Consider the following 115,343-nt stretch of genomic DNA (forward strand, 5'->3'; position numbering starts at 1 on the left):
GCCGCATTCCCGTACCAAGGTGCTGAGCCATTCGCTCAAGGTCGAGCCGGCGAACCACTTCGTCAATCTGCAGCAGGATCCTTACGGCAATTTCCTCGCCCGCTTCGTCTTTCCGGAGCCGGTGACGGAGTTGAAGATCGAGGTTGACCTCGTCGCCGACATGACGGTCTACAATCCGTTCGATTTCTTCGTCGAGCCGTCGGCCGAGGCGTTTCCGTTCGAGTATCCGGAAGAGATACGCGACGATCTCGCCATCTATCGCACTCCGGAGCCGGCGGGACCGCTGCTGTCGGCGCTGCTGAAGACCATCGATCGCAGCGCTGCCAACACCGTCAATTTCCTGGTCGATCTCAACGCGCGGCTGCAGCGCGAGATCGCCTATATCGTGCGCATGGAAACCGGTGTGTTCTCGCCGGAAGAGACCTTGGCCGCGAAAAAGGGATCGTGCCGGGATTCGAGCTGGCTGCTGGTGCAGATCCTGCGCAATCTCGGCATCGCGGCGCGCTTCGTTTCCGGCTATCTGGTCCAGTTGAAGCCCGATCTGGTGGCGCTGGACGGTCCAGCCGGAACCGCCGTCGACTTCACCGATCTGCATGCGTGGTGCGAGGTCTATCTTCCCGGCGCCGGCTGGATCGGCTTCGATCCGACCTCGGGCCTGCTCACCGGCGAGAGCCATGTGCCGCTGGCCGCCACGCCGCATTTCCGCAACGCGGCCCCGATTTCCGGCATGGCGAGCTTCGCCAATGTCGAATTCGGCTTCGAGATGCGGGTCGACCGCATCGCCGAACATCCGCGCATCACCAAGCCATTTTCGGACGAAAGCTGGCAGGCGCTCGACGCTCTGGGCAACAAGGTCGATAAAGCACTTGCCGCCGGCGACGTGCGGCTCACCATGGGCGGCGAGCCGACTTTCGTGTCGATCGACGATTTCGAGTCGGCCGAATGGAACACCGCCGCCGTCGGTCCCACCAAGCGCGAAAAGGCCGACGAACTGATCCGTAAACTGCGCGAGCGCTTTGCGCTGGGCGGCTTTCTCCATTACGGCCAGGGCAAATGGTATCCGGGCGAAAGCCTGCCGCGCTGGACCTTTTCGCTCTACTGGCGTGCCGACGGCCAGCCGGTGTGGAGCGATCCGTCGCTGATCGCACGCGAAAAGAGCGAGGCCGACATCGGCCCGAAGCAGGCCGAAAGCCTGCTCACCGCGATTGCCGGCGAACTCGGCATCGACAAAGCCATGGTCAGCGAAGCCTATGAGGATCCGGCCGAATGGCTGCTCAAGGAAGGCAAGCTGCCCGACAATGTCGATCCGTCCAACTCTAGGCTGGAGGATCCGGAAGAACGCAGCCGCATGGCGAAAGTGTTCGAACGCGGGCTGACCAAACCGTCCGGCTATGTGCTCCCCGTCCAGCGCTGGAACAGCCAGGCATCGGATCCGCGCTGGCGTTCGGAAAAATGGAAGACGCGGCGTGGCCGGCTGTTCCTGGTGCCAGGCGATTCACCGGTCGGCTACCGGCTGCCGCTCGGCACGTTGCCCTATGTGCCGCCGGAGCAATTCCCTTATATCGTGCCGGTCGATCCGTCACTGCCACGCGGCCCGCTGCCCGCGCGTGAAGCCATACTGGCCGGACCGGCTCCAGCCGAACTGGAAGGCGCCGACGAGATGGCGCGCCGCCAGCAGGCGGCATCGTTCACCGCTGCGACCGGCCAGCAGGAGCGGGTCGAGCAGGAGATCACCGAGATCGGCGGCGCGGTGCGCACCGCACTTTCGGTCGAACCGCGTGATGGGCGGCTTTGCGTGTTCATGCCGCCGGTCGAGGCGCTGGAAGACTATCTCGAACTGGTCGCGGCGGCCGAGAACGCGGCGAAGGCGATAGGCCTTCCCGTGCACATCGAAGGCTATGGCCCGCCGCACGATCCGCGCCTCAACGTCATCCGCGTCGCGCCTGACCCAGGCGTCATCGAGGTCAACATCCATCCTGCATCCAACTGGCAGGATTGCGTGGCGACGACGACGGCGATCTACGAGGAGGCGCGGCAGACACGGCTTGGCGCAGACAAGTTCATGATCGATGGCCGCCACACCGGCACCGGCGGCGGCAACCATGTCGTGGTCGGCGGTGCGACACCCAATGACAGCCCGTTCCTGCGAAGGCCGGACCTGCTGAAGAGCCTGGTGCTGCAATGGCAGCGCCATCCGTCGCTGTCCTACCTGTTCTCCGGCCTGTTCATCGGGCCGACCAGCCAGGCGCCACGCTTCGACGAAGCGCGTCACGACTCGCTCTACGAGCTTGAGATCGCTATGGCGCAGGTGCCGCATCCAGACCAGGGCAACGCACCCTTGCCATGGCTGGTCGACCGGCTGTTCCGCAATTTGTTGACCGACGTCACCGGGAATACGCATCGTTCGGAAATCTGCATCGACAAGCTGTTCTCGCCCGACGGACCGACCGGCCGGCTGGGGCTGGTCGAATTCCGCGGCTTCGAGATGCCGCCCAATGCGCGCATGAGCCTCGCGCAGCAACTTTTGGTCCGCGCCATCATTGCCCGTGCCTGGAAGAGCCCGCTCGACGGCCGTTTCGTGCGTTGGGGCACATCGCTGCATGACCGCTTCATGCTGCCGCATCATGTCTGGGCCGATTTCCTCGACGTGCTCGACGACCTCAAGCTCAACGGTTTTGAGTTCCGTCCCGAATGGTTCGACGCCCAGCTCGAATTCCGCTTCCCGTTCTGCGGCGAGGTTCAGCATGCCGGCATCAAGCTGGAACTGCGCCAGGCGCTGGAGCCGTGGCATGTGATGGGCGAGCAAGGCGCGATCGGCGGCACCGTGCGCTTCGTCGATTCCTCGGTCGAACGGCTGCAGGTCAAGACCGAAGGGCTGAACCCGGAGCGCCACGCAGTCGTCTGCAACGGCCGCATCGTGCCGATGAAGGTCACTGAGAATCGCGAAGTGGCGGTGGCAGGCGTGCGCTTCAAGGCCTGGCAGCCGGCATCGGGCCTGCATCCGGCGCTGCCCGTCAACACGCCGCTGGTCTTCGACATCTATGACCGATGGTCGGGCCGTGCGGTCGGCGGCTGCGTCTACCACGTCGCCCATCCCGGCGGGCGCAATTACGACACCTTTCCGGTCAATGGCAACGAGGCGGAAGCTCGGCGGCTCGCCCGCTTCGAACCGCGTGGCCATACGCCATCCGCCTATGTGATCCGTGAAGAACAACCGGCGGAAGATTTCCCGATGACCCTTGACCTTCGGCGGCCGGCAAGACTCTGATCAGCAATGGCAAAGGGGAATCACAAGAGGGGACGCGGCAAGCCGCAGACCCACAGCCTGCTGGAGCACTACCAGCCCATAGACGGCGTCGTCGACGAGATGGTCGATGCATCGGGCAATCCTCGCCCGGCCTGGAAGCATTTTGTCGAGGCGCTCGAGGAACTCGGTGCTGAAAAGCTCGGCCAGCGCTTTGCCCGCGCCGACCAGTATCTGCGCGATGCCGGCGTTTATTACCGCGTCTATGACAAGGCCGGCGCCAATGAACGCGAATGGCCGCTGGCGCATGTCCCGGTTCTCATCGAAGAGAGCGAGTGGGCGGCGATCAGCGCCGGCCTCGTGCAGCGCGCCGAACTGTTCGAGGAAACCATCGCCGATATATACGGGCCGAACCGGCTGGTCGAAAAAGGCATCCTGCCGGCGGGATTGATCGCCGCCAGCCCCGAATATTTGCGGCCTGTCCTCGGCACCAAGCCGGCCGGCGGCCACTTCCTGCATTTCTGCGCCTTCGAGCTCGGCCGTGGACCTGACGGCCAGTGGTGGGTGCTTGGCGATCGCACGCAGGCGCCGTCCGGCGCCGGCTTCGCACTGGAAAACCGCGTCGCCACCACACGCGCGCTGTCCGACATCTATGGCGAGATGCATGTGCACCGCCTTGCCGGCTTTTTCCGCCGTTTTCGCGACGCGCTGATCGGCATGGCCAAGGAGACCGACGGCCGCGTCGCCATCCTCACGCCGGGGCCGCTCAACGAAACCTATTACGAACACGCCTACATCGCCCGCTATCTTGGCATCATGCTGCTCGAAGGCGAGGATTTGACCGTTTCAGGCGGCCGGCTCATGGTACGCACGGTTTCCGGCCTGATGCCGATCAGCGTGTTGTGGCGGCGGCTCGATGCCGCCTTCGCCGATCCGCTCGAACTGCGCCCGGATTCGCAGATCGGCACGCCGGGCCTGGTCGAGGCGATCCGCCAGGGCGCGGTTGCTACCGTCAATGCGCTTGGCTCCGGCCTGATGGAGACGCGTGCGCTGCTCGCCTTCCTGCCCAAGATTTCACGGGCCTTGCGGGGCGAGGAATTGCTGCTGCCAAGCGTCGCGACATGGTGGTGCGGGCAAGCAACCGAACGCGCGCATGTGCTGGCCAACATCGATCGCATGGTGATCGGCCCGGCGCTATCGACGAGACTTGCCTTCGAGGATGACGATTCAACGAAGCTCGGTTCGGCGCTGTCGGCCGGAGAGCGGGCGGAGCTGGTGGCGCGCATCGAACGCGATGGCGGCGATTTTGTCGGCCAGGAAGCGGTGACGCTTTCGACGACGCCCGTCTATGTCGGCGGGTGGCTGGAGCCGCGGCCAGCGAGCCTGCGCGTCTACCTGGCGCGAACGCCGGAGGGCTGGACGGTGATGCCGGGCGGTTTTGCCCGCATCGGCCTGTCGCTCGACCCGACGGCGATCGCCATGCAGCGTGGCGGCCAGGCGGCGGATGTCTGGGTTGTCAGCGACAAACCGGTGGAGCGCGAGACGCTGCTGCCGCAGGAAGGCGACAGTTTCAGCCGCACCAGGCCCGGCAGCCTGCCCAGTCGCGCGGCGGAGAACCTGACCTGGCTCGGCCGCTACATCGAGCGCTCGGAAGACACGGTGCGCATCCTGCGCGCCTACCATGTGCGGCTCGCCGAAACGTCCGACCCGGACATGCCGCTGCTCGCCGACATCAGGGATTATCTCGAACCTTTCGGCATCGACGTCGAGACGGCGATCCCGTCAGGGCTGATCGGCACGCTGGATAGCGCGGTCTACAGCGCCGGGCAGATTCGCGACCGCTTCTCGCCCGACGGCTGGCTGGCGCTGAAGGACCTGTCGAAAACCATCCATCAGTTCGCAACGACGGTCGCGCCCGGCGACGACGCGACCCGGGCGATGACAGTCATCCTGCGTAAGCTCGCCGGCTTTTCCGGCCTGCTGCACGAGAACATGTACCGCTTCGCCGGTTGGCGCTTCCTCGAGATCGGCCGCCGGCTGGAGCGCGGCATCCAGATCTCCCGCACGCTGTCGCGGCTGACCAGCGCCAAGGCGCCGGACGGCGCGCTCGACATGATGCTGGAGATCGGCGACAGCGTGATGACCCATCGCCGCCAATATCCGGTGCAGGCCGGCCGGCGCACGGTGATCGACCTGCTGGCGCTCGATCCGCTTAACCCGCGCTCCATCCTGTTCCAGCTCGAAAGGCTGAAGGCCGAAATCGGCCTGTTGCCGTCGCTCGGCGGGGAGGGGCAAATGTCGCCGGCGGCGAAGGAAATCCTGCAGCTCAACACCCAGATCGCCATCAAGGAGCCTTCGGATATGACGGCAAAGGCGCTGGACGAGCTCGCCCACGAAATCGGCGGCCTCTACAACAGCCTCGCCAAAGCCTATTTCGGATAAATCATGCTCTACGATATCAGGCTTCATCTCCACTATGATTACGCTTCCGCTGCCGGCGGCGGTCGTCATCAGGTGCGCGTGCTGCCGTCGACGATATCAGGCGTGCAGCGCGTCATCGCCGCATCACTGTCCTTTGCGCCGGCGCCCAACGAGCGTTCCGACTTTTCCGATTTCTTCGGCAACAACGTCACCTCGATCGCCTTTCGCGACGCGCATGATGCGCTCGACATCAGGATGAGCGCCCGCGTGTCGGTGTCTCGGCCCGAGCCCGGGCTCGACGTGTCGCCCGATATCGCCCGGCTCAGGCAGGAGCTCGCCGCGGTGCGGTCTCTGGCACCTGATGCACCGCACCATTTCCTGACGGCCAGCACCCATGCCGGCATCGACGATGCGATCACTGCCTACGCACGCAGCAGCATCGCCGGTTCCGCCGCCAGCACGGCCATGAACCTGTGCCATCGCATTCATCGTGATTTCACCTATGACGGCGAGGCGACGACGGTGCGGACCCGGGCCAGCGATGCCTTCAGGCTGAAGCGCGGTGTCTGCCAGGACTTTTCGCATATCATGATCGCCGGCCTGCGCGGGCTCGGCATTCCCGCTGGCTATGTCAGCGGCTTCCTGCGCACCATCCCGCCGAAGGGCAAGCCCCGGCTGGAAGGCGCCGATGCCATGCATGCCTGGGTCAAGGTCTGGTGCGGGCGCGACGCAGGCTGGCAGGAATTCGATCCGACCAACGGCATGCGGGCCAGCAACGACCATATCACCGTCGGCTACGGCCGCGACTATTCGGACGTGGCGCCGATCGTCGGCGTGCTCAAGACCACGGGGGGACAGGTCGGCGAGCAGGCTGTCGACGTCATTCCGGTTGTGCTCGAGAAAGCCTGAAGGCAGGCTCGACACCGTTTTCGGACGGCGCGTGGAACCAGCGGTCGGCCAGTGGCTTATCTACGGAATTCGCGTGGAGCCGACATGTTGCAGAAATCCGGAATGTCGCCCGGCCGACCGGCTGGCGAGGACGCTGTATCGCCAGATGGCGTGTTCAAAAACGGGGCACAAAGCTCGGCCGATCATGCGTCGCTTAGTTATGTCAGCGATGCCGAGCCTGGTATCCGGCGGCTGAAGACAGGCAAGGGGTTTTCCTACAAGGGACCGGACGGACGGACGGTTTCGGACGCCACCAAAGCCCGCATCGAGGCGATCGTCATTCCGCCGGCCTGGACGGATGTGTGGATTTCGCCCGACGCGGACGGCCATATCCAGGCAACCGGCAGGGACCAGCGGGGACGCAAGCAATATCGTTATCATCCGCAATGGGCCGAAGAGCGCGATGGTGCCAAATATTCGAGCCTTGTCGCTTTCGCCGAGAGCCTGCCGGACCTGCGGCACAGGGTCGATAGCGATCTGCGCCGTCGTGGCTTGCCGTTCGAGCGTGTCGTCGCCGCGGTCGTCTGGCTGCTCGACAACACGATGATCCGCGTCGGCAATGCCGCCTACGCCCGCGACAACAAGAGTTTCGGGCTGACCACGTTGCGCGACCGGCATGTCGATATTGTCGGTTCAAGCCTGCGCTTTGCCTTCAAGGGCAAGTCGGGCAAGGAGTGGAAGCTGAAGCTGGCCGACCGCCGTATCGCCAGGATTGTGCGTGGCGCGCAGGACCTGCCAGGCCAGAAGCTGTTCCAGTATCTCGATGAGGACGGCGACAGGCGGCCGGTCCGCTCCGAGGACGTCAACCGCTATATCCGTGAGGCGGTCGGTGACGCCTTCAGTTCGAAGCATTTCCGCACCTGGGGCGGCACCATTCACGCCGCGTCGCTGTTTGCGCAAACGGAACTGCCGCAAAGCCAGGCGCAGCGAAACAGGGCGATGAACAGCGTCATCGACAAGGTTGCCGAACGGCTGGGCAATACGCGTGCCGTCTGCCGCAAATGCTATATCCATCCGCGGGTCTTCGAAGCGTGGTCCGAGGGACGGTTGCTGGATGAAATGGCGCAGGCCAACAAGCGCAAACGGGCGATTGCCGGTCTCGATGACGAGGAAGCTCTCGTGCTGCGATGGCTGAAACTGGGAGAAAGCTGACCGACGCGGCCGACGGTGGCCAAATCCGTCACATCTGGATTTTTTTATCGACGTCATGTCGGGATCGGTCTTACTGTTTCGTCCTTTGACAGAGAAAAGGACCAGCCATGCTCTACGCAATCCTCTGCTATGCCTCCGAAGATGTCGTCTGCTCCTGGAGCAAGGCACAGGACGACGAGGTCATGGCCAATCTCCTCGACGTTCAGGACAAGTACGCCAAGGCTGGTCGGCTCGGCCCGGTGGCACGGCTTCTGCCGACCACGGCCGCGACGACGTTGAGGAAGGTCAAAGGCGAATCGGTCGTCATCGACGGGCCGTTCGCCGAGACCAAGGAACAGTTTCTCGGCTTCTACACGCTCGAATGCGCCGATCTCGACGAGGCGGTGGAGTTCGCCCGCGAACTTTCCGAGGTCAACCCGAGCGGCGGCTCCTATGAAATCCGGCCGGTTTCGGTCTTCAACCCAACAACGGTTTCCGCATGACCGAAATGGCCTGGATCAGCTCCGCGATCAGCGCCGCCCGCCCGCAGGCGATGGGCGCGCTGCTGCGTTATTTCCGCGATCTCGATACGGCGGAGGAAGCTTTCCAGGACGCGTGCCTCAGGGCGTTGAAGAACTGGCCGCAGAACGGGCCGCCGCGCGACCCGGCGGCCTGGCTGATCTTCGTCGGCCGCAACAGCGGCATCGATGCGGTGCGCAAGCGCGCCAAGCAGGCGCCGATGCCGGATGAAGACCAGGTTTCCGATCTGGAAGACGCCGAGAGCGATATCGCCGAGCGGCTGGACGGGGCGCACTACCGCGACGACATATTGCGGCTGCTGTTCATCTGCTGCCATCCCGATCTGCCGGCAACGCAGCAGATCGCGGTGGCGCTGCGCATCGTCTCCGGTCTCACCGTCAAGCAGATCGCGCGCGCCTTCCTGGTTGGCGAAAGCGCCATGGAGCAGCGCATCACTCGCGCCAAGGCGCGCATTGCGGACGCCGGCGTGCCGTTCGAGACGCCTGGCGCGGTCGAGCGCTCGGAACGGCTCGCCGCCGTCGCCGCCATGGTCTACCTGGTCTTCAACGAGGGCTATTCGACCAACAGCGGCGAGGCGCCGGCCCGCGCGCCGCTGTGCGAGGAGGCGATCCGGCTGGCACGGCTGTTGCTGCGGCTGTTCCAGACGGAGCCGGAGATCATGGGGCTGACGGCGCTGTTGCTTCTGCAGCATGCGCGCGCACCGGCCCGTTTCGACGAGAGCGGCGAGATCGTGCTGCTCGAAGACCAGGATCGCAGCCTGTGGAGCCGCAAGATGATCGATGAGGGGCTGGCACTGGTCGACAAGGCGCTGCGCCATCGCAAGCCCGGCCCTTACCAGGTGCAGGCGGCGATTGCCGCGCTGCATGCGCGGGCCGAAAAGGCCGAGGATACGGACTGGAACGAGATCGACCTGCTCTACCGCTTGCTGGAGCAGATGCAGCCGTCGCCGGTGGTCACGCTCAACCGGGCCGTCGCGGTCTCGAAGGTGCGTGGACCGGGGGAGGCGCTGGCCATGATCGAGCCGCTGGAAGAACGGCTTTCCGGCTATTTCCACTTTTTCGGGCTCAAGGGGGGCCTCTTGATGCAGCTCGACCGGGGCGACGAGGCGCGCGTCGCCTTCGACCGCGCCATAGCGCTTGCGAACACGGCGGCAGAGGCTGCCCATATCCGCATGCATATCGACCGGTTGATCAAGGACGGTGCGGTGCGCCCGCCGGCGAAAAAGGCAAACTGAGCGTCACCTCCCCATCTGGCTCAATCGTGTAGTTTGGGCTTGGACCATGCCGGGGTGGCGATTTTCCCCTGAAACGAGTAATGCCACGCCATGACTGCGCCTGAAGTGCCTTTCGGCACACGGGCGACACGGCGAAGGCTTAACCCAGCGCCATATGATGGCGACGGGATCTGAAAGGGACAAGAATGACGATAGGCAAGGAAACGACCGAACTGCTGGCGAAACTGGGCGTGGCCAAGGAAGCGCTCGTCGGCGGCGACCTGATCGTGCGCAGCCCGGTGACGGGCGAGCAGATCGCGGCGCTGAAGACGATCTCGCCGGCTGACGCGGCCAAGGTGATCGATGCCGCGCACAAGGCCTTCCAGGCCTGGCGCATGGTGCCGGGCCCGCGGCGTGGCGAACTGGTGCGGCTGCTCGGCGAGGAACTGCGCGCGCACAAGGCCGAGCTTGGCCGGCTGGTGTCGATCGAGGTCGGCAAGATCCCGTCCGAGGGGCTCGGCGAAGTGCAGGAGATGATCGACATCTGCGATTTCGCCGTAGGCCTCTCCCGGCAATTGTACGGCCTGACCATCGCCACCGAGCGCCCGGGCCATCGGATGATGGAAACCTGGCATCCGCTCGGCGTCGTCGGCGTCATTTCCGCCTTCAATTTCCCGGTCGCGGTGTGGTCCTGGAATGCCGCCCTGGCGCTGGTCTGCGGCGACGCGGTGGTGTGGAAGCCGTCGGAAAAGACGCCGCTGACCGCACTTGCCTGCGAGGCCATCTTCAAGCGTGCGGTCAAGCGCTTCGGCGCGGACGCACCTGATGGCCTGGCGCCGGTGCTGATCGGCGACCGCGCCGTCGGCGAGATCCTGGTCGATCACCCCAAAGTGCCGTTGGTTTCGGCGACCGGCTCGACCCGCATGGGCCGCGACGTCGGCCCGCGGCTGGCCAAGCGCTTTGCCCGCGCAGTGCTCGAACTCGGTGGCAACAATGCCGGCATCGTCTGCCCGAGCGCCGATCTCGACATGGCGCTGCGCGCGATTGCCTTTGGAGCGATGGGCACGGCCGGCCAGCGCTGCACGACGCTGCGGCGCCTGTTCGTGCATGACAGCGTCTACGACGCCCTGGTTCCGCGCCTCAAGAAGGCTTACGAGAGTGTGTCTGTCGGCAATCCGCTGGAGACCTCCTCGCTGGTCGGGCCACTGATCGACAAGGCGGCATACGAGGCCATGCAGAAGGCGCTGAAGGAAGCCGCCGCCCATGGCGGCAAGGTGACCGGCGGCACGCGGGTCGAGAACGGGCACCCGGATGCCTATTACGTGCACCCGGCGCTGGTCGAGATGCCCAAGCAGGTGGCCCCTGTCACGGAAGAGACCTTCGCGCCGATCCTCTATGTGATGAAATATTCGGATTTCGACGCCGTGCTCGACGAGCACAATGCCGTGGGCGCAGGCCTGTCGTCGTCGATCTTCACCCGCGACCTGCAGGAATCCGAGCGTTTCCTGGGTGTCGACGGATCGGATTGCGGCATTGCCAATGTCAACATCGGTACGTCGGGCGCCGAGATCGGCGGTGCCTTTGGCGGCGAAAAGGAAACCGGCGGCGGCCGCGAGAGCGGCTCCGACGCATGGAAGGCCTATATGCGGCGCGCCACCAACACGGTGAACTATTCCAAGGCGCTGCCGCTCGCCCAGGGCGTGTCGTTCGACATCGACTGAGAACTTCGGGATTTTGATCGCCCGCATTGAAAGGCATCCCCGTTACGGGGATGCCGCACCGATCAGCTTCCAGCCGGCGGAAAACAGGCATTGAAAGCGGTGTCGACGATGGCCAGTTTGGCCGCCTGGACTGTCATGTATTCCTGGTAGAATGTATTCGACACCCACATCACCGAATGGCCGCGCTGGCCGAGCCAGCCGATGCTGCCGAGATTCTCGGCAGCGCGCAGCTTGCGGGCCAGATGGGTCCGCGAGAGCTTGAGCCATTTGGCGAAATCTCCGATCGAAACCACGCTGGTCGGAATCTGGTCCAGGCCGGCGTGATCGGGGTCGATGCCCGACATCAGCCAGTCCATGACGATGCCGCCATTGTTGAGCCAGATGAACAGCGAAAAGGTCTGGTTGGGTTCGCGCACCGGCTTGGAGGCAAGCAGGCCGTCCGCCACCAGAGGCTGCAGCCCGGCAACCATCTCGGGGTGTTCGAGGAACCTGGCCAAGCGGTCAGCGCCGTCGAGGCGATCCAGCGTCCGCAGATGGGCAAGGACCCAGCCGGTAAAGGTCTGCACGGTTGCCGCCGTCGGCTGCAAAGGGTGCGTACGGCCGTCGCCACCCGACACATACTCGGCGATGTGGTAGTGCAGCATCTCCTTGATGAAAGCGTCCGCCGTGTTGCGGCTGGCGACCGCATGCTGGTGCACGAACTCGATGAACCGCGATACCGTCAGTTCCTTGCGGCGGTCGTGCGGATCGCGCCTGAAATGCATGGCGAGGCCGACATGACCCATTAGCCAACGCTGCTGCGTGGCGAAAATGGAAGCCAGGCGAGGGCTCTCCTCATAGATTCGGATCAGCGCCAGGGACTGTTCCTGAACGTAGCGATGCAACGCCGGATGGCCGGCAATATCTTCCAATTTCAGCGCCATCCTCCTGGTGTTCCGGTTCAACTCCAAAAGCCGAGTTGCGCTCCACATTTTTCAGCCTTCCACGGCTGTGTCCAGAGGCACCAAATGCGAAGAGCAAGCCCAACCCGAACACGGGTCGGGCAACGACCGGTCCATGGTGGGATCGGCTAGCCGATTGCCATGCCCTGGGAAGCGCGCCGGTGATCTGCGGCTTGACGAGGATGGTGGAGAGTGAGTTACCGGGCCAAGCGCAATCGCGACAAGATCAGCCAGGTAATCCAGCTGCGCGAACCGCGCCGCGCGTCAGTCGTCTGCAAGGCGTTTCCAACTGGTCCATGGCGGCATCTCTCGCCCCCCAATACGCGACCAACCGGCCGGCTTTCGCCGGCTGGTTGGTACGGATCGGGATCAGCCGCAGACGCGAACCTCTTCGATCACCCTGTGGTGGTGGCGCCAGTGCTTGACCAGTTCGATATGGCAGCGATGATGCCTGTGGTGGCGGCGATATTCGCCGTACCGGTATTCGCCATCGTCATACTGAACGTTCCGGTCGCCATCATACTGATTGTCGTAATAGCGATCCCGGTGGTGACGGCGAATAACGATCCCACTGTCGGAATCGTCGTCCGGCAAATATCGATCGTCGTCGGACTGGATGGTCACGCTTGCCGCTCGCGTCGGCGCAGTGATCGCCGCTGTCGCGGCCAATGCCAACAGGGAAGCCAGAATCAACTTCTTCATCTCGTCCTCCTACACGTTCAAGACATGGTAACTCGCGGAAGAACTGGGCGTTCCGACTAATTTTACACTCTTTGCGACGCGGGAGACATCAAGGCGTTATCGTCCACCCGCTCCAGGCGCACGAAAGCTGTCAGCGGCAGGTGGTCGGAGGCAACGCGTGAAAGCGGCGTGTCATGCGCGTCGATGGCGGCAATCATGCCATGCCGGTTGGCCATGATCCGGTCGAGCGCCAGCAGCGGCAGGTTCGACGGGAAGGTGGGGACCGCCGGCGGCTGCGGGCCGAACGTCGCATGCAGCGTGTTGAGAGCGGAGCGGTTGCCAAGCCGCCATTCGTTGAGGTCGCCGAGCAGCAGGGTCGGTCTTTCGTCCGGGCTGTTCATCAGGTCGAGCACGACGCGCGCCTGCTGGGAGCGGGAGCGGCGCAGCAGGCCAAGATGGGCGGCGATGATGCGCAGCGTCCGGCTTCCATCGAGGTCGATCTCCGCCACCACCGCGCCGCGCGGCTCCAGCCCCGGAAGCTTGATCTGGTGCACGTCGCGAACGACGCCCTTCTTGAACAGCAAGACGTTGCCATGCCAGCCATGGCCCTTGCCGGTGGCGGAAATCGGCACCGGAACCAGTCCGGTTTCCCGTTCGAGCCGGGGCAGGTCGAGAAGACCATCACGGTCGCCGAAGCGGTTGTCGGCTTCCTGCAGGGCAATGACATCCGGATCGATTTCGCGGATGACGCGGATGGTCCGGTCCGGATCGAACTTCCTGTCGACGCCGATGCATTTATGGACATTGTAGGAGGCAACCAGCGTGCCGGTGGTGGCTGTCGTCTTGAGTGCGGCGGCGTTAGCTTTCTGCATCCGGCGGTCACGAAGGGACAGAAGCATGCTTGCCGGGAGGCTGCGTCCAATTCTGTGCATCTGTGCTGCTCGTTCTCGCTGGCTTCAATTCAGAAGCCGGATACAGTCAAAATAGGCAATTTCGGCGTATGTTCCATGACAGACGAGTTCCTCAAGCGCACCTCCGCCTTAGAGATAGGGTGAACCGAGCCACAATGCCCGGTCGAACAGCCTGATTAGGAACGGCCGGGCTCGCAAGGCTTCCAGCGTTACCGGCACGGCGGAGGCAATCGCCGACCCGATCCGCGCCTCGATCTCGCTGGCAAAGCCGGCATCGAGCACCTCCAAGTCGATCTCGAAATTGAGCCGCAGCGATCGGGCGTCAAGATTGGAAGATCCGACATAGGCCCACACGCCGTCGATCGAAAGCAGCTTCGAATGGTCGAATGGTCCCTCGGTTCGCCAGACACGGCAATAGTGTTTGAGCACCTGATCGAACTGCGCCATCATCGCGCGGTCGACGAGGAAAAGATTGTTCACCGCCGGCACCACGATGTCTATCTCGACCCCGCGCCTGCCGGCGGTGATCAGGGCGCTGATCAGTTCCCGATCCGGCAGGAAATAGGGCGACATCACGCGTATGGACTTGCGGGCGACCGAGAACGCACCGATCAGCAGCTTGTGGTTGGTCTCGTTGCTGGCATCCGGGCCGGAAGCGACCGCCCGCACCATCATCGGTGCGCCTGGCGACGGCGACAGCGGGGCAATGCGCCAGGCGTCGCCCTTCAGCGCCTCGTTGGTGGCGAAGCGCCAGTCTTCGGCGGCGACCGAAAAGAGGTCGGCGACGATCGGGCCGGTCACCCGGAAATGTGTGTCCCTGGCGCTGTTGGAGCCGGCGAATTCGGCGGAGAAGCCTTTGCGGATGTTCATGCCGCCGGTGAAGGCGGCGATGCCGTCCACCACCAGGATCTTCCGGTGGGTCCTCAGATTGGCGTAGGGCAGGCGCAGGCCCATGACGATGTTGCCGTTGAAGACGTCGGCGGGGATGTTGGCCTCGCGCAAATGCCCCAGGATGCTCGGCACCGAGTAGCGGGCGCCGACGGCATCGATCAGCACGCGGACGGTGACGCCGCGCCGGACGGCGCCGGCCAGCGCCTCGACGAAGAGCAGGCCGACGGCGTCATTGTCGAAAATATAGGTCTCGAGCAGGACGCTGCGCTCGGCGCCGTCGATCGCCGCGCACATGGCGGCATAGGCCTCGTCGCCGGTCTCCAGCACATCGATTGCGTTTCCAGGGTTGAGCGCGCGCCGCGCCACCCTGTCGCCGAGTGTCCGCAAGCCCGTGAACCGTTGCCCGTATCGCTCGACGATCAGGGCCTCTTCGACAGCGACGTCGCGCTCATGCTTGGCGGACACCACGCCGTCGGCAAACGGGCGCTGGGCGGTGATCGTGGCACGGCGGATGCGATTGATGCCGGCGACGGCGTAGATCAGCACGCCGAGGATCGGGGACAGCACCATCACGCCGACCCAGCCGGTGGCGGCGCGCACATCTTCCTTGGTCATGACGGCATGGACGATGCCGACCGTCGCCATCACCACGGAGATGATCGCCAGAATTTGCGGCCAGTGAGTCGCCAGGGTCGCCAACATGCCGAGACTATCCAGCGAGCGGTTGCAGAAGGCAATGCGGCCGGTCCTGCCGCGCATTCGCCGGATGGTGGCATGCGGCCCTGGCCGAAGGTTTCGACCAGCCGCAGAGATTGATGGGTAGAAGCTTCCCAACGGACCCTGTTCAGAAGGACAAACCTGACCTAGCGGAAGCATAGAGCCTGGCATCATCCTGTTCTGCTCAGAGCCTCCGAAGCCTCTTATGCTTTGGTGCGACCTCTATTGTATATCAGGATGAATGAACTTAATGATATGAACACTTTGATTGATGGCGAGGGGGGCGCCTAACGATGAAATTCAACTTCGATGAACCTCCCGGCGATGACATAGTTGCCGACACGTCGGCAGAATGCCAACGCCAATTGCTGCCTCTCGTCCGCGAGATCGTCCAGGCGGCCGTCGCTGCCGGATGGAGCGAGGAGGACGTTCTTCTGGGGTTTGTCGAACTTGCATGGGATTTGTATGAGAATCGTCGCGACGATCTGCAATGACCGGTAGCCAATCTGGTAGCTCTGCATTGCTGGCGGTGTCGCGGCTTTGCGTCGGCAGCTTTTCGCGGTAGGAATTTTTTCTTGACACGGTGATCTCAGCTAAGGTATATATTCGTGCATGGTGCTGATTTGCGCCAGTGACCCGCCGAGCAGGCGGGTTTTTCGTTTGATGCTCCGTCAGCCAATGCGCCGAAGGGTCCAGAGGAACCTGTTGACCCGTAGTCGCGACCTAAAGGCCTGGGTTCCTCGCCCCGAGGGGCTTTTATCCCGAACAAAATTTTTTGTTTGCGTACGGATGTTATTCACTATCCACAGCATGTGCGTTACGTTGGATCCGGGTCGGGCTAAGGGGGATTTCAGGCGACAGACAAGCGGCTGAGGCCAGGCAATGGAAAATACGGACGATGCTCGGGAAGGCGGCAATTCCCAGGGCGTCAATCGAGAACGGACAGCTCGATATGTCCTGGACATAATCCCTGAAAGCGCAGGCCCCTGGAGGGCCACCGCGGCGCGGAGTGTCATAGACTCAGCCCGCGATCCCGTCTCGCAGACATTCCCGGCCAAAGAGCATTCCACTGGAATTGCGCTGCGGCCCGCACGCCGATCGAGAGCCTTGCTCGGCAGCGACCGGATCACGCGGTACGATACGCCGACCGGATGTCGCGTCGTCAATCCGGCGGGTGTGGACAGCAAGCCGGCCTGGTCCCTGACCCGGGAGAACGCCGTCGTTTCCATCGCTCCCGAAGCGCTGGCGCAATTGGCCGTGCATGAATTCGATCTCGCCGAACTCGATCCGCCTGCTTTCGGCACGGTCGACCCGGCCGATCTGCTGCGCACCCACCCAGGCCGCAACAGGCGCCTTGCGGCGTTTTCCAGAATACATCTTGCTGCAAATCCGCCCCAAGCTCCGCAGGAATCGTCTGGAATGTCATGCAGTCCGCGCGTTGTACGCCGTCCGGCCGGAACGCTCTCATGAATGGGGTTGGCTACGCCGGTCAGCTTCGATCAATCACGATTTGTTTTTCAGGGGAACGCGGAAGGAAGCCTAGGGTTGAACCTCATCTGGGACGAATCAGGAGGCCGAAAAATGCCGGGTGAGGATGGTGTCCCCGGACCGGTTTCCGGACCCAATTCGCGACAACCGACGCTCAACGCGAAAGGCGGGCTTTCGGTTCGCAGCACGCGCCGCGTGCAGGAATTCCTGAACGAGAACTTCACGCGCAAGCTGGCGCTTGCCGAGATGGCCGCGGTTTGCGGTCTTTCACCCTATCACTTCATGCGGGCTTTCTCGAGGACGTTCGGGGTGCCGCCGCATCAATATGTTCTCGATTTGCGGCTGGACCTCGCTGAAAGGCTGCTTGCCGACAGCCGCATGACCATCACGGACATCGCTCATTCCTGCGGATTTTCGAGCCAGAGCCATTTTACCACCGCCATGAAGAAATACCGGCAGGTGACGCCGCTGCAGCTACGGGTGGGCAAGCTTAACGCCAAGGTTAGATGAGACGGCGCTCATGGAATTGCTTGTTTGCCTAGTTTTAAAGCAGTCTCTAAGGTAACGAGCTGTTAACCTCTGCCGGTTTGCTCCGATCTTTTCTCACAAGACAGCAATTTCGTGAAATACCGCGGGCAGGAATCATGTCTTCCTGCGATAGAGCGGAATTGTCAGACATTTCGTGCCGGCCAGCGGAGAGGGACCATGACCGACAATCAGATTTCGAACGGCTCGCTTCTAGTTCAGCATCGCGCGGCGCATTTCGCCGGGCACTGGATCGCGAATGGCGATCCTCGCTCCCGCTCGGTTCGCCGCCGCTTGATGGCGGTGCTGCGCATGGCTCATAGCGTGCTTGGCATGGGGCGCAAGCGCCTGGGGCTGGGGACGCTGGGCGTCGGCGGGATGTCGGCGGCGGCCGCGATGCTGGGCGCCTTCGCGATCGGCATGGCTGCGACGCCAGCTCAGGCGCAATATCAGGCCGGCGGCGGGTCCGCGACAGGCGGCAACGCCGTCGCCATCGGTAATGGTGCCACCTCAAATGGCAATAACAGCGTGGCGTTGGGCATCTCCAACAGTGCAACGGGCGACGGCACGATCGCCATCGGCTATGCGATGGGTGTCAATGGCCTCAATGCCATAGGCATAGGTGTCATCTCCGGCGCGAACGGCGTCAACGCCCTCGCGATAGGCGGGAACGCCCAGGCTGTCGGAGACGGAGCAAGCTCCATTGGCGTCAACTCGGTCGCAGCCGCAGGCTCGGCCGCCTTTGGCCTGAACGCGCGCGCCGACGGAACGAACTCGACGGCGATCGGCTATGTTACCCGGGCGACCGGGCTGCGCGCCACCGCGCTCGGGTTTGGGGCGACAGCGTCCGGGCTGGATGCGCTTGCCCAAGGGAATAGCGCCGTCGCAAGCCAGCAGAACTCTATCGCCATCGGCTTCCAGGCGACCTCGACCGCGATCAACGCCATCAATCTTGGCAACCGAACCGCAGCGGGAAAGGGCGCCCTTCAAGAGAGCGCCGTCGCCATCGGCACGGACGTGCTGGCGTCTCAGGTTGACAGCATTGCGATCGGGCGCCAAAGCCAGTCGACGGGCACGAGCGCCACGGCGATGGGTAGGAACGCCGGCGCCTGGGGCAACCAGTCTATCGCGCTCGGCCTAGGCGCGCAGGCGGGCGTTCAGGCCAACACGGCCTTGCCCAACAGCATCGCGATCGGCACCAATGCGGTCTCTTCCGGCGGTTTCGCTACCGCAATGGGCGCTTCCTCGGTTGCGAGTGGTACCAGTTCGACAGCCGTGGGCTTCCAGGCCCAAGCCGCCGGCCTCAATGCCGCCGCCGTCGGTCCCCAGGCAAATGCATCGGCGTCAAACTCGGCGGCGTTCGGCAACGTCGCCACGGCTTCGGGCAATTTCGCATTGGCCCTGGGCAATTCGGCCGTGTCGAGTGGAGTAGGCTCGGTCGCGGCGGGCTCGGGAGCCCAGGCCACGGACGTCTCGGCGACCGCGCTCGGCAACAACGCCACCGCGACCGCAGCGAGCGCGAGCGCGCTAGGCTTGGGCGCCACGGCGAGCGGCATAAACAGCACCGCGGTTGGTAAGTCGGCCAATGCGAGCGCGCAGGACGCCATCGCCATGGGCACGAGCGCCAAGGCCGATTCCGCCGAGGCGGTGGCCATGGGCACCAATGCGGTGGCGACCGGCGGCAAGGCGGTCTCGATCGGGTCCGGCAACACCGCCTTTGGCAACGGCGCGGTCTCCATCGGCGATCCCAGCTATGCCAGCGGCACCGGCGCCTTCACCGGCGGCGCCAACAACATCGCCAACAGCGACGGCACCGCGACCGCCACCGCCGCCAACCAGGCCAACGGTGCTGTCGCCATCGGCAACAACAACAAGGCGATCGGACAAGGCTCCGTGGCGCTGGGCAACGGCTCGACCGCCGGTGCGGCCGGCCTCGCGGGCAATGTCGCGCTCGGCAATGGCGCCTCGGCAGCAGCGAGTTCCGGCGATGTCGCGCTCGGCTCTGGCTCGGTGACCGCGACGGCGGTCGGCACGGCCAGTGGGGTGGTCAACGGCACGACCTACGCCTTCCAGGGCACCAACCCGACCTCGACGGTCAGCATCGGCGCGCCCGGTGCGGAGCGCACCATCACCAATCTGGCGGCGGGGCGGATCAGCGCGCTCTCGACCGACGCGATCAACGGCTCGCAGCTCTTCGCCACCAATCAGGCCGTCGACGCCATTGGCGCCGTCGTCAACAACATCAATGTCGGCGGCATCAAGTATTTCCACGCCAATTCGACGGCGGCGGATTCGTCGGCGACGGGTGCGGAATCGGTTGCGATCGGACCTCTCTCGACTGCGGCAGGGGCGAACGCCATCGCGGCCGGCAACAATGCGAGTGCCTCCGGCCTCGACGCAACGGCGTTTGGATACATATCCAAGGCCTCGGGCGACTTCAGCACCGCCGTCGGACCGAATGCCAACGCGACAGGCTTGTCCAGCACCGCGGTCGGCCAGAACGCGTTTGCTACCGCCGGGCAAGCGACCGCTCTCGGCAAGCAAGCGAATGCCAGCGCCGCGGATGCGGTCGCGTTGGGACCCAACGCCACAGCCGGCAACGCAGGCGCCGTGGCGCTCGGCTCCGGCAGTGTCACCGACGTCGCCGTCGGCACGCCCAGCGCGGTGATCAACGGCACGACCTACGCCTTCCAGGGCACTACTCCGACCTCGACGGTCAGCATCGGCGCGGCCGGTGCGGAACGCACCATCACCAATGTCGCCGCGGGGCGGATCAGCTCGACGTCGACCGATGCGATCAACGGTTCGCAGCTCGCCGCCACCAACCAGGCCGTCGACGCCATCGGCGCCGTCGTCAACAACATCAATGTCGGCGGCGGCATCAAGTATTTCCATGCCAACTCGACGGCGGCGGACTCTTCGGCGACGGGCACGGACTCGGTCGCGATCGGACCCGTCGCGACCGCAACGGGGACGAACGCCATCGCGGCCGGTGTCAATTCGAGCGCCTCCGACGCCAACGCCTCGGCCATCGGCAGCGGCGCCGTCGCATCGGCGCTCGACGCAACGGCGATGGGCTACATATCCAAGGCCTCGGGCCAATTCGCCACCGCCGTCGGCGCCAACGCCAATGCCACAGGCCTGTCCAGCACGGCGATCGGCCAGAACGCGTTCGCAACCAACGCTCAAGCGACCGCTCTCGGCAAGCAAGCGAATGCCAGCGCCGTCGATGCGCTGGCGCTGGGCGCCAACGCCACCGCCGCCAACGCAGGCGCCGTGGCGCTCGGCTCGGGCAGTGTCACCGACGTCGCTGTCGCCACGCCGAGCACCGTGATCAACGGCACGACCTATGCCTTCCAGGGCACCAATCCGACCTCGACGGTCAGCGTCGGCGCGGTCGGTGCGGAACGCACCATCACCAATGTCGCCGCGGGGCGGATCAGCTCGACGTCGACCGACGCCCTCAACGGCTCGCAGCTCGCCGCCACCAACCAGGCCGTCGATGCCATCGGCACCACCGTCAACAATCTTGGCGCTGGCGTGACCAATCTCGGCAACATTGTCAACAACATCGCCGGCGACACCTCGACCGCCTACACCGACGCCAACGGCATCGGCATCCGCTACGCTCGCACTAACGAGGCCGGACTGGCGCAGACCGATTCCTTCGCACAAGGTGTCGGCTCCACCGCTGTCGGCTACCAGGCGACCGCGACCGGGGTCAGCGCGCTGGCGCTCGGCCGCGCCAGCAACGCCAGCATCGACGGCAGCGTGGCGCTGGGCTCGGGTTCGATCTCCAATCGCGCGATCGCTCCGGCTACCGGCCAGATCGCAGCCGGTCCGTCGAACTTCATCCAGTTCAACACGACCGACAAGGCGCTGCTCGGCGCGGTTTCGGTCGGCGACGTCAACTCCTACCGGCAGATCACCAATGTGGCCGACGGCACGCAGGACCAGGACGCGGTGACGGTGCGCCAGCTCGCCGGCGCCATCGCTGCCGTGTCGGTCACCTCGACGAAATACTTCCATGCCAATTCGGCGGCGGGCGACTCGCTGGCGGTCGGCGCGGAGTCGGTCGCGGTCGGTCCGACGACCGTCGTCAACGGCGACAACGGCATCGGCATCGGCAACGGCGCCATCGTCGACCAGACAGCACCCGGCGGAACGGCCATCGGCCAGAACGCGCATGTGCTGCTGGCCGACGGCCTGGCGCTCGGCACCAATTCGACCGCCTCCGGCATCCAGTCGGTGGCGCTCGGCGCCGGCGCCCAAAGCACCTTCATCAACAGCGTCGCGCTTGGTGCGCAGTCCATCACCACGGTCGGCGCACAAACGAACTACGCGGCCTATGGGCTTGCTGGCGCGCAGACCTCGGTCGGCGAGGTGTCGATCGGCGCCGCCGGGGCCGAACGCAAGCTGACCAATGTCGCGGCGGGCTCGGCCGACACCGACGGCGTCAACGTCTCGCAGTTGCGCGGCGTGACGAAAAACGTCACCGACCTGTTCGGCGGCGTTACCACGATCAATCCCGACGGCTCGATCACCGGCCCGACCTACACTATCCAGGGCAACAACTACTCGACCGTCTATGACGGCCTGACGGCCGTCGACAATGCCCTGACCACCATCAGCAATGGCGGCGGCATCAAATACTTCCACGCCAATTCGACGCTGGCCGACAGCATCGCCGGCGGCACCAACGCGGTGGCGATCGGGCCGGAAAGCGTGGCGAGCGGCGCCGAGAGCGTGGCTGCGGGCCATGGCTCGACGGCTACCGGGGCGGGCGCCGTCGCGCTCGGCCAGGGTGCGCAGGCCAACAACGCCAACGATGTGGCGCTCGGCTCCGGCTCGGTGACGCAGACAGCCGTCGGCACCTCCAGCACCGTCATCGGCGGCAAGACCTACACCTTCGCCGGAACGACTCCGACCGGAACCGTCAGCGTCGGCGATGCCGGCGCCGAGCGGACGATCACCAACGTCGCCGCCGGGCGCGTCGATGCCGGCAGCACGGATGCGATCAACGGCTCGCAGCTCTACGCCACCAACACGGCGATCGAGGATTTGAAAGCCGGCGTCGGAAACCTCACCCAGAACGCGGTGACCTATGACGCCCCGGGCGGCGTCAAGTCGAACACCATCACGCTGCAGGGTGGCGACGTCAACGCGCCGGTCGTCATCTCCAATGTCGGCCCCGGCGTCAAAGGGACCGATGCGGTCAATGTCGAACAGATGAACCAGGGCCTGACCGCCGGCAAGAGCTATACGGACAACCGCGTGGCTTACGCTATCGATACGTCCAACGACTACACCGACAAGGTAGCCGCCACGACCCTGCAGCAGGCCAACGACTATACCGACCAGAAGCTCGGCCAGCTCAATTCGGACATCAACGGCATCCGCGACGAGGCCCGGCAGGCGGCCGCGATAGGCCTCGCCGCCGCCTCGCTGCGCTACGACGACCGGCCCGGAAAGCTGAGCGTCGCGGCGGGTGGCGGCCTCTGGCGCGACGCCGGCGCGTTCGCCTTCGGTGCGGGCTACACCAGCGAGGACGGCCGCATCCGCGGCAATCTGTCGGGCACGGCAGCGGGTGGGCATGTCGGCGTCGGCGCCGGCATCAGCTTCACCTTGAACTGAGGCAGGGATGAAAGGACTTGTTGCCCTGACCTGCCTGGCGCTTTGCGGCGGCCTCGTGCCGGCCGCCGGGCAGGTCGCGTCGACCTACAGGATCAAGCCTTCGGACGTGGTGCTCCCGCCCGAGGTGAAGCTCGGAGACTACCAGCGCACCATACGCCCATTCGACAACTGGACGCTGATCTGCGACGAGAACCTCAAAGCCCGCAAGAAGGTCTGCAACGTCTCGCAGATCATCGAGGACGCGTCCGGCAAGATGGCCTTCAGCTGGTCGCTTGCCGCCACCCAGGACGGCAAGCCGTACATGATCCTGCGCACCGCCCCGAACGCCAGGAGCGATGGCCTGGTGTCCGTGAAATTCGATGGACAGAAGCAGCCGATCGACGTGCAGCTGAACGGCTGCAACGAAATGGTCTGTGTCGGCATGTTGCCGGTCGGCCCCGTCATGCGCCGGCAGATATCGCAGAACGCGACGCCGGCGATCTCCTACTCGACGGTCGACGGGCAGACGATCACCGTTACCGCAACGCTCAAGGGGCTGTCAGACGCCCTTTCACCACTCAAATAACCGAGGCGCCACCATGAGCCAGCAGGACCAGTTCACGTCCGCCAAACGCACTCCGAGCGTCGAGGCGGATCGGCAGAGGCGGGCCGAGCCCCCAAGGCGCTGGCCACGCGCGGCCGGATATTCACTGCTGGGATTGGTCGTGGCGGGGCTTGGCTTCGCCGCCGGGAATTACGCCGCGGTCGCCAATCTGGTCGGCGGCGCGACGGCCGCACCTGCAGCAACAGCGGCGGCCCCCGTGCTTCCGGACACGCCCTTCCTCGAGCATGTCAAGCAGGCCGGTGTGCAGGCCTGCTCGACCGTCTATCCAGTGCTCGGACAGATCCTGACGACCGGCACGAAATACAGCGTCAAATCCCTGTGGAACGACCAGGCCGCCGACAAGCACGCCATCCAGGCCTTTGTCGGCATGGACTATGCGTCGGAACGCTATAGCGGACCGGCCGCCGGCATCGTCTTCGCATCGCCCACCGCCACGGGTTGCGAAGGGGCGATGGTGCGGGTGGCGCCATTCGCCAGCCCGTGCGCCGACATCCCATCCATCCTGCCGCAGGGCAGCAAGATCACCGACCATCTCGGGCAGGTCGAGGTCTACGAGCTCGGCGGCAATGCCGGTGAAGCGCTTCTCCTGCCGACGGGCAAAAGCTGTGTGGTGATCTCCCTTGCTTCGGCGGCGAAGTAGGACGCGAAGCGAGTGAGGTCAAGGAAAGGATGCCGACCATGAGATTGCAGGCTTTGGCAGTTTTGGGCTTGACCTTGTTGTGGAGCGGACAAGTCGTCTCAGCCGACCTTGTGGCCCCATCGGAACCGCAACAGGAGGAAAAGGGCATATGGGCGGCCATTGCCTATTCGCAGGCCGATAGCAAATACGGCTTCTTCTGGGGCGCCGACAAGCGGCAGGAAGCGAAGGACATCGCACAGAAATATTGCGAGAACGCAGGCGGAAAGGCCTGCAACGTCGTCACCGTCTTCCGCAACCATCGCCATTGGAATGATGACGACGAGACCGGCTTTCCCTACAAGCACTGCGGTGCGCTTGCCGTGGCAGACAAAGTGGAGAACCGTTTCACGCCCTGGGGCGTGAACTCGGCCGAGACCCGTCGGGAAGCGGAGGATCTCGCTTTGCAGGCCTGCGAGGCGACGGGAGAGAAATGCAAGATCCGCGAATGGGTCTGCACATGAAGCTTGGCCCGAAGGCCGTCTCCGCATGTGGAGCAATTCTATTCTCATTGATGTCGCCGGCGTCTGCCCAGCAACAGGTGGCGGCTGTCCCGGATGGACCCTCATCGCTGCGTGAGGTCTATCAGGACTGGAGCGTGACCTGTTCGGTACGGGAAAAGGCGAGAGTGTGCTCGCTTGCGCAAGACCAGGTCCAGCAGAACGGGCAGAGGCTTCTTGCCATGGAGATCGCGGCACGCCCGGACGGTTCGACGACGGCTACCCTGCTTCTGCCCTTCGGCATCCTCCTTGATCCGGGCGTGACGCTGCAGATCGACGATCAACCGCCGTCCCCGCAGCGCTTCAGGACCTGCCTGCCGACGGGTTGCGTCTCCGTCTTTACGGTTGATCGGCCGACGCTTGGAAAGCTGAGGGGAGGCTCGGTGCTGAAGCTCAATGTCACGACGGACGCCGAGACCCCGCTGAGCTTCCCTGTGTCGCTTCGCGGCCTGACCGCGGCGCTCGACCGCATGGTGGCGTTGAGCGCAAATTAGGGTGCGCGCTGACCAGCTTTTGGCCGCAGTGAGCCACATGAAGCGTACGCCGGCCGCCGCGATGGAGTATTTTTGGACGCGGCATCCAAAGGGGCGTGCCTGAAAAAGGGCTCAACTTCAGGTTGGATCATCGACAGCCGCTATCCGAACCGGCCATGATTCTGGCCATACCGGCCCACTGGCCTGCCGTTTTTTGTGCTTTCCCACTGAATGCGGCGTCTGGATACAACCGCAGCGAGCCGACGTTATGTGCTATTTTTGCTACATCTCGCAGCCTTGTTGCCCAAAAAGGCTATTTAGCGATCTCTAAATCAATAATCGCTCACATATTTCGTGAATCTGTGAATAATCCACCGACGGGCAGGCCTTGGCTTGGTTAGCGCTCTGAAAAGGACGCTGGGGAAACGTTAGGGTGGGATTAATGAATACGACAAACATGTCGACCATAGGCAGGCGCCTTGGTCTTTTGATGGCGGCCACCATGCTGACCTGCGGCAGCGCTCACGCGCTCACGCTCAAGGAGGCGATGGCTGTCGCGGTGGAGTCCAATCCCGAGATTGGACAGGCGATCGAAAATCGCGAAGCCATCGAGTTCGAGTTGCGGCAGGCCAAGGGCCTTTATCTTCCCAGTGTCGATGTCGAGGCATCGGCTGGCGTTCGCCGGCTCGACAATCCGTCCCGGCGCTCTCTTTCCATCGAAGGCGATGCGCTCTATCCGGCTGAAACGGATCTTACCGTTTCGCAGACGCTTTATGACAGCGGCGGAAGGCGGGCCGAATTGAACCGTCAGGCATCGCGCGTCGACGGCGCTTCGTTCCGCGTTCTGGAACGGTCCGAATTCATCGGGTTGTCCGTTGTCCAGGACTATCTGGAATACATGCTGCAGGCCTCGATCGTTGCCGAAGCGAAGAAGAATCTCGGCTTCCACCAGGCAATTCTCGGCGACATCCGGCAAGGCATCTCGGGCGGCGCGCTGAACGAGGCCGACCGTCAACAGGCCGAGGAACGGCTGTTCGCCGCCAAGGCGCGCATGCAGGAGGCGACCGAGGAACTGGAAGCGGCCAAGATCCGCTTCTTCAAAACCGTCGGAAAGCCACTGACCAGCCCTTCGAGGCCTGGCGATGTTTCGGCCGCACTCCCGCGCTCGCTCGACGACGCGATAGGGTTGGCGCGGGAAAGCAATCCGCGCGTACACATGGCCAACAGCGACATCGACGCGGCGGCCTCCCTCGTGGACGCTGCGCGGGCAAAATTTGGCCCCTCCATCATCGCTGAAGGTCGGGCCCGGGCAGGAACCGACATTGACGGCGACGATGGCGACACCACCGACCTGCAGGCGCGCGTGGTCCTGCGCTGGAACCTCTACCGCGGTGGCATCGACAAGGCCAACGAGCAGGAACAGATCCGCCGCACCAGTGAACAGCGTCTCGCGCTGCATCAGGTCCAGCGCGAAATCGAGGAAGCCGTTCGCACCTCATGGGATCGCCGTTTCCGGCAAGCCGATCTGGCAAAGACCCTGAGGCAACAAGCCGCTGCCAATGAGAAGCTGGTTGCTTCCTATCGCGAGCAGTTCAAGGTCGGACAGCGCTCGCTGCTCGACGTGCTCGATGCGCAGAATACACGGTTCAACACGGCAACGCTGGCGGATACCGCTTCCTACGCATCGCTGTTTGCCCAGTACCGGCTCCTGGCCGCGACCGGACAGTTGCTGAAAACGATGAATCTCGAGCCGGCAAAGCAAGCGACGGCCTATGCACGCACCGAGTTCGCAGCACCGGAAACCGCGGACACAGAAACCTATGCGCGGACGCCATCGGAGCAGAAGAACGACCTGCCATTCGATATTCTCGCTCCGGTGAGGAAGAAATAGGACAGCACAAGGTCCAGCGAGCGTCCTGACGGGCAGATCGTGAACCAGCAACCCAACATCCTCTCCCCGAAGGAGGCGTTCAAGGCCTGCTTCTCGGCCGTTGCCGGATATCTCGGCAGGCCGAGCGCGGAGACCGTGCTGTTTGCCGGCGTGCCGCTCTCGGACACGCGAATTGCGGCCGACGACATCAGGCACCTTGCCGAACGCATCGGCCTGGAAGTCACCGAGTTCAATCATCGCGATTTTCTCAGGGGGCGTATCGACCTGCCGGCCATCGTCTTTCGCGTCAGCCAATTGCCCGTCGCCCTGCTGGCTCTAGGCGAAGGCGATGCGTATATCACCGCGCCCCAGGAAGACGGCCGCACCACGATCGGCCGGTCGGAACTGGCCGCCAGCTACATCAGCGGCGGCGCTTCCTTTTCGATCACCTATGCCAATGCCGCCGAGACCATGTCGGTCGGCTCGGCGGCCAGGATCGAGCGAAGACATTGGCTTACGGGGACGATGGGCGCTTTCTGGCGCACCTACTCGAAAGTCGTCCTGGCGGCGGTGTTCATCAATCTGCTGGCCATAGCCTCGCCGATCTTCACCATGAACGTCTACGACAGGATCCTGCCGAACAAGGCGATATCGACACTGTGGGTCCTGGCTCTCGGCATCGGTGCGGTCATCCTGTTCGACCTGCTTTTGAAGACGGCAAGGGCTTCCCTCATCGACTATGCCGGGCGCAAGGCGGATCTGCGGATATCCTATCTGCTGTTCGAAAAAGTGCTGAACTCGTCGCTTTCGGCGCGCCCCGGCTCGACCGGCGAATACGCAAACAGGGTCACGCAATATGAGTTCGTCAGGGAGTTCTTCACCTCCAACACCATAAGCGTGTTCATCGACACGGCATTCGTCTTCGTCTTTCTCCTTGTGATCTATGCAATAGGCGGCTGGCTGGTGATCATACCGGCGCTGGCCTTCGTGATGTCCGTCATCGTCGGCCTGGTCACCCAGCGCCGCATCGGCAAGCGCGTCGCCGCCTCGATGAACGAAGCATCGCAGCGCCAGGCCCTGCTGGTCGAATCGATCTCGACGCTGGAGACCATCAAGTCGCTGCGCGCCGAGGCGTATCTGCTGCGGAAATGGGGAGAGCACTCCAAGAACGCCGCCAACACGTCCGAGAAGATCAAGCAGCTTTCGGCGGCGGCGGGCAACATCACCCAGTCCATACAGCAGCTGGTGACCGTCGCCCTGGTCGTGGCCGGCGCCTATGCCTTCTCGGAAGGGCATGTTTCGACAGGAGCAATCATAGGAACGGTGATGCTGGCGAGCAGGGCCGTGGCGCCGCTCGGCCAGATCGCCATAACGTTGTCCCGGTTCCGCCAGGCCATGCTCTCGCTGAGGATGGTGAATTCGATCATGGCTCAACCGGAAGATCGACCCGACACGGTGGGCTTCGTCAACCGCCCCATCCGCAAGGGGGCGATGGTGTTCAGGAATGTCGGGTTTGTCTATCCAGGCTCGGAAAACGAAGTTTTGACCGGCCTGAATTTCTCGGTCAAGCCGGGTGAGCGGATCGGCATCATCGGCCGCATAGGATCGGGAAAGACGACGATGGGTCGGCTGGTCGGCCGGCTCTTCCTGCCGACTTCCGGTGAGTTGCTGCTGGATGGGATCGACATTCGCCAGTATCACCCGTCCGAGGTTCGCGCCGCGGTCGGCATCGTTGCGCAGGCCGGCGACCTGTTCTCGGGCACCATCAAGGAGAACCTCCTGATGGCATGCCCCGAGGCTACAGACGAACAGATCATCGAAGCGGCAAAGGCTGCCGGCGTCGATGATTTCGTTTCACGCCACCCGCGCGGCTACGACATGAATGTCGGCGAGCGCGGCACCAATCTTTCCGGCGGCCAAAGGCAGACGGTGGCGATCGCGCGCCTGCTGCTGACCAAACCGAAAATCGTCTTTCTGGACGAGCCGTCGGGCTCGATGGATCTTGCTTCCGAACGCCAGTTGATCAAGCAGCTCAAAGTCGCCTTTGACCGCGACACCACGCTGATCGTCTCCACACATCGGTTCAGCATGCTTGAACTGGCCGACCGCCTGATCGTTATCGAACAGGGCAAAATCGTTGCCGACGGACCGAAGGACCAAGTCATACAGGCGTTGCAGAAAACAAGCGCCTGACAAAACAATTATTGCTGCATCCAATGCGTTGGGGCGTGGGAAATGCTTGCCAGGGAAGATCGGCCGCCGCTGTTTGCGTCGGCGTCCATATTCATCATCGGAGCGCTCTTCGTCGTTTTTGTCGCCTGGGCGTCCTTTGCCGAAGTCGATGAGATCGCACGCGGCGACGGCAAGGTCATACCTGCTTCCAAGACCCAGATCATCCAGGCGAGCGAGGCCGGTGTGGTTCAGGAAATCGCCGTGACGATCGGCCAGGTCGTCAAGAAGAACGATCTCATCATCCGCCTGGACAACACGCTCAACACGTCCAGCCTTGGCGAGCAGCAGGCCAAGGCGCGCGCGCTGGAAGTGCGCATAGCAAGGCTGAAATACGAACAGGCCGGCAATCTCTCGGGCCCATTTCCGTGCCCGCAGGACATCCAGTCGGTCGCTCCGCAAATCTGCGACAATGAACAGAAGCTGCTCATCGCCCGGCGCGGGAACTTCGACAACAAGCTGTCCGTGCTCAAGTCACGCCTCGATCAGCGCGAGAAGGAACTTGCCGAGGCGGAGGCCAATTCCGATCGTCTTACCAAGAACCTGGCGGTCAGCGACCAGGAGGCAAAACTCGTCGACGCGATGGTCAAGAAAGGCCTGATGGCAAGGACCGAGCAGCTCCGGGTAGAGCGCGAACAGACCGAACTCAACGGCCAGCTGAACCTTGCCGGCGAAACGATAAAGAAGATCAAATCGTCGATCACGGAAGCTCAGCTTCAGGTCGAGGAACTCGGCCTGCAATTGCAGCAGGAGGCGTTGGACGACCTTACCCAGGCGCTGGCGGACCTTTCGGTGGTGGATGAGACCATAAGGGGAGCCACCGACAAGGTCGCGCGCACCGATATCCGGTCTCCCGTGGACGGCATCGTCAACACGCTGGAGCTGAACACGGTCGGCGCCTTCGTCCAGCCTGGCGCCGTCGTGGCCGGCATCGTGCCAACCTCCGAAACGTTGCTGGTGGAGGCACGGGTCTCGCCGCGGGATGTCGCCTTCATCCGGCCCGACCAGGAAGCCCTTATCAAGGTCACCGCCTATGACTTCTCGATCTTCGGCGGCATCGAGGGCAAGGTCTCCAACATCACAGCCGACAGCCTGGTCGATCAGAAAACGGGGGAGCCCTATTATCAGGTGCGCGTGGCGACGGACAAATCGACCCTTCAAAGAGACGGCAAGGCCTATTCGATCATCCCCGGAATGATCTGCTCGGTCGACATCAAGACCGGGCGCAAGACGATCCTGCACTACCTCCTGAAGCCGATCAACAAGGCGCGCGAGGAGGCGATGAGTGAGCGGTAGCGCCAGCCCTCATCATTCCGATCGCGAGCGGCTGCTTGCGCCAGTCGCCGCCGAGGATTTCGGGCTGGAGTTTCGGGTCGTGGCGCGCGGTGGCATACGGCGCGGCATTCGTCTGGAGCGGGCATTCTGGATGTCGCTGAAGCAGATGGCCGAAAGCAGGAAGTGCACGATCGGCATGCTCATCGACGAGATCGCCGAAAGCCAGGCCCAGACAGGCAATCTGACATCCGCGATCAGGGTGGCCTGCATGCGTGGGTTGGGGGACGAAAACCTGACCTTGCGAAGGCTTGCATCGATCAACACCATCAACGCCATACTGGTCGCGTGCCCGTCTCCGGCCTTTGCCCTGGCTTCTTCGAAGAAGATCCTGTCGTTCAACGCGCCGTTCCAGCAACTGGTCAAGCGCCAATTGCCGATCGCCCCAAGCGATGACGCACGGCACGACCTCAAGCTGGCGCTGGACCTCAATGTGGCCGACATCTTCACGCGGCTCGACGCCAATGGCGAATCGCCGGTGGCCACCGGTTTTGTCATCGGCGCGGGTGACCGTCGATACCGGGGGCAATTGAATGCGGTGCGGGCCCCGGTGCTCGAGCCGGAGCTGCTGATGGCGTTCGTCTTCGGCGGCTGAATGCCCGCCAGTCTTTGGCGAGAACCTATGGCTTGGACTGGCCGAAACCCTATGGCTGAAAACCTTCGCCGGGTGCGACGGTTGCGAAACCGCCCTTGATGTCGGCCATCTGGGCGCCGCCCGGTCTTGAACCGTGGATCCAGGCCCGGTCCGTGCTGAACGAATAGAGCGGGACGTAATCCGGGAGATCGCTGTCACGCATAACGGTGTTGCTGAGGCTGTCGAGAATGAAGGTGCCGCTGCCTGTGCTCACCGACAGCACTGCGTGAAAGAAGCCTCTCTTGCGATCCTGGAGGACGACAAGCGCCATGCTTTGCGTCGGAATGCCGGCCCTCAGCAGGGCCGTCATCTTGAGGATGGCAAAATCCTCGCAATCGCCGGCTCGCCGCTCGAGAATCTCCGAAGGCTTCGCCCAATAGTCGAGCTTGCCGTAGACGACGCTGTCTTTCCTGTAGGCGATCAGGCGATTGACGCTGCTGTTGACGAAGGACAGCTTCTCGCTGAATCCCTTGCCTTGAGCGGCAGCGATCATGCCGGCAAAAGCCGTGCTCTTGTGCTCGCAGGGGCTGCCTGCCGAACAAGCGGTGATTGCCCGGTAGACAGGCGCCCAGCGCGCCGCGACGGGAAAATTGCGCATGGACAAGGCAACCGATCCGAAGACCCCTGGAATAATCGACGCGGTCTGCACCGGATCTATCCCGGCGTCATCTCGCGCCGTTGACGAGCCGTCCCCGCGGCCGACATCCGGGCCATAGCTGCCGGTGACCATGCCGATCCGGTAAGCGTCCGCAGGCTGCCAGGGCTGGGGCCTCGTCAGTGAAACACCGCCGAGACAGGGCGGCGTCTGGACCTTCTCCTGGGGCCTGCCGGGTGCGGGGATATCGCTGGCGAATGACGGCCCCGCCAGGCCGACAAGCCCGATTGCCAGCAGGAGCATCTGGAGCCCGGTTTTCCCCGGAACCGATTTTTGCTTTTTCATAACGCCCACCTTTGACTGTGGACGCTACCAATCTTGTCTCAAATTATTGGAAAGGAAGGTGGATAAATATCCAGCAACTGTCTTCATCTATTTTATTTAAAATTTTATTCAATTTTATACTTCGATTTACCAAAATATCCCGGCCAGTCCTCCGTTAGGGAAGCCTCCGGAAGCCACCATATATCAGGTTATATTGTCGCGGTTTACCACGTGTAAAAAATGCCGAGCAATGCATATCATAGTATATGAAATAGATTAGGGGGCAGTTGCAAAGTAGAAATGGCCGCTGTCTCTATCCGGTAAATATCGGAGGGGTTTCAGCCATGACGAACAATATCGAGTTGGACAGCTTTTCGGGTTCCTTGAACGAGCATTCCGCGTCCAGTGAACACGGCGATCAGGCATCGCCGGCGGAGATCCGGGTCGCACAGGCAAATTCGACGCAGCAGGCCGCACCGGCAGCGTCCGAACCGGTGCCGGTCGATGTCGGCGGCGGAGCGCCCGTCAAGCCGGAAGCCCCCGCGGAAGCGAAGACGCTGCCGGCAGCTGCGCCGCACGAATATGTAGCCGACGCCAGCCACGTGGTAAGGCTTCCTGCCAACGCCTCCATCGACAACATCAAGGTCGACGGCCAAAACCTTGTACTCGAACAGGCCGACGGCTCGGTGATCGTGATCAAGGACGGCGCCCTGAACGTGCCGACCTTCATCATCGGCGACGTCGAGGTGCCGCGCGTTGCCTTGCTGGCGGCGCTGGAAGCCAGCCATGTCGATGTCGCCTTCGGCGCCGACGGTTCCATCTCGGCCGGCCCCGGCGGTTCGAATTCAAGCGCAGGCGGTGATTTCTCGGTTCCCCCCGGCGGCATCGGCGACGGGTTCGACCTGTCGGCATTGCTGCCGCCGACCGCCTTGCAGTTTGGGCTTCTGGATCGCCGCGAACTGTTCCCGTCCATCGTCGACAGGCCGGTTTCAGTGGTGGCCACGTCACTGCTTGCCCCGACCGAAGCGGCCAGTGAAACTGGCCTCGATGGCAACCAGACACAATCGCCTGGCAGCGACGCGCCAAGCAATTCCGAAACCTCAGGCATCGGAACGATCAGCATCGACGCACCGGATGGAATCGGGTCGATCGTTATCAACGGTGTCGCCGTCACCGGCGTCGGCCAGCAGATCCCGGGCCAGTTCGGCTATTTGGAGATCGTCTCCTACAATCCGAGCACGGGTGCTATCCAATACAATTACACGGTGACCGAATCGGTCACTCATCCCGAGCACACGAACGGGTTCGATCCCAACGACACGGTTCCGGACAATTTCAGCATCACTGTCACGGACGTCGACGGCGATTCGGCCAGCACCACCTTTGCCGTCGCCATCGTCGACGACGTGCCGACCGCGGTTGCCGATACGGACAGCGTGACGGAAGACGGCGTGACGGTCGCGGACGGCAACGTGATCACGGCCAGCGGCGGCGCGGACGCGAATGTGACGGACGGCGTCGCCGACGTTAAGGGCGCGGACGGGGCGACGGTAACGGGCGTCGAGGCAGGCACGGTCACATCGGCCTCGGGCCATGTCGGGTCGGCCGTGGCGGGCAGTTACGGTTCGATCACGATCGATGCGGACGGCCACTACAGCTACACGCTGAACAACGGCGCTGCGGCGGTCCAGGCGCTGACCACCGGCCAGCATCTGACGGACACGTTCACGTATACGCTGACCGATGGCGACGGCGACACCTCGACGACAACGGTCGAGATCACCATCAACGGCACCAACGACGTGCCGCAGGTCGTCGTTGACCAGGGCAACCCGGCCGGCGCGCATGATCAGGTCTATGAAGCAGGTCTGGCGGCGGGTTCGGCGGCCGGCGACGGCAGCACGGTTGCGACAGGCACCTTCACGGTGTCGGACGCCGACGGGCTCGACGACGTGCAGAGCGTCACCATCGGCGGCGTCACGGTTGCCATTGGCAGCCTTAACGGTTCGGTCTTCCAGGGCGACCACGGCACGCTGCTGATCACCGGCTACAACCCGGCAACCGGCGTTGCTGCCTATCAGTACACGCTGACCAGCCCGACCACGGACGTTCCGGCAGTCACCGAGACCGACAGCTTCTCGCTCACCGTTTCGGACGGCACCTCGTCGTCGGCCCCGGCAGCCATCGTCATCGACATCGTCGACGACGTGCCCAATGCGGTCAACGACACCAACAGCATCAGCGAGGACGCGCTTTCGCCGGTCAACGGCAATGTGCTGACCAACGACCTGCATGCCAACAACCGGCCGGGCGCCGACACGCCGACGAGCTTCGTCAGCTGGGATGGCTCGACGACGGGCGCGCACGGCACCTTCGTGGCCAATCCCGACGGCACCTACACCTATACGCTCAACAACGCCGATCCGGCGGTGCAGGCGCTGGACGCCGGCCAGACGCTGACCGAGACCTTCAACTACACGATGAAGGATGCCGACGGCGACACCGATACGGCAACGCTGACCATCACCATCAACGGCACCAACGACGTGCCACAGGTCGTCGTCGACCAGGGCAATCCGGCCGGCGCGCATGACCAGGTCTATGAAGCAGGTCTGGCGGCGGGTTCGGCGGCCGGCGACGGCAGCACGGTTGCAACAGGCACCTTCACGGTGTCGGACGCCGACGGGCTCGACGACGTGCAGAGCGTCACCATCGGCGGCGTCACGGTTGCCATTGGCAGCCTCAACGGTTCGGCCTTCCAGGGCGACCACGGCACGCTGCTGATCACCGGCTACAACCCGGCAACCGGCGTTGCGGCCTATCAGTACACGCTGACCAGCACGACGACGGACGTTCCCGCAGTCACCGAGACCGACAGCTTCTCGCTCACCGTCTCTGACGGCACCTCGTCGTCGGCTCCGGCAGCCATCGTCATCGACATCGTCGACGACATGCCCAATGCGGTCAACGACACCAACAGCATCAGCGAGGACGCGCTTTCGCCGGTCAACGGCAATGTGCTGACCAACGACCTGCATGCCAACAACCAGCCGGGCGCCGACACGCCGACGAGCTTCGTCAGCTGGGATGGCTCGACGACGGGCGCGCACGGCACCTTCGTGGCCAATCCCGACGGCACCTACACCTATACGCTCAACAACGCCGATCCGGCGGTGCAGGCGCTGGATGCCGGCCAGACGCTGACCGAGACCTTCAACTACACGATGAAGGATGCCGACGGCGACACCGATACGGCAACGCTGACCATCACCATCAACGGCACCAACGACGTGCCGCAGATCGTCGTCGACCAGGGCAACCCGGCCGGCGCGCATGACCAGGTCTATGAAGCAGGTCTGGCGGCGGGTTCGGCGGCCGGCGACGGCAGCACGGTTGCGACAGGCACCTTCACGGTGTCGGACGCCGACGGGCTCGACGACGTGCAGAGCGTCACCATCGGCGGCGTCACGGTTGCCATTGGCAGCCTTGACGGTTCGGTCTTCCAGGGCGACCACGGCACGCTGCTGATCACCGGCTACAACCCGGCAACCGGCGTTGCTGCCTATCAGTACACGCTGACCAGCCCGACCACGGACGTTCCGGCAGTCACCGAGACCGACAGCTTCTCGCTCACCGTCTCTGACGGCACCTCGTCGTCGGCCCCGGCAGCCATCGTCATCGACATCGTCGACGACATTCCGACGGCCCATGCCGACACCAACAGCGTTGTCGAGGGCGGGATCGTGCTCGGCAACGTGCTGAGCGACGGCACGGACGACGTGTTCGGCGCCGACGGTGCGGCGGCGGGCGGCGGCGTTGTCGGGGTCCGCGTTGCGGGCGGCGACACCACGACGGCGGTGACGACGGGCGTCAACACGGTGATCAACGGCAGCTTCGGCACGCTGACGCTGCAGGCCAATGGCAGCTACAGCTATGACGGCCTGCCCAACGTGGTTCCGCCGGCAGGCGCAACGGAGACCTTCGTCTACACCATCATGGACGGCGACGGCGACCTGTCGACGACGACCCTGACCATCAACCTGTCGGACAGCGGCCTTGCCGTCTCCAACGACGACCTGACGGTCAACGAGGCGGCGCTGCCGATCGGCAGCAACCCGTCGAGCACCGCCGAGACCATCGCCGGAACGGTCGCCGACAATGTATCGGGCGGCACCGGGCCCTACACCTACGCACTGGTGAGCAACGCCATCGGCGCGCACGGCACGCTGACCTTCAATGCCAACGGCACCTACAGCTACACGCTGACCTCGCCGGTCGACGGCGCCGACGCCAACAACGGCACCAACACCGTCAACAATGTCGAGACCTTCACCTACCAGGCCACCGACGCCAACGGCAACACGATCACCAACACCATCACCATCGACGTCACCGACGACGTGCCGACGGCCCATGCCGACAGCGGCAATGTCAATGAAGGCGCGCTGCTGACCGTGACTGCTGCGGCCGGCGTTCTGATCAACGACGTGGCCGGGGCAGATGGTGCCACGATCGACGGCGTCCGGGCTGCGGGCGGCAACACGACAACGGCGGTGACGACCGGTGTCAACACCGACATTGCCGGCCTGCACGGCACGCTGCATCTCAACGCCGACGGCTCCTACACCTACCAGTCGACGGCCCACAGCATCAACGCGAACACCACGGACGTGTTCGTCTACACCATCAAGGATGGTGACGGCGACCTGTCGACGACGACGCTGACCATCAACCTGACGGACATCAATGACGCGCCCGTAGTCGCGAACACTCAGAACTGGATGTCGAGCGACCCGGCGCAGCAGACCTTGAGCACGCCCAGCTATCCGAATGGGTATCCGCTGCTGGTCTCCATTCCGACGGATGCGGACGGGGATAACCTCATCGTCACCGCTACGGGAACGATCCCCACCGGCACGTTCTATTTCAACGGCGTGACCTATATCGCCCTGACAGCCGGCACGGTGCTGTATAATCCGTCCGGCGGTATCAACCTGCTGGACGATCTGGTTTATCGGCCGACCGCATTGCAAACTGACACGGTCAACAACAACCTGTCGCTGGATGTCTATGACGGGCACACTCACGTTGCACAGACTGTTGGCATCCACGAAGTGCCGCCGACCAGCCTGCCCAGCGACACGTCGCAGATTGGCGATGGCAGCAGTCCGCTGACGTCGGGCAATGATCAGGTCACGACGCTTGCTCTGTCGCAAGCGACGGTAAACGCGATATTGGCGGATCCTCACAGCGCAACTGTCGTCGTCTATACCGATTTCCAAAAGACGCCGATTGATACGCCGATTGACCCTTCAGAGCGAAACCCAGGTGCGTTCGGAGATAGTAGCGCAGGGTCGCATCGTGAACAGGAGGTTCAGGTCGAGATCAGAATTGGCACCAATCACTTCGCCGCAGTAGAAGACGATTTGACCGCTGGGACCTTCGAGCAGACTTGGTTCTACGATCCGGCCACGGGTCAGATGAAGGCTACGGTCGACTACGATCACATCTTCCTTCTCGATGGCGCAGGCAATGCCACCGCTACGACGCTTGCCAGCTACTTGATCGCGCATCCGCCGGCAGCCGGAGACTCGTGGACCCTGTCCTACTTCGACAATGATGGCGGCAGTTGGCAGGCCCGCTCCGTCAATTTCTCCTTCTTCTCGCACAATCCTGGTGATCCCGGGATCACGGTGAACGGTGACCCAACGCTGGCCGACCAGATCTATGGAACGTCCGGTATCGACCAGCTCAGCGGTAATGGCGGCAATGACGTCATCGTCGGCCGGGGCGGCAATGACTTCCTCAGCGGCGGAGCCGGCAACGACCTGCTCAGCGGCGGCGACGGCAACGACCTTCTCATAGGAGGTCTCGGCCAGGACACCCTGACCGGAGGAGCCGGCGCCGATACGTTCCGGCTTGAGAATATCGACATCAAGGACCTCATCACTGATTTCAGCGGCGTGGGAGGACATGGCGACAAGATTGACCTGACCGCCCTGTTTGACACGGCGCCTGGAGGAGCCAATATCGGTGACTTCGTGAACTACAATGCGGGGACGGGTACGCTCAGTGTCGATGCCAACGGCAGCACCGGCGGCGCCAACTTCGTCGACGTGGCAACGCTGACGAACCTGCCCGCTGCCAACACGATCACGCTGCTCTACGACGATGGCATAACCCAGCATCAGACAACCGCAAACCTGGTCTAACGGCATAGCGCACAACCATGCGATTATGTTATACGTCGCTAATATTTAGGGGAGCTAAACATGAAACGTTCTGCAAGACTGCTTGTTTCCGCTGCGACGCTGTTGCTGGCAGTCGGGTCGACGGGGTATGCCGCCGACATCATCGAAGGTCCGACAGGCGATTATTGCCGGGTCGTCGGCACGTCCAATCTGGTCTTGAACGACAACATCGTCGATCTGAAGCAGCAGGTGGTGAAGCTGATGGACGAGTCGGTCGCCGCCGCCAACAGCTCGGAGTGGATCAACTCGTCCCGGCCCGTCTTCGTCTGGGCATCGGAAGCCAAGGTCGCCTGCGGCATGGCTTACGGCTACCTGAAGACGAACTACAAGGACGAAGACACCCTCAACAAATGCGAGTGTTTTCACGATCGCATGGTCGAGTACATGCACTGACCGGATAGGCGAACCCACGCCTGTTGGCCATCATGACAGCCGCCGGATCATTCTCGAAGGCGATCGCAGGCGGGATCGCGTTCGTCGGCTTTGGCCTCACTGTCACGCTGGCCCACGCCAACTGGCTGGAACGGCCTTTTGTGGAACAACAGCAGCCGTCCAGCCTGACGCGGCCGGCACACTGTGACACTGCCACGGAGTGGACCCGGCAGGCTTTCAAGGCGTTTGCCAGTTGCCAGGCATCGATCTATGGCCTGGAGCCGATGCTGGCGCATGCGGTGATGGAGATCGAAAGCGGCTTCGATCCCGGCGTGCAAGGCGCCGATGGCGAAGTCGGCCTGATGCAGGTGATGCCGGCGACCGCCAGGATGCTCGGCTTTCGAGGTTCCCTCGACGATCTCAGCGCGCCGGCGGCCAACATCGCGCTGGGGGTCAAATATCTTGCACAGGCCAACAGGCTCGCCGCGGGTGATCTCTGCACCACCGTCATGAAGTATCGCGCCGGGCACAATGAAAGCCGGTTCTCGGCCCTTTCAGTCCGCTACTGCCAGCGTGCGCGGGCAATCCTGGCAAGGGAAGGGATCGAAGTGACCGGCCCCTTGCCGGTGGCGACATTCGGCTTTTCCGCGTTTTCGCCAGGCGGGGAGGGTGGAGCCCCTGCCCAGGGAAAGGGCGTTTGCGTGCGCCGCGTGTTCGTGCCCGGGCCGCGATACATGAAATGCGCCGACTATCGAAGTGCCGGGCAAGCAAGGCAGATCAGGGCGCTCAGAGGCAGGCTTTTCGGCGGCTAAAAGAACTACAGACGGCACTGCAAGTCCGCCGTAACATGCGTTGAAGACCAGACCGGGAACAATATCCGGCGGCACATAGGGGTGGAGCATTCATGGAAGCTGGCCGACAGGTCCACCGTCCGCGGACATGGGCAATCGCCTTGGCGCTCGCCGCGATCGTGTCGGGCTGCCAGTCGAAGGGCGGCGTGTCCGAAGTGCTCGATCCGGCGGCGGTTACCGCGCCTGCCGGGCAGAACGGCGCCGCCGGCGCCGGTCCCGTCCAGGCGACCCAGTCGATGGGCACCGGCTCGACCAAAGTCACGATGCTGCTGCCGCTGTCCGCCCCTGGAACGGCCGGGGAAAACGGCAGGAAGATGCTCGATGCGACCAAGCTGGCGATGACGGATATCGGCAACGGATTGCTGGCGCTGACGGTAGAAGACACCAAAGGCGACAGCGCACTGGCCGGCAAACTGGCGGTTACGGCCATTACGACGGGGTCTAAAGTCGTCATCGGCCCGACCGAGCTGCCGGCGGCCCAGCATATTGCCACGCTGTCGGGGTCGAAGCGGCCACCGGTCCTGGCGCTCGCCGACAATTTCGCCGGCGGCCCCGGGGTCTATGCCGTGCTCCTTGGCGAAGCGGACAGCGCCGCCGCGGGCGCCGCGGGACTGGCCGCGAAAGGCAGCAAGAAGTTCGTACTGCTTGTCGCGGATGGCCCAAACGCCGGCGCCATGGAGAAGCGGGTCGCAAACAGCCTCAGCATCTACGGCGCGGCGCTCGCGGTCACTCTCCGATATTCTGCCGGCGACGGCGCGAAGACGGTCGACGAAATGGGCTCACTCGTGGACGCCCCCGACGCCGTCATCGTCGCCAGCGGCAATGGCAGTCCGTCGCCTGTCCTTGCCGCCCTCAAATCGAAGGGCATTCCGGGAAAGACGATCTCCGTCGTCGGGACGAACCGTTGGCTGGAGCACCCCATGGATCCGCTCTTCGAGGGGGCGTTTATCGCCACGCTCGATCCAAGCGAAACCGGGCCGATCGCCGACCGCTTCAGGACGACATACAACTATCCGGCTGACGTCAATGTGGCCTACGCCTATGATATGGTTGCCCTGACGGCAGGGATTGCCAGCGCGGTCGGGCCCGATGGTTTCAGCAAAAAAACTCTCGAGAATCCAAACGGCTTTCGCGGGTCGACCGGCCTGTTCCGGTTTCGGGCCGACGGATCCAGCCAACGCTCGATGCCGTTCTATCGGATTGAAAAAGGTGCGCTCAAGCTGGTTGCCAAATCGACGTCGGGTTTCTGACCGGCGCAAATCCCTGGGATCCTGTTCAAGCTGATGGCCAGGCCGGGCCGCAGCCGCTTGGCGATCGCACTTGGAAGCCTCCTGCTCCTGGCCGGGATCCTGCTGATCATTCAGGGCGGGGCGTTGCTTTCGGTCGATCAGCCTGTCCGTGCCCGGTCGCCAGATGTTGACGACACGCAGCCTGTCCGGCCGTTTGCCCCGGTTGCCGGCGCACAACGCCTGGAGCCGGCGCGCAAGGTTGCTCAAGACCTGATCGCTCCACCACGGCTTGATCCCGCTGAGATCGAACGGGCCGAGCCCCGTCCGCCGCTCAGCGAGCTCGGTCTCGCCGTGCCCCCGAAAACGCCGATGCCCAGGGATTGGCGGGAGGTCTTGCTCTACCGCCCGGTTGTCACATCATCGGCGATGTTCGAAGCCATGGGCCGCAAGGTGTTCATCAGCGGAGTGCGAGGCATCGATCTCGACAGCTCCTGCTCGTTTCATGACGTCACCTGGCCTTGCGGCGTACGCGCCCGCGCCGTTTTCAATTCCTGGCTGAGGGGACGCGCGCTGCACTGTTTCGTACCGCCGGACGTCGAGCGTTTTGCCGTCGCCGCACCGTGCAGGCTGGGCAAGCAGGATGTTGGCGCCTGGCTTGTCTCCAACGGCTGGGCCACGGCGCTGCCGAGCGGCATCTACGGCAAGGCGGAGGCGACAGCCAGGGACGCGGAGATGGGCATGTTCGGCCCGGCACAATAGGCTGTCATTCAATCCCTGATGTTTTGTTTGTTAACCGCCACGGGCGCAGCCTTGATGGGGTCATCGCGCAATCGATTAAATTGCAATGTTCCTTGAAACTGAAATTGCAACACACCGGCCTTATACAAGCCCATCCACAGGAGATCGGCCAGTGACAAAGACTATGGCGAGCACCACCGACCAGGCATGGAAAGGCGTCGCTTTGCTGACCTTTCTGGGAACCGCTGCAATCCTGGGCGTTTCCGTCGGTCTCAATTATCTGCTTCTGTTCTCGGAGGCGCTGACGCCATTTGGGCGCAGCATGGTCACGGCAATCCTGTTGCCTGTCGTTCTTGGTGTTCCGCTTTTTCTGTTCGTTGGATTGAAACAGATCGAGCTTCGTCGCTATCGCCGGGAACTCGACAAGTCGGCAACCTTCGACACCACGACCGGCTGCCTGAACGGAGCGGTCTTCACGTCGATGGTCGAAAAAAGAACCGCAAGGCCGTCGGTGCCGGGGCCGAAATCCGGCGCCTTCCTGGTCATCCATTCGGAGCATCTGCGGTCCATCAACCTGCGCTTTGGTCTTGAATGGGGCGATCAAGCCTTGCGGCTCATAGCCTCAACCATACAATCGTCAGTGCGCGCGGAGGATCTGGTTGGACGCATGGGGACGTCGATGTTCGGGGTCTTCCTCGCCGGCGCGACCGAAGCAGAAGCCAGGGAAATCGGCGAGCGTATCAGGGCGCGCATCGCACAAGTCTATTTCGCGCCAAAAGGCACCGAGGATGCCTTGACGGTCAAGGTCGGCGGCGTGGTGTTCGAGAACCAGGTGGAGTTCGCGGACATGTTCCGGTCCGCCGAGCAGCGCATGGCCGGCGTCCAGGACGGAGCCGCGTTTGAGCTGACGCATCTCCATAGCTGATAGTCGCCGGGAACCGGAGCCAGGGGAATTGTCGGACGCGGACGCCCTCACGCTGCCGGCGGGGTAACCCGAGAAGACGCCGCCCAGGTTTCGGCGATGGCGACGATCGCCGCGTTGATCGGTCCGCTCGGGATCGCCGGCATCACCGAGGCGTCGACGACAAAGGCATTGTCGAAGCCGTTCAGCCGCAAGTCAGGATCGACGACGGCCTCGGTGTCAAGACCCATCCGGCAGGTGCCGGCCGGATGATGATGGGTGGAAGCAGCCCTGGCGATGAAAGCATCGAGTTCGGCATCGGACCGAACCGGTGCGCCTGGCAGGATCTCCGTATCGCGCCATTCGTCCAGGGCCTCATGATGGCCGACCATGCGCGCCCGCTTCAACGCCATCCTGAATGTCGCGCGATCGTGTTCGGTTTCGAGATAATGCGGATCGATGACCGGCGCATCGTTGCGGCCCGGCCCGCTCGGTGTGATGCGCCCGCGGCTTGTCGGATGGGTGACGCCGCAAAGGATGGTAAAGGCCGAGCCATAAAGCGGGGCATTCAGGCCCTCGGCCGCCGACGGAGCGACGACGCAGGCGAGCACGATATCGGGACTTCCCATGGAGCGGATCGGGTCGTCGCTGTGCAGATACATCAGCGATTCGGAGTGCTGCAGGCGGGAAGGCGGCACCGGCTTTTTGGTGCTGTAGACATTTCCAAGAGCCAGCAGATGATCCTGCAGGTTGCGGCCCACCTCGCTGCGATCGGCAAGGCAGCGTATGTCAGCCTGCTTCAGCGTATCCGGGCAACCAATGCCCGACCGCATGAGGATGAGCGGCGTGGACGCGGCGCCGGCGCAAAGGACAATCCGGTCGGCACAGAGCGTTCTGGTCTGGCCCTCGCAGACCACGCTCACGCCCGTGACCCTGTGGCCGTCCAGCACCAGATGCTCGACCTCGTGGCCGGCGAGCAAGGTCAGGTTCGGCCGCGCCATGACCCGCGGCGGCAGATAGGCGTCGGCGACGCTCAGGCGCTTGCCGTCGCGTATGTTGAGTGAATTGGGGCTGGTGCCGACCAGCTCGCCGCTGTTGTGGTCGCTCAGGGCGGGAGCCCCCATGGATCGCCCGGCGGCGATGTAGGCACGCACGACCGGACTGACCTCGGCGTCCGGCAGATAGACGTCCAGCGGGCCGCTCTTGCCGCGTGTTGGCCCGTCGAAAGCGGTGAAGGCTTCGCTGCGGATGAAGCCCGGCAACAACCCCCGATAGGACCAGCGCTCGCCGCCGGCTTGCACCCAGGGGTCGAAATCATCGGGATGGCCGCGCACATAGGCCATTGCATGCAGGCAGCTCGAGCCGCCGACGATTTTGCCGCGCGGCCATTCATGGACGCGGTTGGCGGTGAAGGGCTGGGGCACGGTCCGATAGCTCCAGTCGTAGGCGCGGCCCTGGAGCATCGTCCATTTCAGCGGGTCGGCGATGTCGGGATCGGCCGGCATCGTCCCGGCTTCGATGAGGCCGACCTGGCACGACCGGTCTTCACTGAGACGGCTGGCAACAACCGAGCCAGCGGATCCCGCGCCGATGACCAGCACGTCGAAATGACGTTTCAATTTGAAATTCCCCGCACAGGCTCGATGTCAGAGGTGATGCGATCACGCGGCAAAGGCGCCGGCATTCGACCGTTCCATGATCTGTCTCTGCACCGACAGAAGGTGCGCGCGCATTGCGGCCTCTGCCGCTTCGGGGTCGCGCTGCGAGATCGCTTCGGCGATCAGGCGATGCTCGCCGTCGCGGTGGGCGATCCGCTTGGGGCAGGTGGGTGCCGCGGTGCGCGCAACCTTCACCCGCGCATCGACACCGACCTGGCGCAGCATCTTGTAGAATTCCGCGGCGAGGTGGTTGCGGGCCGCGGCAACGATCGCGAGATGGAAAGCGAAGTCGACCTCACCCGACGGGGCGTTCTCCGGCGTGGTTGCCGCGTCGAGGATCCGCGCCGTCTCGAAAGAGGAGGCGCGCAGCGACGCCAGTCGGGCAAGGCCCGGCTCCATAATCAGGCGCAATTCCAGGACCTCGATCGGATTGGTTACCCTGACCAGTTCCTCGCCATATCTCGGAAGGGCGGTCGGCGCCCGCCTGGCGCGCGCCGGTTTGAGGTCGCCTGAAAGGCGCAGCACTTCAAGCGCCTTGCGAAGCTGATGGCGCTTGACGCTCAGATGTTCCGCAAGATCGCGCTCGGACGGAAGCTTGCCGCCGCCCTGCTGCAACTGGCGGACCGCGGCGATGATGTCGTCGAGATCAGATGGTCCGACCTGCGGCTCGAATGCGCTCAAAACCAAATCTCCTGTCCGATCGGCAGACCGCCGACTCAACGTCCCGACATCATATTGTGACACGAAAACCTGTTCGACGGCACTCAACCAATTCAACCAATCTACAACTGTACGCAATGGTTGACAACACCAGTTGCGCGATGGTTGACTGCCCATGTCGACGGTTGCCATCGCGGCAGACGTCTTTCTCCCGAGGATCACGCATGCCGGCTGGCGAAACCTTTGACTACGTCATTGTCGGTGCGGGATCGGCCGGCTGCGTGCTGGCGAACCGGCTGAGCGAAGACCCTGCCGTGTCGGTGCTTTTGTTGGAGGCGGGGGATTGGGACCGCGATCCGATGATCCACATCCCGCTCGGCTGGGGCAAGATACTGACGGAGCGCCGCCACGACTGGATGTATTTCTGCGAGCCCGAGGCCAATGTCGGCGGCCGCAAGGTCGAATGCGCGCGCGGCAAGGTCATCGGCGGCTCTTCCTCCACCAACGCCATGGCTTATGTGCGCGGCAATCGCGGCGACTACGATCGCTGGGCGGCAAGCGGCCTGACGGACTGGTCGTTCGACAAGGTGCTGCCCTACTTCAAGAAGCAGGAGCGCTGGGAAGCGGGCGAAAGCCGGTACCGTGGCGGCAGCGGGCCGCTGAACACCCAGTTCTGCCGCTACAAGGACGAACTGATCGATGCCTTCGCCACAGCCAGCCGTGATGCCGGATACCCGCAGACCGATGACTATAACGGCGCCATACAGGAAGGCTTCGGCCGGCTGCAGATGACAATTGCCAACGGCCGCCGCTGCTCGACCGCAACCGCCTATCTGCGGCCCGCCATGCGGCGCGGCAATGTCAAGGTGCTGACCGGCGCGATGGCGACGAAGATCCTGCTCAGGGATGGCCGCGCAGCCGGCATTGCCTACACCAGAGGCGGGGCGAGCCATGAAGTTCTGGCGCGGCGCGAAGTTCTGCTTGCCGGCGGCGTCATCAACACGCCGCAGCTGATGATGCTGTCAGGCATAGGCGACAGCGGCGAGCTGGCGGCGCATGGCATCGAGACGAAGGTCGATCGTGCGCAAGTCGGCAAGAATCTGCAGGACCACGTTTCGGTTATCGTGATGTATCGGCGCAAACAGCCTGGACCGTTTCTCAAGATGATGCGGGCCGATCGTATCGGGCTGGATTTCGTCAGGACTTATCTCACCGGAAAGGGCTTTTCGGGAGATGTGCCTGGCGGCGTCGTGGCATTCCTGAAAAGCGACACAAGCCGGCCGTTGCCGGACGTACAGCTGCTTTTCACCGCCGCGCCGCTTGGGGCATGGCCTTACATGTCGCCGTTCAAGGCGCCGTTCGCCGACGGCTTTGCGACCCGTATCGTTGCGGTGCAGCCGGAGAGCCGCGGCAGCGTCAAGCTGGCGTCGAGCGATCCGGTTGCCGCGCCCCTGATCCATCAGAATTTCCTGTCCTCGCAGCGCGACTGGCAGTCGCTTCGCGCCGGCTTTCGTGTTGCACGCAACCTTGCCAGCCAGCCGTCCATGGCTCCGTTCGTCGGCGCGGAGTTCTTCCCCGGCCCGAAATGCGAGAGCGACGAAGAGATCGACGAGCACATCCGCAAGACCTCGATCACCGTGCATCATCCGGCCGGCACGTGCCGCATGGGCGTCGATGCGGCATCGGTGGTCGATCCGGAATTGCGGGTGCGCGGCATTGCCGGGCTTCGTGTCGTGGACGCCTCGGTCATGCCCGACCTCGTTTGCGGCAACATCAATGCGGCGGTCATCATGATCGCCGAAAAGGCCGCGGATCTGATCCGCAGCCGCGCTCAACAGAGCGTGGCTGCCTGATAAGGCGGCCGGAATACAACCAAAGTCTTTTGGTTGAGACTGAAAAACTGCGTTGGTTGGACTGTCATGCGCGCCAGCATGGCCGTGACGAAGCGGTTTCACGCCCTGATTGTGAGCTGAATTCCGTGCATTTCTAGGCTGTTTCTGCCTATTTCTGGGCATTTGCCACTCAAAAATGCACCTCAACCAAAAACTTATAAGATTCGCAATTTGGGTATTGTCGAGCAAAACCAATGCGAATACGGTTGAGTTGGTTAGAAGTATTTTCTTCGTGACGAGAGGTGTCCGATATGTCCCTGGCGCAACCAGCTAACGATGTGCTCACCAACAAGAAGGCGGCACTCAAGGGCCTCTACGACGCCCTCTACGCAAAGAACATGTTTCCGTTCTGGGCGACGTCGGAAGGCGTCGACCATGACGAGATCAAGCAGTTGATGGCGACGTCGAAAGCCGTTCCCTTCGTGTGGTCCTATTCGGACATCGAGCCCCTGCTCCAGCGCGCCGCCGAACTGGTGACCATGGACGACAGCGAGCGCCGTTCGCTGATCCTCGTCAATCCCGGTCTTGCACCCAAGCGTGCATCGGTCAGCACCATGTACACCGCCTACCGCTTGAACGATCCCGACGAGATCATGCCGCCGCACAAGCACTCGCCGAGCGCCATCCGCTTCGGCCTGACGGGCAAGGGCAATTTCACCGGCGTCGAGGGCGAAGACGTGGTCTTCGGCCCGGGCGACATGGTGCTGACGCCCAACGACGCCTGGCACAATCATGGCACCGTTGGCGGCGAGCAGGCGGTCAACCTGTCGGTGCTCGACCTGCCGCTGGTCGAAACGCTGCATGCCGTCCATTTCGATCACAAATACACGGAGATGGTCGACGGCAAGGAAGTCGAGAAGAAGGTGCAGACCGCCCGCTACCCCAGCGACTACTCACAGCGCATCTATGGCGAAGGCGGCCTGATGCCGCGTTTCGTCGACCACAAGCGCGGCGGCGGCCTGTCGTCGCCGATGTATGTCTATCGCTGGGAGAAGATGGAAGCGGTTCTCGACGCCCACAAGGATTGGGATGGCGACCCCCATGAAGGCATCGTCATCGACTATGTCGATCCGACGACCGGCGGACCCGTCTTCCACACCATCAATTTCTACGTGCAGATGCTGCGCCCCGGCGAGAAGACCTTGCCGCAGCGCGAGACCGCCAGCCTGCTCTTGGCGCCGTTCCGCGGCAACGGCCATTCGATCATCGACGGCAAACGCTATGACTGGAACCAGTTCGACACCATCGCCATACCCGGCGGTTCCTGGGTCGAGCATGTCAACGGCTCGTCGAGCGAGCCGGTGATCTTCTTCGGCGCCACCGATGCGCCGACGCAGAAGGCGCTGCTCCTCTACAAGCGCTGGGGCCGCAACCAGGCCGGCGATCTGCTCCGTCTCGTCTAGTTCCGGTCCTCCGGCAGGCAATGTCCACGCCGCCATTGGCGGCGTGGACATCGAAATGGAATTTCAGCAGCAAGGGCGTATGCATTTGGTTTCGGCGTTCAACACAAAGCAGATCGGCCATGTCGACTGCCCAGGCGGCGGTCAGGTCTGGGTCGACGGCAACATCCTTTATATCGGCCACATGCGGCCGCCGAGCGGCACGACGCTGGTCGACATTTCCGACCCGCGCAATCCGCGCAAAATTACGACGATCGATGTCCCGCCCGGTTGGCACTCGCACAAGGTGCGCGCCAAGGACGGACTGATGATCATCAACCACGAGCGCTTTGGCGACGCCGGCCCGGCTGATTTCGGCGGCGGACTGGCGCTCTACGACACCACCAAGCCGGCACAGCCGAAGCTCATCTCGAAATGGATAACCGGCGGCAAGGGCGTCCACCGCTACGACTTCGACGGCCGTTACGCCTACATATCGCCGACCGCCGACGGTTATGTCGGCAACATCGTGATGATCCTCGACCTGATCGATCCCGCGAAGCCGGTCGAGGTCGGACGCTGGTGGATACCGGGCCAGTGGACCGGGGGCGGCGAAGAGTATCCTTGGCACGACTATGTCACGCCGCGCTGTCACCATCCGCTGCGAATGGGCGACAGGCTCTATGTCAGCTACTGGCATCATGGCTTGTTCATCCTCGACATTTCGGACATCACCAAGCCGAAGCTGGTCTCGCACGTCAATTCGAGCCCGAGCTTTCCGCATCCCACGCACACCTGCCTGCCGATTCCACAGCCGCTCAAAGGCCGCAACATCATGGTGGTGGCGGACGAGGATGTCGCCAAGCTTCGGCCATCGCCGCCGGCCTTCACCTGGATTTACGACATCACTGATGAGACCAACCCGTTGCCGATCTCGACCTTCCAGGTGCCAGGCCTCGACACGGACGGTTCACCGCAGCCTCAGATGACCGGCTGCCATCAGCCTTCCGAGCGGTTCAATGGAACCGTCATTCCGTTTGCGTGGTTCGCGCAGGGGCTGCGCCTCGTCGACATCGCCGATCCGTTCGCGCCAAAGGAAGTCGGTCATTTCATGCCCGACGCGCCGGAGGGCGCGGAGCGTTCCTCGTCCAACGACGTGACCATCGACGACCGCGGCATCGTCTACCTGATCGATCGCATCCGCGGCGTCGACATCATCGAAACCAGCGTTCTCTAGGGGGATATGTTGAGCGACAGCACGCGAAAATCCGCCAGCCACTACGCCATCGGCAACAAGAACCCGAACCTGCCGTTTCATCCGGCGGTGCGTGCCGGCGATTTCATCTTCGTCTCGGGCCAGGTGCCGAAAGACGAGAATAACAACATGATCAGCGGCACGATCGAAGAAGAGACGCTGGCGACGCTGAAGACCATCGCGCGCGTCATCGCGCATGAAGGCGCGACGCTGTCGGATGTCGTGCGGATCACCACCTATCTCGAGGATACGCGCGATTTCGGCCGCTACAACAAGGCGTTCCTCGAAGGGATCGGCGACGCCGTTCTGGCGCGCACGACCGTCGAGGCAAAAGCGGTCATCAACACCAAGATCGAAATGGACGCCATCGTCTACAAGCCGCTGCCGGCGAGCAAGTAGGCCCTGGACACTAGCGAGGAGAAGACATGTACAAGCTGTTAGGCCGCCAGACATCAGGCAACGTCCAGAAGGTGCTCTTCATGCTCGAAGAGTTGGGAGCGTCCTACAAGCGCGAGGATTATGGCCGCCAGTTCGAGAACACGCAGACGGCGGAATACAAGGCGCTCAACCCGACCTCCAAGGTGCCGACGCTGGTCGACGGCGACACCGTGATCTGGGAGTCCAACACCATCCTGCGCTATCTCGCGGCATTCGGCGGCGAACAGTTGAATGGCGCCACGCCGGCGGAAAAGACCGAGGTCGAGCGCTGGATGGACTTCCTGCTGGCGGCAGTCAATCCGGGCTACCTGGCGGCCTTCAAGGGCGCCAAGCTCACGCCCGAGGAACAGACCGCCGAATACAAGGAACAAGTGAAGGACCTTGTCGCGCAGCTCAAGATCGTCGACGGCCACCTGGCCGGCAAGGACTTCCTGGCGCTCGGCAAGCTGACCCTTGCCGACATTGCCTGCGCGCCGATCCTGAAGCGCTGCGTCGACTTCAAGATCGACCGGCCGTCAATGCCCAATCTGGAGCGCTGGGTGGCCGCGATCGCCGCTCGGCCGGCCTTCAAGGCGGCAACCACTGCTGCTCCCGCAAAGGCCGCATGATGATCAAGCGCGCCGCTCTCATCGGACTGGGAACGATGGGTCCAGGCATCGCCGCGCGGCTTTCGCGCGGCGGGCTCGATGTGACGGCGTATGACGTTTCGCCAGGGGCAATCGAGCGCGCCCGCGGCATGCTCGATCTTGCCGGCGGCGTGCTCGACCGTCTCGACATCGAGGCGCCCGGGACTGGTGCCGGCAAAGTGCGTTTCGTCGAGACGATCGCCGAGGCCGTCGATGGCGCCGAACTGGTGATCGAGAACGTGCCCGAGAATATCGACATCAAGGCGCAGACCTATCGTGACATCGATCCGCTGATCGGCCCGTCCGTCATCGTCGCGTCCGACACGTCGGGCATTCCGATCACCAAGCTGCAGGCGCATATCTCGCATCCCGAGCGGATGGTCGGCATGCACTGGTCGAACCCGCCGCACATCATCCCGATGATCGAGGTGATCGGCGGCGAGAAGACCGCGCCTGAAACCGTGGCTGTTATCCGCGATCTCATCCGCTCGATCGGCCTGCTGCCGGTGGTGGTGAAGAAGGACGTTCCAGGCTTCGTCGAGAACCGCGTGCTCTATGCGCTGCTGCGCGAGGCGGTCGATCTTGTCGAGCGCGGCGTCATCGAGCCGGAAGACCTGGACACCTGCGTGTCGTGGGGCATCGGCTACAAGATCGCCGTCATCGGCCCGATGGCGCTGCTCGATATGGCGGGGCTGGATATCTACAAATCCGTCTCGTCCTTCCTGAATGCCGATCTCTCCAACCGCGACGATGTGGCGCCGATGGTTCTGGAGAAGACGGCTGCGTCGAAATTCGGCATCAAGTCGGGCGAGGGCATGTTTGCCTACACGCCCGAGCAGACAAAGGCGCTGCAAGGTGAACGGGCGCGCAAGCTCGTCGCGGTGCGGCGCATCCTGGAAGGCCGGGAGTAGCCAATGTCACATGGTGCGCACAGGGCCAGCCGGTTTGAGGAGTTCCACCGGTCGGCTGTTTGTGTGAAGGGCGCCTTCGCCATCAAGATGGTGCGGGTGCGGCAGAAAACAGCGCGCGGGGCGACAAGCCATGCGCATTGAAACCATCCGAGCCGCCGGCGACAGGCCGGCCCATATCCGCCATGACGATCTAATCTCCGCCAAGGGCGTTTCGGTGGTCATGGCCCGTCAGCTGATCCTCAGGAACATCGATCTTTCGGTGCCAAAGGGATCATTCGTTTCCCTTATCGGTCCTTCCGGATGTGGCAAGAGCACCTTGCTCAAGGTGCTGGCCGGGCTGGTGCAGCCTACCCAGGGCAGCGTTTCGATCGCCGGGCTCGCGCCGGTCGAGGCGGCGCGCAAGCGGATGATCGGCCTCGTCTTCCAGGACGCCAACCTGCTCCCCTGGAAAAACGCCGTCGACAATGCCTCGATGCTGCTCGGCATCGCCGACAAGTCGCTCTCGCGCTCGGATCTGCGGGCGCGCGGGCAGGAGATGCTGGAACTGGTGGGGCTGGGCGACAGCGCCCACAAGCGGCCAAACGAGCTGTCGGGCGGCATGCGGCAGCGGGTCGCCATTGCACGGGCCCTGGCGCTCGATCCGGCGGTCCTGCTGATGGACGAACCGTTCGGCGCGCTCGATGCCATCACCCGCGATTCGATGGGCCAGTCGCTGCTGGAGATCTGGCAGCGGACCGGCAAGACGATCGTGCTCGTCACCCATTCCATCGACGAGGCCATCCATCTGTCGCGCCATGTTCATGTGCTGGGGATCAAGCCGGGACGGATCACCGAGAGCCTCGACATTGCGCTGCCTTACCCGCGCGACCTGTCGGTCACCGAAGATCCGGAGTTCGTCAGGCTGGTGGTCCAGTTGCGAACGATGCTGCGCTCCAGCCATCAACCGGGAGGCGCGTCTTGAGCGACCAACCCATAATCGACCTTTCCGAGCCGCGCCTCGCCTCCAGCTGGAGTGCGGCGACCGGCAGCTGGCTGCCGGCTGTCATCCTCCTGCTGGTGACGATCGTGCTGTGGGAAGCCGCGGTGCGGATCTTTGCCATATCCGCCTTCATCATTCCCGCCCCGTCCGAAATCGCGAAGTCGCTGGTGGCGCAATGGGGCACGCTGATGCAGGCGACGCTGGTGACGGCGGGCGAGATCCTGTTCGGCTTCCTGGTCTCGGTCGTGGTCGGCATTGCCATTGCGCTGGTCATCGTGCGCTTCGATTGGTTGGGACGCGCGCTGTATCCACTGGTGGTGCTGTTCCAGAACGTGCCGAAAGTCGCCCTCGCGCCGATCTTCATCCTCTGGTTCGGCTATGGGCTGGCGCCCAAGATCGGCCTGATCCTGGTCATCGCCTTCTTTCCGGTGACGCTCTCCATGCTGGCGGGCATGCAATCGGTCGACCGCTCGCTGCTGTCGCTGATGAATTCCGTCGGGGCCAGCCCGACGCAGATCCTGTTCAGGATCCGCGTTCCGCACTCGCTGCCGAACCTGATGGCCGGAACCAAGATCGCCGCCACGTTGAGCGTGATCGGCGCCATCGTCGGTGAGTTCGCCGGGGCGTCGGACGGTCTCGGCTACGTCATCCAGTTCGCGTCGACCCAGCTCGACACGGCGCTGGTCTTCGCAGCGCTGCTGCTCGTTTCCGTGCTTGGCATCGCCTTCTACTACGCCGCCGAAATCCTAGAACGCATCGTGGTGCCGTGGGCGCCGAAATTCAGCCAATCCTAGGCCCGCTCGATCAACCAAATTCATAAAAGGGAACAAAAATGCTGAGACGCTCACTTATCAAGGCCGCTACCTTCGCGGCGTTTGTCACGGCACTCGGCTTCTCCAGCGCGGCTCTGGCGGCGGACAAGGTCAACGTCCAGCTCGACTGGGTCGTGCGCGGCAATCACGCCATGTTCTTCGTCGGCAAGGAAAAGGGCTTCTTCGCCAAGAACGACATCGATGTGGCCGAGATCCGCAAGGGATCCGGCTCGCCGGACGCGATGCGGCTGGTGGGCAATGAGAACGCGGATTTCGGGTTCGGCGATCTTCCCACGCTTGCCGTCGCACGGTCGCAGAATGTCCCGGTCGTGGCGCTGGCAGCCGTCAATCAGCACTCGCCGCTGGGGATCATTTCGCTGGCCAAGACGCTGAAGCTCACCAAGCCGTCCGACCTCAAGGGACTGACCATCGGCATTCATCCGGCCGGTTCCACCTACATCTTCTTCAAAGGCTTCCTGGCCGCCAATGGCCTGACCGAAAAGGACATGACGCTGAACAGCGTCTCGCCTCCCTATGAAAGCTATTTGCTGCTTGGCCGGGTTCAGACGGTCGTCGGCTATATCGATGCGGAGGTTCCCGAACTGGAAGCGAAGGCCGGGGGCCCGGGCTCGCTCAGCATCATGATGGGGGCGGACTATGGGTGGAAAGCCTATGGCTCCGGCCTGTTCACCTCGCAGGCGATGATCAAGGACAAGCCGGACGTCGTGCGCCGCTTCGTCAAGGCATATAGGGAGGCCTTCGACTATGTCGTGGCTCATCCGGAAGAGGCCGCCGAGATCACCGCCAAGGCAGCGCCCGGCTATGCGGACAAGAAGGACGTACTGCTGGCGCAGATCAATGCCGACATCGCCTCGACGTTCACCAGCCCGGACACCAAGGAACACGGTCTCGGCTGGATGACGAAGACGCAGTGGGAGGAGACCCTAAAGACGCTGACGGACCAGGGCGTGCTCAAGGCGGCTCTGTCGGCGGACGACGTCTTCACCGACGCGTTCCTGGCAAAGGAATAAGAGGCTCGCGATGTTCGAACGGACGCGGGAATGAGCGCCTACCGGCAGGCCAGGCTGTCCTGCGCCATGGCGCAGGACACATCGCGCTCGCCTTTCGCCGCATCGGTGCGGTCGAGCGTGATCTGCACGCGGGTGGCATATGCTCGGCTCGCCAGACCGCACCACAGCCGCTCGACGGGCAGGTTCTCGCGCTTGTCGTTGAGGATCGTGAACGTGCCGGTCTTCGCATCGAACCAGAGCTCGACGCGGGTCTTCTTGCCCGGCTCGATCGTTGCGATCCCGGCCGAATACCAGTGGGCGAAGTCGGCGTTGCAGGAGAGGCCTTCGCTGCCCGCATTCGAAATCGTCAACGGAACCATGTCGAGCCCGTCAGTGCCGGTGCGGACGACGACATGGTGCAACTCAACCGCGTTGGCGAAGGACGATAACGCCAGCATCACCGGAAGGGCATAACGGATCTTCACTTTGCCTGAGCTCCACAATGTAATTTTTCCTAGGCAGTCTATCTCGCTTTCGCGCAATAACAATAAGAATATTGATTGGTGAAACAACAGAGAGGGTAACATGTTAAAGCTTCTTAAGAGCAGTGTAAGTGCAGTTATATTAGTCGGTGTCTTGATTAGCGGCGCGCTTGCCGGCGAGGTCAAGTCGATCGCCATCCTGACGCCCGAAGAAGGCACGGACTACGGCTGGAACCAGCAAGGCATCGATGCCGCCAAGGCGGCTGGCAAGGCCGCCGGCGTCGAAGTGGTCGTGGCCCAGGGCCTCGGCTATGGCGATGTTCGCCCGACCTTGCGGGAACTTGCCTCCGACGGCGCCAGCCTGCTGATCGCGCATGCCAGCGGCTACAACACCTCGGCGCCTGAAATCGCCAAGGAATTGAAAGTTCCGGTGGCAATCGTCGACACGCCAGCCGGCCTGGAGAAGGGCCTTGTCGCCGACTATACGCTGAGCGGCCACGAGGGCGCCTATCTCGCCGGCCGTCTCGCCGCCAAGGTGTCGCGTTCCAAGTCGGTCGGCATCGTGGTGTCGGGCGAACCGCCATCGTGGAATTCGCAGTCGGCGGCGTTCGCGCAAGGCGTGAAGGCGGAGAACCCGGACGTCAAGATCACCTACGCGGTGATCGGCCCGGCCGCCTACAGCGATGCGGCCGGCGGCAAGCGCGTCACCGAAAGCGTGATCGCATCGGGCGCCGACATCATCTTCGGCCAAGGCAACGGTTCGAGCTTCGGCATGCTGCAGGCGGTCGAGACGACCAAGGCAGCCGATGGCGGCAAGGTCTATTTCATCGACGTCATCGGCGACAAGTCACCGATCGACAAGGGCTTCCTGCTGTCGTCGGTGGTGTGGAATATCGAGCCGGTCTATGCGGCGATGATTGCCGACCTGAAGGCGGACACGTTCGGCACCAAACACTATACGATCGGCCTCAAGGACGACTCGGTCAAGTTGCTGAAGACCGCTGCGATCCCGGACAATGTCTGGACGGAAATCCAGGCGCTGCGCGAGGACGTCATTTCCGGCAAGATCAAGGTCGAGCCGGTCTATGACGCGGCCGCCGTAAGGGCACTGATGACCAGCGTCGCCCAGTAAGGCGATCATGGTCGGCTGCCGGAGGGGTGATCCGTTCACCCCTCCGGACGATTCCTGTTTTTTGGTGCTGGGCTTCATGAGCGGTTTTTCTTCATCGTCCGTTGCCGGGCGCGACATCGTCGCGCTTGAAGGCGTGACCAAACGGTTCCCCGGCATCGTTGCCAATGACAGCGTCGACCTGTCGATCCGCCCGGGCGAAGTGCATGTGCTGCTGGGCGAGAACGGCGCTGGAAAATCGACATTGATCGGCATGTTGTCCGGCCTGCAGCAGCCTGACGAAGGACGCATACTGGTCGACGGCAAACCGACGCCGATCACCTCGCCACGCCATGCGCTGGCACTCGGCATAGGCACCGTATTCCAGCACATGATGCTGGTGCCGACGCTGACGGTGGCGGAGAACCTCCTGCTTGGCGGGCCGTGGTGGCAGCGCCCCAGGACCGAGGAACTGGCGGCGCGCGTCGCCGAGATCACCGGCACGCTCGGCATCACCGTCAAGCTTCAAGCCAAGGTATCGGAGTTGTCGCTCGGCGAGCAGCAGCAGGTCGAGATCCTGCGCGCGATGCTGCGCAACAGCCGGCTGCTCATCCTTGACGAGTCCACCTCCATGCTGACGCCGAAAGGTATCGACGAACTGGGCGCGCTGATGCGCCGCCTTGTCGAGCAGGGCCTTGCGATCGTCTTCATCACCCACAAGCTCAAGGAGGCGGCTGCCTTCGGCGACCGCATCTCGGTGCTGAAGCTTGGCCGCAAGGTCGGCGAGATTCCACCCGAGCGGTTTCGCACGCTGGGCGAACAGGAGATCGTCTCGGAGATCGTGGAATTGATGTTCGGCAAGCAGAAGGATGACCCGGAAGCCGTCGAGCGTCCTGTCCGCACTGCCCGCGCCGGCGCTGCCCCGCTGCTTCAGGTGACGGACCTGGCGGTAGCGGCGACGGACAATGCGCCGGGCCTGTCGTCGATCTCCTTCGACATCCGCCCGGGCGAGATCCTCGGCATAGCCGGCATCGACGGCAACGGCCAGAAGCAGCTGGCGGAAGCGCTGGCCGGCCAGCGTACAGCCACAAGCGGCTCGGTGCGGCTGGACGGCGCCGCCATCGAGACGCTGAGCGTCGGCGAGCGCCGCCGGCGCGGCCTTCGCTACCTGACCGACGACCGACTGGGCGAGGGCACTGTCGGCACCTTCCCGGTCTCGATCAATTTCTTCCTCAAGCAGGTCGGCGCGGCCCCGTTCTGGCGCAACGGCGTCGAGCAGCGCGCGGAGATCGACAAGCGCGCCGCGCAGCTCGTGCGCGAATACGACGTGCGCACGCCGAGCCTGAAGACGCCCGTCGCGCGGCTGTCCGGCGGCAACATCCAGAAGGTGCTTCTGGCAAGGGAACTGGCTGAAGGCGCCAAGGTGGTGATCTTCAACAAGCCGACCTATGGGCTCGATCTCACCAACACATTGGCGTCGCGCCAGCGCATTCGCGATACGGCGGCGCGTGGCCTTGCCGTGCTGCTGATCTCCACCGACCTCGAGGAATTGCTTGGTATGTGCGACCGCATCGCCGTCATCGCCGACGGCGCTTTGGTCGGCACCGTCGAGAACGTAGACGACGCCCGCACAAAGGTCGGTCGCCTGATGATCGGACTTGCCGCATGAGCATCGACACCGCACCCACGGTCAGCGCCACCGCACTCGATGCCACGAGCGGGGCAGCGACGCGCCGCGACATCCTGCATCGGCTGCTGATGACGCTCGGCCCGATCCTTATCGCGCTGGTCATAGCCGGCTGTATCCTGCTTGCCGTCGGCGTCGACCCGCTGGCCTATTATGGCTTCGTGCTGGAGAAGGGACTGTTCTCGCCGCTCGGCATCCAGCAGACACTGACGCGCATGGCGCCGCTGCTGTTTCTCGCCGCCGGCCTGATCGTCGCCTTTCGCGCCGGCATGTGGAATCTGGGCGGCGACGGCCAGTTCCTGCTTGGCGCGGTGACGGCGGCTGCCAGCGCTCCCGTGTTCGTGCAGATCATGCCAGCCTGGCTGGCGCTGGTCTGCTCGTTCCTCATCGCCATGGTGGTGGCGATGATCTGGTCGCTGGTGCCGGCGCTGCTGCGTGCCTATCAGGGCGTCAACGAGATCATCACCACCCTGATGATGACGTTCCTCGGCACCTCGCTCGCCAATGTGCTGGTCAAGCTGGCGTTTCGCGACCCAAGCACGACCGTGCCGCAGACGCGCACGCTGCCGGTGGAGGACCGGCTGCCGCGCCTGTTCGAAACGACCATCACCAGTGGCCTGCTGCTTGGGCTGGCGGCGATCATCATCGTGCATCTGGTGATGACGCGCACGGCGTTCGGGCTGAAGCTGAGGATCGTCGGCGCCAATCCACGAGCGGCGGTTCACTCGGGGCTCGGCGTTCCCGGCCTGACCGTCGCCGTCTTCGCCATTTCGGCCGGGCTGGCCGGGCTTGCCGGCGCCGTCGACATCATCGGCGTCCAGGGCAATGTCCGCGCCGACTGGAATCCCGCCTACGGGCTTGCCGTGATACCCGCCGTGTTTCTCGCCCGTATGAACGGCTTTGCGGCCATCGGCTTCGTGTTCCTGCTTTCGGTGCTTTCGATCGGCGGCGAGAGCGCGGCGCGCCGGCTCGGCGTGCCCAATCATTTCACGCTGGTGCTGGTTTCCATCGTGCTGATCGTGCTCGCGCTCGCCGAATATTTCGATCACCGATACAACCAGTCGCGGAGGGCCTAGGGCATGACCGGGCTCTTCAGCGAGGTCTTTCTCAGCGCGCTGCTGTTCGGCGCCGTCACCGCAGCGATCCCGCTGCTGCTTGCCGGGCTCGGCGAGCAGATCTCCGAGAAGGCTGGCGTGCTCAATATCGGCATCGAAGGCATGATGCTGGCCGGCGCCTATCTCGGCTTTGTCGGCGCTTTCTATTCCGGGTCGCTGTGGCTGGGCTTTCTCACCGGCGCCGCCGGGGGTGCTGCGGTGGCGCTTGTCATGGCGCTGCTTTGCGTGCGCATCGGGCTCAACCAGATCGTCATCGGCATCGCGCTGACCTTGGGGCTGGAAGGCCTGACGGCGCTGCTCCACCATTTCCAGTTCTCGCGCAGCTATCCGCGCCTGCCGGCGGCGGATGCGACTGTCATTCCGCTGCTTTCGGACCTTCCGGTCATCGGGCCTGCATTCTTCAAGCATCATCTGATCGTCTATCTGGCGGTCGCGCTGGTTTTCGGCATGGGCTACATCTACCGGCGCACGCAGTTGGGCCTCAATTTGCAGGCGGCAGGCGACAAGCCGGCCGCGCTCGATGTCGCCGGCATCGATGTCGTGCGGACCCGCACCATCGCCGTGCTGACGACCGGAGCGCTGGCCGGGCTCGGGGGCGCGTATCTCGCCAATGTCGGGGCCGGCCTGTTCATTCCGTTCATCACCAATGGCGCGGGCTTTCTCGGCATCGTGCTGGCCATGCTGGCGCGCGGTCGCCCGATCTGGGTGCTGTTCGGCGCGTTGCTGTTCGGTGTCTGCCTGTCGCTGACGACGGCCATGCAAGTGGCCGGCATCAACATACCGACCGACATCATCCAGATGCTGCCGTTCCTGGCGGTGATGATCATGCTGGTGCTGTTCGGCCGGCGCGCCAGCCTGCCGGCGGCGCTCGGCATTCCATATGAGCGCGGCGCGCGCTGAGGACAATTCATGCGCGGACGGGACCCGCGCCAATAAAGGAGGCAAGAATGTCGGATACCAAGGTCTACCTGCTCGACGGCGGCTCGCTCGTTCTCGACGGATATCATGTGTTCTGGAACCGCGGCCCTGGCGGCGAAGTGCGCTTCCCGGTCTATTCGATCCTGATCGAACATGCCGAGGGCCGGTTCCTCATCGACACCGGCTACGACTACGATCACGTGATGAAGGTGCTGCCGTTCGAAAAGCCGATCCAGGAAAAGCACCAGACCATCCCAGGCGCCCTGGCGCTGCTCGGCCTCGAACCGAAGGACATCGACGTCGTCGTCAATTCGCATTTCCACTTCGATCATTGCGGCGGCAACAAGTATTTTCCGCACGCCAAGAAGATCTGCCACCGGACCGAGGTGCCGCAGGCCTGCAATCCCGAACCTTTCGAGCATCTCGGCTATTCCGATCTGAGTTTTTCGGCGGAGGCTGCCGAAGCGCGTGGCGCGACCGGGCAATTGCTTGCGGGAACGACACGGGCGAATTCGACCTTTGAAGGCATTGATGGCGACGTCGAGCTTGCCAGGGGCGTCCGGCTGATCTCGACGCCCGGCCATTCGATCGGCCATTACAGCCTGCTGGTCGAGTTCCCCAAGCGCAAGCCGATCATGTTCACGATCGATGCGGCCTATACGCAGAAGAGCCTCGAGACGCTGTGCCAGGCGGCCTTCCACATCGATCCGGTGGCGGGCGTCAATTCGATGCGCAAGGTGAAGAAACTCGCCGAAGACCATGGCGCCGAGCTGATGTACTCGCACGACATGGACAACTTCAAGACCTACAAGACCGGCACGCAATTCTACGGCTGACCGCCGCCAATCCGGAGACAAGACGATGCGCTATCTCGAACACGCCGATCCGGTCATCACCCTGACCGCGGGACCGGTGAACGCCTATGCCGAAGTGCTGCGCGGTCTCGGCCGCACGGTGCTCTACGACTACGACCCGGCGTTCCAGCTTTTCTATGAGGGTGTGGTCGACAAGGCGCAAAAGGCGATGCGGCTGTCGAACAAGCCGGTCATCCTGCATGGCGAGCCGGTGCTTGGCCTGGAGGCCGCCGCGGCCTCGCTGATCACGCCGGACGATGTCGTGCTCAACCTTGCCTCCGGCGTTTACGGCAAGGGGTTCGGCTATTGGGCGAAGCGCTATTCGCCACATCTGCTCGAGATCGAGGTGCCCTACAACGAGGCGATAGATCCGCAGGCGGTCGAGGCAATGCTGAAGGCGCACCCGGAGATCACCGTCGTTTCCGTCTGCCACCACGACACGCCGTCCGGCACCATCAATCCGATCGACGCCATCGGCGCGCTGGTCTCAGCGCATGGCGGCTATCTCATCGTCGACGCCGTCTCGTCCTTTGGCGGCATGCAGACGCACCCGGAGGACTGCAAGGCCGATATCTATGTCACCGGCCCGAACAAATGCCTGGGCGCGCCTCCCGGCCTGACGATGATGGGCGTCAGCGAGCGGGCCTGGGCCAAGATGAAGAGCAACGAGGCAGCCCCCCGCGCGTCGATGCTGAGCATCGTCGATTGGGAGCATGCGTGGTCGCGGGATAAGCCGTTTCCGTTCACGCCGTCGGTCTCGGAGATCAACGGGCTCGATGTCGCGCTCGACCTCTATCTCAATGAGGGGCCGGAGGCGGTATGGGCGCGCCACGCGCTCACCGCCAAGGCCATGCGCGCGGGCATTGCTGCGATGGGCCTGTCGATCTGGGCGGCCAGCGACAGCATCGCGTCGCCGACCACGACCGCTGTCCGCACGCCCGAAGGTGTCGACGAGAAGGCGCTTCGCCAGGCTGCCCGCGCCCGTTACGGGGTGGTGTTTTCGTCTGGCCGCGGCGAGACCTTGGGCAAGCTGACGCGCATCGGCCATATGGGTCCGACCGCCCAGCCGATCTATGCGATCGCGGCGCTGACGGCACTTGGCGGCGCCATGAACGCGGCCGGCCAGAAACTGGCGATCGGCAGGGGTATCGACGCGGCGCTGGCCGTGATCGACGCCGACGCCTGAACAGATATCACCACGGATTGAGGGAGCATTTTCATGACTGAACGGCTTGCGGGGAAGACGGCCCTGGTTACGGGCGCTGCGCAGGGTATCGGCAAGGCGATCGCCGCGCGGCTCGCCGCCGACGGGGCAATCGTCATCGTCAGCGACATCAATGCCAAAGGCGCCAAGGCGGCGGCCGCGGCAATAGGCGGAAGGGCGAGGGCGATTGCCGCCGACATTTCCGATCCGGCCTCCGTCAAGGCACTCTTCGCCGAAATCCAGACCCTGACCGGGGGCATCGACATCCTGGTCAACAATGCCAGCATCGTGCCGTTCGTCGCCTGGGACGATGTCGATCTCGACCATTGGCGCAAGATCATCGACGTCAATTTGACAGGCACCTTCATCGTCAGCCGCGCCGGCACGGACCAGATGCGTGCGGCAGGCAAAGCTGGGCGGGTGATCAGCATCGCATCCAACACCTTCTTTGCCGGCACGCCGAACATGGCGGCCTATGTCGCAGCCAAGGGTGGCGTCATAGGCTTCACCAGGGCGCTCGCCACCGAACTCGGCAAATACAACATCACCGCCAATGCGGTGACGCCCGGCCTGGTCGAGAGCGACGGCGTCAAGGCGAGCCCGCACAATGAGGCGTTCGGCTTCGTCGAGATGCTTCAGGCGATGAAAGGCAAGGGGCAGCCGGAACATATCGCCGATGTGGTCTCGTTCCTGGCCTCCGACGATGCGCGCTGGATCACCGGCCAGACGCTCAATGTCGACGCCGGGATGGTGCGCCACTAAAGCATTCCGCACCCCAAACCCCTGTACGCTTTCGGGCGATCTGCACCCAGGTCGCGACGGGCGGACAGGCGCGGCCAAAAATGTATCCGCAAGGCCGCAGTCGGCCAATCAAGGAAAAATCACAGTGGACTTCGGATTCGACACGTCGGTTTTCGACGGGCTGACGATTGCAATGCTGGTCGCCGGTCTGGCCATGACCGGAATGGCCTCCGGCGTGCTCGCCGGTCTGCTGGGGGTCGGCGGCGGCATCGTCATCGTCCCGGTGCTGTTCTGGGTGCTTAGCCTGTTCCACTTTTCGCCTGCTGTGATCAGCCATCTGGCTGTCGCGACGTCGCTTGCGGTCATCATCCCCACCTCGATCTCGTCAATGCGGTCGCACAACAGGCGCGGCAATGTCGATCGGCCTCTGCTCACTCTGTGGGGACCGGCCGTTTTCGTGAGTGCCCTGATCGGTGGCATCACGTCGAAGTTCATCCCGGGCGCCGGCTTGCGGCTGGTTTTCGGCGTCGTCGGCCTGCTGGTGGCCCTCAACATGGCGTTGCCGAAGCACTTCGTGATCTCCGATCACCTGCCGCAAAGCGGCTGGATCAACCGCGCGATCGCCTCTGTCATCGGCTTTGTCTCTTCGCTCATGGGAATCGGTGGCGGCACGCTCTCGGTGCCGACGCTTTCCAGCTTTTCCTTTCCTGTGCACCGGGCCGTCGGCACATCGTCGGCGCTTGGCCTGCTTATTGCGCTTCCGGCAGTGGCCGGCTTCATCTGGTCGGGTCTCGCAATTGCAGGCAGGCCTCCGCTCAGCCTGGGTTACGTCAGCCTGCCGGCGGTTGCCATCATAGCGCCCGTGAGCTTCCTGTTCGCACCCTTGGGCGCAAGGCTCGCCCACGCGCTCAACCCGCGCTACCTGAAACTTGCCTTTGCATTCTTCCTGGCGATCACGGCCGGGCGAATGCTGCTGTCTTGAATTTCGCTGGGCGGCGTACGGCTATTTTTCCCGCATGGCCCGGCGGAAGTTCTGCGTGATCGGCTCGGCGAGATAAGAGAGAACGGTGCGAGCCCCCGTCCGGATCATCGTCTCGCTCGACATGCCGGGCAGCAGCTTGCGGCCCTCCAGCTTGCCGAGTTCGCTTTTGTCGATCACAACCGTCGCGGCGAAATACGGTGCGCCGCTGCGCTCCTCAACCATGCGGTCAGCCGACACGATCTCCACGACACCCTCGAGCGGCGGCAGGTTGTAGCGGGCGAAGGCCGGGAAGCTGACACGCGCGGGCTGTCCGGGTGCGATCGTCTCGACATCCTCCGGTTTGACCATGGCTTCGACCACGAGTTGTTGTCCGAGCGGTACGATCGTCATCAATGTATCGCCGGGTTTCACGACACCGCCCGCGGTGTGGACCTTCAGATCCATGACGATGCCGTCAACCGGTGCGACGACATCGGTACGGGTAAGCACGTCCCTGGCGGCACGCTCCTCCTGTCTCAGGTCGAACAGTTCCGCCTCGACCTTGCTCAACTCATCGACGGACTCGTTGAGCCGCACCGTATCGAGGTTCAGGATCTGCATGTCGATCTCGGCCATGGCGCTTCTGGCGCGGGCGATTGCGGCGATATTGGTGGCGCGCTCGCCCTCGATCTCCTGCTGCTGTCGTCTGAGCAACAGGTTCCGCTCGCGGGTGGTCAGCCCCTTCTTGAGCAGACTCTCGAGGTCTTTGGTTTCACCCTCGATCGCCTCGATCTGTTTGTCCTTGGTGACGATAAGCTCTTCCAGTCCCTTTATCTCCTCCTCGGTCTGGTGGCGGCGCTGGCTGAGGATTTCCTGCTCGTCCGCCAGATTGTGGTGTTTCGCCGCGAACACGTCGCGCTGTGCGGACACCGCGTCCTTTGCGGCGGTGGCGGGGTTGGCGAGCAACGCCGGATCGAACTCGATCTCGGCCCTGCCGTCACGCTCGGCCCTGAGACGCGCGGCCAGCGCCTCACGCGTTGCTATCCGGTTCTGGATCAGGTCGAGCTGCGCCTTTGCCTGCGTGTCGTCGAGCCGGACGAGGATCTTGCCGGCCTTGACGACATCACCGTTGGCTGCGTTCAACTCCGCGATGATGCCGCCCTCGAGGTGCTGGATCAGCTTGCGGTCGCCGGCGACCTTGATAACGCCCGGCGCCACAGCGGCGCTGTCCAACGGTGCCAGGGCCGCCCAACCTCCCGCGACGCCGAAGAACAGGAACATGATCGCGAACCCGGTGCAGGTCACGCCTGTGAGACGCAGCGGCATCGGTTGCAGCAGGGAGGGCGGCGGAAGGGGCAGCGGCACGACGTTCAATTCCGGGGGGCGGCTCATGCTTCCTTGACCTCTTTGGTTTCCTTGACCACTTCGAGGGCAGGCAACTGGGCAGCCTTGGGCAGATGGGCCACCTTGCTGACGCGGCTGGCGAGTTCGTTGAAGACATGGTCGCGCGGCCCGAAGAGATCTTGCTGACCCCTGTTGAGGACCAGTATCTTGTCTACCTTCTCCAAGATGTTGGCGCGGTGCGCGATCAGGATAACGGTTGTGTTCGTCGCCTTGGCCACGCCGAGAGCGGCAATCAATGCCTCCTCGCCCTCCCTGTCGAGGTTGGAATTGGGTTCGTCGAGGATAAGCAGCGTGGGGTCGCCGTAGAGTGCCCGCGCCAGCCCGATGCGTTGGCGCTGCCCGCCCGACAGTATCGCCCCCGCCTCGCCGATCTCGGTGCCGTAGGCCTTCGGCAGCCCCTTGATGAGTTCGTGGACGCCGGCCAACTGCGCTGCCTTGATCACGTGCTGGAAGACCGCCGGATTGACCGTCGCAAAGCGGGCGATGTTGTCGGATACGGTGCCGGCGAAGAGTTCGATGTCCTGCGGCAAATAGCCGACATAACGGCCACGGTCTTCCGCCGCCCATTGGGCAACATCCGTTCCGTCCAGCAAGGCACGCCCCCCCGACGGGCGCCAGGCACCGGCAAGTATGCGCGCCAGGCTCGTCTTGCCGGCCCCGCTCGGACCGATCAGGGCCATCGCTTCACCCGGCTCGAGACGGAAGCTGATGCCTTTCAGGATGTGCTCGCCACCCTGTCGGGCAAGCACAAGGTTGTCGGCCTCAAACCTGCCTTTCGGACGGGGCAGTGGCAGGACCGGTGTGGCTTCCCGGTGCTGTCCGGCGACCGCGGTGAGGCGTTTGTAAGCGGCACGCGCTCCCACCGTCGCCTTCCATGTGCCGATCGCTTGCTCGACCGGTGACAAGGCGCGACCCATCAGGATCGAGGCGGAGATCATGATGCCGGGTGAAGCCTCGTTGCGAAGAACCAGATAGGCGCCGAGGCCGAGTATGGCCATTTGCAGGGCCAGCCGGTGACAACGCGCGATAGCCGCGATGACGCCGCCACGGTTGGCGGCAAGAACCTGTCCCTTGTTGGCCTCGTCCTGTTGGGCCTTCCAGCCTTCCAGCAATGGCTTCAACATGCCCATCGCCTGGACGACCTCGGCGTTGCGGATCGCCGCCTCGGCTTGCACATAGGCCCGCGACTGTGCGCTTGCGGCCTCGGTCAACGGCTTGCGTGTGAGGTATTCGTTGAGCAGCGCCAAAGCAAACAGCACGATCCCGCCGCAAAGCGCCAACCAGCCCAGCCATGGGTGCATGAAGAATATGGCAACGAAGAACAACGGTGCCCAAGGCGCGTCGAGGATCGGGAAGATGCTGGGGCTGGTGAAGAAGTTGCGCACTTGATCCAGGTCGCGCAGCGGACGGGCGTTGGCTTGGCCTGGCGCCGAGGCGGCATATTCCACCGATGCGGTCAGGAGAACCGGTGCCAATCGCGCGTTCATCCACGATCCGACGGTAGCCAGCAGGCGCCCGCGCACCACCTCAAGCCCCGCCATTGCCGCGAGCGCCCCTGCCGCCATCAGCGACAGCATCACCAGCGTCTCCAGGCTGTGGCTGGACAACACGCGGTGGTAGACTTGGAGCATGTAGAGCGCTCCGGTCAGCATCAGCACGTTGATGCCGCCGCTGAACCAGACAAGCGGCCGGATGGCACGTCTGGCCTCTTTCATCACCACCTGCAGGGCAGGGGGCTGTTGTTTGGTTTTCATCGTTATTTCTCTGGTGTGCGGGATGACATCTCGTGCGGGAAGGTTGGGGGCAGCATTGGCTGCCCCCCGTTGGCCAGTGTCAGGCGACGTCGACAAGTATGTGCTGCATCGCTGTCTGGTCCGCGTCCGCGTCCGCCACTTTGAAGGCGAAGTCGAGGTGGGCATCCGGCGTCTGGGTCGAGGTCGAGGTGAAGCCGATGTCCGTGATCTTCAGCACGTCGTTGTCGGTGGGGTCGAAATTCACCAGGTTGGTGGTCGCATCGCTGCCGCCACCGGCGCCGGTCGTCGGGTTCAGGTTGATTGCCGTGTTGTTGCCGGTGATGCCGTTGCCCGACTGCATGATCTGGACACCCTGCAACACGAAGTGCTCGCCGGCCGCGTTGTAGTCGTTCTGCTCGATGATCACGAGGCCGTCATTGTTGTCGAGCGTGAACTCGCCGCTGTACGGGGCCGGGACGTGACCCATCTTGAAGATGTCGGCATTCTGCACGTACATCGCCCTCGTAATCGAGACATCGTCGAGCGTCGACGCCGTGCCCTTGTCGTCGATCAGGTTGAGGATCAGCATCAGATCCTCGCTGTTGCCGATGCCATCGAACTTGATGGCCATGGTGCCGGCGGTCGCTGTCGGCTGGGTAGCCTCGTTCTGACTGTTGATACCGACGTTGCTGTCGAAGAACCGCAATGTGAGCAGTTCGCCTTTCTGGATCGTGTCACCGGCGACACCGTTGGTGCTCTGCGTCGCGGATACCCAGCTTTCATTGGCGTTGCTCACCATCTCGTGACCACCTAGGGTGAAGGTGGCGTCGCCGGATGACCCCTCGCCATTGGCTGTCAAGCTGAACGGGTTGGCTTTGTTGATCAAGTTGCCCGTGAACTGCACGTAGAAGTTTTCGTTAGCCGGCGTATTCGGATCATCAGCCTGCAATTTTTCCAGCACGATCTGTGGGTGGCCCGTATTGCCGAGGGGCTCCTTGGACAAGAGTTGGCTGGTGTGGATAACGTCGAAGCTGAAGCCTTCGAGAGGGTCGGTCAGGTGGATGGTATAAGTATCGGCAATCTTGTCGAAGACGAGGGTGCCGCCCGCCGTCCCGGTCTGGGTGCCAGCCGCCGGATCCTTGTCGTAGGTGAAAGTGAAGTTGAACGTCGCGGAGGTAAGGCTCTCCGACGCCAGCGTCACCTCCGAGGTGAGAATGTTACCACCGCCGCCGCCGGTGATCGTGCCGGTGAGCCCGATCTGGACGCCGGCAAGCGCGCCATTCTGGTCGACAAAGTCAGAACCACTCGCATAGAACGCGGCCGGATGAGCATCCGCGCCGATGTCGTACCCGAAGGCTCCGGTGGCCGACGCGTTGAGTGTGTTGGCCAGAGTCTCGGGGGTCCCGATACCGTTGCCGGCGTTCTGGTCACCGTCGAACGGCACTGTGATCGTCGGCGCATCATCCTTGAAGACGAGGCTTGTACCGATGTTGACACTGTCCGAGGCCTGGTCGCCGTCACCGTCGGTGATGATCGCCGTCAAGGTTACGAGATCATCGGCTGCCAGCGATGTTTGCTGATCCGGTCCGGTGTCGGGCGAGTGTATGACGGCACGTGCCTGATCGAGCGTCACGGTCCCGTCAACAGCCACGCTCACCGTGAACACAATATCGCCAGCGGCTGAACCGGCACGACCGACCACCTCGCCGCCTTCGACGAAAAGCAGGACGGACAGGCCGGTCAAGGTGTCAGTGAGGCCGCTAACGTTCGTAACCTGATTGATGCCGAGCGCATAGCTGATAGCGTCACTATCCGCGCCGGCGTTTGGGGTGAAAACGGTCGCGAAATCCGCACTGTTGGCACCCAAGTTGGACTCGTCGACGGTCAGCGTCGGCTCGGTGCCGGTGGTCGAGATGCTCGGGCCATCATCCTTGAAGTTGAGGTTCTGGCCGATGTCGAGGCTGGCCGACAGGTGGTCGCCATCCTTATCGGTGACGGTCGCGGTGAGCGTGACCAGATTGTCGGCGGCCAGGCTGGTGCTGTCGTCGGGGTTGCTGGCGTCGGCATGGACCACCGCCCGGAGCTGGTCGAGGGTGACGGCGCCGGCGGCGCTGACGGAGACGGTGAATACGAGGTCGTTGGAGCCGATGGTGTGGCCTTCGACGACGCTGCCATTGAGCGAGAGGACGACCGCTTGGCCGGTCGCCGTGTCGATCAGACCCGAAGGGCCTGCCACGACGCCCAGTGCGTAGGTCAGCGTGCCGGCCCCGTCGGCGCCGAAGCCCGAACTGAAGTTGGCGGCAAAGCTCTGCGTATCGTTGGTGGTAAGAACCGACTCGTCGACGGTCAGCGTCGGCTCGGCGCCGGTGGTCGAGATGCTCGGGCCATCATCCTTGAAGTTGATGTGGGAGCCGACCTCTTCGCTATAGGCGTTGGTGCTCGTCGCCGAGAAATGGAACTCGGAGATGTCGCACCCCTCGTTTGCATCGACCCCTTTGACCGTCAGCCGATCCATTGGGCTGCCGGTGGTGATATCGACGGTGGTGGTGTTGTCGAGCCCGGTGATGGTGACGGCGTTTCCGGTCCCGCTGAGCCCGGTGACGGTGATGTTGCCGCTGCCGGTCGCATAGGTGCCATCGACAGTGATGACGGACGCAAACCCCGATGTACCCGTCAACTTGATGCCGGTGATATCCACGGGGCTGGTCGTGGTGCCGTCAAAGAAGTTCGTGCCTTGGTCGTTGCCCGTATTGTTGAAGGCGCTGACGGTGACGTCCACACGCGCAGTCGGAGTGGAAGGTGTGATCTGGCTGATCGTGAACCCGGCCTGCGTGATGGTCTCGATGTGGTTGCCGTACTGGATTTGCGACGCACTCCCTGCGTTCAGGGTACCGCCGGTGACAAAATCGACCTGCAGCGTTTCGTTCGGATTGATGCTCTGGTTGTTGATGCCGAAGCCCTGTTCGCTGACGTTGGCACTGCCACCGTTCAAACCGATTACCAGCAGCTGCTTGGAAGCGTCATTGGCCGAATTGATCAGATAGAAATCATTGTTGCCGGGCGCGGCGGCTGAGCCCAGAAAACTAGCCACGGAGGTGCCGGTGACCGACGCGAACACCTTGTTGGTCAAACCGATACGATCGTCCGGATTGGTCGCGTCCGGATTGAGCAACGGCACATACTCGACCGTGTACAGGTCCGCATTGGTGGCGCTGGTGCTGACCAGCCCAAACGAGAAAGCGAGCGGGCCGGTTGCGGCCGGTGCGGCCGACGGGTCAGAGGTGCCGATGACACCGATTACGACGTTTGCATGGGGCGGGTCTGCGTCTTTGAACAGCCAGACATAATTGCCATCGACCGTCTGAATGCCGCTGTTGACGCCGACGGTGGTGGAAAACGGGGTTCCGGTGAGATTCTGGGAGAGAACGACCGAGGTGATGGTTTCTCCCGCACTCGCCGAGGCCACGACGAAGTTGGCCTGGAAGGCGACCTCCGGCGAGGTCAGCCCACCCGGATCGTCGAGACTTAGGAGATATTGCACCGTGGGGTTGGTATCGTAAGGCGGAATGGCCGGATTGATATCATCGTCCGTAAATCCGGTGGTCTCGTCGAGGACGATGTCCTGGGTCAAGATGTCGAGTGCCATGGAGATTCTCCTTGGTTCAAAATTCTCTCTGGAAAAGGGATGCAGCCCCTAATGCCGGAAATGCACCTACCCCGGTGCAGCCGGTCGCATACTGAAATGCGCCCCTCCAATTTCATTGTGCCGCCGGCGCAGAGGGCGCGTCCATTCCCGCTTCGATAGTATTGCGGTCAATGTCCGCACCTGATCGAACGATATATATCCTTCGATAGGTCAGGTTGACGGGCGCTGCGGGGAGGTCGCGCAGGCACGCGCCAGATGCCGCCAGACGGCTCTGCGGCCGTTGCCGTGCGTACAATGTCGGTGCGAGTGGAGAGTGTTCAGAGCAGGCCGGTTCGGCCCATTCCCGGACGCTCGGCGGCTTTGCCGTGCGTCATCCAGGCCAGTTCCGCCCGGCCGCCTAGGTGCAACTTCTCGTAGACGTGATGCAGGTGCATCTTCACCGTGCCTTCGGATAAATGCAGCCGCTGCGCGATGGTCTTGTTGCGCAGCCCGCGCGAGACGAGATCGGCGATTTCGGTCTCCCGCCCGGTCAGCCGGGACATTGGCTGCGGCTGCGAGCCGGGCATCAGCAGCTGCTGGACGATCTTGTTGTCGATCCACTTCTTGCCCGCCGCCACCGCATTCACGCATTCGATGAGAAAGCGGTGGCTGATGCCGTCCAGAAACAGGCCATCGACGTCGAGCGTCTGTATTTCCCTGACATCGAGCCTGCCGGTTGGCTGCACGATGAAGATGATGCCGAGAGCGCTGTTGCCGGCCTTCAGCCGTGAGGAAAGACCTGATGTCTGCTGATCCGCGAGATCCACGCCTACGATGACCATATCAGGCTGATGGCGCTCCACATGAGCGAGAACGTCCACAGGGCGGCGACACTGGGCGACAACATCGTGTCCAGCCTTCTGCAACACCCATTCCAGACCGGCGAGATATACCCCCCGCGGGTCCGCGACAACCACTGTTGACATGCGAACACCGTCCGTAAAAAACGCAACGAACTTGGTTAAATACCCGTAAAATCAGGAAACCAGAGCCCACATCGATTGTCAAGGAATAGCTAATATACATATTGCTATAATCTACGACGGACCGGCGGGCTCCCTCGCAGCGTAGCAGGCCGGCTGACGATTCTGCGGAGGCGATGCTGGACTTGGTTGAAATGCCAGCGTTTCGATTGCACGTGGATCCGCGGAATCGAAGTCGAAATCGCCGGACGTCTCACCGCACTCCTGGGTGAGAAATTTGCTAGCGCCAGCGCGCTACCGCCTTTCCCCCCACGCGTCGAGCTGCCAATTCAGGCTTCGATGCTACGGCTGAACGGGCCGAGCTTGTGCGGTGAGACGGCGTTACCTGGTCGACCGCAAGCGAGCATTTGCCGGTGAAGGCTGACAGCGAAAGCAATCCGACGGCGGCTTCAAATATTCAGGTTGAACTGCGGGTATGCCGTCGGCAACCGGGGGCATTCCGAAAAACGCTGCGAAGTGAAAGTCTCACCCAAGATACGGATGAGGCAAGAGACATCTGACTGAGCGGGTTGCTGCTCGCAGGAAGCCGTCCCTGCGGTCTGCGCTTGGATGGTTTCGTTTCCATGGCGCGAGGTGCGCTGTTCTTCACCCGTTGTCGTCGAATGTCGCAGCAAAGTGCCTTGCGACTGGGAGGAGACCTGGAATGAACGACATCAAATTCACGTCCGGCCTGAGCGTGGTGGCAGATGCCCATGTCGCCTTTCGCGGCACGCCCTTCGTCGAACGGACGGCGCCACTGAACCAGAACGCACTCTGGATGCGCTGGGACAGGAACATGGTCGTCGATTGCTACTCCGATATGGTCGAGGAACTGGCGGCTATCCGCAACAGGGTGGCCATGGGCGACATGTCACCACTGTCGAAATATGTCATTGCCGGTCCGGATGCCGAGAGGATGATGGATGCGCTCATCCCGCGCGACATCAAGAAGCTGCAGGTCGGCCAGATCTACTATGCACCGTGGTGCGACGAGAACGGCCATGTCGTCGGCGACGGTCTGGTTTTCCGCATGGACGAAACCACCTTCCGCGTTTCCGCCGATCCCGGCCTTTCCTGGTGGAAGCAGCATGCCGAAGGCCTCGACGTCCGTGTCACCGACATATCCGATAGCTACGGCATCCTCACCTTGCAGGGACCGCGTTCCCGCGAAGTGCTGGAGGCTGTCACCCAGTCCGTGCAGGAATTGCCGTTCTCTCGCTTGGCCATCGTCACAATTGCCGGCAGACGGGTCGAGATCCTGCGCCAGGGTTTTACCGGCGAGCATGGCTATGAATTGTGGGTCAAGGCGGATGACGGCGCCGCCGTGTGGGACGCGGTCGAGGCGGCAGGCAAGCCTTTTGGCATCCTTCCTGCCGGCGCCTGGGCGCTCGACATAGCACGTCTCGAAGCCGGGCTGCTGATCGTTGGCTACGACTATACAAGTGCCGGCCCAGACCATGGCGGCGCCAGCATTCAGGCAGCTGGAAAGTATCGTGCGTCGCCCTTCGACCTCGGCCTGGGCCGGCTGGTCGACTTTCGCAAGGCCGATTTCATCGGCAAGGCGGCGCTGCAGCGCATGTCGAACACGGGTGACCATCGCCAGCTCGTCGGGCTCGACATCGACTGGTCGCAAGCCCTCGACGGCAAGGGGCTTGAGAGCAATGCGCCCGGAAATCTGCGGCGCGTGCAGTGGTATCCGCTGAAAGCCTTTCGCGGCGGGAAGGAAGTTGGGCACGCCAGCAGCGTCGCCTGGTCACCTTCGACCGGCAGGATGATCGGCTTCGGCCATCTGCGGCGTGAGGCCGCCGAGACCGGCACCGAGCTCACGCTGAAGTGGAACAAGGATGGCGTGGCGGCCGATGTCAGGGCGCGTGTCGTGGGGCTGCCGTTCCTGTCGCTCAAACGCGCCGCCAACGGGTAGCGAAACGCTGTTTCAGAACTGAGAGTCCTGTCGTTGCATCCTCCCGTGACGACAAGCCGGGCAGCTGGTCTGCCCGGCTCCCATTGCCGCGGCCTACGGTGCCGCGAAATCGTGAAGCTGGTCGGGAGAGACCTGGAAAGATCATGAACGACATGCGCCAAGAGCTTATCCAGACGCGAGGTTCGGCTACATTTGTGTTCGACGCGGAGGTGTCGATCGAACTGGCACCGGCGCAGGCACGCACCTTTGCGCCACCAGCCGACTGCTTCCCGCTTGGCTCGCGCGTCTTTCTTACTCACCTTCCCGGCAAGCCCGAGGCTTTGCAAATCGAAGCAGCGCGCCGGATCAAGGAGTTGGGCTTTGTGCCGGTGCCACATCTGGGCGCGCGGAACTTCAATTCGGAGCAGGACTATGTCGATCTTGTCACCGCCCACAGTCGAAACGGGATAAGCGAAGCGCTCTTTCTTGGCGGCAATCCGGCTCTCTTTCCGGGGCCGTTGGGAGAGGCAACCCAGTTGCTCGCCCATCCCGTGGTCAAAGACAGTGCGATACGAACCGCCTTCGTTGCCGGCTATCCGGAAGGGCATCCAAGCATCGTCGAAGCCGTGCTGACGGACGCATTGCGGCGCAAGCTCGACATCTGTGCCGAGCGGTCGCTGGAAGCCAGGGTCGTATCGCAATTCGCCTTCGATGGCGACATGATCGCCGCCTGGGCGAGCAGTCTGCATACGGCGCATCCCGGGCTGCCGGTTCATGTTGGTCTGGCCGGTGTGACCAGCCTTACCAAACTCATCCGGTTCGCCATGATGTGCGGTGTCGGCCCTTCGATCGCGGCGCTGCGGCGTTCCGCCAGCGGCCTCTTCAACATCGTGGCCGACCGGAACCCAGCCGAGATCTTACAAACCATGGCGGCAAGCTACCCGGCGCCGACCGCGCCACTACACCTCCATTTCTTCCCATTCGGCGGATGGGAAAAGACGCTTGCCTGGTTCGCCGATTATCGCGAGGCGTGCTGGCCGCGGGTCAACGAACGATGAATTGTGCAGCGCTTCGACTGTCGTTCATTCTGACGCTGTCCTGCGAAGACCAGGCCGGGATCGTAGCGGCAGTGACGACCGAACTCGCCAACCTTGGCACGAACATTGCTGAAAGCAGCCAGCATTGGGACAGGGCCTCGAACCGTTTCTTCATGCGCATTGCCTTTTCGGCGCCCGCCTGGGTGTCTGCCGATGCCATCACCAAGGGACTTGCGCCTGTGGTGGATCGCTTCGGCCTGAGCAGCCGCCTGCTTGAGCGGAGCCGTCGGCCGAAAATCGTCATCATGGTCTCGAAGTTTGACCATGCATTGCTTCACCTCATCTACCAGATCCGTGTTGGCTGGCTCGAAGCCGAGGTCGCAGCGATCATCTCCAACCACGAAGACAGCCGCGAAACTGCGGCATGGGCTGGCATTCCCTACCACGTCTTGCCCATCTCGAAGGAGAACAAGCAGGAACAGGAAGGCCGGATACTGGCGGTGATCGAGGACGTCGGCGCCGACCTCGTCGTCCTGGCTCGCTACATGCAAGTGTATTCCGACGACCTCGCGGGGCGCCTGTTCGGCAAGGTCATCAACATCCACCATTCGTTCCTGCCAAGCTTCAAGGGCGCGCGGCCGTATCACCAGGCTTTCGAGCACGGAGTGAAGCTGATCGGCGCCACGGCTCACTATGTGACCGCCCAACTCGACGAGGGGCCGATCATCGAGCAGGAAACCGAGCGGGTAACGCATTCCATGAGCGTCGAGGATTTTATCGCGGCCGGCCGTGACATCGAAAGCCGCGTTCTGGCGCGTGCGATCAAACGGCACCTCGAAGCCCGCGTGATGATCAACGGACGAAAAACGGTTGTGTTCGCGTAAGGCGGCAACACCGACCCGTGTGTGGCGATGCTCATATCAACAGGAGAACCAGATCATGAAAAATGGAACGGCGCATCTCTTTATCCCGGGTCCGACCAACATTCCCGACGCTGTGCGGCGGGCCATGAACGTGCCGATGCAGGATATGCGCGCACCGGATTTTCCGGAACTGGTGCTGCCCTTGTTTCGCGACCTGAAGCAGATCTTCAAGACCGAAACCGGCAGCGTCTTCATCTTTCCGGGCTCAGGCACCGGCGCCTGGGAAGCGGCAATCTCCAACACGCTCAGCCGCGGCGACCGGGTGCTGATGTCGCGCTTCGGCCAGTTCTCGCACCTGTGGGTCGACATGGCCGAGCGCCTTGGACTTGAGGTCGATTGCATCGATGTCGAATGGGGTGAGGGGGTTCCGCTCGACGCCTATCGGCAACGGCTGGGCGACGACAAGGGCAGCAAGATCAAGGCGGTATTCGCCACCCACAACGAGACCGCGACCGGCGTGACGTCCGACGTCGCCGGCGTGCGTGCCGCGCTCGACGAAACGGCTCACGATGCGCTGCTGTTCGTCGACGGCGTCAGTTCGATCGGCTCGATCGATTTCCGGATGGACGAATGGGGCGTCGACCTCGCCATCACCGGTTCGCAGAAAGGGCTGATGCTGCCTGCCGGTCTCGGCATCCTGGCGGTGAGCGCCAAGGGTCTGGAAGCGCACAAGCAGTCGCGCATGGAGCGTTGCTATTTCAGCTTCGAGGATATGCAGGCTTCGTCCAAGACCGGCTTCTTCCCCTATACGCCGCCAACGCAGTTGCTGCTTGGCCTGAGAGCCAGCCTCGACCTTATCTTTGCCGAGGGACTGGAGCAGATTTTTGCCCGGCACCACCGGCTCGCCGAAGGTGTGCGCCGCGGCGTGCATGCGTGGGGACTAAAGCTCTGCGCCAACGAGGAAAAATGGTGGTCGGATACGGTTTCGGCGATCGTCGTCCCCGAGGATGTCGATGCCAGACAGGTCATCGCCAACGGATATTCCAGATATCGCACATCCTTCGGCGCGGGCCTCAGCAAGGTGGCTGGCCGCGTGTTCCGCATCGGCCATCTCGGCGACCTCAACGAGGTCATGTGCCTCGCCGCCCTGGCCTCGGCGGAAATGTCGTTACGCGACGCCGGAGCCCGAATCGAGGCCGGCTCCGGTGTTGCCGCTGCGCAGGAATGGTACCGCGCCGAGATCGGCCGGACCTTGCAGCCGCGGCACGAACGCGCGGCTTGAGAGGATCGTAGCCATGAGCAAACCGAAGGTAATCGTTACCCGGCGCTGGCCGCATGAGGTCGAACAGCGCCTTGGCGACCATTTCGATGTCACGCTGAATGAAGCCGATCGGCCCTATGAGCAACAAGAGCTTCGCCAGGCCCTGCTGCTTGCCGATGCCGTGCTGCCGACCGTAACCGATCGGCTTGGCGCGGATCTCTTTGCAGGCGGGGTCAGGGCAAGAATACTTGGCAATTTCGGTGTCGGCTTCAACCACATCGACATTGCCGCCGCCAGCGCAGCAGGGCTGATCGTCACCAACACGCCCGCCGTGTTGACCGATGCCACCGCCGATCTCGCCATGACGCTGCTTTTGATGTGCGCGCGCCGTGCCGGAGAGGGCGAGCGCGAGCTGCGCTCCGGCAAATGGACCGGCTGGCGGCCGACGCATCTCTGCGGCACCCAGGTCAGCGGCAAGACCGTCGGCATCATCGGCATGGGAAGGATCGGCCAGGCCATGGCCAGGCGCTGTCACTTCGGCTTCGGCATGGAGGTCGTCTTCTTCGACAGCCGGCCGGTTCCCCACCCCGGCATGCCGGCGCGGCAGCTGGCGACTGTGGACGAGGTGCTGGCGGCCTCGGATTTCGTGTCGCTGCATTGTCCGGGCGGTGGCGAAAACACCCGCCTCATCAACGAACGCCGTCTTGCCCGCATGAAGAAATCAGCCTTCCTGATCAACACCGCGCGTGGCGATGTGGTGGATGAGGACGCACTGGTCCAGGCGCTGCGTGAGCGTCGGATTACTGGTGCCGGGCTCGACGTGTTCGAGACGGAGCCGTCCGTGCCGCGCGCCTTGACGGAGCGTGAAGATGTCGTGCTGCTGCCCCATCTGGGTAGCGCCACCAGCGAAACGCGCATCGCAATGGGCATGCGGGTGATCGACAATCTGTCGGCCTTCTTCGAAGGCCGCACCCCGCCTGACGCAGTGAACTAGCTCCCCGTTTCAGTTCCAACACCAGGCATGGCGACGCCGAAAACCGTGTCCGCCTTTTGCCGCCAGGAGACGAGCAGAATGACCGGCTTTTTCCAGAGGAACCTCAAGCTCCAGGATGCGGTGGTCGCCGATGCGATTGCACGCGAGATGGGCCGGCAGCGGTCCGAAATCGAGCTGATCGCATCCGAAAATATCGTTTCGCCGGCTGTGCTGGAGGCACAAGGCTCGGTGATGACCAACAAATATGCCGAGGGCTATCCGGGGCACCGCTACTACGGCGGCTGCCAATATGTCGATCTGGCCGAAGCGGCTGCCATCGACAGGGCCTGCCGGCTGTTTGGCGCGGCGCACGCCAATGTGCAGCCGCATTCCGGCGCCCAGGCCAACGGCGCGGTGATGCTCGCCATGCTGAAGCCGGGCGACACCTTCATGGGTCTGTCGCTCGCCGCCGGCGGGCATCTGACGCACGGTGCCCGGCCGACACTGTCGGGAAAATGGTTCAACGCCGTGCAATACGGCGTGCGCCAGAGCGACTGCCTTATCGACTATGAGGAGCTGGAGGCCAAGGCGCGGGAAACACGGCCAAAGCTGATTATCGCGGGTGGATCGGCCTATCCGCGCATCATCGACTTCAAGCGCATCCGGGCGATCGCCGATGCCGTCGGCGCGCTGATGATGGTCGACATGGCGCATTTCGCCGGCCTGGTCGCCGGCGGCGTGCATCCCAACCCGGTCGAGGTCGCCGATATCGTCACCACCACGACGCACAAGACGCTGCGCGGCCCGCGCGGCGGTATGATCCTGACCAACAACCAGGACATCGCCAAGAAGCTGAATTCGGCGGTGTTCCCTGGCCTGCAGGGAGGCCCGCTGATGCATGTCATTGCTGCCAAGGCCGTTGCCCTGGGTGAAGCCTTGGAGGACGGGTTCAAGACCTATGCCCGGCAGATGGTGGCGAATGCCAGAAAGCTGGCCGCGACGCTTGGCGAGCGCGGATTCGACATTGTCTCCGGCGGAACCGATACGCATCTGCTGCTGGTCGACCTGCGCGGCAAGGGCCTGTCCGGCAAGGACGCGGAGGAGGCGTTGGGCAGGGCAGGGCTGACCTGCAACAAGAACGGCATTCCTTTCGATCCGGCGCCGCCTGCCGTCACCTCCGGTATACGGCTGGGCACACCGGCCGCCACCACGCGCGGTTTCGGCGAGGGCGAGTTTGCCCGTGTCGGCAATCTCATAGCCGACGTGCTGGATGCGGTCGGAACGCAATGGGGCGCCGAACAGGAGAAGGCGGCTCGGCGGTCGGTCGAGGAGCTTTGCGAGGCATTCCCGATCTACGAGCCCAGACCCGGTTGACCGTCCGGGGAGCGCGCCACAGGCAGATACATGGCTGCCGCGGACAGGGCATTAGCCACAGATATGGTTTTGCGTAGCAGCGCCATTCGTGACGAGTTGCGCCTGTCCTAACGTCATCGCGAAATCACCGCATACATCCACCGCCAAGTTTGTCGTCCGAGCCATTTTGCAAGCAATTTCCGTCGATTGACGGAAGTGGCGCCTTCGGCTGCGGACGGCAGGAGGAGCTTGGATCCATGGGTGCGGCGTTTTCCGGGGAGCGGGTTGCCAGCCTCGAAAGATACCCTGGCTTTTTTTGATCTTTTGAATGGAGAGGAAAATGAACATCAAGAGCCTTCTTTTCGGCTCAGCTGCGGCTCTGATCGCAGTTTCCGGTGCGCACGCCGCCGACGCCGTCGTTGTTGCCGAGCCGGAACCCGCTGAATACGTCAAGATCTGCGACGTCTACGGCGCTGGTTACTTCTACATCCCCGGCACCGAAACCTGCCTGCGCATCGGCGGCTATGTCCGCTACGACGTCGGCGTGGGTGATGCCGGTTCGTTCGATGGCGTCAATCACGTTCCTGACAGCATGGGCGAAGACGACCACTCGACCTACTGGAAGAATGCCCGCTTCAACCTGAAGACCTGGACCGGCCAGGAAACCGAACTCGGCACGTTGAAGACCTACACCGAGACCCGCTTCAACTTCGGCAACAGCTTCGGCGACTATGCCAACCAGGCCACGACCAACGACAGCCGCAACAACTGGCAGGCCCGCAACACGGGCATTACGCTGAACTTCGCCTGGATCCAGCTCGGTGGTCTGCGCGTCGGTAAGGACGACCCGGCCTTCGACACCTTCATCGGTTACGCCGGCAACGTCATCAACGACACGATCGTCCCCTATGGCGGCTTCGACAGCAACGTCGTCCAGTACTACTTCGACCTCGGCAACGGTTTGTCGGGCGTGGTTTCCCTCGAAGAAGGTAGCGGCAGCGCTGGCCCGACCGGCGTCCCGCCTTTCACGTACATCAGTTCGGGTTACGACACGATCGACAGCTATGTCCCGCATGTCGTCGGCGGCGTGAAGTACACGCAGGGCTGGGGCGCGATCACGGGCGTCGCTGCTTATGACAGCACCTTCGAAGAATATGCCGGCAAGGTTCGCTTGGACGTGAACGCTTCGAGCGCTCTGTCTCTGTTCTTGATGGCCGGCTACGGCACCGACAAGAACATCGACCGCAACTTCTATAAGCAGTGGGGCGGCAACTGGGCAGTCTGGGGAGGCGGCACCTACAAGTTCAACGAGAAGACCTCGTTCAATCTCCAGGTTTCCGCTGACGATGACAAGAATTACGGTGTCGCGGCAAACGTTGCCTACGATGTCGTCCCCGGCTTCACGGTCACGGCCGAAGTTGACTATAACCACGATGGCAAGTTTGGCCAGATTGACAACCGTAACTGGGTCGGCGCTACGAAAGAGAATAGCGTCGGCGGCCTCCTCCGCTTCCAGCGCGACTTCTAGCGGATTGTTGTAGCACTTCGCCGAAATATACGAATGCTCGCTGGGCAAGCCGGCCCAGTGAGCTCATCGGGTGGCTCCTCTCAAAATGCTTGAGTCCGTACCTCCAGGACCGAAGCGCGCCGCCGATGCGAAGGGCGCCTTTGACCAAGGCGCCCTTCATTCCGGCTATGTCCACCAGTGTGATCCCACCCGAGTGACGACGACTGGCCAGCGCGGCTCGACGTCGATCTCGACAAGCCGTTGACCAGCGAGCGTTCAAGGGCGGCCTCTCTGGCCTGGCGGATCGCCTCGGCTAGCCTGGGCCTGTGCGCGTGGAAGCATCGGTCTGCCGCCATGAGCAGGTTGATTGGCGGTATCTTGCGTCACGAGGCCATAGCTTCGACAATTGGAGACGCAGCCGGAACGCGGATCGACTTCATTTGCATGGCACCGGCAGTCTGACAGGGGGAAGCCGATATGCGCCTGCCACCGATCGACCTTAGCCGCGAGAACACCTTCGGCGAACTAACCTATGAGAATGGCGGCGACTACGGGCCGATCGGTGGCGACTATCTGGCCTTCATGCTTGTCCACGTCGGATCCCTGACGCTCGAGGCGGATGACAGCGTCCTGCAACTGGAGGCAGGACAATGTGCTCTGTCGCTCACGCGTGATCGCTACATGACGTCGGTGGCGCCGGAAACGCTGACCCATGTCAGCTGGTGCGATGGCCGGCCGCAGAACGCGGCGTGGCTGTACAAGGAGCGCGAGAAGTTCGCGCCGTTCATCGTCGCCTCGCCGATGGTCCACACCCTCATGCAGTTGGGTGTTGATCTTGGCCTCGGCGAGCGTGGCGGCCGCAGTGGTGTTCGCGAGTCGCTGACCAACGCCTTGCTCCACGCCTTCATCTACGAGGCCGAGGTGATCGAGGCGGAGCGGCCGATCCCGCAGACGATCCTGCAGGCACGCCGTTTCCTCGAAGAGAACTTTGCCGCCGATCTGTCGATCGAGCGGGTGGCGCAGCAGGTGCGCGTCAGTCCGCAATATCTGGTCTCGGCGTTCAAGAAACATCTCGGCATGACGCCGGCCAAATATCTGTGGCGTTGCCGCCTCGATTACGGCACGCATCTGCTGCAGCGGACAGGACTGTCGATCAGCGAGATCGCCTACCAGGTCGGCTACAAGAACCCCTATCATTTCTCGCGGCAGGTCAAGCTGGCGTTCGACTGTTCACCGACCGAGCTCAGAGAGCAGAAGCGCAACGCCTGATGGTTGCCCACGTGCCTCCGGGTGACGAGGCAAGCATTGCCTCCAGAACCGGGCGGGTGAACTGGCGATATGCTTTCCTCAAGAGCGGACATGGCGGTTTTCCAGGCACAAATGAATTGTCGGGCAATCAGGGTTGATCCGGCGTCAGGCAACGGACCGATGTCTTGCAACCTGGTTGCCGGTCGCGCCTTGGCCAGATCCGTTCGCCGACAACAGACATTCCAGGCTGGACAGCACCATGAGCAATTTCTCTCATCTCGATCCCGTTGCGCTCAACGACTGGCATGTCGTCGCCTGTGTCGAGGAGGCGATTTCATCAGACCATCCTGGGTCAGGACAAGCCGATCCTGGAGAATCAGGTTCCGAAGAGGCTGCCGCTGGATTCCCGTTCCGAGGTGCCGATCCGCGCCGACGCCGCGTCGGCCGCCTACCGCCGCTGGCTGCGCGAAAGGGGCCTGCGTTATGGCGTCGTGGCCGGCAACGGTATCGGCGCACACTAGAGCCGGATTATTTCAGGTCGAATCGACCTGAAATCGGAATCCGCCTCTAGATCAAAGAGATAGAGCATGATGTCTGGACAAACGGTTTCCGTTTGTCCGTGAAAACCGCTTCACACTTTTCGGCACTATGCTCTAGTCATGGGCGCATTTTCGGACATGATTAATTGTGGATATGCGCGAAAGAAATCGCAGCCATTGTTAGCCGACCTTCGCCGTGGAAGTTTCGGACCTAAGCCGGAAGACCGGCTGCCAACAACGCCATGGGGACGTTGTCCAGGCGATCGCCGCCTCCAAGTAGGCAACCGGAAAAGACAAGAACATCCGGATGACGACAGGGCGGCATTGGACAGTTCTCGGACTGGAATGAGAGGATCAAGCGATGACGAATACCATTACGCGACGCACGGCAATCCTGGGCACGGCGGGCGCCCTGCTTCTGTCGGGGCTTGTACGCTCATTCGCGGATGTCCCAAAGACGCTGAAACTGGCTGTTATCCTGCAGGACCTGCCTGACGTCGGCTGGGACCGGACACTGCTCGACGCGCTTGAGCAACTGAAACAGGAAAGGCCCGAGGGGCTGGAGATTGCATGGGAACATACCGATCCGCTGTACGGAGACGATGCTGAGAACGCCATGCGTTTCTACGCAGAGAGTGGTGAATACGACATCATCTGGGGCCATGGCACCTATTCGGACCAGGTCCAGAAGCTGAGTGTCGAGTTCCCCGACCTGATGTTTGTTGTCACCGGCTCCGGCAATCACCCAGCCGGGCCAAATCAATACTGGATCTACAAGCGGCTGCATGAGCCTTCCTACCTGCTTGGGATGCTGGCTGGCCATACCACCAAGACAGGCATGGTTGGCATCGTCGGCACCTTTCCAGCCAATGACGTCAACGACCAGATCAATGCGTTCTTCGAGGGTGCAAAGTCGATCAGGCCGGACATCCAGCATCGGCTTTCGTTCATCGGCTCGTGGTCCGACAATGCGCTGGCGGCTGAGCATGCCAATGTGCAGATCGCGGCCGGCGCCGACGTCGTTTTCATGCTGACCGACAATTTCAAGCCCTGCCAGGAGCACAAGATCATGTGCTTCGCCAACATCAACGACCAGAGCAAGGTCGCGCCCGACGCCATTGCGTCCAGCGCCATCATCAGCTGGAAGCCCGATCTCAACTGGATCATCGGCGAATGGCTGAAACACAAGGCCGGTGCGCAATTCAATGGCAACGCCGAACCGAAATGGTTTTCGATGGCCGAAGGCGGCACCGACATCGCACCCTATCATGATTTCGACGGCAAGATCCCGCAGGCGGTGAAGGGCGAAATATCTGCCAAGCGGCAGGAGATTCTTTCCGGCAAGTTTGTCGTTCCGCTCAACACCGCCGAGGTGAAGTAAGACACATCAACCAGGCAGCCCGGTGCGACCCAATGGAAGACCTGCTGAACGTTCAGAACCTTACCAAGCGATTTGGCAGCGTCATTGCCAATGACGGGGTTAATCTCGATATCCGCAAGGGTGAGATCCACTGCCTTTTCGGTGAAAACGGGGCAGGCAAGTCGACGCTGTCGTCCTGCCTCTACGGCTACTACAAAGCCGATAGCGGCGAGATACGCTTCAAGGGCGAGGTGGTGGAATTGAGCTCTCCCGCCGATGCCTTGCGGTTAGGCATCGGCATGGTTCACCAGCATTTCGTGCTGGTGTCGAACTTCACCGTGCTCGAAAACATCATCGTCGGCAGTGCCGATGTCGGGTTGCTGCTGAGGAAGGCCGATGCCCGCCGCAGGGTTCTCGGCCTCTGCAGGGACTGCGGCATCGACATCGACCTCGATCGCGAAATCTGGCAATTGTCGGTCGGTGAACAGCAATGGGTGGAAATCCTCAAAGCACTCTATTTCGGTGCCGAGCTGCTGATCCTGGACGAACCGACGGCGGTCCTGACGCCGCAGCAATCCGACCAGCTCTTCGTCATCCTTGATGGGATGCGCAAGCGTGGATTGTCGATTGTCCTGATCAGTCACAAGCTGCGCGAGGTGATGCAATCCGACAGGGTCACCATCCTGCGCAAAGGCAAGGTCGTCGCTACGGTGGACACCGCCAATACGACAGCCGAGGCGATTACCGCCCTCATGGTCGGGCACAAGGTGACGAAAAACGTCAGGGACAATTCCGTCACGCCGGCGGGAGAAATCCTCTCGGTCGAAAAGGTGTCGGCGGTTGGCGAATGGGGCGAGGATGTCCTCAAGGACGTGACGTTTACCGTCGCCGCCAACGAGGTTCTCGGGCTGGCTGGCGTTGCCGGCAACGGCCAGAAGGAACTGTTCGAGGTACTGATGGGAGTCCGCGCGCTTCAATCGGGCGGTTTCTCGCTGGAAGGAAGCCCGGTCACCGCGCCGACGTCTCGCCAGATTCTCGACAGCGGCGTGGGTTTCATTCCGGACGATCGTTTCCTCGAAGGGTTGATCCCGGAGTTCGGAACCGCCGAAAACCTTGTCCTCGGCTGGCAGCGATCGCCGGAATATTGTCGTGGTCCGTTCCTCGATCGCCGCAAACTGGCTGAGTTGGCGAGGCGCAAGATCGACGAATACAAGGTCGCGACCGCCTCGGCGGACCTCCCGGTGGAGCGACTGTCGGGGGGCAACGCGCAGCGTGTCATTCTTGCCCGCGAGTTCCAGCATGCGCGGCGGCTGTTGCTGGCCAACCAGCCGACGCGAGGGCTCGACGTTGCGGCCTCCGAATTCGTCTACGAGAAAATCCTGGAAAAGCGGGCCGCGGGCTTTGCGATCCTCCTGGCCTCAGAGGAACTCGAAGACCTGCTGCGCCTTTGCGATCGCATAGCGGTCATGTTCAAGGGCCGGATCATGGGCATCGTGCGACCCGAGGAGACCAGCCTCCTCGAACTTGGAATGATGATGGCAGGCGATGCCAGCCAGCTTACGCAGGGAATTCAATGATTTCATTTCAACGACGCTCGGGCAGCAGCCTGGGATGGAACGTCGTCTGCTATTCGGCGGCGATATCAGGTGCTCTCCTGGCTTCCGCTGTTTTGCTGAGGCTTTCCGGCGGCGATCCTGCAAGGGCCTTCACGGCCCTGATCGTCGGCGCATTCGGCAGCCAAGGCGCATTGCTCGGTTCGCTGGCGAAGGCGACCCCGCTGTTGCTTGTCGGGCTGGGCACGGTGTTCGCATTCAGGGCCAAGATCTGGAACATCGGCCAGGAGGGGCAGGTGTTCGCCGGCGCGATGGCCGCCTATTGGGTGAGTTTCTGGATAGCGCCATTGCCAGGCTGGCTGGCCGTCTGCACACTCGCGCTGGCCGGAATGGCGGGCGGCGGCGTGCTCGGCCTGTTGGCCGGCGCACTGAAAACCAGGTTCGGCACCAGCGAGATCATTTCGACGGTGATGCTGAATTACGTCGTCATGTACCTGCTCGCCTACCTTCTCGATGGCGGCCCCTGGATGGCGACAGGCGTGACCGTATCCTATCACCAGTCGCCGCCCATCGATCCAAGTCTGGAGTGGCCGATCCTCTTGGCTGTTGGGGCGGGAAAGCTGCATGTCGGCTTCCTGTTCGCTCTCGCCGCCTCGGCATTCGCAGCGGTGCTGCTCGACAAGACGTCGCTGGGCTACGAAATCCGCGCGTTCGGCTCAAACCCGACCGCGCTGACGTTTCGCGGCACCAATGTGCGCCGGCTTCTGCTGACCGTCATGCTGATGTCGGGGGCCCTGGCGGGACTGGCTGGCGCCGGCGAGCTTTTCGGTGTCTCGCACCGGCTGCGTGCCGAGACGCTGCTTGGCATCGGCAGTTCGGGGATCGTCGTTGCCATGGTGGGAGGACTGCGCCCGAGCGGCGTGATGATCGCCGCCCTGTTCTTCGGCGCGCTGGAAAGCGGCACGATCTACATGCGGCTGAAGAGTGGCACGCCGGCAGGCCTGGTGTCGGCGATGGAAGGGCTGGTGCTTTTGTTCTTTCTCAGTGCCGCCGTCGCAACGCGCCTTCAGATCGTGAGGAGGGAAGTCCATGCTTGAGCTGCTGCAGGGCCCGCTTCTGATAAGCCTCCTGGCGGCGATGGTCCGCATTGCCACGCCATTGCTTTTTTCGGCAATGGGCGAACTTGTCACGCAGCGCGCGGGCATCTGGAACATCGCTGTCGAAGGCACCATGCTGATTGGCGCCATTGTCGCCTACATGGTTGCCTCGACAACCGGATCGCCTTGGCTGGCTCTGGCGATAGCCATCCTGGCCTGCGCCGCGAGCAGCCTGATCATGTCGTTCGTCACGATTGTTTTGAAGGCCGAGCAATTCGTAGCCGGCCTTGCCCTTAATCTCCTGGCATCGGGCGTGACGCTGTTCTGGTTCCAGGCCTATATTGGCGGTCGCGAGGCGCCGACCTTCATCGGCTTCGACCAGGTTCCGATCCCCTATCTGTCGGATATTCCAATCCTGGGACCGGTGCTGTTTTCCCAACGCCTGCTGACCTATGTCAGCTTCCTGGTGCCCATCCTCGTCTGGTTCTTTCTCTACCGAACGAAATACGGCCTTGAGGTGCGCTGTGTCGGCGAAAATCCGAAGGCGCTTGACGTCAAGGGCCTGCACGTCGGCCTCAGGCAGTGCCTCGCGATCATGTTCGGCAGCATGATGTCCGGCTTCGGCGGCGCCTTCCTGATGCTTGGCTATTCGGACAAGTTCGTTCCCGATCTCATTGCCGGCCGCGGCTGGCTGGTCGTGGTCGCGATCATCGCCGGCAACTGGATGCCGTTCCGGATCGTTGGAGCGATCTTCATCTTCGCGTTTCTGGAGGCGTTGGGCATCCATGCGCAAGTGGTGGGGATTCCTGTCCCCCACCAGCTGTTCCTCGTCTTGCCCTATGTGGCGTCACTTGTGCTGCTTGCGGGCTTGCGGTCGCGCACCCATCAGCCCGTGGCGCTCGGCATTCCCTACAACAGGGAATAGACCCTGCTGCTCAACCCGCCGGACGGAAAGGCTTTGCTAGCGAAGCCGGGAAGTGCAGCGCCAGCATTTGCCGGTTTCGCGAGATCAGCACCAGAACGATGATTGTCGCGAGATAGGGCAGGGCCGAGAGCAGTTCGGACGGCACTTCCAGTCCGAGCGCCTGTCCCTGCAGCTGGAGGATCGTCATGCCGCCGAACAGCCAGGCGCCAAGCAGGATGCGCAGCGGGCGCCATGTGGCGAAAACCACCAGCGCCAGTGCGATCCAGCCTTTGCCGGCAGTCATGTTCTCGACCCAGAGCGGTGTGTAGGCGACGGACAGATAGGCGCCCGCCAGGCCAGCCATCGCCCCGCCAAACAACACGGCCATGTAGCGGATCCTGATCACGGGATAGCCGATCGCATGCGATGTCTGCGGTGACTCGCCGATCGTTCGCAAGATCAGCCCGGCCTTCGTGCGGTAGAGAAACCAGCTGATGGCAGCGAACATCACCAGAGCTAGGTAGACCATCGGATCGAAGCGGAAGAGCAACGGACCGATCAGCGGCAGATCGGACAGAACAGGGACGTTGATGCCGTGCAGCGCCTCGATAGGCTCGCTGCCGAAGCCGCGGCCAAGGAAGGCCGACACGCCGGAACCGAAGATGGCCAGCGCCAGTCCGGCCGCATATTGATTGGTGAGGAAGGTCAGTGCCAGAACGCCGAACAGCAGCGAGGCGGCGGCACCTGCCAGGGCGCCGGCCAGGATCGCAACCGGCATTGGATAGCCTGCGGTTACGGCCCAGAAAGCCAATGCCGCGCCCATCAGCATCATGCCTTCGATGCCAAGGTTAAGCACGCCGGACTTCTCGACCACCAGTTCGCCGAGTGCCGCGAATATCAGCGGCGTGGCGGCGATGACGGTGCCGGTGAAGATGGCGATGATCAAGTCCATCAGGCTGTCTCCAGCGCGTGCGTGTCTCGGGCCGGCCGTATCAGGCGGATGCGATAAAAAATGAAGAAGTCGGCGGCGAGCAGGAAGAACAGAAGAATGCCCTGGAAGATGCGCGTCAGCGCCGAGGGCAGGCCCAGCGTCATCTGCACGCCTTCGCCGCCGAGGAAAAGCAGCGACATCAACAGCCCGCCAAGCACGATGCCGAAGGCGTTCAGCCGGCCGATGAAGGCGACGATGATGGCCGCGAAACCGTAGCCGGGCGAAATCTGCGGCGAGAGCTGGCCGAGCGGCCCGGCGGCTTCCGCCATGCCGGCGATGCCGGCGGCCGCACCACCCGCCATCAGCCCGATCCAGACGGCGGCAGATTCGCGAAAGCCGGCATAGCGGGCGGCAAGCGGTGCCGCTCCGCTCACCGACATCTTGTAGCCAAGGAAGCTGCGGTCAGTGAACAGCCACATCACGAACACGGCGACGACGGTGATGAAGATCGAAGGGTTGAGCCGATAGGCCGGGTCGAAGGATTCGAACAGGGCGGCTGTCGGCAGAAGTGCCGTCTGCGGGTAGTTGAAACCGGCCGGATCGCGCCACGGTCCATGCACGAGATAGGACAGGAACAGCGTCGCGATGTAGGTCATCATCAGCGTGACCAGGATCTCGTTGGTGTTCATGCGGGCGCGCAGGAAGGCAGGGATCGCCGCCCATGCCATGCCGGCGCCCATGCCGGCAACGAACATCAACGGCAACAGCAGCACGCTGTCCGGGTTCGGCCAGAAAAGACCGACGCCGCTCGCCGCAATCGCGCCCATGGTGAACTGGCCCTCGGCGCCGATGTTCCAGACATTGGCGCGGAAGCCGATAGCCAGCCCACACGCAATGAGGATCAGCGGCGAAGCCTTGAGCAGCCATTCCGACAAACCGTTGAGGGAATTCAACGGCTCGACAAAGAAGGCGTAGAGCGTCGGCAGCGGATCGTGTCCGAGCGAGGCAAAAAAGATCGAGCCGACGACCAGCGTCAAAACCGACGCCAGCACCGGCGCCGCGACGCGCATTGTTGCCGAAGGCTCCGGCCTTTGTTCAATCCTGAAGCGCAACGTCGCCACTCCCAATTGCCATTTGATCCGTGCTCATCGTTCGACCGGTCATCAGCAGCCCGACCTCTTCGCGGTCGGTCGTCTTGCGTACCAGCGGCGGTGACACGCGCCCCTGGCAGATCACCAGAAGCCGGTCACAAATCTCGAACAGCTCGTCGAGTTCTTCGGAGACGACGAGCACCGCCGCGCCGGCGCGGCTGAGGTCGACGATGGTCTGGCGGATGAAGGCGCTGGCGCCGACATCGACGCCCCAGGTCGGCTGGGAGACAAGCAGAAGCTTCGGCTCGAGCGCGATCTCACGGCCGACGATGAATTTCTGCAGATTGCCGCCCGACAGGCTTTGCGCCGTCGAAGCCGGACCGTTGGCCTTGACCTTGAACCTGTCGATGATGCCAGCTGCGAAGGCGCTGGCTTTGCGCCGGTCGACCAGGCCGTTGCGGACGGTGCCGAAGCGATGGGCGGTCAGAACCGCGTTCTCCCACAGCGTATGCGACGGTACCGCGCCACGGCCCAGCCGTTCCTCGGGAACGAAGGCGAGACCGAGCTTACGGCGCTCGTCGGCACGAAGGCGAGCGGCAGCGGTACCGCAAATCCTGATCGCGTCGTTGTTGTGATGCGTGCGTTCGCCGCTGAGCAAGGCGATAAGCTCCGCCTGGCCGTTTCCGGACACTCCCGCCAGGCCGACGATTTCCCCGCCATGAACGTTGAAGGAGACGTCCTTCAGATCCACGCCGAAATGGTCTCTTGCCTTGACCGAAAGGTTGTTGACCTCGAGCACTGGCTTCTCGCTCGGGGTCGGCGGGCTGACATGCATTTCCGGCAGCTTCGAGCCGACCATCATGCGGGCGAGCTCGAGCGAGGTCGTCTCTTTCGGCCGAGCGGTGCCGGTGACCTTGCCGTTGCGCAGCACGGTTGCGGTGTCACAGAGCTCCTGCACCTCGTCGAGCTTGTGGCTGATGTAGACGATGCTGCAGCCTTCAGCGGCGAGTTGTCGAAGCGTCTCGAACAGCTTGACCACCGCCTGTGGCGTCAGCACGGAAGTCGGCTCGTCGAGGATCAGAAGCTTGGGCGCCTGCAGCAGGCAGCGCACGATCTCGACGCGCTGCCGCTCGCCGACAGAGAGGTCATGCACCTGGCGATGCGGATCGATCGGCATACCGTAGCGAAGCGAAAGCTCGCGGATCTTGGCGGCAAGCGAGGGCAGATCGAAGGCGCTGCTTGCCGAGAGCGCAATGTTCTCGACCACTGAAACGGATTCGAACAGCGCGAAGTGCTGGTAGACCATCTCGATGCCGAGCGCGCGCGACGTCGCCGGGTTGTGCGCCGCGATCGGATTGCCGTCGCAGAAGATCTCGCCGGAATCGGCCTGCGCCGCGCCATAGATGATCTTCATCAGGGTCGATTTGCCGGCGCCGTTTTCGCCCAGCACGGCGTGGATTTCGCCGGGCTGGATAGACAGCGAGACCTCGTCATTGGCGACGACGCCGGGATAGCGTTTGCGGATGTTGCGCAGTTCTAGACGCGGATGCATGGCGGGTCCTGCCGTGGCGTGAAGCGAGGTTGGACGGGAACCAGGCAGGGAGACGCCGAAGGTCGGTCTCGGCGCCTCCCTGGTTCTTTGATGGCGTTCAGCTCAGCTTGCCGATCATGCCTTTGACGAACCAGTTCATGCCGCGAACATCGTCATCGGCCAGGACGGAGCCTGCAGCGACCTTGAGGTTGCCGGCCTGGTCCTTCAACTCGCCGCCATAGGGGTGCACCTTGCCGCTGCCGATGTCGGCCTCGAGCTGCTTCAGCTTGGCCTTGGTGTCGGCCGGTATGCCGTCATTGTAGGGCGCCATCTTCACGACGCCCGCTGCCAGTCCATCCCAGCGCACTTCCGGCTTCCAGGTGCCGGCGGCGACGGCCTTGGCGGCGCCGACATAGTCGCTGGTCCAGTCGAGGACAAAGGACGTCAGCTGTTTGCCCGAAGCGAACTTGGCCATGTCGCTGGCGTAGCCGATCGACCAGGCGCCGCCTTCACCCGCGACCTGGACGCCCGTCGCCGTGTCGGTCATCGAGCAGATGACGTCGCAGCCTTGCGAAAGCAGCGTCTTGGCGGCCTCCTTCTCCTTGCCCGGATCGAACCAGGAATTGAGGAAGATGGCGTTGCAGGTGGCGTTCGGATTGACGCTTTGCGCACCGAGCAGCAGCGCGTTGGCCGGGCCGACGATATCCGGAATCGGAAAGCCGCCGATGAAACCAATCTTGCCCGATTTCGACATGTAGCCGCCGGCCGCGCCGGCGACGAAAGTGCCCTCGTAATATTTGGCTTCAAAGGTACCCAGATTGGCAAGGTGGACGATGCCGGAGCAATGTTCGAAAGCCACCTTGGGGAACCGCGGCGCCACTTTCTGCATGGGCGTTCCGTGCGAAAAGCTGGTGCCGAAGATCAGTTTGTTGCCGGCGCTGGCCAGCTCGCGGAAAATGCGCTCCGCATCCTGCGGCATGAAGATGTTGTCGATGACGGTGAGTTCGGCCTTGTCGCCGAACGCGGCTTTGATCGCCTCGACGCCAAGGCTGTGCTGCTTGGTCCAGCCGATTTCGGCGATCGGCGAGACGTAGACGACGCCGATCTTGAGCACCTCTTGAGCCTTGGCGACCGTGCTCAGCCCTCCGGCACCGAGCGCAGCACCCAGCGCACCGCTGTATTTCAGGAATCCGCGTCTTGTCAGGTCGTTCATGTCGGTAACCCTCTGTTGGTTTTTTTGGTTGATGCCCGGCTTGTCGATGCCCGGTCTTTGTTAGGGAGATGGACGTGCGCGTGCACCGCGCCGTCGCCATTCCCGGATGGTTTTGCCTGCCTCAATCCAGCCGATATCGTCGCTCCGTCGGCCTTGCCGTCGAGATAGGGTGCGAGCGCTTCGGCAGGCGTCATCTCCGGAAACACGTCGCGATCCATGATATAGCCGCGCACCACGGTGCGGTGATGCGTGTCGATCAGGTCCATGGCCTGTTTCAGGCGGCCCTTTTCCAGGAGGTCGACGACCCTCGAATGATCGTCGAGCAGATTGCAATAGTCGAAATCGGCTGAAATGAGCGAGCGCAGCAGCGTCGTGCGGCGCACCAGCTGGGCATGGATTTCCTGCATCACCTTGTTGCGGCTAAGGCGCACGAACACCGTGTGGAATTCCTGGCCGAGCACGTCGGCCAGCGCATCGTTGCCGGCGGCGACTGCCTGGCGCTGGCGTTCGACATGCTGGCGCAGCTCGGCCCATCCGGCGGGGCCAAGGCGATCGCTGAGCTGGGCCGCCACCCCCTGTTCGACAAGGGTCAGCGCGTCGTAAATCTCCATTGCCTCCTGCATGCTTGGCCTGGCGACGAAGGCGCCGCGGTTGCGCTCGATCTGCGCCAGCCCGTCATCGGCGAGCCGTATCAGGGCCTGACGCACCACGATGCGGCTGACATCGAATATCTCGGCAAGCTCGCGCTCGCCGAGCTTGCAGCCGGGCACCAGCCGATGGTCGATGATGGCGCGGGTCAGCGTGTCCGCGATCGTCTGGGAGCGGCTGCTCAAGGCACGGTTCTCCGCCTTTGCGACGACATGATCAGCAGGCTTTCCATGATGAAGACATGACGCTTCGGGATGTGCCATATCCCAGGTTCAGGTTTTCCATATCGGAATTCAATCATCATAGTCTGTCAACACAAAAAATGATTTTGGCTGACAAAAAATCATTGATTGGTATCCAATCTTGTGATTTCGTCATTGCGAAACGTCAGGCTAGGTTCGTGGTGAAGGGCTAGCCGAGTTGGGAGGGATGCCGATGGCAACCCGTTGCGTCGACCGCGAGCTTCTGAACGACTGGCATATCGTCGCTGACCAGGAATCGCTCAGCCAGGATGTGCCCTTTTCGACCCGTCTGCTTGGGGTCGATCTCGTCGTTCGAAAACATTCAAACAAGATCGAAGTCGTTCGCAACGATACCGGCGACGTGTTGAAGAGCGCCGAGCGCTATGGCTTCGTCTGGACCTGTCTGGACAAACCCTGGCGCGACATCATCTACATCCCCGAGGCCAACGAGGCGGATCGACATCTGGTCAGCGGCGGCTCGATCGCGGTCAAGGTGTCGGGCCTTCGCGCCGTCGAGAATTTTCTCGACATGGGGCATTTCCCCTTCATCCACACAGGCTGGCTCGGCGAGGAGCCGCATACCGAGGTCGTGCCTTACAAGGTGGAAATCACGCCCCAGGACGAGGTGCTGGCGACCGAATGCAAATTCTACCAGCCCATCGCGTCGCCGACCGCGAAGGAAGGGTTCGTCGTCGAGTACATCTACAAGGTGATCCGGCCCTATACGGTGGCGCTCTACAAGAGCAATCCGATCCAGAAGGGGAGGCTGGATGTCATCACGCTGTTCGTGCAGCCGGTCGACGAGGAGAACTGCGTCGCGCATCCCTATCTCTGCTACCTCAAGGAGGGCATGGATGCGGCGACGGTGCGCAGTTTCATGCAATTGATCTTCGCGCAGGACAAGCCGATCCTGGAAAACCAGGTCCCCAAGCGCCTGCCGCTCGATCCGCGCGCCGAGACGCCGATCCGCGCCGATGCCGTCTCGGTTTCCTATCGGCGCTGGCTGCGTGACAGGGCGGTCACCTATGGTGCGATACCGGCACAGATCTGATGACGTCCGAGGGTATTTGAAGGGATAACATGATGACGAAATGCGCTGATCCCGTGATCCTCAATCTCTGGCATCCCGTGGGCGCCATCGCGGAAGCTGCTCCCGGCGCCGTCCAGGAGACCGTTCTGCTCGAGGAGCGCCTCAGCTTTGCGGTGGACGCGGATGGCGAGCCCGTCGTCTGGCGCTCGCGTCCCGATGTGCAAAGGGCTGACCATATTCCACCCGCCGACAGGCTGCCTGCAATAAGCGCCTATGGCTATGTCTGGACTTCGCTCGGGTCGCCGCCGGCCGAGCTGTTCCCGATCCCCGAATATCAAGAGCCGGACCGCCGCAAGCTCAATGCGGCAACGTTCGGCGTCAACGTCTCGGCGCCACGCGCCATCGAGAACTTTCTCGACATGGGCCACTTCCCCTATGTGCATACCGACATACTCGGCGTCGAGCCGCATACCGAAGTCAAGGAATACGACGTCGAGATCTCCGTCGATCGCGACGAGATCCTGGCCACGCGCTGCCGCTTCTTCCAGCCGATGGCGTCGACGGCGTCCGATGGCGGCGCCGACGTCGACTACGTCTATCGCGTGCCGCATCCCTATTGCTCGGTGCTCTATAAATCGAGCCCGGTCGACGAGACCCGGCGCGATGTCATCGCCGTCTTCCTGCAGCCGGTCGACCAGGAGCATGTGCGCGCCCACATGCTGCTTTGCGTGCTCGACGAAGACAATGAAGACAAGGTGATCAAGCGTTTCCAGCAGACGATCTTCGGCCAGGACAAGCCGATCCTGGAAAACCAGGTGCCGAAGCGCCTGCCGCTCGATCCGCGCGCCGAGACGCCGATCCGCGCTGACAAGTCGGCCATCGCCTACCGGCGCTGGCTCAGCCAGAAGGGCGTGACCTACGGGGTCATCCCGGCTGCAGCCTGACAGACATTTTGGAGACGATTGATGTTGGAAGAAGCCAGAAGCCGGTGGCATCCGATCGCCGCTGCCCATGATTTGCCGTTTCGCCACGTTTTCCACGGCCAGTTGCTGGGCCGGGAATTCGCCGTGTGGCGGGCCGATGACGGTTACGTCAACATCTGGGAGAACCGCTGCCTGCATCGCGGCGTCAGGCTGTCGATCGGCATCAATGACGGGCGCGAACTGAAATGCCAGTATCACGGCTGGCGTTATTCGAACCGCACCGCTGGCTGCACCTATATCCCGGCTCATCCGGCCGATGCACCCGCCCGCACCATCACCAACCGCACTTTTCCGGCGGTCGAACGTTATGGCTTGGTCTGGTCCTCGGAAGAGCCGCGCGGGGAGGTGCCTGAGATTGCCGGCCTCGCCGAAGACAAGCTCCTCGCCTTGCGCGGCATCGCGGTCAACGCGCCGGCCGACAAAGTCGTCGAGAGGCTGAGAGCCTATCGCTTTCAACCCAACGGAGCGATCGACGGCGAGGGCGCCGACATTCTCGTCGAAGCCGCCCAGGATTTCGCTGTGGCGCTTCGCTCGCGAGCCAGCGGCGCCGAGACGCAGGGCGTTTTCTTCGTGCAGCCGGTCGATTCCAACCGTTCGGTGATCCGCGGCGTGCTCGATCAGGAGGCCGAGGGCGCCGCGCGCATTGCCATTCTGCGTCACCACAATGAGCGGCTTTCCAAGCTGCGCGACGAGGTCGAGCGCGACGTGGCGAACGCGCCGGCGCCGGCGCCGCTCGAGCCGGTCTACGAACGGGTCTCGGCCGAACTCGCCGAAATGCCTGAGGTGACCACGCATGGCCGCAAGGCTGCGCTGCGTGTCAGCGTGGCCAGAAAATGGCAGACCGCCGACGGGATCGCAGGCTTCGAGCTTCGTCCGATCAAGGGCATCCTGCCGACGTTCCAGCCTGGAGCTCATATCGACGTCCACATGCCCAATGGCGAGATCAGGCAGTATTCGATCACCAACGGTCCTGGTGAAACCGACAGCTTCACCATCGGCGTCAAGCTGGAACGGGACTCCAAGGGTGGCTCGAAATGCATGCATGAGACGGTGCGAGAGGGCGACGTGCTGGCGATTTCCGAGCCACGCAACAACTTCCCGCTGCGCCGCGATGCGATCAAGACGCTGTTCGTCGCCGGCGGCATCGGCATCACGCCGCTGCTCGCCATGGCGCAGGCGCTGAAGAACCAGGAGCTTGCGCACGAGCTGCATTATTTCGCGCAAGGCGAGGAACACCTCGCCTTTGCCGATCGGCTGAAGCATCTCGGCGATGCGCTGAAGCCGCATCTCGGCCTCTCGCCCGACGCGACCGGCGCCGAGCTTCGACAACTCCTCGCCGGTTATCGCAATGGCATGCATCTCTACATCTGCGGCCCGGGACCGATGCTGGAAGCCGCGCGCAAGATCGCGGCCGAGCAGGGCTGGCCGGATAGCGCCGTCCATTTCGAGTACTTCAAGAACACCAACAAGATCGACGACAGTTCGAGCTTCGAGGTCGCGCTGGCGCGCTCCTGCGTCACGCTTCAGGTGCCGGCGGGCAAGACGATCATGCAGGTCATGCGCGAAAGCGGCATCGATGTTCCGTCGTCTTGCGAGCAAGGCGCCTGCGGCACTTGCGTGGCGACGGTGATCGAGGGCGAACCGGACCATCAGGACGTCTACCTCAACGATGCCGAGAGGAAGGCCGGAACCAAGATCATGACCTGCGTTTCGCGCGCCAAATCGGCACGCCTCGTGCTGGACATCTAACTGTTTGTTTTACGCAATTCCGGACGGAAAACCGTTACACACTTTTCCTGGAATTGCTTTAGGAGCCGCCGATGATCACGCTTTACGACTACGAACTGTCGGGCAATTGCTACAAGCTGCGGCTGCTGATGAGTTTTCTCGGCATCGACTACAAGACCGTGCCGGTCGACTTCTACCCCGGCCGCGAACACAAGTCGGAATGGTTCCTGAAACTCAATCCGCTTGGCCAGCTGCCGGTCATCGAGGATGAAGAGCTGATCTTGCGCGATGCCCAAGCGATCCTTGTCTATCTCGCCTCGAAATACGATCCGTCGGGCACCTGGTATCCGCGGGACAATCCCGCTCTGCTGGGCGAGATCAGCCAGTGGCTGGCCTTTGCAGACGGTATCACTTCGACGGCGTCGGCCGCCCGCCTGCACGATGCGCTGTTTTATGACTTCGATATCGACGCCGCGCGTGCCGGCGCGCATCGCCTTTTCCGTATCCTCGACGAGCATCTGTGGTTCGGCGAACAGCAGGGCCGCAACTGGATCTGTTCGGCCAGTCACCCGACCATCGCCGACATCGCCTGTTTTCCTTACATCATCCTGTCGGAGGAAGGCGGTGTTCCGCGCCAGGACTATCCGGCTATTCGGCGCTGGTGCGACCGTGTCAAGCGCATCAAGGGCTTCACCGTCATGTCGGGTGTGTTTCCCGCCGGCCCCGGCAAGATCGCCGCATAGTCTGATCATAAGCGCCGCGTTCTGGCCCGGCAAAATAGAGATTTGGGAGAGAAAAAGAATGAAAACCCGCGCCGCTGTCGCTGTCGCCGCCGGAAAGCCGCTGGAGATCATGGAGGTCGACCTCGAGGGCCCGCGCGAGGGCGAAGTGCTGGTCGAGATCAAGGCGACAGGCATTTGCCACACCGACGAATTCACACTGTCGGGCGCCGATCCGGAAGGTCTGTTTCCGGCCATCCTCGGCCATGAAGGCGCCGGCGTCGTCGTCGATGTCGGCAAGGGTGTCACCTCGCTCAAGAAGGGCGACCACGTCATCCCGCTCTATACGCCCGAATGCCGCCAGTGCCCGTCCTGCCTGTCGAGAAAGACGAACCTCTGCACGGCGATCCGCGCCACGCAGGGCCAGGGCCTGATGCCCGATGGTTCGTCGCGCTTCTCGATCGGCAAGGACAAGATCTTTCACTATATGGGCTGCTCGACCTTCTCCAACTTCACCGTGCTGCCCGAGATCGCACTGGCCAAGGTCAATCCGGACGCGCCCTTCGACAAGATCTGCTACATCGGCTGCGGCGTCACCACCGGCATCGGTGCCGTGATCAACACCGCCAAGGTCGAGATCGGCGCCACCGCGGTCGTCTTCGGCCTCGGCGGCATCGGCCTCAATGTCATCCAGGGCCTGAAACTTGCCGGCGCCGACATGATCATCGGCGTCGATTTGAACAACGACAAGAAGGAGTGGGGCGAGCGCTTCGGCATGACGCATTTCGTCAATCCGAAGGAGATCGACGGCGATGTCGTGCCCTACCTCGTCAACATCACCAAGCGTGGCGCCGACCAGATCGGCGGCGCCGACTACACATTCGACTGCACGGGGAGCACCAAGGTCATGCGTCAGGCGCTCGAAGCCTCGCATCGCGGCTGGGGCAAGTCGGTGGTCATCGGCGTTGCCGGCGCCGGCCAGGAGATCTCGACCAGGCCGTTCCAGCTGGTCACCGGCCGCACCTGGATGGGCACCGCCTTCGGCGGCGCGCGCGGCCGCACCGATGTGCCGAAGATCGTCGACTGGTACATGGACGGCAAGATCCAGATCGACCCGATGATCACCCACACGCTCAAGCTCGAGGACATCAACAAGGGTTTCGATCTCATGCATGAGGGCAAATCGATCAGAAGCGTCGTGGTTTACTGAGGAAGATCGCAGGCCGCGGTCCAACCGGCGCGCGGCCTCCGTGGTTCACAATGGGAGGAGAAAAGAAACATGAGCGAACTCCCCGCCATTCTCGTCGATGCAGACGCCTGCCCGGTCAAGGCCGAGGTCGAAAAAGTGGCCGACCGGCATGGCGTCGTTGTCACCTACGTCTCCAATGGCGGCCTGCGGCCGTCGCGCGATCCGATGGTCCGCAATGTCGTGGTCTCCAAGGGCGCTGATGCCGCCGACGACTGGATCGTCGACAATGCACGCACCAACGACATTGTGATCACCGCCGACATTCCGCTGGCCGCCCGCGCGGTGGCGCTTGGCGCCCATGTGCTTGGGCCAACCGGACGTCCCTTCACGCCGGAAACGATCGGCATGGCGGTGGCGATGCGCGACCTGAAGCAGCATCTGCGCGAGACCGGCGAAAGCAAGGGCTACAATGCCAGCTTCGCGCCGCAAGACCGGTCGCGGTTTCTGGGCGAACTCGATCGCATCTTGCGGCGTGCCATGAAATCGGCCACACCGGATTAGCGCTATCCAGGGCTGGAACCACCATGGCCGCCGAAGCTCCGATAGACAAACCCATGCAGCGCCACATGCTGTTTGCTGTGTCTGCCTGCTTCGGCGTCTTTGCGCTTCTGGTGGCGTTGCTGCTGCACGCTCCGCTTGCCTATTCGATCGGCGCCAACGCGTTCTTTGCCGCCTATGTCATTCTCGTCGTCGCCCAGATGCCGAAGTTCACCGGCAGGTATCTGAGCAAGAATGCGCGCGCCACCGACCAGCCGGTGCTGGTCATCTTCGCCGTGACGCTTGTCGTCGTCGGCGTTGCCGTTGTCGCATTGTTCCTGCTGATCAATCAGAAGGACAGAAGCCATCCCATCGAGCTCTTCTTCGCGCTGCTGTCGATCCCGCTCGGCTGGTTCACCATCCATGCCATGGCAGCGCTCCATTATGCTCATGTCTACTGGATGGATGGCGATGCGATGGATGCCGAGACCAGGAAGAAAATCCCGGTCGGCGGACTGCTGTTTCCGGGCGACAAACGGCCGGAGGGTTGGGACTTCCTCTATTTCTCGACGGTGATCGGCATGACGGCGCAGACCGCCGACACCAACATCTCGACGACGCATATGCGTCGTGTCGTGCTTGTCCACTCGATCCTGTCGTTTTTCTTCAACACGGTCATCGTCGCCGCTGCCGTCAATCTCGCCGTCAGCCTGGGCGGTCCGTAATAAATCCGTGATCGGATGAAACATCGGTTTGGATCGCGACGTATCAGGAGGACAATGAGCGCGCAGGCCATGCCGCGAGGCCGGGAGACGAAACACGATGGAATCCGTTGCCAGAAGCCAATCCGCCGCCGATCCAGGCGCTTCGGCGTCGAACGACAAAACGCTGATTTACCGGCAGTCGCGCTGGACGCGGCTGACGCATTGGCTGTGGGCCATCTCGCTGTTCTTCATGCTGTTGTCCGGCCTGCAGATCTTCAATGCCCGTCCGCAGCTCTATATCGGCAAGCAATCGGGCTTCGATTACAACAACACCATCTTCGCCATCGGCGCCGAGAACTCCGATGCGGGTCCGCGCGGCTACACGGAGATCTTCGGCAAACGCTTCAACACCACTGGGGTGCTCGGCTGGTCGGGTCCGGCCGGCCAGGAGACGTCCCGCGCCTTCCCGTCCTGGGCGACCATCCCGTCCTACTATGATCTCGGCACTGCGCGCGTCATCCATTTCTTCTTTGCCTGGATACTCACCACGACGTTGATCGTCTGGCTGGTCGCCAGCATCGTCAACGGTCACATCCGCCGCGATCTCGCGCCACGCCTCGACGATTTGAAGCGGTTGCCGCAAGACATCGTCGACCACGCCAAGCTCAAATTCCACCACACGCGCGAATACAACACGCTGCAGAAGATGGCCTATGGCGGGGTTCTGTTCGTGCTGCTGCCGCTGATGATCATCACCGGTCTGGCGATGTCGCCAAGCATGAACTCGGTGCTGCCTTTCCTCAACGATCTGCTCGGTGGCCGGCAGACGGCACGCACCATCCATTTCACCGTGATGGTGCTGCTGGTCGCCTTCTTCGTCGTCCATATCCTGATGATCCTGGCCGCCGGCCCGATCAACGAGCTGCGCTCGATCATCACCGGCTGGTACCGCACCGATCCTCCCGCACAGAACGACAATACAGCCGAGAGGAGTGCCTGACATGGCGAAGTTTGAGATCAGCCGCCGCAAATTCCTGACCGCTGCCGGCCTTGGCGCTTCCGGTATCATGCTGTCGGGCTGCGACGCCTTTGACAGCCAGCTAAGCGTCGGCAGCGGCCTGCGCAGTTTCCTCGAAAACGCCAATGGCCTGACATACCGGGCGCAACGCCTGCTCGCCGGACGCGGTGCGCTGGCGCCGGAATTCACCGAGGCCGATATCCGCCAGCCGCAGCGGCCGAACGGCGTCACCGCTCCCGATGACGACGTCTACAAGGGCCTGCTCGCCAACAATTTCGCCGACTGGCGTCTGGAAGTGACGGGTCTTGTCGAAAAGCCGCTGTCGCTCAGCCGCGAGCAGCTCCAGAACATGCCAAGCCGCACCCAGATCACCCGCCATGACTGCGTCGAAGGCTGGAGCTGCATAGCCAAATGGACCGGCACGCCGCTGTCGCTGGTGCTGGACCAGGCGGTGGTCAAACCGCAGGCGCGCTATGTCATGTTCCATTGCCTCGACACGATCGACCGCAGCCTGTCGGGCGACATCAAATATTACGGCACCATCGACCTCATCGATGCCCGTCACCCGCAGACGATCCTCGCCTACGGCCTGAACGGCAAGCCGCTGCCGGTCGAGAACGGCGCGCCGCTGCGGGTTCGCGTCGAGCGCCAGCTCGGCTACAAGATGCCGAAATATCTCTACAAGATCGAACTGGTCGACGGCTTTGCCGATGTCGGCGGTGGCAGGGGCGGCTATTGGGAAGACAATGGCTATGACTGGTACGGCGGGATCTGAGCTGCACACCGCAAATCCGGCGCTGAAGATGCTAGCCTAGCGAGCGGCGAAACAGCTCGCCTTTTCCGGCAATCTGCTCGCCAATGCCGCCAAGCCGCAGCATATGCCAGGCAAGTGCATGGTTGCTGGAGGTGACCGGTTTCCCCAACTCCTTCTCGACCTCCTCGATGATGCGGGCAACGCGCATGCTGGTGCAGGAAACGAACACCGCATCACAGTCGCTCGACGCACCGATTTCCAAGATGGCCTGCTTGACCGATGCCGGCGTGATGCGTGCAACGACATTGTCGTCCGCCTCGTTGAAGGAGCCCATGACCGGAATATCCATCCCCCGCGCCATCAGCGATGCCCGCAGCGAATGATTGATTTTCGCCAAGTAAGGGGTGAGCAGCGCGATCCTCGAGACCCCCAGGGCCTTCAGCGCGGCGCGTGCCGCGGTCACCGGATTGGTCACCTGCACACCAGGCAGCACCTCGTGAACGCGCTCGGCAACCTTATCCTCGCCGATGACCAGCGCTCCCGACGTGCAGGCAAAGCCGATCACATCGAACTTGACGTCGGGCAAGAGTCCCACCGTTGCCGGGATTACCGCCGACATTTTCATCAGGTTTTCCGGTGTGATCTCGACATCGCTGTAGAGCCGCGCCTCGTACAGCGCGATGTCGCGCGCGGGCAGCGCATACCGGAATTCATCCTCGATGGTCTGGTCGGTCCGCAGCACGAGCAGGCCGAGATTGGCGCGCGTGCCGATACCGTCATCGGTCTTGAAGGGAATGTGTTCCTTGTCGAGGACAAGCGTGTCGTCGGCGCGGCTAACCGGGGCGTCCATGGCGCAGTCCCCTCCCTGATGCCAATCAGAATTGTCGACAATAGAAACGGCGATATTGCCGAAACTGTCAAGGGCTCTGTGCAGATCCTGGGAACCGGTAAACGCCTGAATTTTGCGCTTGCGCGGATCGCTTGTCCGTCGCCGACCCATTCACCGTTGACAGGGATCGGCGTCTTCCTATTGAATTGTCGACAATAGGAACACAGCCCTTCGGGACAGCAATGCGCGTATTGATCTTGGGCGGCGGCGTGGTCGGGATCACCACCACTTATCAGTTGCAAAAGGACGGCCACGCGGTCACTGTTCTCGAGCAGGCACCGCAGGTGGCCGAGGGCGCGAGCTGGGCAAATGCAGGCATGATCGCGCCCGGTCACTCCTTCGTCTGGTCATCACCAGCCGCGCCAAAAATCCTGCTGAAGTCGCTGTTCCTGAAAGACCAGGCGCTTCGCTTCAAACTTTCCGCCGACCCGCATCTCTACAGCTGGTCGCTGCGCTTCCTCAGGGAATGCACGGCCGCCAAAGCGCGTCGCAACACCCTCCTCAAACATCGGCTTGCGGTCCATTCCCAATCGGTCCTGCAGGCGGTCGTCAGGGAGGAATCGATCCAATACGACAGGACCTCGGCCGGCATCCTTTACTTCCACCGCAGCCGTCAGGCGCTCGACAAGGGCGTCGCCAACATGCGCCTGCTGGAGGCCGACGGCCAGGAGATCCGCATTGTCGACGCACAGGAAATCATTGACCGCGAGCCGGCGCTGGCTTCGTCGCGCGGCAGCATTGCCGGCGGCATAATGTGTCCAACCGATGAAACCGGCGACGCCGCCAAGTTCACGCGCGCGCTGGCGGCCATCGTCGAAACGAGGGGCGGCAAGATCCTGACAAGCACGAGGATCGTCGGGATCGAACGCAGGAATGACGCGATCATCCGGGTCGTCACCGACAAGGGAGAATTTCTGGCCGACACCTACGTTCTGTGTCTCGGCGCCGAAAGCCCGATCCTCGCCCGCAAGATCGGCCTTGGTTTGCCGATCTATCCGGTCAAAGGATATTCCCTGACCATTCCCATCGTCGACCCGGCGCTGGCTCCAAAACTCCCCGTCATCGATGAGCACAATCTCGTTGCCATCACGCCGATGGGCGATCGCATCCGCGTCACCGCCACCGCGGAATTCGCGGGCTATGATCGCAGCCACAAGCCTTCGGATTTCGCCTTCATGAAGCGCGTCACGCAGGACCTGTTCCCGCGCGGTATCGCCTATGATCGCGCCGAAATGCGGGCCTGCCTGAGACCCATGACGCCCGACAATCTGCCGATCCTCGGCCTGCGCAACATCAAGAACCTCTGGCTGAACACCGGCCACGGCCATATTGGATGGACGATGGCGCATGGATCGGCCCGCATCGTCGCCGACCTGATCGCCGGCCGGGCTGCGCCGATCGCCCTCGACGGTATCCTTCCCACACAGGCGCGGTTCGCCGAACCAAGCGCCGCAAAGGCTTGACCGACGCCATGCTCCGACCCACCAGGCACAGCAACCAGGACGACGATGCGGCGTTGGCATCCAAGCCGATCAAGACCGGCCCGCGCGTCTATGAAGAGATCCGTCGCATGGCGATGGACTATCGCTTCAAGCCGAACGAGCGCATCAACGAAGTGGCGCTTGCCGCGAGGCTGAATGTCAGCCGCAGCCCGATCAGGGAGGCCCTCCAGCGGCTGGTCACGGAGGAACTCATCACCTTCCAGACCAATCGCGGCTTCTTTTGCCGCGGCTTCGATGTCGACGAGGTCGTCAATCTTTCCGACGTGCGGGCGGTGCTTGAGGAGCGCTCCGTCAGGCTGGCGATCCAGCGCGCGACCAATGAAGAGCTCGCCGCGCTCGTCGACTGGTGGACGCTCACCATGGCGCGCGCCGACTCGTTTTCCAGCGCCGAGCTGACCGCCAGGGACGAGGAGTTTCACATCCGCATCGCCAGGCTGTCAGGCAATCCCGAACTGGCGCGCATGCTCGAAGGCATCAACACGCGCATCCATTTCGTTCGCAAGATCGAAGTGGAGAAGCACCGGCGACTGTCGACAACCTACACCGAACACAGCGAAATCGCCCGAGCCATGGTAACCCGCGATGCCGACACGGCCGCAAGGCTCATGCATGACCACATCGACATCAGTGTCGCCGATGCCATGTCGACCGTCCGGGAAGGCCTGGCCCGGATATACGTCGACGTCGATCAGATCTGACCAGCATCCCGGATCCGATTAAGCAATCCCTGGCCGGTCAGGCAACCTTGTCGAGCAGCGGCCTGAGCGCCGGGTGAATTTCCGGCGAGGCGTGCTTGATCAGGGTCAGCAGCGCGCGTTCGTTCTCGTAAAGTGGCCTGTCGACGCCGATATGTTCGATCAGCCAGCCGGCTTCGCCGGCATCGATCGTCTCGGCACGGCGGGCCAGGGCCTCGGCCGCCCTGTTCTTGGCTTCCCATTCGGCTTCGATGTCGCCAGGAGATCGGTAGGCCTCCATGATGCCGGCAAGCCCGCCGGAGATCATGCGGCTGAAGAAGCCGCCGATTTCCGGATCGGCATGTTCGAGGAAGGCGTCATGGCGCAGCGCCACGTCGCGCGTCGGTGCTTCGTAGCCGGCCGAGCACATGACGAAATTGGCGATCGCCTTGACGAACAGCTCGTTCCAGGACGGATCGTTTTGTCCTTGAGCAGTCCGCTCGTTGATCTTGAGCAGCACCTCGGCCTCGGCGCGCGTGATGGCGATGTTGCCGTCGCCGCCATGGGCATGGAGTATCCGGCGCAAAAGCTCGACCTCCGCCTGCGCGACGAGGCCCGGAGCCAGCGCGCCGCCGAGCATCAGCGGCCCCTTGCCGTCAATGACGGCATGCGCCACCTGCTCCAGCGCATACACACAAAGCTGGGCCGGCGACGATTTCGCCTGTTCCAGCACATGCACCAGCAATTCGAGTTCGGTCCGGCTGTCGACCATGCCGTCGCGCGAGATCGTGCGGATCAGCCAGTCGGCATTGTCCTGCGAGATATAGCCCGATGGCTTTTCCTGGTGGACGATATAGTCGGTGACCGCCTCAATGAAGAAGGGCGGCCATTCCTGGCATTTGTCCTTCGCCGTGGCATCGAGCGCGAACAGCGCCTCGGCCTCGCCACGCGTCACGACGCCGTCGCCGAACACTTCATGGCGCAACATCGCCACGTCCTCCGCGGCGATGCGGCTTTTCGAGGTCAGCCCGGCCACCGGCGCGCTCATGATCAATTCGCCCATTTGTCGTCCCCGTCCGCCGTCGCCAAGCGCCGGCCCCATAGCGTCACACAAGCCAACATATCAGCAGTGTCTTGAAAAACCGGCAAACGGCGTGGTTAGTGAAGACTTGTCGCCAACGCATGTCGCCTGACAGCGTGCCGCGGTTTGAAGAACGACATGCACGCGCTTTAGATGTTGCTGACAGGTGACAAGCCGTCGCGCGCAAGCTATGGATGGCGCGTCGAGGACTCAGGGTCTTGAGTCCTACCTGTTTGCGGGAGAGAACAGCGAGAGCTGTCGCCGAAGGGGAAATCGCCCGAAATCTCTCAGGCAAAAGAACCGTAGACGGGAAAGACACTCTGGAAAGTCGGGGCTTGCCCCCGCGCCGAAGGTGTAAGCGCCGCTGACAGAGTTCCGGCTGCGCGAGTCTCTCAGGCTTCAGACAGAGGGGCACGGACTGGTCGCCATTCGCGACCGATTGCGTGCGACTCTGGAGACGACATGGCGGGCGACGACACAAAACACCTTCCCCTTGAAGATATCCATATGGCCGCCGGTGCGCGCTTCGGCGCCTTTGCCGGCTGGTCGATGCCGCTGACCTATCCGGCCGGCGTCATGAAGGAACACCTTCACACCCGCGAGCAGGCCGGCCTGTTCGACATCTCGCACATGAAGCTGTTCGAGGTCAGCGGACCGGAAGCGGCGGCACTGCTCAACCGTGCTTGCCCACTGGATGCCGGCGCGCTCGAAATCTCGCAATCCAAACTGTCCTTTTTCCTCAACGAAGCAGGCGGCATCCTCGACGACCTGATCGTCACCAGGCTTAGCGATGCCAGGTTCATGGTGGTCGCCAATGCCGGCAACGCCGTAGCCGACGAAAAGCATTTGCGTGCACTTGCCGCGGATTTCGACGCCAGGATCGAGCCGCTCGACCGCGTCTTCCTGGCCATCCAGGGTCCTGAAGCCTGGGCCGCCCTTTCCCGCGCCGGCATCGAGACCGGCTCGCTGCTGTTCATGCATGGGGTCGAACCGCGCAAGAACTGGTTCATGAGCCGGTCGGGCTATACCGGCGAGGACGGGTTCGAGATCGGCTTGCCGGAGGCCGATGCACGCGACCTCGTCGCGAAGCTGCTCGGAGACGAGCGCGTGCTGTGGATCGGCCTGGCTGCGCGCGACAGCCTGCGCCTGGAGGCCGGTCTCTGCCTGCATGGCCAGGACATCACACCGGAAACCGACCCGGCCAGCGCCGCCTTGATGTGGGCAATTCCAAAGGACATCCGCGCTTCCGGCACTTTCATCGGCGCCGATGCGCTCCGCGCCGCGGTGGAACGAGGACCCGCGCAAAAGCGCGTCGGTTTGAAGCCGGAAGGCCGCCAGCCGGTGCGTGGCGGTGCCGCGCTCTTCGACGCCGACGGCAACCCGGCCGGCCATGTCACGTCGGGCGGCTTCGGCCCCTCGGCCGGCCATCCGGTCGCCATGGGCTATGTCTCGACACCTCTGGCAAAGCCCGGAATTCGGGTTTTCGCCGATGTGCGCGGCACGAAAATCCCAGTCGATATCAGCTCCCTGCCCTTCACACCGCATCGCTACCGAAAAGGATGATCTCAATGGCAACGACCTATTTCACATCAGATCACGAGTGGCTCCGCGTCGAGGGCGGCATCGCCACGGTCGGCATCACTGATTACGCGCAGGAGCAGCTCGGCGACCTCGTCTTCGTCGAACTGCCGGAGACGGGAAAGAAATTGACCAAGGGCGACACCGCCGTCGTGGTCGAATCCGTCAAGGCGGCGTCCGATGTCTATGCACCAGTCGACGGCGAGATCACCGAGGCCAACGGCACGCTGTCGTCGGATCCGTCACTGGTCAATTCGGCCGCAACAGGGGCCGGCTGGCTGTGGAAGATGAAGCTTGCCGACGAAAGCCAGCTCGCCGGTCTCATGGATGAGGCCGCCTACAAAGCCCATATCGGTTGATATCAGGACTTATTGAGATGACCGCAGCACCCTACCCCTTCTCGGCCCGCCATATCGGTCCCGGCCTCAACGATACCAGAGCCATGCTGGCCGCCATCGGCGTGCCCTCGATCGAGACGCTGATCAGCCAGTCCGTCCCGAAGTCGATCCGGCTCGATCGGCCGCTTGCCCTGCCGGCACCAGCGAGCGAGGCGGAAGCGCTGGCTGAGCTTTCGGCTGTCATGGCCGGGAATACGGTGCTGAAGAGCTTCATCGGCGCCGGTTATCACGGCGTCCATGTGCCGCCGGTTATCCAGCGCAATCTGTTCGAGAACCCGGCCTGGTATACGGCCTACACGCCCTATCAGGCCGAGATCAGCCAGGGCCGGCTGGAAATGCTGTTCAACTTCCAGACCCTGGTCACCGAACTGACCGGCCTGCCGGTGGCATCGGCGTCGCTGCTGGATGAAGCAACCGCCGTGGCCGAGGCGGTCGGCATTGCACTGCGCCATCACCGCGACAAGCGCACCAAGGTAGCACTTGCCGGCACGCCGCACCCGCAGACGCTGGACGTGGTGCGCACCCGCGCCGAGCCGCTCGGCATCGAGATCGATGGCGAGACGATCGACGACAACACCGCCGCCCTGCTTGTCTCCTGGCCGGATACATTTGGCGTCTATGGCGACCACAAGGCAGCGATCGACAAGGCACACGCGACCGGCGCTCTCGTCGTCTTCATCGCCGACCCGCTCGGCCTGACGCTGACCGACGCGCCGGCCAAGCTTGGCGCCGACATCGCAGTCGGCCCGATGCAGCGCTTTGGCGTGCCGATGGGCTTTGGCGGCCCGCACGCGGCCTATTGCGCCGTCTCCGACAGGCTGACGCGGCTGATGCCTGGCCGCCTGGTCGGCCAGTCCACCGACAGCAAGGGCCGGCCCGGATACCGGCTTGCCTTGCAGACGCGTGAGCAGCATATCCGCCGCGACAAGGCGACCTCCAACATCTGCACCGCGCAGGCGCTGCTCGCCAATATGGCGACCGCCTATGCCATCTGGCACGGCCCCGCCGGGCTGCAGGCGATTGCCGGGCGCATCCACACGCTGGCCAATCGTCTTGCCGCCGGGCTCAAAGCAGCAAACATCTCCGTGCTCGGTTCAAGCCGCTTCGACACGGTGACGGCCGAGGTGAAGGGCAAGGCAGCTTCGATCGCCGCCGCCGCTGAAAAGGGCGGCAGATTGCTGCGTGCCGTCGATGCCGACCACATCGGCATCGCCTTCGACGAAACCTCCACCGAGGCCGATCTCGACGCAATCGCGGCCCTGTTCGGCGCCAAGGCTGGCGCCTCCGCCGACAGCACGGTGCCCGGCAAGCCGCGCGGCAAGGAGTTCCTGACCCAGCCTGTTTTCCACGAAAACAAGTCGGAAACCGAGATGATGCGCTTCCTGCGCCGGCTGGCCGACAAGGACCTGGCGCTCGACCGCGCCATGATCCCGCTGGGATCCTGCACCATGAAGCTCAACGCCGCCGCCGAGATGATGCCGGTGAGCTGGCCGAGCATTGCCAATCTGCACCCTTTCGCCCCGGCCGCGCACTCGGCAGGCTACCGCGCCATGATCGGCGAGCTGGAGGGCTGGCTGTCGGAGATCACCGGCTTCGACGCCGTCACATTGCAGCCCAATGCCGGCAGCCAGGGCGAATATGCCGGACTGCTCGCCATCCGCGGCTATCACCGCTCTCGCGGCGACAACCACCGCACCGTCTGCCTGATCCCCTCCTCGGCGCATGGCACCAATCCCGCGAGCGCGGCGATGGCTGGCATGAACGTCGTCGTCGTGCGCTGCACCGAAGACGGTAACATCGACATGGACGACATGAAGGCCAAGGCGACTGAGCATGCGCAAAATCTCGCAGCGCTGATGTTCACCTATCCCTCGACGCATGGCGTGTTCGAGGAAGGCGCACGCGATCTCTGCGCGCTGATCCATGAGCATGGCGGCCAGGTCTATTTCGACGGTGCCAACCTCAACGCGCTGGTCGGGCTTGCCCGTCCCGGCGACATCGGCGCCGATGTCTGCCATATGAACCTGCACAAGACCTTCTGCATTCCGCATGGCGGCGGCGGACCCGGCATCGGGCCGATCGGCGTCAAGGCGCATTTGAAGCCGTATTTGCCCGGCCATGTCACCGAAGGCTCGGCGCACGCCGTCTCCGCCGCCCCCTTCGGCAGCGCCTCGATCCTGCCGATCACCTGGATGTATATCCGCATGATGGGCGCCTCGGGCCTGAAGCAGGCGACCGAAACAGCGATCCTTTCCGCCAACTACATCGCAACGCGGCTCGGTGCGCATTTCCCGGTGCTCTACAAGGGCAGGCAGGGACGCGTCGCGCATGAATGCATCCTCGACACCCGTGTGCTCAAGGAGAGTGCAGGCATCAGTGTCGACGATGTCGCCAAGCGGCTGATCGATTATGGTTTTCACGCGCCGACCATGTCCTTCCCGGTCGCCGGCACGCTGATGGTGGAGCCGACCGAGTCCGAGCCCAAGCGGGAAATCGACCGCTTCTGCGAGGCCATGATCGCGATATCGGCAGAGGCAGCAAAAGTCGCCAGGGGCGAATGGCCTTTGGCCGACAATCCGCTGGTCAACGCGCCGCACACCGCCGCCGAGGCGCTGGCCGGCCAGTGGAACCATCCCTACTCGCGCCTGGAAGCGGCCTATCCGGCCGGCGACGCCGACACGGCAGCCAAGTACTGGCCTCCGGTGTCACGCATCGACAATGTCGCCGGCGACCGCAACCTGGTCTGCTCGTGCCCGCCGCTGTCCGACTATCTGGGGGCCGCGGAGTAATTTACGCTGAGCGCAAGGCCGGCTTGATCGGCTCGGCCTTGCCCATCCTCTTGCGGCTGATGACGCAATTTCGTCCGGCGCGTTTGGCGGCATAGAGCGCCGCGTCTGCCTCGGTGAGCACGTTGTCGAGGCTGCTGCCGCTTGCCTCGCCAAAGCCGATGCCGCCGCTGACCGTGCTGCGCAATTTGCCGAGCTGGGTGGGGACGATTTCGGCGCCGAAAGCCACGCCGATCTTGCTGGCGAGATCGTAGGCCTTTTCGTCCGTCATCCGCGACATGACGACTGCGAACTCCTCGCCGCCAAGGCGAAAAGCGTCGACGCCGGGCCGGGCATATTTCTTGATGACGGCGGCAAAACGGCACAAGACCTGATCCCCAACCGGGTGACCGTAGACATCGTTCGTCCGCTTGAAGTGGTCGAGGTCGAACATGACGATAGACATGAATGGACCGAAACTCCGCTCGCCGTAAAGCGACGTCAATGCCCGGCGGTTCAGCAACCCTGTCAGCGGGTCGGTCATGGTCTCGGCCTTGAGCTCGATCTGCGCCTGCAGATGATGGAGGGAGAGCGTCAATGCTCCGAGCCCGGTCATGCAGGCCACCGCCACGACGGAATTCAATCGTTCGGCCCAATTGTCGGGCGCAATCGCGAGCGTCCATTGCCCCTTGGTCAGCAGAACCACGCCGCAAAGCGCAAACGACATCGCGCAGGTGCCGCTCAGAAACGAAACCACCAGCAGGATGCGGCGATCGTGACTGCCGTTGATCCAGAACATGGCGCCGATCGCCGACAGCAGCGCCGTCACCGTGGTGTAGGTGATGATGAAGCCAACGCCGTCAAAGCCAAGGAAAGTGACAGCGGCACAGATAGTCATGGCGGCAAGCGCCGGTGCAACGGCGCGCCTGTAGCCGGGCACGCCGAGATATTGCATGGCCGACAAGCAGAGGATCAGGAACCCCAGGCTGAGCAGCGCAAGCACGATCTGGCAAAGCAGCGGATCGGGGTCCTTGGTGTACCGCCAGAACAGGATCACATGCGCGACGAGCACCAGAATTCCGCACGCCACCGTCAGCACGAAACCTGCCTTGGGTGCGGTGAACCAGATCGCAAACATGGTGACGCTGAGGCATATGCCCGACAGCGCGGCTGCGAGCAGGAGCGAACTGAAGTCCAGCATATCGGGCAAGGGCCTCTCGAGCGTCGGCGGTTGCGCTGCATTCTAGGTCAGCGGCTGCCCCCAGATACGGATTTTCAGGCGATCCATCGATGCAACCTGCAGATAGGGTTTACAAAGCGTCGATGGCACGTGTCCCGAAACCGGACCATTGGACGCGAGATCAACCCTTGTTCAGGAGAGCGAGGTTGGCGTTGACGACGGTGGGATCGGCCATGCCGGCCTTCGCTTCGAGCAGCAGCGCCTTGGCCTTCTTGCGATTGCCGCGCAGCAGTTGCGAATAACCCATATTGTTGACGATCTGCGGCCTGCGACCGGCGACTTTCAGAAGCTGGCCGTAGGCACGGTCGGCGAAGTCGAAGCGGCCGAGTTCATCATAGGAAGCCGCGAGCCCCATCCAGGCCTCCGCATTGTCGGCCTTCAACTCGACGGCCTTGCGGAAGTGCTTTTCGGCGAGGCCGTAATTGGCGTCGCGAAACTGCGCCTTGCCTTGCGCCAGATCGGAGGTTTCGGTGTCTTTAGCCGCCGGTTGGATGGCGGTGGTCTTGGTGGTGTCGACGCCACTCGTCGAACAGCCAGACATCATCAAGACGGCCGCCATCGTGGCCATTGCCGGGAAATTATTGTGACGCATGCCCCTGCCTCATCGCCCGATTTGCCGGGTCGTTCTTCAGGAAACACAATATATCAGCGGCGATTAAACTTCGGTGCCGAAACGCCGCCAAAATTCGGCTTCGGGCACACCAGCCATTAACCACCAGGCCGCGGTGCTTCAGTCGCAGCCAGCGGCGTCCTCACGGCTCCAGGGCTTTGAGCCCCGCAGGAGCCGTATACCGGCTGCCGTCATAGCGCAGCCGGTAGGTTTGGCTCACGGACTTGCCGGGATGGGACTGGCACTCGCCATCCTTGTCGGGCAACGGATTGTCGGTATCCATTCGCTCGACCACCGTTATGTCGTGGTAGCCATGATGTTTGGCCGGGCTCATCGCCAGGCTAACCCGACTGGTATGGAAGGATCCGGCGCAATTGGTATCACCCTCGCCGCCATTGCCGGCCACGACCAGGCCATCGAGCACCATCCTCAGGGAATCGCCATCGACGGCATAGAGCCGCAGGTCGGTTTCACTGAACGGATTAGGCAGCGAATTGTTTGCCATTTCGATGCGCAGGCCAAAGGCAGTAACATCGGGCGCCAGCGCATAGCGGCCGGTATCAAGCTCCACCTGGCGGATGGCGATGGCATCATCATTCATCAGCCCGGGCTGGAGCAGGCGCTGGCGCACCTGCCGGCTCTTCCTGTCGACAATCAAAAGCTCGATATCGCCGGCATGCGCGTAGTCGCTGGGTTGGGACCCGTCCATCAGCGGCACTGCGACCAACAGCAGGTCGTCATGGGCGGGCCAGATCTTGCAAGCCAGCCCTGGCGGATCGCCATACGCGAATGTCAGGGCAATGCTGGTGTGGGGTTCGAGCGTGAACGAGGTGCCGTCGGCGCTCTTTCGAGCTTTGGGATAGGCCTGCTGCACCAAGGCGGCGGCATCGCCGCAATCGCCGGCCACGGCCCAGGCGGGCGACAGGCTGGCCGCGGCAAGGCCAAGGAAGAGGGTGCGCAGCAGCATGGACTTTCTCACCTGCAAAGCCGGGTTCGGTCAGAACAATGGTTTGTCAGCCCCTTGCTAGGGCTTTTGTGGAGCGCTCGCTAGTGCGCCGTCATTTTGACGATGACTGGAATGGCCGCGATCATCAGCACCACCGGCAGGATGCACACAACCACGGGCACCGACATCTTGGCAGGCAGAGCGTGCGCCTTTTCCTCGGCCAACGACATACGCTTATGGCGCATGTCGTCGGAGAAGACGCGCAGCGCCCCCGACAGGCTGGTGCCGAGTTCCTTGGACTGCTGCAGCAGCGTGGCGAAGGAACGCACCTCGTCCAGGCTGAGGCGATCGGCGAGCGCCTTCAGCGCATCGTCGAGGCTGCGCCCGGCCCTCAGCTCCAGCGACACCAGCTGCAGGTTCTGGCTGAGCGCGGGATAAGTCTTGGCGAGTTCCTTGGAGACGCGCTCTATGCCTGCCTCCATGCTCATGCCGGCATCCGAGCAGACAATCATCAGGTCCATGAAATCGGGAAACCCGTTGCGGTACTCACGCCTGCGTTCCCGCACTTTCTGGCTCAGCATCAGGCCGGGCAGGAAATAACCGGCCGCGCCCGACAGGATGACGAATGTCCAGCGGCTGGCCATCGTTGCGTCCGGACTGGCCATCCAGCGGTTGAGCACAAACACACCGATTGCCGTGCCGATCATCGCGGTGAACCGGATCAGGAAGAACGTACCGACAGCGCGCGGCTCCATGTAGCCCGCCTGGATAAGCTTCATGCGCAGCCGCGCGACATTTTCCGGATCGCTCCTGGCGTAGAATTCCTGCGCCCGCTTCACCGCCTTCTCGCGCACGATGCCGGTATTCTTCTTTTGCACCGGCTCCGGTTTGGCGGCCACGGGACCGTTGTCGACCCTGAGCCGGCGCATGACCTCGTTGCGATCGCCCTTCGCCATGACAACAGGCCAGGCAACAGCGGCAGCACCCACCGCCAGCAGCAGTATGGCCACCGGCATCAATGAGGTCGGCGCAAGCGAGGCGAGGAATTCGATGAAGCCCTGCATGTCAGAACTTGAAATTCGACATCTTGAACATCATCAGATTGCCCAGCATCAGCCAGGTGATCGACGCGCCAAGCAGATACCAGGTCTTCGGCTCGCCCCAGACGTCGCTGTAGAAGCCCGGCATCAGTGCCATGATGGCGGCAAACAGCAACGCCGGCACGGCCGTCAGAATGTAGGCCGACATCCGGCCTTCTGTCGCAATGGCGCGCACCTTGCGGCGCAGCTTGCCACGCTCGCGAATCGTCGTCGCCAGGCCGTCGAGGATCTCGCGCAGATTGCCGCCCGAACTGGTCTGGATCGAGACGGCGGTGACGAACAACGGCAGATCCTCCTGGCCGACCCGGTCGAACAGCGAGTTCAACGCCGAAACCAGATCGGATCCGTAGGTCACTTCGTCGGCGATGACGCCGAACTCGCTGCCGATCGGGTCGGGCATCTCGCGCGCCACCATGGCGATCGCCACCGGCACCGGGTGGCCGGCCTTCAGGCCACGCGTGATCAGTTCCAGCGCCTCCGGCAACTGCATGCCGAACCGCTTCAGCCGGCGCTTGCGCTTGAAACGCAGCGTCAGCACCGGCAATAGCGGCATGAGCACCACGAACAGGACGAACCCCATCAGCGGCGGCAAGCCGTACCAGATGGCGACCAGGGCCATCGCCATCGCCACGCCGCAGGTGATCATCAGGAATTTCGACAGCGGCATGATCATGCCCGACTGGGTTCGCAGCGCGCGAAACCGGTCCGCCGAAAACAGCGGCGTGCCCGCGTCAAGGCCGCGCTCCTTGCGCAGTTGGACGAGCACCTGCTCCTGGCTGATCTTGTTTTCCTGCAGCCTCATGCGCCGGTTGATGGCGGTGCGCTTGTCGCTGCGGCCGGCATAAAGCAGGTAACAGGCCTCGGCGATCAGGATGCCGGTCAGCGCGGCCGCGGCATAGACGACATAGATCGCGCTCATTCCATCGAACACTTGGCTACTCCTGCGGCCGGCCGGGTTCGAAATATCGTCCGGGAAACTCGATGCCCATGGCGCGCAGGTCCTCGAGGAAGCGCGGCCGGATGCCGGTCGCCTCGTAGTGGCCCAGAATCTTGCCGTCGGCCTCCATGCCGGTGCGCACGAAGCGGAAGATCTCCTGCATCTGGATGACATCGCCTTCCATGCCGGTCACCTCGGCGACACTGGTCACCTTGCGCTTGCCGTCGGACAGGCGCGTCAGTTGGACGATCAGGTCGAGCGCGCTGGCGATCTGGCTGCGGATCGACTGCACCGTCATCGGCATGCCGGTCATGCCAAGCATCTGCTCGAGCCGCGAAATGGCGTCGCGCGGCGTGTTGGCATGGATGGTCGCCATCGACCCTTCGTGGCCGGTGTTCATTGCCTGCAGCATGTCGAAAGCCTCCTCGCCGCGGCATTCGCCGAGGATGACGCGGTCGGGGCGCATGCGCAGTGCGTTCTTGACCAGGTCGCGCTGCTTCAGCTCGCCATGGCCTTCGATGTTGGCCGGACGTGTTTCCATGCGCGCGACATGCGGCTGCTGCAGCTGGAGCTCGGCCGCGTCCTCGATGGTGATCAGCCGCTCGTCTTCCGGAATGAAGGCCGACAGTGCATTGAGCATGGTCGTCTTGC

93 protein-coding genes, 1 pseudogene and 1 riboswitch (2 of these 95 cut by a window edge) are annotated in these 115,343 nt (G+C 63.0%); of the genes and pseudogenes, 69 read left to right on the forward strand and 25 right to left on the reverse strand.

Going from position 1 to position 115,343, the window contains the following annotated elements:
- The 7 genes from EOC83_RS01065 to EOC83_RS01095 all read left to right on the forward strand — a co-directional run.
- Positions 1–3,268: the 3' portion of a transglutaminase family protein gene (locus EOC83_RS01065; protein WP_063168909.1), read on the forward strand. The gene continues 92 nt to the left of window position 1, outside the view; the window shows 3,268 of its 3,360 coding nt (coding positions 93–3,360); its start codon lies beyond the left edge, outside the window; it ends in the stop codon at positions 3,266–3,268.
- 6 nt (positions 3,269–3,274) lie between these two features.
- Positions 3,275–5,686 (forward strand): circularly permuted type 2 ATP-grasp protein, encoded by a 2,412-nt coding sequence (locus EOC83_RS01070; protein ID WP_063168908.1) that lies wholly within the window; start codon positions 3,275–3,277, stop codon positions 5,684–5,686.
- Positions 5,687–5,689: 3 nt separating this feature from the next.
- Complete coding sequence (locus EOC83_RS01075) at positions 5,690–6,574, forward strand: transglutaminase family protein (RefSeq protein ID WP_013529827.1); 885 nt, start codon at positions 5,690–5,692, stop codon at positions 6,572–6,574.
- Positions 6,575–6,658: 84 nt separating this feature from the next.
- The gene (locus EOC83_RS01080) at positions 6,659–7,765 is read left to right on the forward strand and encodes a DNA topoisomerase IB (RefSeq protein WP_063168907.1); all 1,107 of its coding nucleotides are present in this window, start codon (positions 6,659–6,661) and stop codon (positions 7,763–7,765) included.
- 107 nt (positions 7,766–7,872) lie between these two features.
- Positions 7,873–8,247 (forward strand): YciI family protein, encoded by a 375-nt coding sequence (locus EOC83_RS01085; RefSeq protein ID WP_013529829.1) that lies wholly within the window; start codon positions 7,873–7,875, stop codon positions 8,245–8,247.
- Entirely contained in the window at positions 8,244–9,518 is a 1,275-nt protein-coding gene (locus tag EOC83_RS01090; RefSeq protein WP_024502666.1) for an RNA polymerase sigma factor, read from the forward strand. The genes EOC83_RS01085 and EOC83_RS01090 overlap by 4 nt, the downstream gene beginning before the upstream one ends.
- Positions 9,519–9,703: 185 nt before the next feature.
- Positions 9,704–11,218 carry an aldehyde dehydrogenase family protein gene (locus EOC83_RS01095; protein ID WP_027161453.1) on the forward strand — a complete coding sequence of 505 codons (1,515 nt, stop codon included), beginning with the start codon at positions 9,704–9,706 and terminating at the stop codon, positions 11,216–11,218.
- A gap of 62 nt (positions 11,219–11,280) precedes the next feature.
- Here EOC83_RS01095 and EOC83_RS01100 read toward each other — a convergent pair whose 3' ends face one another.
- The 4 genes from EOC83_RS01100 to EOC83_RS01115 form a co-directional block, all read right to left on the reverse strand.
- A complete protein-coding gene (locus tag EOC83_RS01100) occupies positions 11,281–12,141 on the reverse strand; it encodes a hypothetical protein (RefSeq protein WP_024502664.1) in 861 nt (286 codons plus the stop codon).
- Between the two features lie 387 nt (positions 12,142–12,528).
- Positions 12,529–12,861 carry a hypothetical protein gene (locus EOC83_RS01105; RefSeq protein WP_063168906.1) on the reverse strand — a complete coding sequence of 111 codons (333 nt, stop codon included), beginning with the start codon at positions 12,859–12,861 and terminating at the stop codon, positions 12,529–12,531.
- A gap of 62 nt (positions 12,862–12,923) precedes the next feature.
- Positions 12,924–13,772 (reverse strand): endonuclease/exonuclease/phosphatase family protein, encoded by an 849-nt coding sequence (locus EOC83_RS01110; RefSeq protein ID WP_013529834.1) that lies wholly within the window; start codon positions 13,770–13,772, stop codon positions 12,924–12,926.
- Between the two features lie 108 nt (positions 13,773–13,880).
- Entirely contained in the window at positions 13,881–15,344 is a 1,464-nt protein-coding gene (locus tag EOC83_RS01115; RefSeq protein ID WP_024502662.1) for a phosphatidylserine/phosphatidylglycerophosphate/cardiolipin synthase family protein, read from the reverse strand.
- 308 nt (positions 15,345–15,652) lie between these two features.
- Here EOC83_RS01115 and EOC83_RS01120 point away from each other — a divergent pair, with 308 nt between their 5' ends.
- The 12 genes from EOC83_RS01120 to EOC83_RS01175 all read left to right on the forward strand — a co-directional run bounded on the left by EOC83_RS01120 (position 15,653) and on the right by EOC83_RS01175 (position 31,285).
- Positions 15,653–15,853, forward strand: coding sequence for a hypothetical protein (locus tag EOC83_RS01120; protein ID WP_082826544.1), 201 nt, complete (start codon positions 15,653–15,655; stop codon positions 15,851–15,853).
- 613 nt (positions 15,854–16,466) lie between these two features.
- Positions 16,467–16,829, forward strand: a complete 363-nt coding sequence (locus EOC83_RS32725) for a hypothetical protein (protein WP_063168905.1) — start codon at positions 16,467–16,469, stop codon at positions 16,827–16,829.
- The gene (locus EOC83_RS01130) at positions 16,830–17,357 is read left to right on the forward strand and encodes an AraC family transcriptional regulator (protein ID WP_063168904.1); all 528 of its coding nucleotides are present in this window, start codon (positions 16,830–16,832) and stop codon (positions 17,355–17,357) included.
- A 195-nt stretch (positions 17,358–17,552) separates the two neighbouring features.
- The gene (locus tag EOC83_RS01135) at positions 17,553–23,006 is read left to right on the forward strand and encodes a YadA-like family protein (protein ID WP_063168903.1); all 5,454 of its coding nucleotides are present in this window, start codon (positions 17,553–17,555) and stop codon (positions 23,004–23,006) included.
- A 7-nt stretch (positions 23,007–23,013) separates the two neighbouring features.
- Positions 23,014–23,571: an invasion associated locus B family protein gene (locus EOC83_RS01140; RefSeq protein ID WP_013529840.1), complete on the forward strand. Its 558-nt coding sequence runs from the start codon at positions 23,014–23,016 to the stop codon at positions 23,569–23,571.
- Positions 23,572–23,584: 13 nt separating this feature from the next.
- Positions 23,585–24,250 carry a hypothetical protein gene (locus EOC83_RS01145; RefSeq protein ID WP_013529841.1) on the forward strand — a complete coding sequence of 222 codons (666 nt, stop codon included), beginning with the start codon at positions 23,585–23,587 and terminating at the stop codon, positions 24,248–24,250.
- A gap of 38 nt (positions 24,251–24,288) precedes the next feature.
- A complete protein-coding gene (locus tag EOC83_RS01150; protein WP_013529842.1) occupies positions 24,289–24,750 on the forward strand; it encodes a DUF4189 domain-containing protein in 462 nt (153 codons plus the stop codon).
- Positions 24,735–25,280, forward strand: coding sequence for an invasion associated locus B family protein (locus EOC83_RS01155; protein ID WP_063168902.1), 546 nt, complete (start codon positions 24,735–24,737; stop codon positions 25,278–25,280). Before EOC83_RS01150 ends, EOC83_RS01155 begins: the two co-directional genes overlap by 16 nt.
- 421 nt (positions 25,281–25,701) lie before the next feature.
- Positions 25,702–27,150, forward strand: coding sequence for a TolC family protein (locus EOC83_RS01160; RefSeq protein WP_013529844.1), 1,449 nt, complete (start codon positions 25,702–25,704; stop codon positions 27,148–27,150).
- Between the two features lie 39 nt (positions 27,151–27,189).
- Positions 27,190–29,322 carry a type I secretion system permease/ATPase gene (locus EOC83_RS01165; protein WP_013529845.1) on the forward strand — a complete coding sequence of 711 codons (2,133 nt, stop codon included), beginning with the start codon at positions 27,190–27,192 and terminating at the stop codon, positions 29,320–29,322.
- Positions 29,323–29,364: 42 nt separating this feature from the next.
- Positions 29,365–30,654 (forward strand): HlyD family type I secretion periplasmic adaptor subunit, encoded by a 1,290-nt coding sequence (locus EOC83_RS01170; RefSeq protein ID WP_063168901.1) that lies wholly within the window; start codon positions 29,365–29,367, stop codon positions 30,652–30,654.
- The gene (locus EOC83_RS01175) at positions 30,644–31,285 is read left to right on the forward strand and encodes a ribbon-helix-helix domain-containing protein (protein WP_024502654.1); all 642 of its coding nucleotides are present in this window, start codon (positions 30,644–30,646) and stop codon (positions 31,283–31,285) included. Before EOC83_RS01170 ends, EOC83_RS01175 begins: the two co-directional genes overlap by 11 nt.
- A gap of 49 nt (positions 31,286–31,334) precedes the next feature.
- On the opposite strand, the gene EOC83_RS01180 is transcribed toward EOC83_RS01175, so the two are convergent.
- Complete coding sequence (locus EOC83_RS01180) at positions 31,335–32,264, reverse strand: transglutaminase-like cysteine peptidase (RefSeq protein ID WP_063168900.1); 930 nt, start codon at positions 32,262–32,264, stop codon at positions 31,335–31,337.
- A 323-nt stretch (positions 32,265–32,587) separates the two neighbouring features.
- Here EOC83_RS01180 and EOC83_RS01185 point away from each other — a divergent pair, with 323 nt between their 5' ends.
- The 6 genes from EOC83_RS01185 to EOC83_RS01210 all read left to right on the forward strand — a co-directional run bounded on the left by EOC83_RS01185 (position 32,588) and on the right by EOC83_RS01210 (position 42,609).
- Positions 32,588–38,455, forward strand: coding sequence for a VCBS domain-containing protein (locus EOC83_RS01185; protein ID WP_127325911.1), 5,868 nt, complete (start codon positions 32,588–32,590; stop codon positions 38,453–38,455).
- 60 nt (positions 38,456–38,515) lie between these two features.
- Positions 38,516–38,887, forward strand: a complete 372-nt coding sequence (locus EOC83_RS01190; protein ID WP_027163714.1) for a hypothetical protein — start codon at positions 38,516–38,518, stop codon at positions 38,885–38,887.
- A gap of 32 nt (positions 38,888–38,919) precedes the next feature.
- Positions 38,920–39,678, forward strand: a complete 759-nt coding sequence (locus EOC83_RS01195) for a transglycosylase SLT domain-containing protein (protein WP_063170328.1) — start codon at positions 38,920–38,922, stop codon at positions 39,676–39,678.
- Positions 39,679–39,818: 140 nt separating this feature from the next.
- Positions 39,819–40,967, forward strand: coding sequence for an ABC transporter substrate-binding protein (locus tag EOC83_RS01200; protein WP_244514232.1), 1,149 nt, complete (start codon positions 39,819–39,821; stop codon positions 40,965–40,967).
- Positions 40,968–41,000: 33 nt separating this feature from the next.
- Entirely contained in the window at positions 41,001–41,705 is a 705-nt protein-coding gene (locus EOC83_RS01205) for a hypothetical protein (protein ID WP_063168897.1), read from the forward strand.
- Between the two features lie 151 nt (positions 41,706–41,856).
- On the forward strand, positions 41,857–42,609 hold the full coding sequence (locus tag EOC83_RS01210; protein ID WP_082826542.1) for a GGDEF domain-containing protein: 753 nt from the start codon (positions 41,857–41,859) through the stop codon (positions 42,607–42,609).
- A 47-nt stretch (positions 42,610–42,656) separates the two neighbouring features.
- On the opposite strand, the gene EOC83_RS01215 is transcribed toward EOC83_RS01210, so the two are convergent.
- Together EOC83_RS01215 and EOC83_RS01220 are read right to left on the reverse strand one after the other, a co-directional pair.
- The gene (locus EOC83_RS01215; RefSeq protein WP_063168895.1) at positions 42,657–44,204 is read right to left on the reverse strand and encodes a GMC family oxidoreductase N-terminal domain-containing protein; all 1,548 of its coding nucleotides are present in this window, start codon (positions 44,202–44,204) and stop codon (positions 42,657–42,659) included.
- A 42-nt stretch (positions 44,205–44,246) separates the two neighbouring features.
- Positions 44,247–44,924 carry an FCD domain-containing protein gene (locus EOC83_RS01220; protein ID WP_013529856.1) on the reverse strand — a complete coding sequence of 226 codons (678 nt, stop codon included), beginning with the start codon at positions 44,922–44,924 and terminating at the stop codon, positions 44,247–44,249.
- Between the two features lie 203 nt (positions 44,925–45,127).
- On the opposite strand from EOC83_RS01220, the gene EOC83_RS01225 reads away from it, so the two are divergent.
- The 9 genes from EOC83_RS01225 to EOC83_RS01265 all read left to right on the forward strand — a co-directional run bounded on the left by EOC83_RS01225 (position 45,128) and on the right by EOC83_RS01265 (position 54,226).
- The gene (locus EOC83_RS01225) at positions 45,128–46,756 is read left to right on the forward strand and encodes a choline dehydrogenase (RefSeq protein WP_063168894.1); all 1,629 of its coding nucleotides are present in this window, start codon (positions 45,128–45,130) and stop codon (positions 46,754–46,756) included.
- 290 nt (positions 46,757–47,046) lie between these two features.
- Positions 47,047–48,198, forward strand: a complete 1,152-nt coding sequence (locus EOC83_RS01230; RefSeq protein ID WP_024505127.1) for a cupin domain-containing protein — start codon at positions 47,047–47,049, stop codon at positions 48,196–48,198.
- Between the two features lie 55 nt (positions 48,199–48,253).
- The gene (locus tag EOC83_RS01235) at positions 48,254–49,411 is read left to right on the forward strand and encodes a hypothetical protein (protein ID WP_013529859.1); all 1,158 of its coding nucleotides are present in this window, start codon (positions 48,254–48,256) and stop codon (positions 49,409–49,411) included.
- 6 nt (positions 49,412–49,417) lie between these two features.
- Positions 49,418–49,828 carry a RidA family protein gene (locus EOC83_RS01240; protein ID WP_013529860.1) on the forward strand — a complete coding sequence of 137 codons (411 nt, stop codon included), beginning with the start codon at positions 49,418–49,420 and terminating at the stop codon, positions 49,826–49,828.
- A gap of 26 nt (positions 49,829–49,854) precedes the next feature.
- Positions 49,855–50,475, forward strand: a complete 621-nt coding sequence (locus EOC83_RS01245) for a glutathione S-transferase family protein (protein ID WP_013529861.1) — start codon at positions 49,855–49,857, stop codon at positions 50,473–50,475.
- Positions 50,475–51,404 carry a 5-formyl-3-hydroxy-2-methylpyridine 4-carboxylate 5-dehydrogenase gene (gene fhmpcd1 / locus EOC83_RS01250; RefSeq protein ID WP_024505124.1) on the forward strand — a complete coding sequence of 310 codons (930 nt, stop codon included), beginning with the start codon at positions 50,475–50,477 and terminating at the stop codon, positions 51,402–51,404. The genes EOC83_RS01245 and fhmpcd1 overlap by 1 nt, the downstream gene beginning before the upstream one ends.
- A 130-nt stretch (positions 51,405–51,534) precedes the next feature.
- Positions 51,535–52,365: an ABC transporter ATP-binding protein gene (locus EOC83_RS01255; RefSeq protein ID WP_013529863.1), complete on the forward strand. Its 831-nt coding sequence runs from the start codon at positions 51,535–51,537 to the stop codon at positions 52,363–52,365.
- Positions 52,362–53,177, forward strand: coding sequence for an ABC transporter permease (locus EOC83_RS01260; RefSeq protein WP_013529864.1), 816 nt, complete (start codon positions 52,362–52,364; stop codon positions 53,175–53,177). The genes EOC83_RS01255 and EOC83_RS01260 overlap by 4 nt, the downstream gene beginning before the upstream one ends.
- Positions 53,178–53,215: 38 nt before the next feature.
- Positions 53,216–54,226 (forward strand): ABC transporter substrate-binding protein, encoded by a 1,011-nt coding sequence (locus EOC83_RS01265; protein WP_013529865.1) that lies wholly within the window; start codon positions 53,216–53,218, stop codon positions 54,224–54,226.
- Positions 54,227–54,264: 38 nt separating this feature from the next.
- Here the strand turns inward: EOC83_RS01265 and EOC83_RS01270 are convergent, their stop codons facing one another.
- Entirely contained in the window at positions 54,265–54,690 is a 426-nt protein-coding gene (locus EOC83_RS01270) for a hypothetical protein (RefSeq protein WP_063168893.1), read from the reverse strand.
- A 100-nt stretch (positions 54,691–54,790) separates the two neighbouring features.
- Here EOC83_RS01270 and EOC83_RS01275 point away from each other — a divergent pair, with 100 nt between their 5' ends.
- The 8 genes from EOC83_RS01275 to EOC83_RS01310 all read left to right on the forward strand — a co-directional run bounded on the left by EOC83_RS01275 (position 54,791) and on the right by EOC83_RS01310 (position 63,296).
- Positions 54,791–55,819, forward strand: a complete 1,029-nt coding sequence (locus tag EOC83_RS01275; protein ID WP_063168892.1) for a BMP family protein — start codon at positions 54,791–54,793, stop codon at positions 55,817–55,819.
- Positions 55,820–55,895: 76 nt separating this feature from the next.
- Entirely contained in the window at positions 55,896–57,464 is a 1,569-nt protein-coding gene (locus EOC83_RS01280; RefSeq protein ID WP_063170327.1) for an ABC transporter ATP-binding protein, read from the forward strand.
- Positions 57,461–58,558, forward strand: coding sequence for an ABC transporter permease (locus EOC83_RS01285; protein WP_063168891.1), 1,098 nt, complete (start codon positions 57,461–57,463; stop codon positions 58,556–58,558). Before EOC83_RS01280 ends, EOC83_RS01285 begins: the two co-directional genes overlap by 4 nt.
- A 3-nt stretch (positions 58,559–58,561) precedes the next feature.
- Positions 58,562–59,497, forward strand: coding sequence for an ABC transporter permease (locus EOC83_RS01290; protein ID WP_024505120.1), 936 nt, complete (start codon positions 58,562–58,564; stop codon positions 59,495–59,497).
- A 47-nt stretch (positions 59,498–59,544) separates the two neighbouring features.
- Positions 59,545–60,351 carry a 4-pyridoxolactonase gene (locus EOC83_RS01295; RefSeq protein WP_013529871.1) on the forward strand — a complete coding sequence of 269 codons (807 nt, stop codon included), beginning with the start codon at positions 59,545–59,547 and terminating at the stop codon, positions 60,349–60,351.
- 25 nt (positions 60,352–60,376) lie between these two features.
- Positions 60,377–61,555: an alanine--glyoxylate aminotransferase family protein gene (locus tag EOC83_RS01300; protein WP_063168890.1), complete on the forward strand. Its 1,179-nt coding sequence runs from the start codon at positions 60,377–60,379 to the stop codon at positions 61,553–61,555.
- A 33-nt stretch (positions 61,556–61,588) separates the two neighbouring features.
- On the forward strand, positions 61,589–62,335 hold the full coding sequence (locus EOC83_RS01305) for an SDR family NAD(P)-dependent oxidoreductase (RefSeq protein ID WP_063168889.1): 747 nt from the start codon (positions 61,589–61,591) through the stop codon (positions 62,333–62,335).
- Positions 62,336–62,459: 124 nt separating this feature from the next.
- Positions 62,460–63,296 (forward strand): sulfite exporter TauE/SafE family protein, encoded by an 837-nt coding sequence (locus EOC83_RS01310; protein WP_082826541.1) that lies wholly within the window; start codon positions 62,460–62,462, stop codon positions 63,294–63,296.
- Between the two features lie 21 nt (positions 63,297–63,317).
- Here EOC83_RS01310 and EOC83_RS01315 read toward each other — a convergent pair whose 3' ends face one another.
- The 4 genes from EOC83_RS01315 to EOC83_RS01330 form a co-directional block, all read right to left on the reverse strand.
- A complete protein-coding gene (locus tag EOC83_RS01315; RefSeq protein ID WP_013529875.1) occupies positions 63,318–64,667 on the reverse strand; it encodes an HlyD family type I secretion periplasmic adaptor subunit in 1,350 nt (449 codons plus the stop codon).
- Complete coding sequence (locus tag EOC83_RS01320; protein WP_063168888.1) at positions 64,664–66,433, reverse strand: type I secretion system permease/ATPase; 1,770 nt, start codon at positions 66,431–66,433, stop codon at positions 64,664–64,666. The genes EOC83_RS01315 and EOC83_RS01320 overlap by 4 nt, the downstream gene beginning before the upstream one ends.
- Before the next feature lie 79 nt (positions 66,434–66,512).
- On the reverse strand, positions 66,513–70,058 hold the full coding sequence (locus EOC83_RS01325; protein WP_127312795.1) for a DUF5801 repeats-in-toxin domain-containing protein: 3,546 nt from the start codon (positions 70,056–70,058) through the stop codon (positions 66,513–66,515).
- Positions 70,059–70,375: 317 nt separating this feature from the next.
- Positions 70,376–71,014 (reverse strand): response regulator transcription factor, encoded by a 639-nt coding sequence (locus tag EOC83_RS01330; protein WP_244506859.1) that lies wholly within the window; start codon positions 71,012–71,014, stop codon positions 70,376–70,378.
- A gap of 709 nt (positions 71,015–71,723) precedes the next feature.
- On the opposite strand from EOC83_RS01330, the gene EOC83_RS01335 reads away from it, so the two are divergent.
- The 13 genes and pseudogenes from EOC83_RS01335 to EOC83_RS01395 all read left to right on the forward strand — a co-directional run bounded on the left by EOC83_RS01335 (position 71,724) and on the right by EOC83_RS01395 (position 86,675).
- Positions 71,724–72,980 (forward strand): aminomethyltransferase family protein, encoded by a 1,257-nt coding sequence (locus tag EOC83_RS01335; protein ID WP_013529879.1) that lies wholly within the window; start codon positions 71,724–71,726, stop codon positions 72,978–72,980.
- A gap of 143 nt (positions 72,981–73,123) precedes the next feature.
- Positions 73,124–74,017 (forward strand): methylenetetrahydrofolate reductase, encoded by an 894-nt coding sequence (locus tag EOC83_RS01340; RefSeq protein ID WP_013529880.1) that lies wholly within the window; start codon positions 73,124–73,126, stop codon positions 74,015–74,017.
- A complete protein-coding gene (gene purU / locus EOC83_RS01345; protein ID WP_013529881.1) occupies positions 74,014–74,880 on the forward strand; it encodes a formyltetrahydrofolate deformylase in 867 nt (288 codons plus the stop codon). The genes EOC83_RS01340 and purU overlap by 4 nt, the downstream gene beginning before the upstream one ends.
- Positions 74,881–74,935: 55 nt before the next feature.
- Positions 74,936–76,141 (forward strand): aminotransferase class V-fold PLP-dependent enzyme, encoded by a 1,206-nt coding sequence (locus tag EOC83_RS01350; protein ID WP_063168886.1) that lies wholly within the window; start codon positions 74,936–74,938, stop codon positions 76,139–76,141.
- A gap of 13 nt (positions 76,142–76,154) precedes the next feature.
- The gene (locus EOC83_RS01355) at positions 76,155–77,114 is read left to right on the forward strand and encodes a D-glycerate dehydrogenase (protein ID WP_063168885.1); all 960 of its coding nucleotides are present in this window, start codon (positions 76,155–76,157) and stop codon (positions 77,112–77,114) included.
- A gap of 78 nt (positions 77,115–77,192) precedes the next feature.
- Positions 77,193–78,467: a serine hydroxymethyltransferase gene (gene glyA / locus EOC83_RS01360; protein ID WP_013529884.1), complete on the forward strand. Its 1,275-nt coding sequence runs from the start codon at positions 77,193–77,195 to the stop codon at positions 78,465–78,467.
- A gap of 319 nt (positions 78,468–78,786) precedes the next feature.
- A complete protein-coding gene (locus tag EOC83_RS01365) occupies positions 78,787–79,974 on the forward strand; it encodes a porin (RefSeq protein WP_063168884.1) in 1,188 nt (395 codons plus the stop codon).
- Between the two features lie 456 nt (positions 79,975–80,430).
- The gene (locus EOC83_RS01370) at positions 80,431–81,222 is read left to right on the forward strand and encodes an AraC family transcriptional regulator (protein ID WP_013529886.1); all 792 of its coding nucleotides are present in this window, start codon (positions 80,431–80,433) and stop codon (positions 81,220–81,222) included.
- A 308-nt stretch (positions 81,223–81,530) separates the two neighbouring features.
- Positions 81,531–81,722 (forward strand): annotated as a pseudogene (locus EOC83_RS01375) (aromatic ring-hydroxylating dioxygenase subunit alpha); the annotation flags it as partial.
- Positions 81,723–82,101: 379 nt separating this feature from the next.
- The gene (locus EOC83_RS01380; protein ID WP_013529887.1) at positions 82,102–83,121 is read left to right on the forward strand and encodes a BMP family protein; all 1,020 of its coding nucleotides are present in this window, start codon (positions 82,102–82,104) and stop codon (positions 83,119–83,121) included.
- 32 nt (positions 83,122–83,153) lie between these two features.
- The gene (locus tag EOC83_RS01385; protein WP_013529888.1) at positions 83,154–84,677 is read left to right on the forward strand and encodes an ABC transporter ATP-binding protein; all 1,524 of its coding nucleotides are present in this window, start codon (positions 83,154–83,156) and stop codon (positions 84,675–84,677) included.
- Positions 84,674–85,750, forward strand: a complete 1,077-nt coding sequence (locus EOC83_RS01390) for an ABC transporter permease (protein WP_013529889.1) — start codon at positions 84,674–84,676, stop codon at positions 85,748–85,750. Before EOC83_RS01385 ends, EOC83_RS01390 begins: the two co-directional genes overlap by 4 nt.
- A complete protein-coding gene (locus EOC83_RS01395) occupies positions 85,743–86,675 on the forward strand; it encodes an ABC transporter permease (protein WP_013529890.1) in 933 nt (310 codons plus the stop codon). Before EOC83_RS01390 ends, EOC83_RS01395 begins: the two co-directional genes overlap by 8 nt.
- A 10-nt stretch (positions 86,676–86,685) precedes the next feature.
- On the opposite strand, the gene EOC83_RS01400 is transcribed toward EOC83_RS01395, so the two are convergent.
- The 5 genes from EOC83_RS01400 to EOC83_RS01420 all read right to left on the reverse strand — a co-directional run bounded on the left by EOC83_RS01400 (position 86,686) and on the right by EOC83_RS01420 (position 92,253).
- Positions 86,686–87,606 carry an ABC transporter permease gene (locus EOC83_RS01400; protein ID WP_082826540.1) on the reverse strand — a complete coding sequence of 307 codons (921 nt, stop codon included), beginning with the start codon at positions 87,604–87,606 and terminating at the stop codon, positions 86,686–86,688.
- Positions 87,606–88,655, reverse strand: a complete 1,050-nt coding sequence (locus EOC83_RS01405; RefSeq protein WP_224621515.1) for an ABC transporter permease — start codon at positions 88,653–88,655, stop codon at positions 87,606–87,608. Before EOC83_RS01405 ends, EOC83_RS01400 begins: the two co-directional genes overlap by 1 nt.
- Positions 88,656–88,680: 25 nt before the next feature.
- Complete coding sequence (locus EOC83_RS01410) at positions 88,681–90,228, reverse strand: ABC transporter ATP-binding protein (RefSeq protein ID WP_063168881.1); 1,548 nt, start codon at positions 90,226–90,228, stop codon at positions 88,681–88,683.
- A 97-nt stretch (positions 90,229–90,325) separates the two neighbouring features.
- Complete coding sequence (locus tag EOC83_RS01415; RefSeq protein ID WP_013529894.1) at positions 90,326–91,420, reverse strand: BMP family ABC transporter substrate-binding protein; 1,095 nt, start codon at positions 91,418–91,420, stop codon at positions 90,326–90,328.
- Positions 91,417–92,253 (reverse strand): GntR family transcriptional regulator, encoded by an 837-nt coding sequence (locus EOC83_RS01420; RefSeq protein WP_024505100.1) that lies wholly within the window; start codon positions 92,251–92,253, stop codon positions 91,417–91,419. The genes EOC83_RS01415 and EOC83_RS01420 overlap by 4 nt, the downstream gene beginning before the upstream one ends.
- 250 nt (positions 92,254–92,503) lie before the next feature.
- Here EOC83_RS01420 and EOC83_RS01425 point away from each other — a divergent pair, with 250 nt between their 5' ends.
- From EOC83_RS01425 to EOC83_RS01465, 9 genes are all read left to right on the forward strand, one after another.
- Positions 92,504–93,361 (forward strand): aromatic ring-hydroxylating dioxygenase subunit alpha, encoded by an 858-nt coding sequence (locus EOC83_RS01425; protein WP_032809603.1) that lies wholly within the window; start codon positions 92,504–92,506, stop codon positions 93,359–93,361.
- A gap of 29 nt (positions 93,362–93,390) precedes the next feature.
- Complete coding sequence (locus tag EOC83_RS01430; RefSeq protein ID WP_013529897.1) at positions 93,391–94,284, forward strand: aromatic ring-hydroxylating dioxygenase subunit alpha; 894 nt, start codon at positions 93,391–93,393, stop codon at positions 94,282–94,284.
- Positions 94,285–94,305: 21 nt separating this feature from the next.
- On the forward strand, positions 94,306–96,072 hold the full coding sequence (locus EOC83_RS01435; RefSeq protein ID WP_063168880.1) for a Rieske 2Fe-2S domain-containing protein: 1,767 nt from the start codon (positions 94,306–94,308) through the stop codon (positions 96,070–96,072).
- A 71-nt stretch (positions 96,073–96,143) separates the two neighbouring features.
- Positions 96,144–96,794, forward strand: a complete 651-nt coding sequence (locus tag EOC83_RS01440; RefSeq protein ID WP_063168879.1) for a glutathione S-transferase — start codon at positions 96,144–96,146, stop codon at positions 96,792–96,794.
- Between the two features lie 58 nt (positions 96,795–96,852).
- Positions 96,853–97,980 carry an S-(hydroxymethyl)glutathione dehydrogenase/class III alcohol dehydrogenase gene (locus EOC83_RS01445; protein WP_013531943.1) on the forward strand — a complete coding sequence of 376 codons (1,128 nt, stop codon included), beginning with the start codon at positions 96,853–96,855 and terminating at the stop codon, positions 97,978–97,980.
- Between the two features lie 69 nt (positions 97,981–98,049).
- Positions 98,050–98,520 carry a YaiI/YqxD family protein gene (locus EOC83_RS01450; RefSeq protein ID WP_013531944.1) on the forward strand — a complete coding sequence of 157 codons (471 nt, stop codon included), beginning with the start codon at positions 98,050–98,052 and terminating at the stop codon, positions 98,518–98,520.
- A 23-nt stretch (positions 98,521–98,543) separates the two neighbouring features.
- Positions 98,544–99,221 carry a DUF1345 domain-containing protein gene (locus tag EOC83_RS01455; protein WP_013531945.1) on the forward strand — a complete coding sequence of 226 codons (678 nt, stop codon included), beginning with the start codon at positions 98,544–98,546 and terminating at the stop codon, positions 99,219–99,221.
- A 97-nt stretch (positions 99,222–99,318) separates the two neighbouring features.
- Positions 99,319–100,200 carry a cytochrome b/b6 domain-containing protein gene (locus EOC83_RS01460; RefSeq protein WP_013531946.1) on the forward strand — a complete coding sequence of 294 codons (882 nt, stop codon included), beginning with the start codon at positions 99,319–99,321 and terminating at the stop codon, positions 100,198–100,200.
- 1 nt (position 100,201) lies between these two features.
- Entirely contained in the window at positions 100,202–100,993 is a 792-nt protein-coding gene (locus tag EOC83_RS01465) for a molybdopterin-binding protein (protein ID WP_013531947.1), read from the forward strand.
- A 31-nt stretch (positions 100,994–101,024) separates the two neighbouring features.
- Here the strand turns inward: EOC83_RS01465 and EOC83_RS01470 are convergent, their stop codons facing one another.
- Positions 101,025–101,822, reverse strand: coding sequence for an aspartate/glutamate racemase family protein (locus EOC83_RS01470; protein WP_013531948.1), 798 nt, complete (start codon positions 101,820–101,822; stop codon positions 101,025–101,027).
- 221 nt (positions 101,823–102,043) lie between these two features.
- Here EOC83_RS01470 and EOC83_RS01475 point away from each other — a divergent pair, with 221 nt between their 5' ends.
- Together EOC83_RS01475 and EOC83_RS01480 are read left to right on the forward strand one after the other, a co-directional pair.
- The gene (locus EOC83_RS01475) at positions 102,044–103,324 is read left to right on the forward strand and encodes a D-amino acid dehydrogenase (protein ID WP_063167890.1); all 1,281 of its coding nucleotides are present in this window, start codon (positions 102,044–102,046) and stop codon (positions 103,322–103,324) included.
- Between the two features lie 8 nt (positions 103,325–103,332).
- Positions 103,333–104,061 (forward strand): GntR family transcriptional regulator, encoded by a 729-nt coding sequence (locus EOC83_RS01480; protein ID WP_024505339.1) that lies wholly within the window; start codon positions 103,333–103,335, stop codon positions 104,059–104,061.
- Between the two features lie 37 nt (positions 104,062–104,098).
- On the opposite strand, the gene EOC83_RS01485 is transcribed toward EOC83_RS01480, so the two are convergent.
- Entirely contained in the window at positions 104,099–105,100 is a 1,002-nt protein-coding gene (locus tag EOC83_RS01485) for a hypothetical protein (protein ID WP_063167889.1), read from the reverse strand.
- A 244-nt stretch (positions 105,101–105,344) separates the two neighbouring features.
- Positions 105,345–105,431: riboswitch (glycine riboswitch) on the forward strand.
- A gap of 149 nt (positions 105,432–105,580) precedes the next feature.
- On the opposite strand from EOC83_RS01485, the gene gcvT reads away from it, so the two are divergent.
- From gcvT to gcvP, 3 genes are read left to right on the forward strand one after another with little or no spacing between them, the layout of a single operon-like run.
- Positions 105,581–106,681: a glycine cleavage system aminomethyltransferase GcvT gene (gene gcvT / locus EOC83_RS01490; RefSeq protein ID WP_063167888.1), complete on the forward strand. Its 1,101-nt coding sequence runs from the start codon at positions 105,581–105,583 to the stop codon at positions 106,679–106,681.
- A 5-nt stretch (positions 106,682–106,686) separates the two neighbouring features.
- The gene (gcvH, locus tag EOC83_RS01495; protein WP_013531953.1) at positions 106,687–107,055 is read left to right on the forward strand and encodes a glycine cleavage system protein GcvH; all 369 of its coding nucleotides are present in this window, start codon (positions 106,687–106,689) and stop codon (positions 107,053–107,055) included.
- Positions 107,056–107,072: 17 nt separating this feature from the next.
- Positions 107,073–109,883, forward strand: a complete 2,811-nt coding sequence (gene gcvP / locus EOC83_RS01500; protein WP_063167887.1) for an aminomethyl-transferring glycine dehydrogenase — start codon at positions 107,073–107,075, stop codon at positions 109,881–109,883.
- A gap of 1 nt (position 109,884) precedes the next feature.
- Here gcvP and EOC83_RS01505 read toward each other — a convergent pair whose 3' ends face one another.
- The 6 genes from EOC83_RS01505 to EOC83_RS01530 all read right to left on the reverse strand — a co-directional run.
- Positions 109,885–111,060, reverse strand: a complete 1,176-nt coding sequence (locus EOC83_RS01505) for a GGDEF domain-containing protein (RefSeq protein WP_063167886.1) — start codon at positions 111,058–111,060, stop codon at positions 109,885–109,887.
- A 160-nt stretch (positions 111,061–111,220) separates the two neighbouring features.
- Entirely contained in the window at positions 111,221–111,691 is a 471-nt protein-coding gene (locus EOC83_RS01510) for a hypothetical protein (protein ID WP_013531956.1), read from the reverse strand.
- Between the two features lie 160 nt (positions 111,692–111,851).
- A complete protein-coding gene (locus EOC83_RS01515) occupies positions 111,852–112,676 on the reverse strand; it encodes a hypothetical protein (protein ID WP_013531957.1) in 825 nt (274 codons plus the stop codon).
- Between the two features lie 80 nt (positions 112,677–112,756).
- Positions 112,757–113,719: a type II secretion system F family protein gene (locus tag EOC83_RS01520; protein ID WP_063167885.1), complete on the reverse strand. Its 963-nt coding sequence runs from the start codon at positions 113,717–113,719 to the stop codon at positions 112,757–112,759.
- A gap of 1 nt (position 113,720) precedes the next feature.
- The gene (locus tag EOC83_RS01525; protein ID WP_027162569.1) at positions 113,721–114,686 is read right to left on the reverse strand and encodes a type II secretion system F family protein; all 966 of its coding nucleotides are present in this window, start codon (positions 114,684–114,686) and stop codon (positions 113,721–113,723) included.
- 4 nt (positions 114,687–114,690) lie between these two features.
- On the reverse strand, positions 114,691–115,343 hold the end of the coding sequence (locus EOC83_RS01530; protein ID WP_024505345.1) for a CpaF family protein. Its footprint extends 769 nt past the window's final position; the window shows 653 of its 1,422 coding nt (coding positions 770–1,422); its start codon lies off the right edge, out of view; the stop codon is at positions 114,691–114,693.

It is taken from the genome of Mesorhizobium sp. Primo-A, assembly GCF_003997175.1.
Lineage (GTDB): Bacteria > Pseudomonadota > Alphaproteobacteria > Rhizobiales > Rhizobiaceae > Mesorhizobium > Mesorhizobium ciceri.

Bases quoted from the DNA above. Each gene is read 5' to 3' on its own strand.
- EOC83_RS01370 (WP_013529886.1), top strand. From the start codon at position 80,431: ATGCGCCTGCCACCGATCGACCTTAGCCGCGAGAACACCTTCGGCGAA.
- EOC83_RS01085 (WP_013529829.1), top strand. From the start codon at position 7,873: ATGCTCTACGCAATCCTCTGCTATGCCTCCGAAGATGTCGTCTGCTCC.
- EOC83_RS01405 (WP_224621515.1), bottom strand. From the start codon at position 88,655: ATGCGCGTCGCGGCGCCGGTGCTGGCGTCGGTTTTGACGCTGGTCGTC.
- EOC83_RS01135 (WP_063168903.1), top strand. From the start codon at position 17,553: ATGACCGACAATCAGATTTCGAACGGCTCGCTTCTAGTTCAGCATCGC.
- EOC83_RS01455 (WP_013531945.1), top strand. From the start codon at position 98,544: ATGGCCGCCGAAGCTCCGATAGACAAACCCATGCAGCGCCACATGCTG.
- EOC83_RS01510 (WP_013531956.1), bottom strand. From the start codon at position 111,691: ATGCGTCACAATAATTTCCCGGCAATGGCCACGATGGCGGCCGTCTTG.
- EOC83_RS01395 (WP_013529890.1), top strand. From the start codon at position 85,743: ATGCTTGAGCTGCTGCAGGGCCCGCTTCTGATAAGCCTCCTGGCGGCG.
- EOC83_RS01460 (WP_013531946.1), top strand. From the start codon at position 99,319: ATGGAATCCGTTGCCAGAAGCCAATCCGCCGCCGATCCAGGCGCTTCG.
- EOC83_RS01180 (WP_063168900.1), bottom strand. From the start codon at position 32,264: ATGAAAAAGCAAAAATCGGTTCCGGGGAAAACCGGGCTCCAGATGCTC.
- EOC83_RS01095 (WP_027161453.1), top strand. From the start codon at position 9,704: ATGACGATAGGCAAGGAAACGACCGAACTGCTGGCGAAACTGGGCGTG.
- EOC83_RS01155 (WP_063168902.1), top strand. From the start codon at position 24,735: ATGGGTCTGCACATGAAGCTTGGCCCGAAGGCCGTCTCCGCATGTGGA.
- EOC83_RS01190 (WP_027163714.1), top strand. From the start codon at position 38,516: ATGAAACGTTCTGCAAGACTGCTTGTTTCCGCTGCGACGCTGTTGCTG.
- EOC83_RS01300 (WP_063168890.1), top strand. From the start codon at position 60,377: ATGCGCTATCTCGAACACGCCGATCCGGTCATCACCCTGACCGCGGGA.
- fhmpcd1 (WP_024505124.1), top strand. From the start codon at position 50,475: ATGATCAAGCGCGCCGCTCTCATCGGACTGGGAACGATGGGTCCAGGC.
- EOC83_RS01350 (WP_063168886.1), top strand. From the start codon at position 74,936: ATGAAAAATGGAACGGCGCATCTCTTTATCCCGGGTCCGACCAACATT.
- EOC83_RS01225 (WP_063168894.1), top strand. From the start codon at position 45,128: ATGCCGGCTGGCGAAACCTTTGACTACGTCATTGTCGGTGCGGGATCG.
- EOC83_RS01090 (WP_024502666.1), top strand. From the start codon at position 8,244: ATGACCGAAATGGCCTGGATCAGCTCCGCGATCAGCGCCGCCCGCCCG.
- EOC83_RS01265 (WP_013529865.1), top strand. From the start codon at position 53,216: ATGCTGAGACGCTCACTTATCAAGGCCGCTACCTTCGCGGCGTTTGTC.
- EOC83_RS01080 (WP_063168907.1), top strand. From the start codon at position 6,659: ATGTTGCAGAAATCCGGAATGTCGCCCGGCCGACCGGCTGGCGAGGAC.
- gcvH (WP_013531953.1), top strand. From the start codon at position 106,687: ATGGCAACGACCTATTTCACATCAGATCACGAGTGGCTCCGCGTCGAG.
- EOC83_RS01170 (WP_063168901.1), top strand. From the start codon at position 29,365: ATGCTTGCCAGGGAAGATCGGCCGCCGCTGTTTGCGTCGGCGTCCATA.
- EOC83_RS01440 (WP_063168879.1), top strand. From the start codon at position 96,144: ATGATCACGCTTTACGACTACGAACTGTCGGGCAATTGCTACAAGCTG.
- EOC83_RS01520 (WP_063167885.1), bottom strand. From the start codon at position 113,719: ATGCAGGGCTTCATCGAATTCCTCGCCTCGCTTGCGCCGACCTCATTG.
- EOC83_RS01240 (WP_013529860.1), top strand. From the start codon at position 49,418: ATGTTGAGCGACAGCACGCGAAAATCCGCCAGCCACTACGCCATCGGC.
- EOC83_RS01070 (WP_063168908.1), top strand. From the start codon at position 3,275: ATGGCAAAGGGGAATCACAAGAGGGGACGCGGCAAGCCGCAGACCCAC.
- EOC83_RS01235 (WP_013529859.1), top strand. From the start codon at position 48,254: ATGGAATTTCAGCAGCAAGGGCGTATGCATTTGGTTTCGGCGTTCAAC.
- EOC83_RS01435 (WP_063168880.1), top strand. From the start codon at position 94,306: ATGTTGGAAGAAGCCAGAAGCCGGTGGCATCCGATCGCCGCTGCCCAT.
- EOC83_RS01515 (WP_013531957.1), bottom strand. From the start codon at position 112,676: ATGCTGCTGCGCACCCTCTTCCTTGGCCTTGCCGCGGCCAGCCTGTCG.
- EOC83_RS01305 (WP_063168889.1), top strand. From the start codon at position 61,589: ATGACTGAACGGCTTGCGGGGAAGACGGCCCTGGTTACGGGCGCTGCG.
- EOC83_RS01105 (WP_063168906.1), bottom strand. From the start codon at position 12,861: ATGAAGAAGTTGATTCTGGCTTCCCTGTTGGCATTGGCCGCGACAGCG.
- EOC83_RS01195 (WP_063170328.1), top strand. From the start codon at position 38,920: ATGACAGCCGCCGGATCATTCTCGAAGGCGATCGCAGGCGGGATCGCG.
- EOC83_RS01450 (WP_013531944.1), top strand. From the start codon at position 98,050: ATGAGCGAACTCCCCGCCATTCTCGTCGATGCAGACGCCTGCCCGGTC.
- EOC83_RS01275 (WP_063168892.1), top strand. From the start codon at position 54,791: ATGTTAAAGCTTCTTAAGAGCAGTGTAAGTGCAGTTATATTAGTCGGT.
- EOC83_RS01425 (WP_032809603.1), top strand. From the start codon at position 92,504: ATGGCAACCCGTTGCGTCGACCGCGAGCTTCTGAACGACTGGCATATC.
- EOC83_RS01480 (WP_024505339.1), top strand. From the start codon at position 103,333: ATGCTCCGACCCACCAGGCACAGCAACCAGGACGACGATGCGGCGTTG.
- EOC83_RS01415 (WP_013529894.1), bottom strand. From the start codon at position 91,420: ATGAACGACCTGACAAGACGCGGATTCCTGAAATACAGCGGTGCGCTG.
- EOC83_RS01205 (WP_063168897.1), top strand. From the start codon at position 41,001: ATGGCCAGGCCGGGCCGCAGCCGCTTGGCGATCGCACTTGGAAGCCTC.
- EOC83_RS01075 (WP_013529827.1), top strand. From the start codon at position 5,690: ATGCTCTACGATATCAGGCTTCATCTCCACTATGATTACGCTTCCGCT.
- EOC83_RS01140 (WP_013529840.1), top strand. From the start codon at position 23,014: ATGAAAGGACTTGTTGCCCTGACCTGCCTGGCGCTTTGCGGCGGCCTC.
- EOC83_RS01485 (WP_063167889.1), bottom strand. From the start codon at position 105,100: ATGGGCGAATTGATCATGAGCGCGCCGGTGGCCGGGCTGACCTCGAAA.
- EOC83_RS01430 (WP_013529897.1), top strand. From the start codon at position 93,391: ATGATGACGAAATGCGCTGATCCCGTGATCCTCAATCTCTGGCATCCC.
- EOC83_RS01150 (WP_013529842.1), top strand. From the start codon at position 24,289: ATGAGATTGCAGGCTTTGGCAGTTTTGGGCTTGACCTTGTTGTGGAGC.
- EOC83_RS01400 (WP_082826540.1), bottom strand. From the start codon at position 87,606: ATGGACTTGATCATCGCCATCTTCACCGGCACCGTCATCGCCGCCACG.
- EOC83_RS01355 (WP_063168885.1), top strand. From the start codon at position 76,155: ATGAGCAAACCGAAGGTAATCGTTACCCGGCGCTGGCCGCATGAGGTC.
- EOC83_RS01110 (WP_013529834.1), bottom strand. From the start codon at position 13,772: ATGCACAGAATTGGACGCAGCCTCCCGGCAAGCATGCTTCTGTCCCTT.
- EOC83_RS01470 (WP_013531948.1), bottom strand. From the start codon at position 101,822: ATGGACGCCCCGGTTAGCCGCGCCGACGACACGCTTGTCCTCGACAAG.
- EOC83_RS01160 (WP_013529844.1), top strand. From the start codon at position 25,702: ATGAATACGACAAACATGTCGACCATAGGCAGGCGCCTTGGTCTTTTG.
- EOC83_RS01385 (WP_013529888.1), top strand. From the start codon at position 83,154: ATGGAAGACCTGCTGAACGTTCAGAACCTTACCAAGCGATTTGGCAGC.
- EOC83_RS01185 (WP_127325911.1), top strand. From the start codon at position 32,588: ATGACGAACAATATCGAGTTGGACAGCTTTTCGGGTTCCTTGAACGAG.
- EOC83_RS01120 (WP_082826544.1), top strand. From the start codon at position 15,653: ATGAAATTCAACTTCGATGAACCTCCCGGCGATGACATAGTTGCCGAC.
- EOC83_RS01325 (WP_127312795.1), bottom strand. From the start codon at position 70,058: ATGGCACTCGACATCTTGACCCAGGACATCGTCCTCGACGAGACCACC.
- EOC83_RS01145 (WP_013529841.1), top strand. From the start codon at position 23,585: ATGAGCCAGCAGGACCAGTTCACGTCCGCCAAACGCACTCCGAGCGTC.
- EOC83_RS01130 (WP_063168904.1), top strand. From the start codon at position 16,830: ATGGGGTTGGCTACGCCGGTCAGCTTCGATCAATCACGATTTGTTTTT.
- EOC83_RS01315 (WP_013529875.1), bottom strand. From the start codon at position 64,667: ATGAGCCGCCCCCCGGAATTGAACGTCGTGCCGCTGCCCCTTCCGCCG.
- EOC83_RS01335 (WP_013529879.1), top strand. From the start codon at position 71,724: ATGAACGACATCAAATTCACGTCCGGCCTGAGCGTGGTGGCAGATGCC.
- EOC83_RS01295 (WP_013529871.1), top strand. From the start codon at position 59,545: ATGTCGGATACCAAGGTCTACCTGCTCGACGGCGGCTCGCTCGTTCTC.
- EOC83_RS01115 (WP_024502662.1), bottom strand. From the start codon at position 15,344: ATGTTGGCGACCCTGGCGACTCACTGGCCGCAAATTCTGGCGATCATC.
- EOC83_RS01380 (WP_013529887.1), top strand. From the start codon at position 82,102: ATGACGAATACCATTACGCGACGCACGGCAATCCTGGGCACGGCGGGC.
- purU (WP_013529881.1), top strand. From the start codon at position 74,014: ATGAATTGTGCAGCGCTTCGACTGTCGTTCATTCTGACGCTGTCCTGC.
- EOC83_RS01230 (WP_024505127.1), top strand. From the start codon at position 47,047: ATGTCCCTGGCGCAACCAGCTAACGATGTGCTCACCAACAAGAAGGCG.
- EOC83_RS01465 (WP_013531947.1), top strand. From the start codon at position 100,202: ATGGCGAAGTTTGAGATCAGCCGCCGCAAATTCCTGACCGCTGCCGGC.
- EOC83_RS01245 (WP_013529861.1), top strand. From the start codon at position 49,855: ATGTACAAGCTGTTAGGCCGCCAGACATCAGGCAACGTCCAGAAGGTG.
- gcvT (WP_063167888.1), top strand. From the start codon at position 105,581: ATGGCGGGCGACGACACAAAACACCTTCCCCTTGAAGATATCCATATG.
- EOC83_RS01280 (WP_063170327.1), top strand. From the start codon at position 55,896: ATGAGCGGTTTTTCTTCATCGTCCGTTGCCGGGCGCGACATCGTCGCG.
- EOC83_RS01505 (WP_063167886.1), bottom strand. From the start codon at position 111,060: ATGCTGGACTTCAGTTCGCTCCTGCTCGCAGCCGCGCTGTCGGGCATA.
- gcvP (WP_063167887.1), top strand. From the start codon at position 107,073: ATGACCGCAGCACCCTACCCCTTCTCGGCCCGCCATATCGGTCCCGGC.
- EOC83_RS01390 (WP_013529889.1), top strand. From the start codon at position 84,674: ATGATTTCATTTCAACGACGCTCGGGCAGCAGCCTGGGATGGAACGTC.
- EOC83_RS01100 (WP_024502664.1), bottom strand. From the start codon at position 12,141: ATGGCGCTGAAATTGGAAGATATTGCCGGCCATCCGGCGTTGCATCGC.
- EOC83_RS01320 (WP_063168888.1), bottom strand. From the start codon at position 66,433: ATGAAAACCAAACAACAGCCCCCTGCCCTGCAGGTGGTGATGAAAGAG.
- EOC83_RS01475 (WP_063167890.1), top strand. From the start codon at position 102,044: ATGCGCGTATTGATCTTGGGCGGCGGCGTGGTCGGGATCACCACCACT.
- glyA (WP_013529884.1), top strand. From the start codon at position 77,193: ATGACCGGCTTTTTCCAGAGGAACCTCAAGCTCCAGGATGCGGTGGTC.
- EOC83_RS01255 (WP_013529863.1), top strand. From the start codon at position 51,535: ATGCGCATTGAAACCATCCGAGCCGCCGGCGACAGGCCGGCCCATATC.
- EOC83_RS01365 (WP_063168884.1), top strand. From the start codon at position 78,787: ATGAACATCAAGAGCCTTCTTTTCGGCTCAGCTGCGGCTCTGATCGCA.
- EOC83_RS01445 (WP_013531943.1), top strand. From the start codon at position 96,853: ATGAAAACCCGCGCCGCTGTCGCTGTCGCCGCCGGAAAGCCGCTGGAG.
- EOC83_RS01340 (WP_013529880.1), top strand. From the start codon at position 73,124: ATGAACGACATGCGCCAAGAGCTTATCCAGACGCGAGGTTCGGCTACA.
- EOC83_RS01290 (WP_024505120.1), top strand. From the start codon at position 58,562: ATGACCGGGCTCTTCAGCGAGGTCTTTCTCAGCGCGCTGCTGTTCGGC.
- EOC83_RS01410 (WP_063168881.1), bottom strand. From the start codon at position 90,228: ATGCATCCGCGTCTAGAACTGCGCAACATCCGCAAACGCTATCCCGGC.
- EOC83_RS01285 (WP_063168891.1), top strand. From the start codon at position 57,461: ATGAGCATCGACACCGCACCCACGGTCAGCGCCACCGCACTCGATGCC.